At 65.7% G+C, this 115343-nt stretch carries 94 protein-coding genes, 13 tRNA genes and 1 other RNA gene (2 of these 108 running past the window's edge); 74 read left to right on the top strand and 34 right to left on the bottom strand.

All coding sequences use genetic code 11. From position 1 onward, the window contains the following. Window positions 1-2130, bottom strand: partial view of a TonB-dependent receptor gene (locus VPH47_RS17200; RefSeq protein ID WP_368851351.1) — the 5' portion only. Its footprint begins 6 nt before the window's first position; only the first 2130 of its 2136 coding nucleotides appear in the window; the start codon lies at window positions 2128-2130; the stop codon falls past the left edge of the window. A gap of 216 nt (window positions 2131-2346) precedes the next feature. Here VPH47_RS17200 and VPH47_RS17195 point away from each other — a divergent pair, with 216 nt between their 5' ends. Both VPH47_RS17195 and VPH47_RS17190 read left to right on the top strand, forming a co-directional pair. After that, window positions 2347-3738, top strand: coding sequence for a class II 3-deoxy-7-phosphoheptulonate synthase (locus VPH47_RS17195; RefSeq protein ID WP_049421673.1), 1392 nt, complete (start codon window positions 2347-2349; stop codon window positions 3736-3738). 649 nt (window positions 3739-4387) lie between these two features. After that, window positions 4388-5530 (top strand): mechanosensitive ion channel family protein, encoded by a 1143-nt coding sequence (locus tag VPH47_RS17190; RefSeq protein WP_368851350.1) that lies wholly within the window; start codon window positions 4388-4390, stop codon window positions 5528-5530. Between the two features lie 56 nt (window positions 5531-5586). Here the strand turns inward: VPH47_RS17190 and VPH47_RS17185 are convergent, their stop codons facing one another. Genes VPH47_RS17185 through typA form a run of 3 tightly spaced genes read right to left on the bottom strand, consistent with a single transcriptional unit; the run spans window position 5587 to window position 9577 of the window. Then, a complete protein-coding gene (locus VPH47_RS17185; RefSeq protein ID WP_197611224.1) occupies window positions 5587-7209 on the bottom strand; it encodes an amidase in 1623 nt (540 codons plus the stop codon). Window positions 7210-7250: 41 nt separating this feature from the next. Further along, complete coding sequence (locus VPH47_RS17180) at window positions 7251-7718, bottom strand: DUF2127 domain-containing protein (protein WP_005415426.1); 468 nt, start codon at window positions 7716-7718, stop codon at window positions 7251-7253. A gap of 11 nt (window positions 7719-7729) precedes the next feature. Beyond that, window positions 7730-9577: a translational GTPase TypA gene (gene typA / locus VPH47_RS17175; protein ID WP_032129766.1), complete on the bottom strand. Its 1848-nt coding sequence runs from the start codon at window positions 9575-9577 to the stop codon at window positions 7730-7732. Window positions 9578-9850: 273 nt separating this feature from the next. On the opposite strand from typA, the gene VPH47_RS17170 reads away from it, so the two are divergent. The 6 genes from VPH47_RS17170 to VPH47_RS17145 all read left to right on the top strand — a co-directional run bounded on the left by VPH47_RS17170 (window position 9851) and on the right by VPH47_RS17145 (window position 16620). Further along, window positions 9851-10342: a peptidylprolyl isomerase gene (locus tag VPH47_RS17170; protein WP_004153629.1), complete on the top strand. Its 492-nt coding sequence runs from the start codon at window positions 9851-9853 to the stop codon at window positions 10340-10342. 118 nt (window positions 10343-10460) lie between these two features. Beyond that, window positions 10461-11447: a malate dehydrogenase gene (locus tag VPH47_RS17165; protein WP_004153634.1), complete on the top strand. Its 987-nt coding sequence runs from the start codon at window positions 10461-10463 to the stop codon at window positions 11445-11447. Between the two features lie 85 nt (window positions 11448-11532). Further along, the gene (locus VPH47_RS17160; protein WP_368851349.1) at window positions 11533-12147 is read left to right on the top strand and encodes an RluA family pseudouridine synthase; all 615 of its coding nucleotides are present in this window, start codon (window positions 11533-11535) and stop codon (window positions 12145-12147) included. 784 nt (window positions 12148-12931) lie between these two features. Beyond that, a complete protein-coding gene (gene prpE / locus VPH47_RS17155) occupies window positions 12932-14812 on the top strand; it encodes a propionate--CoA ligase (protein WP_110711168.1) in 1881 nt (626 codons plus the stop codon). Window positions 14813-15014: 202 nt separating this feature from the next. Further along, on the top strand, window positions 15015-15518 hold the full coding sequence (locus VPH47_RS17150) for a hypothetical protein (RefSeq protein ID WP_110711170.1): 504 nt from the start codon (window positions 15015-15017) through the stop codon (window positions 15516-15518). A 46-nt stretch (window positions 15519-15564) separates the two neighbouring features. Next, entirely contained in the window at window positions 15565-16620 is a 1056-nt protein-coding gene (locus tag VPH47_RS17145; protein WP_110711172.1) for a suppressor of fused domain protein, read from the top strand. A gap of 122 nt (window positions 16621-16742) precedes the next feature. Here VPH47_RS17145 and VPH47_RS17140 read toward each other — a convergent pair whose 3' ends face one another. The 5 genes from VPH47_RS17140 to VPH47_RS17120 form a co-directional block, all read right to left on the bottom strand. Continuing rightward, window positions 16743-17354 carry a glutathione S-transferase N-terminal domain-containing protein gene (locus VPH47_RS17140; RefSeq protein ID WP_368851348.1) on the bottom strand — a complete coding sequence of 204 codons (612 nt, stop codon included), beginning with the start codon at window positions 17352-17354 and terminating at the stop codon, window positions 16743-16745. An 84-nt stretch (window positions 17355-17438) separates the two neighbouring features. Beyond that, window positions 17439-17897 (bottom strand): cell wall hydrolase, encoded by a 459-nt coding sequence (locus tag VPH47_RS17135; protein ID WP_004154513.1) that lies wholly within the window; start codon window positions 17895-17897, stop codon window positions 17439-17441. Window positions 17898-18195: 298 nt separating this feature from the next. Continuing rightward, entirely contained in the window at window positions 18196-20226 is a 2031-nt protein-coding gene (locus tag VPH47_RS17130) for an NADPH-dependent 2,4-dienoyl-CoA reductase (protein ID WP_263469219.1), read from the bottom strand. Between the two features lie 239 nt (window positions 20227-20465). Beyond that, the gene (locus VPH47_RS17125) at window positions 20466-21095 is read right to left on the bottom strand and encodes a YitT family protein (protein ID WP_368851347.1); all 630 of its coding nucleotides are present in this window, start codon (window positions 21093-21095) and stop codon (window positions 20466-20468) included. Between the two features lie 197 nt (window positions 21096-21292). Beyond that, window positions 21293-22312, bottom strand: a complete 1020-nt coding sequence (locus VPH47_RS17120) for a zinc-binding alcohol dehydrogenase family protein (protein ID WP_180847917.1) — start codon at window positions 22310-22312, stop codon at window positions 21293-21295. Window positions 22313-22669: 357 nt separating this feature from the next. Between VPH47_RS17120 and VPH47_RS17115 the strand changes: the two genes are divergently transcribed. From VPH47_RS17115 to VPH47_RS17100, 4 genes are all read left to right on the top strand, one after another. Next, the gene (locus VPH47_RS17115) at window positions 22670-23761 is read left to right on the top strand and encodes an OmpA family protein (RefSeq protein WP_368851346.1); all 1092 of its coding nucleotides are present in this window, start codon (window positions 22670-22672) and stop codon (window positions 23759-23761) included. Window positions 23762-23981: 220 nt separating this feature from the next. Beyond that, window positions 23982-24488, top strand: a complete 507-nt coding sequence (locus VPH47_RS17110; protein ID WP_110711183.1) for a hypothetical protein — start codon at window positions 23982-23984, stop codon at window positions 24486-24488. A gap of 20 nt (window positions 24489-24508) precedes the next feature. Beyond that, on the top strand, window positions 24509-25318 hold the full coding sequence (locus VPH47_RS17105; protein WP_180854638.1) for a pseudouridine synthase: 810 nt from the start codon (window positions 24509-24511) through the stop codon (window positions 25316-25318). 85 nt (window positions 25319-25403) lie between these two features. Beyond that, window positions 25404-25739 (top strand): hypothetical protein, encoded by a 336-nt coding sequence (locus tag VPH47_RS17100; RefSeq protein ID WP_005412356.1) that lies wholly within the window; start codon window positions 25404-25406, stop codon window positions 25737-25739. A 122-nt stretch (window positions 25740-25861) separates the two neighbouring features. On the opposite strand, the gene kbl is transcribed toward VPH47_RS17100, so the two are convergent. Further along, complete coding sequence (kbl, locus tag VPH47_RS17095; RefSeq protein ID WP_110711187.1) at window positions 25862-27070, bottom strand: glycine C-acetyltransferase; 1209 nt, start codon at window positions 27068-27070, stop codon at window positions 25862-25864. Between the two features lie 210 nt (window positions 27071-27280). On the opposite strand from kbl, the gene VPH47_RS17090 reads away from it, so the two are divergent. Next, a complete protein-coding gene (locus VPH47_RS17090) occupies window positions 27281-27976 on the top strand; it encodes a TorF family putative porin (protein WP_014036121.1) in 696 nt (231 codons plus the stop codon). Window positions 27977-28116: 140 nt separating this feature from the next. On the opposite strand, the gene tdh is transcribed toward VPH47_RS17090, so the two are convergent. Beyond that, window positions 28117-29139, bottom strand: a complete 1023-nt coding sequence (gene tdh / locus VPH47_RS17085) for an L-threonine 3-dehydrogenase (protein WP_010483949.1) — start codon at window positions 29137-29139, stop codon at window positions 28117-28119. A gap of 398 nt (window positions 29140-29537) precedes the next feature. On the opposite strand from tdh, the gene VPH47_RS17080 reads away from it, so the two are divergent. The 7 genes from VPH47_RS17080 to VPH47_RS17050 all read left to right on the top strand — a co-directional run bounded on the left by VPH47_RS17080 (window position 29538) and on the right by VPH47_RS17050 (window position 38118). Then, window positions 29538-31700 carry a S46 family peptidase gene (locus VPH47_RS17080; RefSeq protein ID WP_368851345.1) on the top strand — a complete coding sequence of 721 codons (2163 nt, stop codon included), beginning with the start codon at window positions 29538-29540 and terminating at the stop codon, window positions 31698-31700. A gap of 199 nt (window positions 31701-31899) precedes the next feature. Continuing rightward, window positions 31900-32544 carry a histidine phosphatase family protein gene (locus tag VPH47_RS17075; protein ID WP_368851344.1) on the top strand — a complete coding sequence of 215 codons (645 nt, stop codon included), beginning with the start codon at window positions 31900-31902 and terminating at the stop codon, window positions 32542-32544. A gap of 41 nt (window positions 32545-32585) precedes the next feature. Continuing rightward, window positions 32586-33857: a bifunctional tetrahydrofolate synthase/dihydrofolate synthase gene (gene folC, locus VPH47_RS17070; protein ID WP_368851343.1), complete on the top strand. Its 1272-nt coding sequence runs from the start codon at window positions 32586-32588 to the stop codon at window positions 33855-33857. 81 nt (window positions 33858-33938) lie between these two features. Next, window positions 33939-34982, top strand: coding sequence for an SPOR domain-containing protein (locus tag VPH47_RS17065; protein WP_368851342.1), 1044 nt, complete (start codon window positions 33939-33941; stop codon window positions 34980-34982). A 43-nt stretch (window positions 34983-35025) separates the two neighbouring features. Continuing rightward, complete coding sequence (locus VPH47_RS17060; protein WP_110711194.1) at window positions 35026-35787, top strand: CvpA family protein; 762 nt, start codon at window positions 35026-35028, stop codon at window positions 35785-35787. A 30-nt stretch (window positions 35788-35817) separates the two neighbouring features. Beyond that, window positions 35818-37284, top strand: a complete 1467-nt coding sequence (purF, locus tag VPH47_RS17055) for an amidophosphoribosyltransferase (RefSeq protein WP_005408246.1) — start codon at window positions 35818-35820, stop codon at window positions 37282-37284. Window positions 37285-37293: 9 nt separating this feature from the next. After that, window positions 37294-38118, top strand: coding sequence for a ferritin-like domain-containing protein (locus VPH47_RS17050; protein WP_368851341.1), 825 nt, complete (start codon window positions 37294-37296; stop codon window positions 38116-38118). 68 nt (window positions 38119-38186) lie between these two features. Here the strand turns inward: VPH47_RS17050 and VPH47_RS17045 are convergent, their stop codons facing one another. Then, window positions 38187-39644 (bottom strand): DUF2235 domain-containing protein, encoded by a 1458-nt coding sequence (locus tag VPH47_RS17045; RefSeq protein ID WP_368851340.1) that lies wholly within the window; start codon window positions 39642-39644, stop codon window positions 38187-38189. Between the two features lie 225 nt (window positions 39645-39869). On the opposite strand from VPH47_RS17045, the gene VPH47_RS17040 reads away from it, so the two are divergent. Then, window positions 39870-41123 carry a M12 family metallo-peptidase gene (locus tag VPH47_RS17040; RefSeq protein WP_368851339.1) on the top strand — a complete coding sequence of 418 codons (1254 nt, stop codon included), beginning with the start codon at window positions 39870-39872 and terminating at the stop codon, window positions 41121-41123. Between the two features lie 87 nt (window positions 41124-41210). On the opposite strand, the gene lpxH is transcribed toward VPH47_RS17040, so the two are convergent. From lpxH to VPH47_RS16990, 10 genes are all read right to left on the bottom strand, one after another. Further along, complete coding sequence (gene lpxH, locus VPH47_RS17035) at window positions 41211-41957, bottom strand: UDP-2,3-diacylglucosamine diphosphatase (protein ID WP_368851338.1); 747 nt, start codon at window positions 41955-41957, stop codon at window positions 41211-41213. Window positions 41958-42023: 66 nt separating this feature from the next. Further along, complete coding sequence (locus VPH47_RS17030; protein ID WP_110711204.1) at window positions 42024-42563, bottom strand: phosphatase PAP2 family protein; 540 nt, start codon at window positions 42561-42563, stop codon at window positions 42024-42026. Continuing rightward, window positions 42544-43689 (bottom strand): glycosyltransferase family 1 protein, encoded by a 1146-nt coding sequence (locus VPH47_RS17025; protein ID WP_110711206.1) that lies wholly within the window; start codon window positions 43687-43689, stop codon window positions 42544-42546. Before VPH47_RS17025 ends, VPH47_RS17030 begins: the two co-directional genes overlap by 20 nt. Window positions 43690-43832: 143 nt before the next feature. Next, window positions 43833-46757: a TonB-dependent receptor gene (locus tag VPH47_RS17020; RefSeq protein ID WP_368851337.1), complete on the bottom strand. Its 2925-nt coding sequence runs from the start codon at window positions 46755-46757 to the stop codon at window positions 43833-43835. A gap of 334 nt (window positions 46758-47091) precedes the next feature. After that, the gene (locus VPH47_RS17015; RefSeq protein ID WP_368851336.1) at window positions 47092-50058 is read right to left on the bottom strand and encodes a TonB-dependent receptor; all 2967 of its coding nucleotides are present in this window, start codon (window positions 50056-50058) and stop codon (window positions 47092-47094) included. 264 nt (window positions 50059-50322) lie between these two features. After that, window positions 50323-51849, bottom strand: coding sequence for an exopolyphosphatase (gene ppx, locus VPH47_RS17010; RefSeq protein WP_110711208.1), 1527 nt, complete (start codon window positions 51847-51849; stop codon window positions 50323-50325). 481 nt (window positions 51850-52330) lie between these two features. After that, window positions 52331-54418, bottom strand: a complete 2088-nt coding sequence (ppk1, locus tag VPH47_RS17005; RefSeq protein WP_368851335.1) for a polyphosphate kinase 1 — start codon at window positions 54416-54418, stop codon at window positions 52331-52333. Window positions 54419-54422: 4 nt separating this feature from the next. Next, complete coding sequence (gene phoR / locus VPH47_RS17000) at window positions 54423-55754, bottom strand: phosphate regulon sensor histidine kinase PhoR (protein WP_164162938.1); 1332 nt, start codon at window positions 55752-55754, stop codon at window positions 54423-54425. A 106-nt stretch (window positions 55755-55860) separates the two neighbouring features. After that, complete coding sequence (gene phoB / locus VPH47_RS16995) at window positions 55861-56550, bottom strand: phosphate regulon transcriptional regulator PhoB (protein ID WP_005408258.1); 690 nt, start codon at window positions 56548-56550, stop codon at window positions 55861-55863. Window positions 56551-56666: 116 nt separating this feature from the next. Further along, the gene (locus tag VPH47_RS16990) at window positions 56667-58367 is read right to left on the bottom strand and encodes a M48 family metalloprotease (RefSeq protein WP_368851334.1); all 1701 of its coding nucleotides are present in this window, start codon (window positions 58365-58367) and stop codon (window positions 56667-56669) included. A gap of 88 nt (window positions 58368-58455) precedes the next feature. Here VPH47_RS16990 and grxC point away from each other — a divergent pair, with 88 nt between their 5' ends. From grxC to VPH47_RS16960, 6 genes are all read left to right on the top strand, one after another. Further along, window positions 58456-58746, top strand: coding sequence for a glutaredoxin 3 (gene grxC / locus VPH47_RS16985; protein WP_004154541.1), 291 nt, complete (start codon window positions 58456-58458; stop codon window positions 58744-58746). Continuing rightward, window positions 58743-59135, top strand: a complete 393-nt coding sequence (locus VPH47_RS16980; RefSeq protein WP_032129080.1) for a carboxymuconolactone decarboxylase family protein — start codon at window positions 58743-58745, stop codon at window positions 59133-59135. Before grxC ends, VPH47_RS16980 begins: the two co-directional genes overlap by 4 nt. Window positions 59136-59561: 426 nt before the next feature. Further along, the gene (locus VPH47_RS16975) at window positions 59562-60566 is read left to right on the top strand and encodes an isocitrate dehydrogenase (RefSeq protein ID WP_014036138.1); all 1005 of its coding nucleotides are present in this window, start codon (window positions 59562-59564) and stop codon (window positions 60564-60566) included. A 254-nt stretch (window positions 60567-60820) separates the two neighbouring features. Then, window positions 60821-61564, top strand: coding sequence for a cysteine hydrolase family protein (locus VPH47_RS16970; protein ID WP_368851332.1), 744 nt, complete (start codon window positions 60821-60823; stop codon window positions 61562-61564). Window positions 61565-61617: 53 nt separating this feature from the next. Next, entirely contained in the window at window positions 61618-62526 is a 909-nt protein-coding gene (locus tag VPH47_RS16965; RefSeq protein WP_164162788.1) for a LysR family transcriptional regulator, read from the top strand. Window positions 62527-62551: 25 nt separating this feature from the next. After that, on the top strand, window positions 62552-63301 hold the full coding sequence (locus tag VPH47_RS16960) for a sulfite exporter TauE/SafE family protein (protein WP_368851331.1): 750 nt from the start codon (window positions 62552-62554) through the stop codon (window positions 63299-63301). Between the two features lie 59 nt (window positions 63302-63360). Here VPH47_RS16960 and VPH47_RS16955 read toward each other — a convergent pair whose 3' ends face one another. Beyond that, window positions 63361-64119, bottom strand: a complete 759-nt coding sequence (locus VPH47_RS16955; protein WP_110711220.1) for a Bax inhibitor-1/YccA family protein — start codon at window positions 64117-64119, stop codon at window positions 63361-63363. 180 nt (window positions 64120-64299) lie between these two features. Between VPH47_RS16955 and VPH47_RS16950 the strand changes: the two genes are divergently transcribed. From VPH47_RS16950 to VPH47_RS16865, 18 genes are all read left to right on the top strand, one after another. Next, window positions 64300-64376: transfer RNA gene (locus tag VPH47_RS16950), tRNA-Pro, on the top strand. Between the two features lie 39 nt (window positions 64377-64415). Next, window positions 64416-64492 (top strand) — tRNA-Arg (locus tag VPH47_RS16945). Window positions 64493-64665: 173 nt separating this feature from the next. Further along, window positions 64666-64742: transfer RNA gene (locus VPH47_RS16940), tRNA-His, on the top strand. Window positions 64743-64821: 79 nt separating this feature from the next. After that, window positions 64822-64897, top strand: a tRNA-Lys gene (locus VPH47_RS16935). Window positions 64898-65093: 196 nt separating this feature from the next. After that, window positions 65094-65169, top strand: a tRNA-Lys gene (locus tag VPH47_RS16930). Between the two features lie 416 nt (window positions 65170-65585). After that, complete coding sequence (locus VPH47_RS16925; RefSeq protein ID WP_368851330.1) at window positions 65586-65954, top strand: hypothetical protein; 369 nt, start codon at window positions 65586-65588, stop codon at window positions 65952-65954. 139 nt (window positions 65955-66093) lie between these two features. Then, window positions 66094-66178: transfer RNA gene (locus VPH47_RS16920), tRNA-Leu, on the top strand. Window positions 66179-66367: 189 nt separating this feature from the next. Next, window positions 66368-67663: a trigger factor gene (tig, locus tag VPH47_RS16915; protein WP_049400909.1), complete on the top strand. Its 1296-nt coding sequence runs from the start codon at window positions 66368-66370 to the stop codon at window positions 67661-67663. Between the two features lie 76 nt (window positions 67664-67739). Further along, a complete protein-coding gene (clpP, locus tag VPH47_RS16910; protein WP_004146318.1) occupies window positions 67740-68366 on the top strand; it encodes an ATP-dependent Clp endopeptidase proteolytic subunit ClpP in 627 nt (208 codons plus the stop codon). A 126-nt stretch (window positions 68367-68492) separates the two neighbouring features. Continuing rightward, a complete protein-coding gene (clpX, locus tag VPH47_RS16905) occupies window positions 68493-69782 on the top strand; it encodes an ATP-dependent Clp protease ATP-binding subunit ClpX (RefSeq protein WP_004154600.1) in 1290 nt (429 codons plus the stop codon). Between the two features lie 142 nt (window positions 69783-69924). After that, window positions 69925-72375: an endopeptidase La gene (gene lon, locus VPH47_RS16900; RefSeq protein ID WP_049422624.1), complete on the top strand. Its 2451-nt coding sequence runs from the start codon at window positions 69925-69927 to the stop codon at window positions 72373-72375. 217 nt (window positions 72376-72592) lie between these two features. Continuing rightward, window positions 72593-72865: an HU family DNA-binding protein gene (locus VPH47_RS16895; RefSeq protein ID WP_004146343.1), complete on the top strand. Its 273-nt coding sequence runs from the start codon at window positions 72593-72595 to the stop codon at window positions 72863-72865. A gap of 11 nt (window positions 72866-72876) precedes the next feature. Continuing rightward, a tRNA-Val gene (locus tag VPH47_RS16890) sits at window positions 72877-72951 on the top strand. A 26-nt stretch (window positions 72952-72977) separates the two neighbouring features. Continuing rightward, a tRNA-Asp gene (locus VPH47_RS16885) sits at window positions 72978-73054 on the top strand. 83 nt (window positions 73055-73137) lie between these two features. After that, window positions 73138-73214: transfer RNA gene (locus tag VPH47_RS16880), tRNA-Asp, on the top strand. Window positions 73215-73301: 87 nt separating this feature from the next. Next, window positions 73302-73378: transfer RNA gene (locus tag VPH47_RS16875), tRNA-Asp, on the top strand. Window positions 73379-73484: 106 nt separating this feature from the next. After that, window positions 73485-73561: transfer RNA gene (locus tag VPH47_RS16870), tRNA-Asp, on the top strand. 194 nt (window positions 73562-73755) lie between these two features. Beyond that, entirely contained in the window at window positions 73756-75711 is a 1956-nt protein-coding gene (locus tag VPH47_RS16865) for a peptidyl-prolyl cis-trans isomerase (protein ID WP_368851328.1), read from the top strand. 211 nt (window positions 75712-75922) lie between these two features. Here the strand turns inward: VPH47_RS16865 and VPH47_RS16860 are convergent, their stop codons facing one another. Together VPH47_RS16860 and gloB are read right to left on the bottom strand one after the other, a co-directional pair. Then, window positions 75923-77122: a lytic transglycosylase domain-containing protein gene (locus tag VPH47_RS16860; protein WP_180846530.1), complete on the bottom strand. Its 1200-nt coding sequence runs from the start codon at window positions 77120-77122 to the stop codon at window positions 75923-75925. Then, window positions 77119-77883, bottom strand: coding sequence for a hydroxyacylglutathione hydrolase (gene gloB / locus VPH47_RS16855; RefSeq protein ID WP_368851327.1), 765 nt, complete (start codon window positions 77881-77883; stop codon window positions 77119-77121). The genes VPH47_RS16860 and gloB overlap by 4 nt, the downstream gene beginning before the upstream one ends. An 11-nt stretch (window positions 77884-77894) precedes the next feature. On the opposite strand from gloB, the gene VPH47_RS16850 reads away from it, so the two are divergent. Genes VPH47_RS16850 through dnaQ form a run of 3 tightly spaced genes read left to right on the top strand, consistent with a single transcriptional unit; the run spans window position 77895 to window position 79740 of the window. Next, the gene (locus tag VPH47_RS16850; RefSeq protein WP_153856517.1) at window positions 77895-78539 is read left to right on the top strand and encodes a methyltransferase domain-containing protein; all 645 of its coding nucleotides are present in this window, start codon (window positions 77895-77897) and stop codon (window positions 78537-78539) included. Window positions 78540-78551: 12 nt separating this feature from the next. Further along, a complete protein-coding gene (rnhA, locus tag VPH47_RS16845) occupies window positions 78552-79004 on the top strand; it encodes a ribonuclease HI (RefSeq protein WP_005408275.1) in 453 nt (150 codons plus the stop codon). A gap of 4 nt (window positions 79005-79008) precedes the next feature. Next, window positions 79009-79740: a DNA polymerase III subunit epsilon gene (gene dnaQ / locus VPH47_RS16840; RefSeq protein ID WP_368851326.1), complete on the top strand. Its 732-nt coding sequence runs from the start codon at window positions 79009-79011 to the stop codon at window positions 79738-79740. Window positions 79741-79809: 69 nt separating this feature from the next. Here the strand turns inward: dnaQ and VPH47_RS16835 are convergent, their stop codons facing one another. Next, a complete protein-coding gene (locus VPH47_RS16835) occupies window positions 79810-80514 on the bottom strand; it encodes a PP2C family serine/threonine-protein phosphatase (RefSeq protein ID WP_005408277.1) in 705 nt (234 codons plus the stop codon). Window positions 80515-80678: 164 nt separating this feature from the next. Between VPH47_RS16835 and VPH47_RS16830 the strand changes: the two genes are divergently transcribed. Beyond that, window positions 80679-80769: transfer RNA gene (locus VPH47_RS16830), tRNA-Ser, on the top strand. Window positions 80770-81083: 314 nt separating this feature from the next. After that, window positions 81084-81488 (top strand): DUF6165 family protein, encoded by a 405-nt coding sequence (locus VPH47_RS16825; protein ID WP_010483869.1) that lies wholly within the window; start codon window positions 81084-81086, stop codon window positions 81486-81488. A 48-nt stretch (window positions 81489-81536) separates the two neighbouring features. Here the strand turns inward: VPH47_RS16825 and VPH47_RS16820 are convergent, their stop codons facing one another. Continuing rightward, complete coding sequence (locus tag VPH47_RS16820; protein ID WP_032127782.1) at window positions 81537-82583, bottom strand: glycosyltransferase family 9 protein; 1047 nt, start codon at window positions 82581-82583, stop codon at window positions 81537-81539. Between the two features lie 20 nt (window positions 82584-82603). On the opposite strand from VPH47_RS16820, the gene VPH47_RS16815 reads away from it, so the two are divergent. The 3 genes from VPH47_RS16815 to VPH47_RS16805 are packed head-to-tail and all read left to right on the top strand — an operon-like array spanning window position 82604 to window position 84506. Then, window positions 82604-83353 carry a 3-deoxy-D-manno-octulosonic acid kinase gene (locus VPH47_RS16815; protein ID WP_110711233.1) on the top strand — a complete coding sequence of 250 codons (750 nt, stop codon included), beginning with the start codon at window positions 82604-82606 and terminating at the stop codon, window positions 83351-83353. Further along, a complete protein-coding gene (locus VPH47_RS16810) occupies window positions 83353-84120 on the top strand; it encodes an MBL fold metallo-hydrolase (RefSeq protein WP_110711235.1) in 768 nt (255 codons plus the stop codon). Before VPH47_RS16815 ends, VPH47_RS16810 begins: the two co-directional genes overlap by 1 nt. Beyond that, window positions 84117-84506: a DUF4440 domain-containing protein gene (locus VPH47_RS16805; RefSeq protein ID WP_368851324.1), complete on the top strand. Its 390-nt coding sequence runs from the start codon at window positions 84117-84119 to the stop codon at window positions 84504-84506. Before VPH47_RS16810 ends, VPH47_RS16805 begins: the two co-directional genes overlap by 4 nt. Window positions 84507-84599: 93 nt before the next feature. Here the strand turns inward: VPH47_RS16805 and ffs are convergent. After that, window positions 84600-84690: signal recognition particle sRNA small type (gene ffs / locus VPH47_RS16800), an RNA gene on the bottom strand. A gap of 302 nt (window positions 84691-84992) precedes the next feature. On the opposite strand from ffs, the gene sugE reads away from it, so the two are divergent. Then, window positions 84993-85310 (top strand): quaternary ammonium compound efflux SMR transporter SugE, encoded by a 318-nt coding sequence (sugE, locus tag VPH47_RS16795; RefSeq protein WP_005415486.1) that lies wholly within the window; start codon window positions 84993-84995, stop codon window positions 85308-85310. Window positions 85311-85667: 357 nt separating this feature from the next. Beyond that, window positions 85668-96572: an autotransporter-associated beta strand repeat-containing protein gene (locus VPH47_RS16790; RefSeq protein WP_368851323.1), complete on the top strand. Its 10905-nt coding sequence runs from the start codon at window positions 85668-85670 to the stop codon at window positions 96570-96572. 55 nt (window positions 96573-96627) lie between these two features. On the opposite strand, the gene VPH47_RS16785 is transcribed toward VPH47_RS16790, so the two are convergent. After that, the gene (locus tag VPH47_RS16785) at window positions 96628-97071 is read right to left on the bottom strand and encodes a GNAT family N-acetyltransferase (RefSeq protein ID WP_110711241.1); all 444 of its coding nucleotides are present in this window, start codon (window positions 97069-97071) and stop codon (window positions 96628-96630) included. A gap of 163 nt (window positions 97072-97234) precedes the next feature. On the opposite strand from VPH47_RS16785, the gene VPH47_RS16780 reads away from it, so the two are divergent. Further along, window positions 97235-97609 carry a DUF3592 domain-containing protein gene (locus tag VPH47_RS16780; protein WP_368851321.1) on the top strand — a complete coding sequence of 125 codons (375 nt, stop codon included), beginning with the start codon at window positions 97235-97237 and terminating at the stop codon, window positions 97607-97609. A 59-nt stretch (window positions 97610-97668) separates the two neighbouring features. Here VPH47_RS16780 and VPH47_RS16775 read toward each other — a convergent pair whose 3' ends face one another. Continuing rightward, window positions 97669-98775 carry a DUF3667 domain-containing protein gene (locus VPH47_RS16775; protein ID WP_368851320.1) on the bottom strand — a complete coding sequence of 369 codons (1107 nt, stop codon included), beginning with the start codon at window positions 98773-98775 and terminating at the stop codon, window positions 97669-97671. Window positions 98776-99427: 652 nt separating this feature from the next. Next, window positions 99428-99520, bottom strand: a tRNA-Ser gene (locus tag VPH47_RS16770). 162 nt (window positions 99521-99682) lie between these two features. Between VPH47_RS16770 and dnaX the strand changes: the two genes are divergently transcribed. From dnaX to VPH47_RS16745, 5 genes are all read left to right on the top strand, one after another. Next, window positions 99683-101713, top strand: coding sequence for a DNA polymerase III subunit gamma/tau (gene dnaX / locus VPH47_RS16765; protein ID WP_368851319.1), 2031 nt, complete (start codon window positions 99683-99685; stop codon window positions 101711-101713). 6 nt (window positions 101714-101719) lie between these two features. Beyond that, on the top strand, window positions 101720-102040 hold the full coding sequence (locus tag VPH47_RS16760) for a YbaB/EbfC family nucleoid-associated protein (protein WP_004154630.1): 321 nt from the start codon (window positions 101720-101722) through the stop codon (window positions 102038-102040). 134 nt (window positions 102041-102174) lie between these two features. After that, complete coding sequence (gene recR, locus VPH47_RS16755) at window positions 102175-102774, top strand: recombination mediator RecR (protein ID WP_110711279.1); 600 nt, start codon at window positions 102175-102177, stop codon at window positions 102772-102774. A 67-nt stretch (window positions 102775-102841) separates the two neighbouring features. Next, a complete protein-coding gene (locus VPH47_RS16750) occupies window positions 102842-103201 on the top strand; it encodes a histidine triad nucleotide-binding protein (protein WP_014036181.1) in 360 nt (119 codons plus the stop codon). A gap of 136 nt (window positions 103202-103337) precedes the next feature. Then, entirely contained in the window at window positions 103338-103853 is a 516-nt protein-coding gene (locus tag VPH47_RS16745) for a hypothetical protein (RefSeq protein ID WP_368851318.1), read from the top strand. Here the strand turns inward: VPH47_RS16745 and VPH47_RS16740 are convergent. Beyond that, window positions 103808-104923, bottom strand: a complete 1116-nt coding sequence (locus tag VPH47_RS16740) for an IS1595 family transposase (RefSeq protein ID WP_368851317.1) — start codon at window positions 104921-104923, stop codon at window positions 103808-103810. The two genes, VPH47_RS16745 and VPH47_RS16740, sit on opposite strands and share 46 nt — an antisense overlap. Before the next feature lie 226 nt (window positions 104924-105149). Continuing rightward, window positions 105150-105434, bottom strand: a complete 285-nt coding sequence (locus VPH47_RS16735; protein ID WP_368851316.1) for a hypothetical protein — start codon at window positions 105432-105434, stop codon at window positions 105150-105152. Between the two features lie 104 nt (window positions 105435-105538). Between VPH47_RS16735 and VPH47_RS16730 the strand changes: the two genes are divergently transcribed. After that, complete coding sequence (locus VPH47_RS16730) at window positions 105539-106336, top strand: hypothetical protein (protein ID WP_368851315.1); 798 nt, start codon at window positions 105539-105541, stop codon at window positions 106334-106336. Window positions 106337-106364: 28 nt separating this feature from the next. Here VPH47_RS16730 and VPH47_RS16725 read toward each other — a convergent pair whose 3' ends face one another. Beyond that, window positions 106365-106541: a hypothetical protein gene (locus VPH47_RS16725; protein WP_368851314.1), complete on the bottom strand. Its 177-nt coding sequence runs from the start codon at window positions 106539-106541 to the stop codon at window positions 106365-106367. Between the two features lie 198 nt (window positions 106542-106739). On the opposite strand from VPH47_RS16725, the gene VPH47_RS16720 reads away from it, so the two are divergent. The 12 genes from VPH47_RS16720 to VPH47_RS16665 all read left to right on the top strand — a co-directional run. Next, complete coding sequence (locus VPH47_RS16720) at window positions 106740-107021, top strand: XRE family transcriptional regulator (RefSeq protein WP_368851312.1); 282 nt, start codon at window positions 106740-106742, stop codon at window positions 107019-107021. A 19-nt stretch (window positions 107022-107040) separates the two neighbouring features. Further along, window positions 107041-107787 (top strand): DUF5131 family protein, encoded by a 747-nt coding sequence (locus VPH47_RS16715; RefSeq protein WP_368851311.1) that lies wholly within the window; start codon window positions 107041-107043, stop codon window positions 107785-107787. A 40-nt stretch (window positions 107788-107827) separates the two neighbouring features. Next, a complete protein-coding gene (locus VPH47_RS16710; RefSeq protein ID WP_368851310.1) occupies window positions 107828-109108 on the top strand; it encodes a three-Cys-motif partner protein TcmP in 1281 nt (426 codons plus the stop codon). A gap of 200 nt (window positions 109109-109308) precedes the next feature. After that, window positions 109309-110103 (top strand): SDR family NAD(P)-dependent oxidoreductase, encoded by a 795-nt coding sequence (locus VPH47_RS16705; protein WP_368851309.1) that lies wholly within the window; start codon window positions 109309-109311, stop codon window positions 110101-110103. A gap of 27 nt (window positions 110104-110130) precedes the next feature. Then, entirely contained in the window at window positions 110131-110472 is a 342-nt protein-coding gene (locus VPH47_RS16700; RefSeq protein WP_368851603.1) for a carboxymuconolactone decarboxylase family protein, read from the top strand. Window positions 110473-110584: 112 nt separating this feature from the next. Beyond that, on the top strand, window positions 110585-111148 hold the full coding sequence (locus tag VPH47_RS16695; RefSeq protein ID WP_368851308.1) for a TetR/AcrR family transcriptional regulator: 564 nt from the start codon (window positions 110585-110587) through the stop codon (window positions 111146-111148). A gap of 111 nt (window positions 111149-111259) precedes the next feature. Further along, window positions 111260-111934 (top strand): DsbA family oxidoreductase, encoded by a 675-nt coding sequence (locus tag VPH47_RS16690; protein WP_368851307.1) that lies wholly within the window; start codon window positions 111260-111262, stop codon window positions 111932-111934. Window positions 111935-112036: 102 nt separating this feature from the next. Continuing rightward, window positions 112037-112597 carry an OsmC family protein gene (locus tag VPH47_RS16685; protein ID WP_368851306.1) on the top strand — a complete coding sequence of 187 codons (561 nt, stop codon included), beginning with the start codon at window positions 112037-112039 and terminating at the stop codon, window positions 112595-112597. Between the two features lie 77 nt (window positions 112598-112674). Then, entirely contained in the window at window positions 112675-113796 is a 1122-nt protein-coding gene (locus tag VPH47_RS16680; protein WP_368851305.1) for an alkene reductase, read from the top strand. Window positions 113797-113838: 42 nt separating this feature from the next. Then, window positions 113839-114168 (top strand): thioredoxin, encoded by a 330-nt coding sequence (trxA, locus tag VPH47_RS16675; RefSeq protein WP_368851304.1) that lies wholly within the window; start codon window positions 113839-113841, stop codon window positions 114166-114168. 58 nt (window positions 114169-114226) lie between these two features. Continuing rightward, window positions 114227-114592 (top strand): thioredoxin family protein, encoded by a 366-nt coding sequence (locus VPH47_RS16670; RefSeq protein WP_368851303.1) that lies wholly within the window; start codon window positions 114227-114229, stop codon window positions 114590-114592. A gap of 107 nt (window positions 114593-114699) precedes the next feature. Beyond that, window positions 114700-115343, top strand: the start of a protein-coding gene (locus tag VPH47_RS16665) for a dihydrolipoyl dehydrogenase (RefSeq protein ID WP_368851302.1). 799 nt of this gene lie beyond the right edge of the window; only the first 644 of its 1443 coding nucleotides appear in the window; its start codon is at window positions 114700-114702; its stop codon lies beyond the right edge, outside the window.

Raw genomic sequence — 115343 nt, 5'->3', positions numbered from 1 at the left:
GTCCTGCTGCAGGCTCAGGTAGGCGCCGCGGCGCGGTCCCCATTGCGGGGCGAACACGCCGACTCCACCGCCATCGCGCAGCTGGTAGCTGCGGTCCAAAGCGTTGATCACCGCCAGCTGCACATGCAGTGGATGGCCGCTGTCGGCATTGAAATCGTGCCCGGCGCTGAGGTTCACCTGCAGGTACGACGGCAGCTCGCCACCGTTGGGCACGCCCTCGATGTCCGAACGCAGGCCACTGCCGAACACGTAGTTGGCCCCGATCCGGTTGTGCCCGGCGAAGGCGTAGCTGAGCCCTCCCGACGACGTCAGCTTCTGGTCGTGGTCGAGGTGGATCCAGTGGTCGGCCACATAGGCCAGCGCATCTGGATCGAGGTTGTACTCGCTGGTGATGACCTGGGTGCCGATCGCCTTGTTGTAGGCCGCGTTGAAGTAGGCGCTGAACGGACCGTTGCTGTAGTCGGCACTGAACTCCAGGCCACGGATATGGCCGCGGCGGTAGTTGAAGGTCGAGTAGATGTAGGCGGCGCCGAACTGGCCTTCGTCCTGCAGGCGCGCGACGCGGCGGTCGTAAGCGTCCAGGCCCAGGGTCAGGTGTTCACCCAGCTGCTGCGAGACGCCGATGTCGTAGTAGTCGCTGCGCTCCGCCAGTGGCGTGTTGTTGCCGCCACTGGGTTGCTGGTTGGTGGTGCCGTCATACAGGGCGATATCGCTGCTGGCGATCAGCTCACTGGCCGGTGGCGTGAAGTAACGCGAGTAGCCGGCGTGCACGGTGGTGCTGTCGCTGGCATTCCAGACCACGCCCACGCGCGGGCTGAGCTGGCCCTCGGTGCGGCCGAAGGCCTTGTAGCGATCACCACGCAGGCCGTAGTTCACGGTCCAGTCGTCGCCGATCTTCCATTCATCCTGCACGTACAACGCCAGCGTGCTGGCATGGAAGGCGCTGCGGTCAGGAATCAGCAGCGGCGTGGTGCTGGACTGCTGGCCGGTGTCATCGACCGGGAACACCCAGCTGCTGTTGCTGGCCCGCGCGTTCTCGTAGTTGCCGTACAAGCCGTAGCGCAGCGTGTGGTCGTTGCCCAGTGGTGTGGAGAAGTCGGCCTGCAGGGTGTTGGCACGGTTGCTGCGCTGAACCTGCGAGGCGACGCCACTGAACACCAGGTCGCCGATGACGTCCGGATTGAACGCCACATCGCTGTAGCGCTGCCCGGCCGACAGTTGGTAGGCGGTGCTGCCCAGCGTGCCCTGCAGTACCAGCATGCCGAAGCGGGTGGTCTCGCGCTGGGTCTCATCCAGCTGGCTGGAATCGAAGGTGGTGGTATCGAGATAGCCGAATTGTGGCGTCTGCCCCGGATTGACCGGAATCTGGAAGCGGTTGTTGGCGAAGCCGGCGAACACGCTCAGGCGGGTGTTCTCGTTGACCAGGTAGGTCAGGTCGGCGAAGGCCTTGCCCTGGTGGGTGTCGTCGTGCAGCGGTTTGCGCGAGTTGGTGGGGTTCTCCAGGCCGACCTCGTTCTGGTCGTAATTGCCGGTCAGGAACCAGCTCCAGCGTCCCTGGTTGCCCCACCACGAGGCATTCGGGTTGATCTTGCCGAACGAGCCCGCGGTCAGCCCGGCACTGCCGCCATTGCCCAGCTCGGCGCCACTGCGGGTGGTGATGTCGACCACCGCCGCGGTGCGCTCGCCGAACTGGGCCGGCAGTGCGCCATCCATCAGGCGGATGCTCTTGATCGTGCGCGCGTCCAGGGTCTGGCCGAAGCCGGAGATCGATTCGGGCAGCAGTACGCCGTTGATCCGGTACTGCAGGTTGGCGTGGTCGCCGCGCACGTGCACGCCGCCATAGGAGTCCTGGACGACGCCGGGTGCCTGCAGCAGTACCTGGCTGAGCGGCGCAGAGGCACCCAGCGGCTGCTTCTGGATGTCCTCGGCGGTGATCTGGTACTGGCTGCTGCCGATGTCCGGCGACAGCGCGTTGCGGGCCTGGTCGAGCTGGGCGCTGACGGTGACCGTGTCGAGGTCCTTCACCGGGGTGGCATCCACCGGGGTGGCATCGGCAGCCGCGGCGAGGGAGGGCAGGCTGGCCAGGGTCAGGGCGAAGGTGATGCTGGTAGCGAGCAGGGAAGGCTTCATGGCGGATGGGCTGTGGAAGGGGCCGGTGGGGATGGAGTGTTACTTCGTAACAGCGCGAGGCGCATCATGCACCTGTCCGGGCGGCCGTGGCCATGCGGTTTGTGGCCGATCGCGATGCGCTTTCCCCGGCGTTCAGTCATGTGCAGACGGCGCCCGGTGCTTTGCGCCAGCGGCTGGCTCTGCGACCATGACCGCCCCCCATCCCGGAAGTCTGCAATGAGCCTGTCCGCCGTTCCGCCCGTGCCCGATCCCGCCGCAGCCGCCACTGGCGCCGCCTGGTCGCCGGAGAGCTGGCGTGGCAAGACCGCGCTGCAGATGCCGACCTACCCGGACCCGGTGGCGCTGGATGCCGCTCTGCACGAACTGAAGCGGCTGCCGCCGCTGGTCACCTCGTGGGAAATCCTGGCGCTGAAGCAGCAGCTGGCCGAGGCCCAGGAAGGCAAGCGCTTCCTGCTGCAGGGCGGCGATTGCGCCGAGAATTTCAGCGACTGCGAATCGGGCACCATTTCCAACCGGCTGAAGGTGCTGCTGCAGATGAGCCTGGTGCTGGTGCATGGCCTGCGCCAGCCGGTGATCCGGGTCGGCCGCTTCGCCGGCCAGTACGCCAAGCCGCGTTCGGCCGATACCGAGACCCGCGACGGCGTGACCCTGCCCAGCTATCGTGGCGATGTGATCAATGCGCCGGCGTTCACCGAGGCGGCGCGCCTGCCGGACCCGAAGCGGATGCTGCAGGCGCATGCACATTCGGCGATGACCATGAACTTCGTGCGGGCGCTGATCGATGGCGGCTTCGCCGACCTGCACCATCCGGAGTACTGGAACCTGGAGTGGGTGCGGCATTCGCCGCTGGCTGCCGAGTACCAGAAGATGGTGGCGTCGATTGGTGATGCGGTGCACTTCATGGAAACCCTGGCCGGGGCCCGCGTGCACAACCTCAACCGCATCGACTTCTACACCTCGCATGAAGCGCTGCTGCTGCCCTACGAGCAGGCGCTGACCCGGCAGGTGCCGCGCCAGCAGGGCTGGTTGAACCTGAGCACGCATTACCCGTGGATCGGCATGCGCACGGCCGCGCTCGATGGCGCGCACGTGGAATACCTGCGTGGCGTGCGCAACCCGATTGCGATCAAGGTGGGCCCGTCGGTGACGCCGGACCAGCTGCTGCGCCTGATCGATGTGCTCAACCCGCATGATGAGCCGGGCCGACTGAGCTTCATCCACCGCATGGGTGCAGCGCAGATCGCCGAGAAGCTGCCGCCGCTGCTGGATGCGGTCAAGCGCGATGGCCGCCGCGTGCTGTGGGTGTGCGACGCGATGCACGGCAATACCGAAAGCACCGCCAATGGCTTCAAAACGCGCCGCTTCGACAATGTGCGTGGCGAAGTGGAGATGTCGTTCGATCTGCATGCGGCCGCAGGCACGCGACTGGGCGGTGTGCACCTGGAGCTGACCGGCGAAGACGTGACCGAGTGCACCGGTGGCGCGCGCGAACTGACCGAGCGTGACCTGGAGCGCGCGTATCGCTCGACGGTGGACCCGCGGTTGAACTACGAGCAGTCGCTGGAGATCGCGATGGCGATCGTGCGCAAGCAGGAACAAGTGCGGTAAGGGATTTTCGGCAGGGCTTGCAGCCCTGCACCTGCTGTAGTGCCGGCCGCTGGCCGGCAACCTCAACAGCAACGGCAGAAGCGGATATTCCGTGGGATGGCGGGGCGGTGTGGGTAGTCAGGACACGCCGTAAACCCATCCATGGGGGCTCGATGGCGCCATCCATGGCGCCAACGGTCCTGCCTATCCACACCGCCCCGCCTCTGGCAGATTCCGGCGGCTGTTGGTAGGTGTCGACCTTGGTCGACACGGTAATCCACGCCATGCGTGGATGAATCACTATGGAAATCGAATGTTTCGATATCTGTGAGATTTGAGCCGAGCATGGCTCGGCTCTACAAAAAATGCCGACAGATCGCAGAAAACTGTCGAAGGCGGGGTGGGTCCGGTTGCGGGGGCGTGAGCCGCATGGATGCGGCGACCGAGCTTACATGGACGTACTTGCAGCGTCCCCCGCAACCGGACCCGCCCCGCCACCCCACAGGAAACCCGCTTCTGCTTCGGCTGTTGCTGTTGCTGTTGCTTCGGCTCGCAGCAGGTGCAGGGCTGCAAGCCCTGCCGACCAACACCCTCCTTACGAACGACTGACGTGACGCTCATGCGCCATGCGCGAGGCTGTCCGCCTGCTGTTCGAGTGGAGGTGGCAACGGTGCACTGGCAAAGCGCACAGGCCTACGCATGGCCGTTGGGATTGGCCGTTGTAGTGGGCGGCATCGGCGCGTGGTTGATCCTGTGGATCTACCATCGACTGAAAGGGCGTGATCGCCGGCGCGCACGCATCGGACGTGTGCTCGGGTTGCCGCTGGCCACCGCATGGCCGCTGCTGTTGTTGATCCCCGCATTGCAGGCCACGCCGCTGCAGGATCCGGTGCTGGGCAACCTGCAGCATGTGCTGCACATCGCGCTGACCGCATGCTTCATCTGGCTGCTGGTGCGCGCGGTGGCGGCGGGTGAGCGCGCGATCCTGCGCAGTCATCCCATCGATGTCTCCGACAATCTGGAGGCACGCCGCATCCAGACCCAGACCCGGGTGCTCAGCCGCGTTCTGATGGGCGCCATCATCGTGCTCGGCGCGTCGCTGGTACTGCTGACGTTCCCGATGGTGCAGAAGATCGGCACCGCGCTGCTGGCCTCGGCGGGCCTGATCGGCCTGGTGGCGGGTATCGCCGCCAAGCCGGTGTTCGGCAACCTGATCGCTGGCCTGCAGATCGCGGTGACGCAGCCGATCCGGCTGGATGACGTGGTGATCGTCGAGGGCGAGTGGGGGCGCATCGAGGAGATCGGCAGCAGCTACGTGGTGGTGCGTATCTGGGATAAGCGGCGGATGGTGGTGCCGCTGACCTGGTTCATCGAAAACCCGTTCCAGAACTGGACACGGCGCAGCGCCGATCTGCTCGGCACCGCGTTCCTGTGGTTGGACTACCGTGCGCCGATTGCGGCGATCCGTGCTGAGCTGGAGCGCATCTGTCGCGGCGAAGCATTGTGGGATGGCCGGGTCTGTGTGACCCAGGTGACCGAGACCAGCGAGCGTGCGATCCAGGTGCGCCTGCTGGTCAGCGCGCGCAGCTCCGGCGATGCCTTCGATCTGCGTTGCCTGGTGCGCGAACGCATGCTCGATTTCCTCGCGCGTGAGCATCCGCAGTCGCTGCCGCAGGTGCGTGCGCGGCTGCAGCATGCAGACGAACTGGACATGCCGCGCGGTCCACGTGCACGCACAGCAGATGTGCGTTCGCCGGGTGCGGAAGATGGCGAGGCGGCGATCGTACCGGTGGAGCCGGAACCCGAACGGTAGCGCCGGCCGCTGGCCGGCAACTCCGGATCTGCCGGCCAGCGGCCGGCACTACCGGATCACGGCTCGCCAGCGTCGATCAGTGCGTCGGTATCGAAGTGCGGTGGTCGCCGCGCGCGCGTGCGCTGCTCATAGGCATAGGCCATCTCGATCAGCTTCGGTTCGCTCCAGGCGGTACCCATGAACAGCAGGCCGACCGGCAGGCCATCGATCTGCCCCATCGGCACGGTGAGGCTGGGATAGCCGGCCACGGCGGCGGCGCTGTAGCTTTCACCGGGGAAGTCGTCGCCTTCGCTGCGGATCGGCCATGCCACGCCGGTGGTGGGCGCGACCAGCGCATCAAGCTGGTGGGCGGCAAGGGCGGCATCGATGCCCTCCGGGCCAGCCAGCCGGCGTGCATCGCTGCGTGCGCGGATATAGGCAGGGTCGGCCAGGCCGGCGGTGGCATCGGCTTCCACCAGCAGTTCCTGGCCGAACAGGCCCAGTTCCTGTTTGCTGTGCGCCTGGTTGAAGGCGATCAGGTCGGCCAGGCTGCGCAGTGGCGCTCGGTGGGTGCTGAAGTAGCGCTCCAGCCCGGCCTTGAATTCGTACAGCAGCAGCGTGCGTTCGGCCTCGGCCCAGGCGCCCTGGTTGGGCAGCTCCACCGGTACCACCACGGCGCCGGCGCGGCGCAGCTCGGTGGCGGCCTGTTCGATCAGTGGCGGCATGCCGCGGTACTTCAGCAGCGGTGTCTGCAGCAGGCCGATGCGCTTGCCACGCAGGCCCTGCGGGTCCAGTCGCGCGGTGTAGTCGTAGACCGCGCGGCCAGGCATGGTCGCGGTGGCCGGATCGGCATCGTCGCGGCCGGCGATCGCGGTCAGCACGGCGGCGGCGTCAGCCACACTGCGCGCCATCGGTCCGGCGGTGTCCTGGCTGAAGGAGATCGGGATGATGCCATCGCGGCTGACCAGGCCGACCGTCGGCTTCAGGCCGACCACGCCGTTGATCGCCGCCGGGCAGACGATGCTGCCGTCGGTTTCGGTGCCGATCGCCACGCTGGCCAGGTTGGCGGCCACGGCCACCGCGCTGCCGCTGCTGGAACCACACGGCGAATGGCTGATGCGATAGGGGTTGCGGGTCTGGCCGCCACGCGCGCTCCAGCCGGAGATCGAATCATTGCCGCGGAAGTTGGCCCATTCGCTGAGGTTGGTCTTGCCCAGCACCACCGCACCGGCGTCGCGCAGCCGGCGCACCAGGTAGGCGTCATCCGGGCGGAAGCCCTGCAGGGCCAGCGAGCCGGCACTGGTGGCCATCGGCGCGGCGTTGATGTTGTCCTTCAGCAGCAGCGGGATGCCGTGCAGCGGCCCGCGCAGGCGCCCATCGCGGCGCTCGCGGTCGCGCTCGGCGGCTTCCTTCAGGGCGTCGGGGTTGAGCTCGATCACCGCGCGCAGGCGTGGCCCGGTGCGGTCCAGGGCGGCAATGCGCTGCAGGTAGGCCTGGGTCAGGGTGGTGCTGTCCAGTTCCCCGGCGGTCATCCGCGCCTGCAGGTCGGTGACATCGGTTTCGGCGTACGGGAACGGCACGTTGCGGCTCGCGGGTTCGGCCGCATGCGCGCTGGGCGTGGCCGGGCTGCAGCCAGCCGAAAGCAGCGCAGGCAGCGCGGCGAGCAGGCAGGTCAGCAGAGGCGGCAAGGACGGGCGCATGGGGCGGCTTGGTCGGCTCCAATCCCCAGTGTAGCCGGTGCTCAGCGGTGGCGCTTGCGCAGGTCGCGGGCGAGCACGTAGACCACGATCAGGTTGATCGCCAGGATCGTCCACGACGGCCAGCCGGGGTGGCGGATGATCGCGAAGATGTCGAAGGGCAGGTACAGCGAGGCGGTCAGGCAACCCAGCCAGGAGGCCCAGGCCTTGGCGCGCCACAGGCCCCAGGCTTCGACCAGGTGCAGCAGGCCGTAGCCGATCATCCCCGCCGCGGCCAGGTGCACCGCGTCGGGGCTGATCATGTGCAGCAGCGAGGGCAGGGTGCCATGGTCCGGATCCAGGCTGAAACGCCGGATCAGGACCATGATGCCGTGCCGCAGCGGCTGCGGTCCGAGCACTTCCAGCCCGGTGGCAGCCAACAGCGCCAGCATCGCCTTGCTCGCTTCGAGCAGGGCGATGACATGGAGACCCGGATGCCGGTGTGGATCCGGGTTGTAGCCGCTCTGGTTCACGGGGTGCTGGCTCAGCCGCCGCGCGAAGCCTTCTTGCGGTCGCTTTCGGTCAGGAACTTCTTGCGCAGACGGATCTCCTTCGGGGTGATCTCGACCAGCTCGTCGTCTTCGATGAAGTCCAGGGCCTGTTCCAGCGAGTACTTGATCGCCGGGGTCAGCTGGATCGCATCGTCCTTGCCCGAAGCGCGCATGTTGGTCAGCGGCTTGGTCTTGATCGCGTTGACGGTCAGGTCGTTGTCCTTGGAGTGGATGCCGACCAGCTGACCTTCATACACGTTGTCGCCTTCAGCAGCGAACAGCTTGCCGCGTTCCTGCAGCGGGCCCAGCGAGTAGGCCGGCGTGGTGCCCGGCGCATTGGCGATCATCACGCCGTTGATGCGCTTGGCGATCGCGCCCTGTTCCTTCGGACCGTAGTGGTCGAACACGTGGAACAGCAGGCCCGAACCCTGGGTCAGGGTCTTGAACTCGTTCTGGAAGCCGATCAGGCCACGGGCCGGGATCGAGTACTCCAGGCGCACGCGGCCCTTGCCGTCCGATTCCATGTTCTTCAGCTGGCCCTTGCGGGTGCCCAGCTTTTCCATCACGCCGCCCTGGTGGATTTCTTCGATGTCCACCACCAGCTGCTCGATCGGCTCCATCATCTGGCCGTCGATTTCCTTGATGATCACTTCCGGGCGCGACACGGCCAGCTCGTAGCCTTCGCGACGCATGTTCTCGATCAGCACCGACAGGTGCAGTTCGCCACGGCCGGAAACCAGGAACTTGTCAGCGTCTTCCAGCTGCTCGACCTTCAGGGCCACGTTGTGGACCTTTTCACGGTCCAGGCGGTCCTTGATCTGGCGGCTGGTCAGGAACTTGCCACCGGACAGGTCCTTGTTGCCGGCGAACGGCGAGTTGTTGACCTGGAAGGTCATCGAGATGGTCGGCTCGTCGACGGTCAGCGCCGGCAGGGCTTCCGGGGTGTCCGGGGCGCAGATGGTGTCGGAGATGGTCAGCTCCTGGATGCCGGAGATGGCCACGATGTCGCCGGCCTCGGCGGTATCCTGCTCGATGCGCTCCAGGCCCATGAAGCCCAGCACCTGCAGCACCTTGCCGTTGCGCTTCTTGCCTTCACGGTCGATGACCGCGACCTGCATGTTCTTCTTCAGGGTGCCGCGCTGGATGCGGCCGATGCCGATCACGCCCACGAAGTTGTTGTAGTCCAGCTGGCTGATGCGCATCTGGAACGGGCCTTCCGGGTCCACTTCCGGACGCGGCGCGTGCTGCATGATCGCTTCGTACAGCGGGGTCATGTCGCCATCGCGCACGGTGTCTTCCAGGCCGGCGTAGCCGTTCAGGCCCGAGGCGTAGACGATCGGGAAGTCCAGCTGCTCGTTGGTGGCGCCGAGCTTGTCGAACAGGTCGAAGACCTGGTCGATCACCCATTCCGGACGGGCGCCCGGACGGTCGACCTTGTTGACCACGACGATCGGCTTGAAGCCCATCGCGAAGGCCTTCTGGGTCACGAAGCGGGTCTGCGGCATCGGGCCGTCCATCGCATCGACCAGGATCAGCACGGTGTCGACCATCGACAGCACGCGCTCGACCTCACCACCGAAGTCGGCGTGGCCGGGGGTGTCGACGATGTTGATCCGGTTCTTGATACCGGTCTTCTTGTCTTCCCAGGTGATGGCGGTGTTCTTGGCCAGGATGGTGATGCCGCGTTCCTTTTCCTGGTCGTTGCTGTCCATCACGCGCTCGGCGAGGACGGTGCGCTCGGACAGGGTGCCGGACTGCTTCAGCAGCTGGTCGACCAGGGTGGTCTTGCCATGGTCGACGTGGGCGACGATGGCGATGTTGCGAAGATTTTCGATGGACATACGAAAGGGGGCCAGTCGGCGCCGGATTTGGAAAAAGAAGTCCAACATTATACGTCGAACTTGACGATTCGCGAAAAGGTGGATTTCACGCCCGTCACGGGGCCCATTCAGCTGGCGGTCCGCGGCGCCGGTCGAGGCCGCCTGGCCTGCACGGCGGGGCAGCCCGTCCCGTGGCTGAAGCCCGGATCTGCGCCCATGGTCGAAGCCGCCGCCGCCACGAGGCAGGTGTAAACTAGGTGGCTAGACGCGTTCCCCTCTGCATCAAGGATCTTCATGTCCCTCATCGCCACTTTCGACACCACCCAGGGCCCGATCAAGGTCGAGCTGTTCGCCGACAAGGCGCCGCTGACCGTGGCCAACTTCGTGAACCTGGTCAAGCACGGTTTCTATGACGGCCTGATCTTCCACCGCGTGATCGCCGACTTCATGATCCAGGGCGGCTGCCCGCAGGGTCGTGGCACCGGCGGCCCGGGCTACAAGTTCGAAGACGAGAAGAATGGCGTGAAGCACGAGGTCGGCTCGCTGTCGATGGCCAACGCCGGCCCGAACACCAACGGCAGCCAGTTCTTCATCACCCACATCAAGACCGACTGGCTGGACGGCCGCCACACCGTCTTCGGCAAGGTCCTGGAAGGCCAGGCCATCGTCGATTCGGTCAAGCAGGGCGACGTGATCCATTCGATCACCCTGGAAGGCGACGTCGACGCCGTGCTGGCCGCCCAGGCCGAGCGCGTCGCGGAGTGGAACAAGCACCTCGCCGCCTGATCCCCCTTCGAAACGGCCACCCACGGGTGGCCGTTTCCCTGTTCCCCGCCGCCCGCCAGGCCTGCGTGGCCACGCCCGCGGCGTCCCATCAAACGCTTGCAAGCAAGAGGAAACCCCCATGAAAGCACCCGTTCGTGTTGCCGTGACCGGCGCCGCCGGCCAGATCGGTTATGCCCTGCTGTTCCGCATCGCCTCCGGCGAAATGCTGGGCAAGGACCAGCCGGTCATCCTGCAGCTGCTGGAACTGCCGGTCGACAAGGCCCAGGCCGCCCTGAAGGGCGTGATGATGGAGCTGGAAGACTGCGCCTTCCCGCTGCTGGCCGGCATGGTCGGCACCGATGACGCTGAAGTCGCGTTCAAGGACGCCGACATCGCCCTGCTGGTCGGCGCGCGTCCGCGTGGCCCGGGCATGGAGCGCAAGGACCTGCTGCTGGAAAACGCCAAGATCTTCACCGCCCAGGGCGCGGCGCTGAACAAGGTCGCCAGCCGTGACGTGAAGGTGCTGGTGGTCGGCAACCCGGCCAACACCAACGCCTACATCGCGATGAAGTCGGCCCCGGACCTGAAGCCGGAGAACTTCACCGCCATGCTGCGCCTGGACCACAACCGCGCGCTGAGCCAGCTGTCGACCAAGCTCGGCAAGCCGGTCGGTGGCATGGAGAAGCTGGTCGTATGGGGCAACCACAGCCCGACCATGTACCCGGACTACCGTTTCGCCACCGCCGATGGTGCGTCGATCGCCGATGCGATCAACGACCAGGAGTGGAACGCCAACACCTTCATCCCGACCGTCGGCAAGCGCGGCGCGGCGATCATCGAAGCCCGTGGCTCGTCCTCGGCTGCCTCGGCCGCCAACGCAGCCATCGACCACGTGCGTGACTGGGTGCTGGGCAGCAACGGCAAGTGGGTCACCATGGGCGTGCCGTCCGACGGTTCCTACGGCATTCCGGAAGGCGTGATCTTCGGCTTCGCGGTGACCACCGAGAACGGCAAGTACACCCTGGTCAAGGATCTGCCGATCGACGACTTCAGCCAGAAGTACATCGACAAGACCCTGGCCGAGCTGGAAGAAGAGCGCGCCGGCGTCGCCCACCTGCTGGGCTGATGCAGGCGGTACCGGCCCTGGTCGGTACGCAGAAGACGGGGAAGCTTCGGCTTCCCCGTTTTTGTTTGGACGGATACGGAACCGCATGATCCACCTGCATTACATCGACGACGCGCTGCTGGTGGCCGAGAAGCCGGCCGGCCTGCTGTCCGTGCCTGGCCGAAGCGCCGAGAACCAGGACTGCGTGGTCGCGCGGCTGCAGGCGCTGTACCCGGATGCGTTGACCGTGCATCGCCTGGACCAGGTGACCTCCGGCCTGCTGCTGCATGCGCGTGGCAAGGACATGCAGGCAGCGTTGTCGATGCAGTTCGAGCAGCGCCAGGTTGGCAAGCGGTATGAAGCGGTGGTGCAGGGGCTGCTCGAAGGCGATGCCGGCGAAGTGGACCTGCCGCTGATCGTGGACTGGCCGAACCGGCCGAAGCAGATGGTCGACCATGAGCGTGGCAAGCCGGCGTTGACCCGCTGGCGCGTACTGGCCCGTGATGTTGAGGCGAAGCACACCCGGGTGGCGTTGGAGCCGATCACTGGCCGCAGCCATCAGCTGCGCCTGCACATGGCCAGTCTCGGTCATCCCATCGTCGGTGACGCGCTGTACGGTGCAGCACCGGCGCTACGCGTGCACCTGCATGCGCGCAGCCTGCGGTTCACCCATCCAGTGACGGGCGAGGCGCTCGCGTTCGAGTCCACGACTCCGTTCTAGGGGTTCGGCAGGGCTTGCAGCCCTGCACCTGCGGTAGTGCCGGCCGCTGGCCGGCAACAGCAACAGCAACAGCAAGAGCAACAGCAACAGCAACAGCAAGAGCAACAGCAACAGCAACAGCGCGCATTCCGTGGGATGGCGGGGCACTGTGGGTGTGCGGGGACGCCGTAAACCCGTCCATGGGGGCTTGGTCGCGGCTTGCTCGTGTGCGCTGTCCTGCGCACACGGCAAGACCGGGGTTGGGCGTCCTGCCCAACCCGCCCGAGGCATGCCTCGGGCCCATGCCGCTCACACCCCGCAAACCCACAGTGCCCCGCCTTCGACAGGTTCCCGCGGCTGTTGGTAACCACGGCCGTCGTTCCGCGCGGCTGTTGGTAGGTGTCGACCTTGGTCGACACGATTTCTCTGTCAGATATCGAATGAATCATCCACGCATGGCGTGGATCTACCGTGTCGACCAAGGTCGACACCTACCAGAGCAATTTGCCGTTCCGGCAGATCGCGGAAAATTGTCGAAGGCGGGGTGGGTCCGGTTGCGGGAGTGTCCGCGGCATGGATGCCGCGGCCAAGCCCCCAAGGACGGGTTTACGGCGTCTCCCGCAACCGGACCCACCCCGCCATTCCCCAGGAAACCAGCTTCTGCTGTTGCTTGGGCTTCGGCCTCTGCAGGTGCAGGGCTGCAAGCCCTGCAGAACAAAACCCCACCCCCTACCAAGGTAGGGCGGCCCGCGCGGCAGCGCCGGACTATCCTCGAACCCATGACTTTGTCTGGGAGGGCTGCGTCATGAACTACGAGGAAACCTACCGTCGCTCGATCGACGAGCCGGAGGCCTTCTGGGGCGAGGAAGCCAAGCGCATCCATTGGCACAAACCGCCGCAGCAGGTGCTCGACTACAGCAACCCGCCGTTCCGGCGCTGGTTCGTCGGTGGTGAAACCAATCTCTGCTACAACGCCGTCGACCGCCACCTGGCCGAGCGCGCCGACCAGCTCGCGCTGGTCGCCATCTCCACCGAAACCAACAGCACCCGCGAGATCACCTATCGCCAGCTGTATCGCGAAGTGAACGACTTCGCCGCCGTGCTCAAGCATCTCGGCGTCGGTCACGGTGACCGCGTGGTGATCTACATGCCGAACATGGCCGAAGCGGTGTTCGCCATGCTCGCCTGTGCGCGCATCGGCGCCGTGCATTCGGTGGTGTTCGGTGGCTTCGCCGCGCACAACCTGGCGCTGCGCATCGACGATGCCAAGCCGAAGCTGCTGATCGCCGCCGATGCCGGCATGCGCGGTGGCAAGCTGATTCCGTACAAGCCGATGGTCGACGCCGCCTGCGCCGAAGCCACGTCACCGCCACCGCACGTGCTGATCGTGTCACGCGGGCTGGATGCGGCCCAGCCGCGGGTACCGGGCCGCGATGTGGACTACGCCACGCTGCGCGCGCAGATCGGTGAAGTCGATGTGCCGGTGCAGTGGCTGGAAGCGAGCGAACCGAGCTATCTGCTGTATACCTCCGGCACCACCGGCAAGCCGAAGGGCGTGCAGCGCGATGTGGGGGGCTATGCGGTGGCGATGGCACAGTCGATGGAAACGGTGTTCGACTGCAAGCCGGGCCAGGTGATGTTCTCCACCTCCGACGTCGGCTGGGCGGTCGGCCATTCCTACAATGTGTACGGCCCGCTGATCGGTGGCTGCACGTCGCTGCTGTACGAAGGGCTGCCGACCAACCCGGACCCGGGCATCTGGTGGGCGCTGTGCGAGCAGTACAACGTGCGCACGATGTTTTCATCGCCCACCGCCATCCGCGTGCTGAAGAAGCACGACGCCGATTTCATCCATCGCCACGACCTGGGGGCGCTGAAGTACCTGTTCCTGGCCGGCGAGCCGCTGGACGAACCGACCGCGCACTGGATCAGCGAAGCGCTCGGCAAGCCGATCATCGACAACTACTGGCAGACCGAAACCGGCTGGCCGGCATTGACCCTGCTGCCGGGCCTGGAGATGAAGCCGGTGCGTTTCGGCTCGCCCGGGTTCCCCAATCTCGGCTACCGGATGAAGGTGATCGACGAGAACACCGGCGAGGAAGTGGCACCGGGGCAGAAGGGCGTGCTGGTGGTGTCGCCGCCGCTGCCGCCGGGCTGCATGAGCACGGTGTGGAACGACGACAGCCGTTTCCTGCAGAGTTACTTCAGCCACTTCAAGGAACTGCTGTACAGCTCGCTGGACTGGGCGATCCGCGATGACGATGGCTATACCTTCATCCTCGGCCGTACCGACGATGTGATCAACGTGGCCGGCCATCGTCTGGGCACGCGCGAGATCGAGGAGGCCATCTCCAGCCATCCGCGCGTGGCCGAGGCGGCGGTGATCGGGGTCAAGGACGAACTGAAGGGGCAGGTGCCGCTGGTGTTCGTCACCCTCAAGCAGGGTCTCGAGGGCGAAGATCCGGCGCCGGTGGTGGCCGAGATGATGGCCACGGTGACCACCTCGCTCGGCGCGGTCGCACGCCCTGCGCACGTGCACGTGGTCAATGCGCTGCCCAAGACCCGCTCCGGCAAGCTGCTGCGGCGCTCGCTGCAGGCGCTGGCCGAACAGCGCGACCCGGGTGACCTGTCGACGCTGGACGACCCCAGCGCGCTGGAGGAGATCCGCCGCGCGCTGGGACGCTGATCCGGCAACCTCGGGAATCATGGGATTGCCGGCCAGCGGCCGGCACTACCCTCCGCGTCCAGAACATGCGCTAAGCTCGGCCTGTCATCGACCTGCAATACGCGGCGCGCGCCGGGGAACGCGCGCGCCGCCCGGCGATGGCATACAGGGGAGCGTGCCCGCCAGGGCGCGCCGGCATTGCGCATCGAGGGAGGGGGAAGCAATGGCATTGCTGCACGCCAAGACGGCGGCTGGCCGTCAGGAAATCGAAGACCGGGGCCGGCGCCTGCCGGCGGCACTGCGTTCGATCCTGCTGATGGTCGACGGCCATCGCGACGACACCGAACTGCGCGGCCTGTTCGAAGGCCTGCGGGCACCGCCGGATGCACTGGAGCAGTTGGCCGCGCAGGGCCTGATCGAAGTGATCGGTGGCAGTGCCGAAGCCACACCGGCACGCGGCATCAGTACCGGCCGCGAACAGGACCCGGCGCTGTACCAGCAGCTGTACGACGCGATGAGTGAGGCCGTGCGTCGGCATCTGGGCCTGAAGGGCTATTTCATGCAGTTGAAGATCGAACGCTGCACCGATGCGCTGGCACTGGAACGCCTGTGCCCGGAACTGCTGGCGGCGGTGGGCAAGGCACGCAGCCCGGCGCTGGCGCAGCGCTGGTGGCAGGAAACCCAGGCGGCCGTGGTCAATGGCGGCGGCGAGGTCGTGCAGGCCTGAGCCACCGCGTAAAGTGATCGGTTCACTTCCCCACAAGGAGTCCCGCGTGCAGGACGACCACGACGACACCGATACCCCCGGCTGGGACGCGATCAATGCGGCGCTGGCGCCGCTGTATGCCGGGCAGGAGCCGCGTCACTACGGCACCGCGCTTCCGTACACGCTCGGAGGCCAGGATCCGCTCGATGGCATCAGCGTGTACTGGGCGGATGCGCCGGTTCCACACTGGCATTACATCACTTACGGCTTCTCCGAGTTGTATGCCAAGGAGAGCAGCGATGCCGCCGCCAGCGGCTATGGTTTCGAGTTGACCTTCCGCCTCGCTGCCGAAACCGGTGAGGACGCCGGCAGCGCGCCGCCGGTGTGGCCGATGAATCTGCTGCAGAACCTGGCGCGCTACGTGTTCGGCAGTGGCAACGTGTTCGAGGATGGTCATCACCTCAATGCCAACGGCCCGATCGCGCTGGAGACCGACACGCGCTTGTGCCACCTGGCCTTCATTGCCGATCCGCAGTTGCCGGCGCGGGACACGGCCAATGGCCATCTGCAGTTCCTGCAGCTGGTCGGTTTGACCGATGAAGAGATGGAGGCGGTCAAGCGCTGGTCGACGCGCGGCGTGCTGCAGGCAGTGCAGCCGGCGATGCCGTTGTGGATCAGCGCTCTGCATCGCGGCAATTTGCTGGACGATCCGGCACTGGCCGCGCAGGTGCAGGCCGGCAGCGAGCGCGAGGGCTCCAGCACCGGCATGTTGTTCATCGAGACGCTGGACTGGCGCCAGGAGGGGGGCGTCACCACCCTGGTGCTCGGCGCTGGCCAGGTGGCCAGCGTGTGCGAGCTGCTGCCGCTACGGCTGCGCCACGGCAAATCGCTGGAACTGGTCAGCCGCGAGCGGCAATGGGAATTCATTCCGGCTGGACGCGGTGAAGTGGGTGACGTGTCCGCCGACAGCGCGCGCTGGGCACTGGACGAGTCGGGACTGCAGGCGCTGGCAGGCGTGCGGGCCGAGCGCGGGATCTACCCGGTGGCCGGGGCGCTGCGCATCGAAGTGGTGCCGACCTACCTGCGCGATGCCAAGGGCGAAGTGATCCGCCAGATCGGCTGAGTGTGACGATGGCACCGGTGGGTCAGAGCCGCCTGCTGTGCAGACGGCTCCGACCCCGCCCTGGCAGCCGTGTCGGGGTCGGATCCGTTCGCCACGCGAACGGCTCCGACCCATGGTCTGGATCAGGCCAGGCCTTCGGCCTTCAGTGCGGCCTCCACGCCTGCATCGGCGTCCATGCGCGCCTTGTAGGCGGCCAGATTGTCCAGGCCGGACAGGTCGACCTTGGTGCCGGCGGCCCAGCGCAGGGTGATGTAGAAGTACGGGTCGGCGAAGCTGCGGAAGCCGGCCAGCCAGGGCTTGTCGGCCAGCTGCCTGTCGGCGGTCTCGAACAGGCCGCGAAGGCGCTTGTGCGCGGCGGCACGGATCGCGTCGTACTGGCCTTCGTCGGCAATGAACTTGCCCGGCGAGAACAGCGGCGAGAAGGCCGGATGCACATCGGAATTGACGAAGGCCAGCCAGCGGGTGGCTTCGGCGCGCTGGCGCGGGCTGCCGTCGCCGCCGAGGCCAGCCTGCGGGAAGCTGTCGGCGATGTAGCCCATGATCGCGGCGTTCTGCAGCAGCACGAAGTCGCCGTCGACCAGCGCAGGAACGGCACCGGCCGGATTGATCTTGAGGAATTCCGGACCCTTCAGGGTGTCCTTGTTCAGCAGTTCAACCTCGAACGGCTGGCCGGTCCACTGCAGGGCGATGTGGTCGGCGGTGGAACAGGCACCGGGCTTGCTGTACAGCTTCATGGGAACTCCAGGTGATGCGGGCGGGAAGCGCCCACTATCCCAGAGCCTGGCGGCGGGCGGCAACGCTGCCGCCAGCACGGATCGTTACGACTGCCGTGGCTTGAGGTTCTGCACCTTATAGAAGGTGTGATCGCCGATGGTGGCCACCTGGTAGGCATTGCGCCAGTTCGGGCTGGCGATGGACAGCGCAGCGAAATGGCTGGCACCGGGCACGATCTCGCGGCGCTCGCCGGCCGGCAGCGCCCAGTTGCGCTCGGCGTCGAAGGCCACGTTCATCGCCTCGCTCCAGGCCGCGTCGTTGCCCAGCTGGGTGCCGGGGGAGACGATGGTCGGCGCGAACTGCTTGCGCGCGGTGACCACCTGGCACATGGAGTCGCCCCACAGGCCACTGTCGAGGCGGCGCAGGGCGACCTCGGCGACGGCCTGCTGGCCACGCAGGGTCTGGTCGCGGGCTTCCAGGTAAACGGTGGTGCTCAAACACAATGAATCAGCGGCCGGCTGAGGCAACAACTGCGACAGCCAGAGAATCCAGGCCAGTTTCATATAACTCCTTGCTCCGTGTGGGCCGCACCCTCCGGTTCCGGCCGCAGGGGCGACAGGAGGCGGGGCACGACTTGGCGTCATGGGGAGGCGGCCATCGGGGCCGCCCCGTGGGCAGCCCCAAAAGAAACGATCAATACCGATCGAGGGGGCTGCGCCGGCTCACCGGAAACTGGCTGGTGAGCGGAAAGATGGCGCAAGGTAGGGGGGCATAGCCGAACGCATCGTGAACCGTCCGGCTTGACATTCAGGTTCGGCAGGGGTGACGGAAATCACATTCCGCCCCCCATTCAGGCACCCATCAGAGCGCGGCGGCGACCCGGCTGCCCTGGTCGATGGCCCGCTTCGCATCCAGTTCGGCGGCCACATCGGCCCCCCCGATCAGCTGCGCGTTGATGCCGGCGGCCTGCAGTTCGGCCTGTAGCGCACGGTTCGGTTCCTGCCCGGCGCAGATCACCACGTGGTCGACCGGCAGCAGCTGCTCGCTGCCTTCCACGCGGATGCGCAGGCCTTCGTCGTCCACGCCCAGGTACTCGACGCCGCCGAGCATGCGCACGCCCTTGGCCTTCAGTGTGGCGCGGTGGATCCAGCCGGTGGTCTTGCCCAACCGTGCACCGGGCTTGCCCGGGCTGCGCTGCAGCAGCCACAGCCGACGCGGTGACGCTTCGACCTCGGGACGGGCCAGCGCGCCGCGGGCCTCGAACGCGCTGTCCACGCCCCATTCGGCCATCCAGCGCTGCGGGTCCAGCGAAGGCGACTCGCCGGCGTGGCTGAGGAACTCGCCGACATCGAAGCCGATGCCGCCGGCGCCGATGATCGCCGCATTGGTGCCTACTTCAACCCGGCCCAGCAACACGTCCAGGTAGCTGACCACTTTGGCGTGGTCGGCGCCGGGGAAGTCGACCCTGCGCGGGGTGATGCCGGTGGCCAGCACCACCTCGTCGAAGCCGGCCAGGGTGGCGGCGTCGGCGCGGGTGCCCAGGCGCAGCTGCACACCGGTTTCGGCCAGCGTGTGGCGGAAGTAGCGCAGGGTCTCGTGGAACTCTTCCTTGCCGGGGATGCGCTTGGCCACGTTGAACTGGCCGCCGATCTCATCATTGGCATCGAACAGGGTGACCTGGTGGCCGCGCTCGGCGGCGACGGTGGCACAGGCCAGGCCGGCCGGGCCGGCGCCGACCACGGCGACCTTCTTCGGGGCCTGGGTGGGACGGTAGACCAGCTCGGTCTCGTGGGCGGCGCGCGGATTGACCAGGCAGCTGGCCAGCTTGTTCTCGAATACGTGGTCCAGGCAGGCCTGGTTGCAGGCGATGCAGGTGTTGATCGCCTCGGCGCGGCCGGCGCGGGCCTTGTTCGGCCACTGCGGGTCGGCCAGCAGCGGGCGCGCCAGCGACACCATGTCGGCACCGCCACCCGCCAGGATGCGCTCGGCCACCTCGGGCATGTTGATGCGGTTGGTCGCCACCAGTGGCAGCGTGACATGCGGTTTCAGCTTGGCGGTGACACCGGCGAAGGCGGCGCGTGGCACCGAGGTGGCAATGGTCGGGATACGCGCTTCGTGCCAGCCGATACCGGAATTGATGATCGTCGCGCCGGCGGCCTCGATGGCCTTCGCCTGCTGCACGATCTCTTCCCAGTTGCTGCCGTCCTCCACCAGGTCCACCAGCGACAGGCGGTAGATGATGATGAAGTCCGGGCCACAGGCCTCGCGGATGCGGCGCACGATCTCGACCGCGAAGCGCATGCGCTGGTTGGCATCGCCGCCCCAGCGGTCGGTGCGCTTGTTGGTGCGCGGGGCGATGAACTCGTTGATGAGGTAGCCCTCCGAGCCCATCACTTCCACACCGTCGTAGCCAGCCTCGCGGGCCAGCTTCGCGCTGCGTGCGTAGTCGGCGATATGGCGCTCGACGCCGCTGGCCGACAGTGCGCGCGGGGTGAACGGGTTGATCGGTGCTTTCAGCTTCGACGGTGCCACCGACAGCGGGTGATAGGCATAGCGGCCGGCATGCAGCAGCTGCAGGCAGATCTTCGCGCCATGCTGGTGCGCGGCAGCGGTGAGCTGCCGGTGCGGGCGTACTTCCCAGGGCCAGGACAGCTTGCCGCCGAACGGCTTCAGCCAGCCCACCACGTTCGGCGCGAAGCCGCCGGTGACGATCAGGCCGACGCCGCCCTCGGCGCGCTCGGCAAAGTAGGCCGCCAGCCGCGGGAAGTCGCGGGCGCGATCTTCCAGGCCGGTGTGCATCGAGCCCATCAATACGCGGTTGCGCAGCTGGGTGAAGCCCAGGTCCAGCGGGGCGAACAGATGGGGGTAGGCGCTTTCGTTGGCTGGCGACATTGTCGATACGCTTGCGTACGGAAGCGCGAAGCGTGCCGCGAAACGGCGGCCGGGGCAAGGGCCGGCCTTTGGGTAGTGCCGGCCGCTGGCCGGGTACGCTCGGCACATGCGTGCTGTCGCTCCCGCAATTCGCTGTGCGAACCGCAGGCCCCACTTACCGGCCTCCACGCCCCCGCGCCTGCGGCGCTGCCCCCGAACTCCGGGGGTAGTGCCGGCCGCTGGCCGGCCTCCCGGGCAGATCAGGGTGATTGCGGTTGCCGGTCGGCGGCCGGCACTACCGGGGGACGACCGATCCCGAACCAGCCCAGCGTGACCCCACACAGCGGGCCGATCAGCAGGGCGAAGGCGAGGGTGCCGAGGCCGACATTGCCGCCCAGCCACCAGCCCAGCAGCAGCACGCTGCCCTCGATCAGGCTGCGCACCTTCCAGATCGGCCAGCCGGTGCGGGCGTGCAGGCCGGTCATCAGGCCATCGCGCGGGCCGGGGCCAAGCTTGGCTCCGATGTACAGGCCAGTGGCCAGCGCGACCAGCAGCATGCCGGCGCAGAACATCGCCAGCTGCCAGCCAAGACCGATTGCCGGCGGCAACAGCCACAGCCCGAACTGCGCGGACGGGCCGATCAGCATCACGTTGAGGACGGTGCCGACGCCTGGCTTCTGTCGCAATGGCCACCACAGCAGCAGCACCAGTGCGCCGATCACGTTGGTGGCCAGCCCGAACGAGAGCGGTGTCTGCGCGGCGATGCCCTGCGACAACACATCCCAGGGAGCAACGCCGATCGCGGCGCGGATCATCAGCGAGGCACCGAAGCCATACAGGAACAGGCCGACGATCAGTTGCAGCAGGCGCAGGGGCAGGGCGGTGGGCATGGCAGACTCGGGGGAGGAGGATCTGTTCCCACCGTATCCCCACTTCCGCTTCATCTATAGATACAGATGCCGGTCAATCCGCTGGTACAGGCAGCGCCGATCCTGGATGTGGGGCTGTTCTGTAGAGCGAAGCCCATGCTCGGCTGCTTTGCCTGGCGCCGCCAGCCGAGCATGGGCTCGGCTCTACATGGGAAGCGTCACTCGCCCCAGCCTGCCAGCGCCAGCTTGCCCACCGTGCGCCCGCTGGCGAGGCGCTGATGCGCGATGTCCAGGTTGGCCGCAGTGATCGTGCCGAGCGTCTCGCTGAGCGTGCCACGCAGCTGGCCAGCGTCGATCATGCTGGCCGCGCGGCTGAGGATACGGTGCTGTTCGATGCGGTCGGCGGTGGCGAAGCGGGCGCGCGCGAACATGAACTCCCAGTGGATGCCGATGCACTTGGCCTTGTACGGATCACCGATGCGCAGCGCAGCGCGCGGTTCGACGATCAGGCCGACATGGCCCTGCGGCGCCAGCAGCTGGCCCAGTTCATCCCAGTAGTGGTCGGTGTCGGCCAGATTGAGCGCGACCTGTACCGCATCGATGCCCAGTGCCTGCAACTGGGGCAGCAGCGGCCGGTTGTGGTCGATCACATGGTGTGCACCCATCTGCCGGCACCAGTCGGCCGAGGATGTGCGGGAGGCGGTGGCGATGACCTCGAAGCCGGCATGCCGGGCCAACTGGATCGCCATCGATCCGACGCCGCCCGCACCGCCGATCACCAGCAGGCGCTGGCCGGTATGGCGGCGGTCATCCAACTGCAATGGCATGCGCTGGAACAGCAGTTCCCATGCGGTAAGCGTGGTCAGCGGCAGCGCGGCCGCTTCAGCGAAATCCAGCGTGGTCGGCTTGCGGGCGACCAGGCGTTCATCGACCCATTGGTACTGCGCATTGCAGCCCGGACGGGTGACATCGCCGGCGTAATAGACCTCATCACCGGAGGCGAACAGGCTGGCCTCTTCGCCGATGGCTTCGACCACGCCGGACGCGTCCCAGCCGAGCACGCGGGGCGCCTCCAGCGTGCTTGGGTCAGTGGCCGCGCGCTGCTTGCCATCGACGGGATTGACCGAGACTGCTTCGACCCGGATCAGCAGGTCGCGACCGCGGGGAGGCAGCGGCGGGGGCAGGTGGATATCGCGCAGTGCGGGGGCGGATTCACGACTCAGGGCGACGGCTTTCATCTCGGCTCCGGCTGGGTTCGTGGCCCCATCATAAGGTTCCTCACCTTTCCGCAAGCGCGCTGAACCGTGTGAAGCAATCCGTTGCGGAATATGTCGCTTTCCCCGCCTAAACACCGTCAAACCCTTGCAGCGCGAAGGTCTTGCGGATTTTCATCATCCTGTATAGGGTTTCAACGTCGGACCGGTGGAGGGTCGGGCACAACACTTCACATGTTACGGGACTGTTAACATGACCTTCACCCGCCTGAGCATAATGTTCGCGGCGGTGGCGTGCTGAATCGGCTGTCGAACATCGACGCAGTAGTGCTGGCCCATGCCTCTACCGGTTTCATACCCCCGAAATAGGAGCTGTACTCAATGAACAAGAAGATCCTTACTGCCGCGCTGCTGGGTGGTCTGGCTTTCGCCCAGGCTGCCTCCGCGCAGGAGTTCGATGACCGCTGGTACCTGACCGGTTCGGCCGGCTTCAACTTCCAGGACAGCGACCGTCTGACCAATGACGCTCCGTTCGTGACCCTGGGCCTGGGCAAGTTCATCAGCCCGAACTGGTCGCTGGACGGTGAGCTGAACTATCAGAACCCGAACTTCGATTCGAACAAGGACCTGAACTGGTCGCAGTACGGCGTCTCGCTGGACCTGCGTCGCCACTTCATCAAGGAAGGCCGCGGCTGGAACCCGTACATCCTGGGTGGCCTGGGCTACCAGAAGTCGGAAGAGCAGTACGCTGCCCTGGACAACAACGGCCCGCGCAAGCGTAAGGACGGCAACGTTGCCGCCAAGGTCGGCGTCGGTCTGCAGACCACCTTCGAGAAGCGCGTTGCTGTCCGCGCCGAAGTCGCCTACCGCGCTGACTTCGACGACCAGAGCGTTGCTGCCCGCAACGAAAGCTGGTTCGGCGACGTGCTGGCTTCGGTCGGCGTCGTGATCCCGCTGGGCCCGGCTCCGGTCGCGGCTGCTCCGGCTCCGGCTCCGGTTGCCCCGAGCTGCGCTGACCTGGACGACGACGGTGACGGCGTCAACAACTGCGACGACAAGTGCCCGAACTCGCAGCCGGGTCAGACCATCGGTCCGGACGGTTGCCCGGTGCCGGTCTCCATCGACCTGAAGGGTGTCAACTTCGACTTCGACAAGTCGAACCTGCGTCCGGACGCCGTGGCGATCCTGGGTGAAGCCACCGAGATCCTGAAGCGTTACCCGGATCTGCGCGTTGAAGTCGCCGGTCACACCGACTCGAAGGGTACCGACGCTTACAACCAGAAGCTGTCGGAGCGTCGCGCTACCGCCGTGTACAACTACCTGACCAAGAACGGCGTCGAAGCTTCGCGCCTGATCGGTCCGGTCGGCTACGGCAAGAGCCGTCCGATTGCTCCGAACACCAACCCGGATGGTTCGGACAACCCGGAAGGTCGCGCCAAGAACCGTCGTACCGAGCTGAACGTCCAGAACTAAGTTCTGACGCTCTGCCAGTAGGACACAGCAGGACCCGGCTTCGGCCGGGTCTTGTTGTTTCCGCAGCCCGGAATCCGCGTGTCCGCCGCTCCGGGAACAACCGTTCGTCGGGTTTTTATCCATAAAACCAATGAGTTGCCGTATTCATTGAAAGTGGCGCTTGAAAGCTGTCGCGGCATTGCTAAACTCGCCGCGTCACTTCCTTTCCTGGATGCCCTTCATGCTGCGCTCTGCATCGGCCGCCTTCCTGGCGCTGGCCCTGGTTCCCGCCGCCCACGCTGCGGTCGATTGCTCGGTCAACACCAGCGCCTCGCCGCTGCCGTTGCCGGCCACGACCATCGCGCCGGTGGCCGACGAGCTGTACATCCGTGGCAACCAGCTGGGCATGCCGGCCGGCGTGCTGAGCAGCAGCTATGATCCGTCGCAGTCGCTGGACCAGGTGCTGCAGCGCCTGCGCATCGATGGCTGCCAGAACATCGCCAAGGCCATTCCGAGCGCACCGGCGGTGAAGCCGAACGATCCGGCGGCCTACAAGCCGCAGACCGAATTCGACAACACGCCGTGGCGCTTCGACATGAGCCAGAACGGCAAGCGCATGACCGCCGAAGAATTCGACGCCTGGATGAAGGCGCGTGGCGTGCGCGTGGTCAAGGCGCGTCCGGCTCCGGCCGCCACCCCGGCCCCGGCCGAAGCACCGGCTGAGACCAAGCCGGTCGACAAGAAGTAAGCGCCGCGGGGAGCAGAGGCTTGCGCACGCGCCGCCCACCTGCCGCCCCCGCTGCCCGCTCCCACGCATCGCGTGGGCGTGCGACTCCCGCTGCCGCAGCCGCCGGTGTCCGTCATGGCCTGGCGCGCGTGCTGTCCAAGGCGGGCGTGTGCTCGCGCAGCGAGGCTGCGCGCTGGATCGCCGAAGGACGGGTGCGTGTCTCCGGCCGCATCGTGCGTGATCCCGAGTTCCCGATTGGCCAGCCGGCGCCGCCGATCGAGGTCGACGGCCAGCCCATGGGCGCGCCGCAGCGCCTGTACCTGATGCTCAACAAGCCGCGCGGGGTGGTGACCACCGCGCAGGACGAGCGTGGCCGCGACACCGTGTATCGCTGCTTCGATGGTGCCGGCCTGCCGTGGATCGCACCGGTCGGGCGCCTCGACAAGGCCAGTGAGGGGTTGCTGCTGTTCAGCAACGATCCGCAATGGGCGGCGCGCCTGACCGACCCGCAGACCGGGCCGGACAAGACCTACCACGTGCAGGTCGACCGCCTGCCCGATGACGCCACGCTGGCGGCCCTGCAGGCCGGCGTGGAGGACGAGGGCGAGTTCCTCGTTGCCCAGGCCGTGCGCGTGCTGCGCAGCGGCGACAAGACCGCGTGGCTGGAGGTGGTCCTCGACGAGGGTCGCAATCGCCACATCCGCCGCCTGTTGGCGGCCTTCGACCTGCAGGTGCTGCGCCTGGTCCGGGTTGCGATCGGCGGGCTGCAGCTCGGCGATCTCGGCAAGGGGCAATGGCGGGTGCTGGAGGTCAGTGACCAGCAGCGGCTGGGGGCCGCTGCACCGGGCTGATCATCGCCCGCGGCCGGCGGTTGTCGGCCACCGTTCCAGGCGTAGGGGGCGCCTGGTTGCTGAATTTCCCGAACGGAGCCTGCCCATGTACCACCCGACCCTCAATCAAACCCTGCGCTGCGCAGGCCTGCTGCTGCCGATGGTGCTGTTGACCGCATGTGGCGGCCACAAGAAGGTGGCCAAGGCGGAAACGCCTGCCGAAACCCCGGTGGTGGAAGTGAAGACCCCGGAGCTGGATGGTCGCGGCAGCTACCGCTTCCTGATGAGCAACGGCGACAAGAAGATGACCGCCGACGAGTTCGATGCCTGGATGAAAGCCAATGGCATCCGCGTTGCCAAGGGCAATGGCCAGGACGCTGCCGCCAAGCCGGTGGTAGTGGCCAGCAAGGACGAGCCGAAGGGCAAGAAGAAAAAGAAGTAATGCCGGGAGGTGCCGACCTCGGTCGGCACGCCATCAGGCTCTGGTAGGTGCCGACCTTGGTCGGCACGCTTTGACAGGGGCGGAACCCTTTCCGCAGGAAAGGGATCCGACCCCGGTCGTGATCAGCCCTTGATCACGCCCAGCTCGACACCGATGCGGGTGAACGCATCGATCGCGCGGTCCAGATGCTCGCGGCTGTGCGCGGCGCTGATCTGGGTGCGGATGCGGGCCTGGCCCTTGGGCACCACCGGGAAGAAGAAGCCGATCGCGTAGATGCCTTCTTCCAGCAGGCGCTCGGCGAACTTCTGTGCCAGCGGCGCGTCGTACAGCATCACCGGGCTGATCGGGTGCACGCCCGGCTTCACGTCGAAACCGGCGGCGACCATCTTTTCGCGGAAGTAGCGGGTGTTCTCCACCAGGGCGCCACGCAGGTCGTCGGCGGCGGCCAGCATCTCGAATGCCTTGATGCCGGCGGCAACCACATGCGGCGGCAGCGAGTTGGAGAACAGGTACGGGCGCGAACGCTGGCGCAGCAGCTCGATCACCTCGGCGCTGGCGCAGGTGAAGCCGCCCAGTGCGCCGCCCATGGCCTTGCCCAGGGTGCCGGTGATGATGTCGATCTTCTCCAGCACGCCCTTCACTTCGGCCGAGCCGCGGCCGGTGGCACCGAGGAAGCCGGTGGCGTGGCATTCGTCGATGTGCACCAGGGCGTTGTACTTCTTTGCCAGCGCGGTGATCTCGTCCAGCGGGGCAATGAAGCCGTCCATCGAGAACACGCCGTCGGTGGTGATCAGCTTGGTCTTGCAGCCGGCGGCGTCGGCGGCCTGCAGCTGGGCTTCCAGGTCGGCCATGTCGCAGTTGGCGTAGCGGAAGCGCTTGGCCTTGCACAGGCGCACGCCGTCAATGATCGAAGCATGGTTCAGCGCATCGGAAATGATCGCGTCGTTCTCGCCGAGCAGCGGCTCGAACAGGCCGCCGTTGGCATCGAAGCAGGCGGCGTACAGGATGGTGTCCTGCTTGCCGAAGAAGTCGGCGATCTGCTTCTCCAGCTGCTTGTGCAGGTCCTGGGTACCGCAGATGAAGCGCACCGAGGCCATGCCGAAGCCGTGGGTATCCAGCGCGTCCTTGGCGGCCTGGATCAGGTCCGGATGGTCGGCCAGGCCCAGGTAGTTGTTGGCACAGAAATTCAGCACCTTACGGCCGTCCTCGAGGGTGATCTCGGCCGACTGCGGGCTGGTGATGATCCGCTCGGACTTGAACAGGCCCTGGGCGCGGATGGCGTCCAGTTCCTCGGCGTAGTGGCGGGTCAGGGCGGAGGAGGCGTCGGTCATGGCGTGGGCACGGCTCTGAACGGGGAAACCGCTGATTCTACCGGGCATCGTCGTCCACCGACCGGGCCGGATGGGGCGTCGCCACGGCCGGCACATGTTGCATCGCAATAGCAAACTGGTTAAGAATTCGTGAACCGGACCTGTCCCGTTCCGGTCGCTACACCCGCTCCCGCCTTCCACGCCACGCCACCGCCCCCACCGGAGACGCTCATGAAGCACGCCCGTGCCTGCCTCGCCATTGCCGCTGCCCTGACCCTGGCCGCCCCGTTCGCTGCCAGCGCGCAGGAGAACGAATCGCCGTACAGCTGGAATGTCACCGCCGTATCCGACTATCTGTTCCGTGGTGTGTCGCAGACCGACGAGAAGCCGACCCTGCAGGCGGGCTTCACCTACACCTCGCCGGTAGGCCTGTATGCCGGTGTCTGGGGTTCGGGCGTGGACTTCGGTCCGGGTGACCCGAACACCGAGATCGACTACCAGATCGGCTACGGCGTGGACGTCACTTCGCGCGTCAACTTCGACGTGCTGCTCAACCGCTACACCTACATCGGTGCCAGCCACCAGAACTACAACGAGCTGGTGACCACCACCACGCTCGATGACACCTACAAGCTGACCGTGGCCTACACCAACGACCAGTGGAACAGCGGCACCGATGGCTGGTACTACGGTGTCGGCGGCCAGTGGGGCCTGCCGCAGGACTTCACGCTGAACGCCAACGTCGGCCGCAGCAGCTTCGAGAAGGGCCTGGCCAAGGACTACACCGACTGGAACGTCGGCGTCAGCCGCCAGTTCGGCCTGTTCAACGTCGGCCTGGGTTACTACGGCACCGACGGCAATGGTCGCGAGAACTCCGGCAAGCTGGCGCACAGCCGCGTGCTGCTGACCGTGGCGATCGGTAAGTAACGCCGCAGGCGTTACCGGTAGTGCCGGCCGCTGGCCGGCAACATCGGGATGGCAAAGAAAAAGGCGCCCATCGGGCGCCTTTTTCAATTTCAAGGTGTGCCGAGCAAGCTCGGCACCCACCCATCGCGCGCGGCGAAGGGTCAATTCCAGCTGAGCACAACCTTGCCGGCCTTGCCTTCTTCCATCAGGTCGAAGCCCTTCTGGAAGTCGTCGATCGGCAGCTGGTGGGTCATCACCTTGCCGAGCGGGAAGCCGGACAGCACCAGCTGGGTCATCTTGTACCAGGTCTCGTACATCTTGCGGCCGTAGATGCCCTGCACGGTCAGGCCCTTGAAGATGATCTTGTCCCAGTCGCAGCCGGCGCCCTTGGGCATGATGCCGAGCATGGCGATCTTGCCGCCGTGGTACATGCAGTCGAGCATGTCGTTGAACGCGCGCGGGTTGCCGCTCATTTCCAGGCCGACGTCGAAGCCCTCCATGTGCAGTTCCTTCATCACGTCCTTCAGCGACTGGTTGGCCACGTTGACGACGCGGGTGGCACCCATGTCGGCGGCCAGCTTCAGGCGGAAATCATTGACGTCGGTCACCACCACGTTGCGTGCACCGATGTGCTTGCAGATGCCGGCGGCGATGATGCCGATCGGACCGGCACCAGTGATCAGCACGTCCTCGCCAATCACGTTGAACTCCAGCGCACAGTGCGCGGCGTTGCCGTAGGGGTCGAAGAACGCAGCCAGCTCGGACGGGATCTGGTCCGGGATCGGCCACAGGTTGCTGGCCGGCATCACCATGTACTCGGCGAAGGCGCCGTTGACGTTGACGCCGATGCCGACGGTGTTCGGGCACAGGTGCGGGCGGCCGCCACGGCAATTGCGGCAGTGGCCGCAGACGATGTGGCCCTCGGCCGAGACGCGCTGGCCGATCTCGTAGCCGGTCACGGCCGAGCCGAGCGCGGCGACGCGACCGACGAACTCGTGGCCGATGGTCAGGCCCGGCTTGATGGTGCGCTGGCTCCACTCGTCCCACAGGTAGATGTGCAGGTCGGTACCGCAGATCGCGGTCTTCTCGAGCTTGATCAGGACCTCGTTCGGGCCCGGGGTCGGAACCGGAACTTCTTCCAGCCAGATGCCCTTGGCCGCTTCGCGCTTGACCAGGGCCTTCATCGTTTGCTGCGCCATCGGGGTGGAACTCATCAGGGGGAAAGCGCGGATTATAGGGTGCCGCGCGGATTTCCCATGTTGCGCTGCGGGTGCAGTGGCGGAACGAAAGGCGTGCGCCGGCGGGCGTTTCGAACGTACTGCGAACAGCGGTGTCGCTTCGCTCGCCGGGCATGGCTCGGCGCTACCGTCCGAGGCCAGGGGACCGTGAGCGCCATGGATGGCGCGACCGAGCCCCCATGGATGGGTTTACGGCGTGTCCTGCATCGGCCTGGCCTCTCGCCTCTGACCGATCGCAATGGAGACGCTGAACGGTGGAAGCACCTGATTGCATGACTTCCGGGGTTCGGGCCGGGGCAGGGCGGCGGGCTACAATCGAGGGTTCCACTACCAGGGGCCGCTCCATGCGCTCGAACCTGCTTGCATTCTCCATCGTCGCCAGCCTCGGGCTGGCCCAGGTCGCCCATGCCGCTGAAGGCATGTGGGTGCCGCAGCAGCTGCCGGAAATCGCCGGCCCGCTGCAGAAGGCCGGCCTGAAGCTGTCCCCGGAACAGCTGTCCAACCTGACCGGCGACCCGATGGGCGCGGTCGTCGCCCTCGGCGGCTGCACCGCCAGCTTCGTCTCGCCGCAGGGCCTGGTGGTCACCAACCACCACTGCGCGTATGGCGCCATCCAGCTGAATTCGACCGCGCAGAAGAACCTGATCAAGGATGGCTTCAACGCGCCGACCCTGAAGGACGAACTGAGTGCCGGCCCGAACGCCCGCGTGTTCGTGCTCGACCAGATCACCGACGTCACCGCCCAGGCCAAGGCTGCCATTGCCGGCGCCGGCAACGACCCGCTGGCCCGCAGCCGCGCGCTGGACGCGTTCGACAAGGCCCAGGTCGCCGCCTGTGAAGCCGATGCCGGCTTCCGCTGCCGCCTGTACAGCTTCTCCGGCGGCAATACCTACCGCCTGTTCCGCAACATGGAAATCAAGGACGTGCGCCTGGTCTACGCGCCCCCGGGCAGCGTCGGCAAGTTCGGCGGCGACGTCGACAACTGGATGTGGCCGCGCCACACCGGCGACTTCTCGTTCTACCGCGCCTACGTGGGCAAGGACGGCAAGCCGGCTGCCTTCGCCGCCGACAACGTGCCGTACCAGCCCAAGCACTTCCTGAAGTTCGCCGACCAGCCGCTGGGCGCCGACGACTTCGTGATGGTGGCCGGCTACCCGGGCCGCACCAACCGCTACGCCCTGGCCGGCGAGTTCAACGAAACCGCAAGCTTCACCTACCCGACCATCGCCAAGCACTACAACGCAGTGCTGAAGATGATCGCCGATGCCGGCAAGGCCGACGCCGACGTCAAGGTGAAGTACGCCGCCACGGCCGCCAGCATGAACAACGTGGCCAAGAACTACCTGGGCCAGCTGGAAGGCTTCAAGCGCATCGACGCCGCCGGCCAGAAGCAGGCTGAAGAAGCCGCCGTACTGGCGTGGCTGAAGAAGCAGGGCGCTGCCGGCAAGCCGGCCCTGGCGGCACACGCGCAGCTGCTCAAGCATCTGGATACCAGCAAGTCGACCCGCGAACGCGACCTGTTCGTCGGCCAGTTCAACAACACCTCGGCTGTCGGCGCGGCGATCACCCTGTACCGCCTGTCGATCGAGCGCAGCAAGCCGGATGCCGAACGCGAAGCCGGTTACCAGGAACGCGACCTGACCACCATCGAAGGTGGCCTGAAGCAGATGGACCGTCGCTACGTGGCGAAGATGGACCAGCAGCTGCAGACCTACTGGCTGGACCAGTACGTGGCCCTGCCGGCCGCGCAGCGCGACAACGAAGTGCTGAACAAGTGGCTGGCCGGCAGCGATGCCGCTGCGGTCAAGTCGCTGGTGAACAAGCTGGGCGGCACCGAGCTGGGCAGCCTGGACACCCGCCTGAAGTGGTTCAAGGCCGACCGTGCTGCGTTTGAGGCCAGCAATGATCCGGCCATCCAGTACGCCGTGGCCGTCATGCCGGCGCTGCTGAAGCAGGAAGAGCAGCGCAAGATCCGCGAAGGCGAATCGCTGACCGCGCGTCCGCTGTACCTGCAGGCCGTGGCCGACTACAAGAAGAGCCAGGGTGAGTTCGTCTACCCGGACGCCAACCTGTCGCTGCGCATCACCTTCGGCAACGTCATGGGCTATGGCAAGGATGGCGTGAAGTACACCCCGTTCACCACCCTGGAAGGCGTGGCGGCGAAGGAAACCGGTGAAGATCCGTTCGATTCGCCGAAGGCGCTGCTCGATGCGGTCAAGGCCAAGCGTTACGGCGGCCTGGAAGACAAGCGCATCGGTTCGGTGCCGGTAAACTTCCTGTCCAACCTGGACATCACCGGCGGCAACTCGGGTTCGCCGGTGCTGGACGCCAACGGCAAGCTGGTGGGCCTGGCCTTCGACGGCAACTGGGAATCGGTCAGCTCCAACTGGGTGTTCGACCCGGTGATGACCCGCATGATTGCCGTGGACAGCCGCTACATGCAGTGGATCATGCAGGAAGTAGCGCCGGCGCCGCAGCTGCTGAAGGAACTGAACCTGGCGAAATAAACCGGTTGCGGTAGTGCCGGCCGCTGGCCGGCACCCTCGACTCAATAGCCGGAAGTTTCGAAACCCCGCGACGCAGGTCGCGGGGTTTTTTCATGCCCGCCCCGGCCCGGTGCGCCGAACAGGTATCATCCCTGTTCCGCGTACTTCACAGGATGTGAACGAAACGCGGAAACCTCCTCCCCCAGGACCCCTTGCACGCATGCGCATCCTGCTTGCCCGCCACGGCGAAACGCCGTGGAACGCCGAAGGCCGCTACCAGGGCCAGATCGATATTCCGCTTTCGCCGATCGGTGAAGCCCAGGCCCAGGCACTGGGTGCCCGCCTGGCCTCGGTGGACATCACCCGTGCCGTCGCCTCGCCGCTGTCACGCGCGCAGCGCACCGCGCAGCTGGCGCTTGGCGCCGCCCGTGCCGACATGCTGCTGACCGAGCCGGAGCTGCAGGAAATCGCCCATGGCGAATGGGAAGGGCTGCTGGCCAGCGAGATCCACGAGAAGGATCCGTCGCGCCTGCAGGCCTGGCGCGAGGAGCCCGATACCGTGCTGATGCCCGGCGGCGAATCGCTGCGCCTGGTGCTGGAACGCAGCTGGCGTGGCCTGGCCCGTGCCACCGAAGGCCTCGGCGAGCACGACACCCTGCTGGTGGTTGCGCACGATGCGGTCAACCGCGTGATCCTGTGCAAGGTGCTGGGCCTGCCGATTTCCCGCCTGTGGACCTTCCGCCAGGCGCCGACCACGCTCAACCTGCTCGAAGGCGCCGAGCTGGACAGCCTGGAAGTGGTGCGCCTGAACGACTGTGCCCACCACACGCCGTTCTTCGGCGAAGCCAAGCACCGCGCCCTCTGACCCGCCACACCGAACCACCTGTATCTGTTGGAAGCACTGCCGTGACGAACCCCCCGACCACCCTGGCCGACTGGCTGGATTACATTGAACGCCAGCACCCGGCGAGCATCGACATGGGCCTGGAGCGCGTGCGCGCCGTGGCCACGGCGATGGGTCTTGGCGCCCCGGGCGGGCGCACCATCGTGGTCGGTGGCACCAACGGCAAGGGCTCCACCGTGGCCTTCATCGAGGCCATCGGCCGTGCTGCCGGTTGGAAGGTTGGCGCTTACACCTCGCCGCATCTGCTGCGCTACAACGAACGTGTGCGCATCGATGGCCAGGATGTCGACGATGCGGCGTTGGTTGCTGCGTTCAGTGCCGTCGAAGCGGCACGCGGCGACACCACGCTGACCTATTTCGAGTACGGCACGCTCGCTGCTTTGCAGCTGTTCGCCGAGGCAGAGCTGGATCTGGCCGTGCTGGAAGTGGGCCTGGGTGGCCGCTTGGATGCGGTCAACATCGTCGATGCCGACGTGGCGGTGATCACCACCGTGGACATTGACCACGCCGAGTGGCTGGGCGAGGACCGCGAGGCGATCGGTACCGAGAAGGCCGGCATCATCCGCGGCTGGAAGCCGGTGATCCTGGGTGAGACCGATCCGCCGTCGAGCGTGCTGGCGCGTGCCTATCTGGTCGGTGCCAATGCGATCCGCGGTGGCAGCGATTACTTCTACGAGCCGATCGACGCCCAGCGCTGGCGCTGGCGCGACGTCGGCCTGCGCATGGAGCTGCCGACCCCGGCGCTGGCCGGCCCGATCCAGCTGGCCAACGCCGGTGCCGCCATCGCCGCGCTGCGCGCGCTGGACAAGCCGGTGCCGCGTGCGGCGTGGGCCGCGGGTATCGCGGCAGCGCGCATCTCCGGCCGCATGCAGGCGTTCGAGCGTGACGGTGTGCAGATCCGCGTGGACGTAGGCCACAACCCGCAGGCCGCCGGCCAGCTGGCGCGCGCGCTGAAGGCCGAAGTGTCAGCCGGCCGCACCCTGGCGGTGTACGCCGCGTTGCAGGACAAGGACGCGGCGGGTGTGGTGCAGGCACTGCAGGACGTGGTGGGCGAGTGGACCCTGGCCGGGCTGGACGGCCCGCGCGGGCAGAGCGCCCAGCAGCTGCAGGCACGCCTGACCGGTACGGCTGCGGCCAAGGCACAGCGGGCCGGTACCGTTGAACAGGCGCTGGCGCAGGTGTTGTCACAGGCCGAGCGGGGGGACCGTGTGCTGGTATTCGGCTCCTTCCATACCGCCGCTGCGGCCCTGCAGTGGCTGCAGGGCGACGCCTGATCCGCGTTCAGCCAACGCCGACGCCGGCCGGTCCGGCACCCGTATAATCGACGGCAATCTCCGGACAGTTGCCTGCCTCACGTGGATACGCCTCTGAAACAGCGTCTGATTGGTGCCATCGTGCTGGTGGCACTGGCCGTGATTTTCCTGCCGATGCTGGTCAAGGGACCCGCGCCCGACAGCGGTGTCGCCAATGTGCCGATCGCCGCACCGGATGCGCCGGCCGATGGCCAGTTCGAAACCCGTGAGTTGCCGCTGGTCGCCCCGGCGGGCGGTGCCACCGGCCTGCAGACCGGCCAGGCCAAGCCGCTGCAGGAGGCTGCCACGCCGGCTACGCCGCCGACCGTGGATACCTCGCCGGTGGTTGCCGCCGGCAACTACGCCGTCACCTTCGGCGCCTACGGCAGCAAGGCCGACGCCGATGCGGTGATCGCCTACCTGAAGCGCTCGCAGCTGCCGGGCTTCGCCGAAACGGCCACCATCAACGGCCGCCAGGCATGGCGCGTGCGCGTTGGACCTTACGCCGACCGCGCCCAGGCCGAAGCGGCCCGCCTGCAGGCGGTGAAGATCCGCGCCGATGTGAAGGCCGAAGTCATCGCCCTGGACGCAGCAGCGGGCAACAGTTCCGCCGTTGCCGCTACGCCGGCCCCGGCCTCACCCGGCACCAGTACTCCGGCCGCAGCCACCGCACCGTCGGCCAGTGGCAATCCCGTGCGCAGCGAAAGCCTGCCGCCGAGCACGCCGACCGCCACCACCACCCCGGCCGCCAAGCCGGAACCGCCGAAGCCGGCGCCGAAGCCGGAGGCTTCAAAGCCCGAGCCGAAGCCGGAGGCCACGGCCAGCAAGCCGGCCACGGCTCCGACCACGCCGGCAGCACCGGCCGCCAGCGGCGTCGGTTTTGCCGTGCAGCTGGGCGCGTTCGGTCAGGCCAACGATGCCAATGCCCTGCGCGACAAGGTCCGTGCCGCCGGCTTCAGCGCCTTCGTCGAGCAGGTGCGCACCGAAAAGGGCACCCTGCATCGCGTCCGCGTCGGGCCGGTGGCCAATCGCGCCGATGCCGAGCAGTTGAAGGCACAGGTCGCCGCCAAGGTCGGCGTGGCCGGCATGGTCCGACCGCACCCGTGATCCAGCGTGTTGCCCGCCGTCGTCACTGGCAGGAGCGGGCTGCGTGATCGATATCGTGCTGGGCGTGCTGATCGGCGCCTCCGTATTGTTTGGTTTCATCCGTGGCTTCGTGGGCACGGTGGTTGCGCTGGTGTCGTGGCTGCTGGCCGGCTGGATGGCCTTCACCTTCGGCAACGAGGCCTCGCACTGGTGGGCGGCACCGCAGCCACCCGGCACCGGCCATTACCTGGCCGGGTACCTCGGTGTCTTCGTTCTGACCGTCGTGGTGGTTGGGTTGGTCGGGCTGCTGCTGAAGGCCGCGATCAAACTGACCCTGCTGGGCGGCGTCGACCGCCTGCTGGGCGGCACCCTGGGCCTGGTGCGCGGTTTGTTCTTCGCCAGCATCCTGTTGTTGCTGGCCGGATTCACTGCGTTGCCGGGCGAACCGGCCTGGCAGCAGTCGCAGCTGCGGCCGCTGCTGCAGCCTGCGGTGGCGTGGATGCAGGCCCAGCTGCCGCATCTGGACAACGTGCTGCCGCAGTCGCTGCCCTTGGAGGCCCTGCTGCCAGAGCGCCTGCCCTTGCCTCTGGACGAGATCACCCCATCTTCGCAGCAAGTGTTGGGCAAGCCGGCGGCGACAGGCGATAATGGCGTCCTCAACCAGGTAGTGGCGGGCGGCGGATGGCCGCGGTCCGTGGAGATGGAGCAGGAGCCCGCACGGGCCTCCACACTGCCCAGCAACATCGAGCCGGCGCCCGTGCGCCCGGCACGGCCCGCGCCAGCCGCGGACGGAATCCACGGCCAGGTACGGCCACCTTCCCTGTAACTGGGCGCAGCCCAGCGGAGACCTCGCACCATGTGTGGCATCGTCGGAATCGTCGGCAACCAGAACGTCGCCGGGCAGTTGTATGACGGCTTGACCGTTCTCCAGCATCGCGGCCAGGATGCGGCGGGCATCGCCACGGCCAATGGCAGCCGCCTGCGGGTGCAGAAGGCCACCGGCCTGGTCCGCGATGTGTTCGATGCACGCACCATGTCCACCCTGGAAGGCAGCGTCGGCATCGCCCATGTGCGCTACCCGACGGCCGGCTCGGAAGGCATGGACGAGGCGCAGCCGTTCTACGTGAACTCGCCGTACGGCATCGCGCTGGCCCACAACGGCAACCTGATCAACACCGAGGCGCTGCGCCAGCAGGTGTTCGAACAGGACCGCCGCAACGTCAACACCGATTCGGACAGCGAAGTGCTGCTGAACGTGTTCGCCTATGAACTGGAGCAGCAGCGCCAGCTGAGCCCGGAAGCCGCGATCCGCGCGGTGGCCGGCGTGCACCGCCGCTGCAAGGGCGGCTACGCGGTGGTCAGCGTGGTGCTGGGCCTGGGCCTGGTCGCCTTCCGCGATCCGCATGGTATCCGTCCGCTGGTGCTGGGCAAGCGCAGCCATGCCGAGGGCGACGAGTACATCGTCGCCTCCGAGTCTGCCGCGCTGGACGTGCTGGGCTTCCAGCGCGTGCGCGACGTGCAGCCGGGCGAGGCGCTGGTGATCACCGCGCGCGGCGAGCTGTTCTCGGAAATCTGCGCCGAGCCGGCCGAGCACACCCCGTGCATCTTCGAATACGTGTACTTCGCGCGTCCGGATTCGATGATCGACAACGTCTCGGTGCACAAGGCGCGCATGCGCATGGGCATCAAGCTGGGCGAGAAGATCCTGCGCCTGCGCCCGGACCACGACATCGACACCATCATCCCGATCCCGGACACCTCGCGCGATGCCGCGCTGGAAATCTCCAACGTGCTGGGGGTGAAGTACCGCGAAGGCTTCATCAAGAACCGCTACATCGGCCGCACCTTCATCATGCCGGGGCAGGGCGAACGCGTGAAATCGGTGCGCCGCAAGCTCAACCCGATCCACCTGGAGTTCCGCAACCGCGTGGTGCTGCTGGTGGACGACTCGATCGTGCGGGGCACCACCAGCCAGCAGATCGTGCAGATGGCTCGTGATGCCGGCGCGCGCAAGGTCTACCTGGCCAGCGCGGCACCGCCGGTGCGCTACCCGAACATCTACGGCATCGACATGCCGGCGGCCGAGGAACTGGTCGCGCACAACCGCACGGTGGAAGAGATCGAAGCCCACCTGGGCTGCGACTGGCTGATCTACCAGGACCTGGAAGACATGGAAGCGGCGGTGAGCGAGGGCAACCCGGCGCTGCGCAACTTCGATTCGTCCTGCTTCAACGGCCACTACCCGACGGGTATCGAGCCGGGCTACTTCGAGCGCATCCAGCAGCTGCGTTCGGACGACGCCAAGCACAAGCGCCGCGCCTGAGGTCCAGGCGTGGTTGTGGTGCCCGATGTTGGAGGTGACCTGCTGCGCGCGGCGCAGCAGTGCCTTGCTGAAGCCGACCCGCTGCGCAAGGTTGCGCTGACCCAGGCGTATGCGGCCGCATTCCGTGCCGGTCGCCTGAAGGTGGCCGCCGATGCGCCGCCGCCGGAGCCGATCTGCATGCCGGGCCGGCCGGCACGGCTGGTGCTGGTGCATCCGCGCGAAGTGCCGCGGCGCGGACTGGGCGGCGTGGAAGGGCGTGCCGCCTTCATCCACGCCATCGCTCATATCGAACTCAACGCGATCGACCTGGCCTGGGATGCGGTGTACCGCTTCCGCGGCCTGCCGTCGGCCTTCCATGCCGACTGGGTCAGCTGTGCCGACGACGAGTCGCGGCACTTCATGCTGCTGCGCGAGCGGCTGCAGGTGCACGGCCATGACTACGCCAATTTTCCCGCGCACAACGGCCTGTGGGAAATGTGCGAAAAGACCGCACACGATGGACTGGCACGCATGGCGCTGGTGCCGCGCGTGCTGGAGGCGCGCGGCCTGGACGTGACACCGGGCATGATCGAGAAGCTGCGCAATGTCGGCGATGGTGAAACCGCCGATGTGCTGGAAGTGATCCTGCGCGAGGAAGTGGCGCACGTCGCCGCCGGTTCGCGCTGGTATCGCTGGTACTGCGACCGTGCCGGTGTCGAGCCGCGTGCGCGCTTCAAGGAACTGCTGGTGGAGTACGCCGGCGGCTATCTGCATGGGCCGTTCAACATGGAAGCGCGCCTGCTGGCTGGCTTCGACGCCGACGAGCTCGCCAACCTGGTCGAACAGGCCGGCTGAGAAAAAGGGGACGGAGGGGATTAAGTCGTTTGTGCCACAAACGACTTAATCCCCTCCGTCCCCTTTTTTCATGCGTTCGGCAGCACCACGCGCTTGCCATCCACTGTCGGCCGGTTGATGTAGAACAGGCCGGGACCCGGCCGGTAGGGCAGTTCGCTTACGCCGGCATCGGCGGCGTAGGTCAGTGCGGTATCGCCCAACGCATCGAAATTCCAGTGCGCGGACTGCATCAGGTAGCGTCTGCGCAGCAGCGCCTCCTGGGTCTGGGTCAGCGCCTGTCCGGTCACCAGCCGCCGTGCGATCGGCTGCAGCGCCGACGGCAGTTCCCAACCGGGAACATCGGCGGCGTTGGCGACCCATTGCACGCCTGCATCGATCGCATGCTGCTGCATCACCTGCAGCGCGATCAGCTGGTAACGCCAGTCGATGCGCCGACGCAGCACCACGGCAGCGGTGACGTACAGCACGGGTGACAGCAGCACACTGCGGCTGCCGGCGCGGCGCTGCTGTTGCCACTGGTGCCAGACATCCACCCAGATTTCTTTCTCGTCCACGCCCAGCTGCTGCCGCCAGCGTTCGGCATCGGCCTGCGTTTCAGCGTAGACCGTGGTGGCCTGCAGCGTTGCCAACGGGGGGATCTGGTACTCGGCAACGGCAGGACGACGCAGCTGCTGGCGACGTGGGCGGCTGAGCAGCTTGGGGCCTTCCTCCAGCTGGTTGTAGCCGCCGCCGATGTTGGCGTGTACGCCGGGCAGGGGGATCTCGGCGAACGGCGGCACCACACTGGTCAACGGATAATGCTGGCGATGTTCGTCGCGCGCGGTCAACTGCACTACGTGTGCGGCGATACCGCTGCGCAGGGCCAGCTGCGGCTGTTCGTCGGTGCGGCCACCACTGACCGCGACCACCGTGTCGAACAGACCGATGAAACGCAGCACGGGCAGGGCAGGGGCGAAGTCCGCAGTACAGGCCAGGCCGGATGACTGCAGCAGTTGCCGCCAACGAGCGGTATCCCAGCCCTGCAGCTGGTTGGCGATGTCACGTGCGGCGGCAGCGCCTCGAGAGAACCCGAACAGATCCAGCTGCACGCGACGCAGTGGTTGCCGCCAACGCGTGGACAGCTCGGCGAGCGCGGCCGGCAGCAGTACCTGCAGCGCGCGCTGTACCTTCGCGCGCACGCCACTGGCTCCGATACCGAAGGCCAGGCCGATCAGATCGTCATCGGCATCGTCGCGGGTGCCCACGCCTTCCACATAGATCGACAACGACGGCGTGGCGATTGCCCCGCGGCGGCTGTCCGGGTACAGCTGCTGCAGGCGCGCGATGTTGGTCAGGCCGTTGTCGTAGCTGCTGGTCAGCCGGCTCTGGTAGGTCGAATCATCATCCGCGCGCAGCTGTGCCGGACGTGGCTGAGGTACCTGCGGGCGGCCGCGCGCCAGGTTGTGGGCGTTGTTGCGGGTGCCATCGAAGAACAGGCCGATCCGCAGTAAGTCGACATCTTCGTCCGTGTCCTGCGATGGTGCCATGTGCATTCCCCGTCGTGGCTGCGTCACGGTAGCGCGAAAGCGGTGTATTGGCGAAGTGTACTGACGCTTTTGACCTCACTGAACGCAGATGCGATCGATCACAGTTCCTGATTTTCATTCCCATCATCTATTGAATTCACACCACCCGCGCAGGCCATATGGCCAGACCCGGCAAACCCGGGCGTGCTGCATCAACGCTGTTCACATCATTCAAGGAGCGACGCAATGTTGTCCAGATCGATTGGCAAAGCGGCAGGTGGCCTGGTATTGGGTTTGTCGGTGGCAGCAGCCGCGCATGCGGCACCGCTGTTCGAGCCAGTGACCGTCATCAGCCGGGCATCGGCAAACAGTGAGCCCGCGCTGGGCAAGCTGCTGGCCACCCCGTCCACGGCGACGGTACAGGAAGTGCGTGTCGATGCTGCTGCCACCGCGCAGCCGCAGCTGGAGTTCGAACTGCTCGGCCAGCGCGTGCAGGCGGTACGCAGCAAGGTTGAAGCACTGCCCGATGGCGGCAGCATCTGGTACGGCCAGTTCCGCTCACCTTCGGACAAGCTCACCGCCGCCAGCTCCAATGGCCAGGACGATCCGGGCAATTCGCTGATCCTGGTGCGTTCGGGCAACACCATCACCGGTTCGATCCGCAAGGACGGCAAGCTGTATCGCCTGCGCCCGCTGGGCAACCGCCATGTGCTGGTGGAAGTGGATGAATCGCGGATGCCGGCCGACCATCCGGCCGACTACAACCAGCTGCCGAAGATCCCGATGGGCGACAACGATCGCATCGGCATCGCGCAGGCCTCGTCCGGCACGCCGGCCACCATCCGCGTGCTGGTGGTGGCGACCAATGCCGCCGTCGCCGCCTATGGCGGCAACATGCAGTCGCTGGTGCAGCTGGCGGTGGCCGAATCCAACCAGGGCTACGTCAACAGCAACGTTGGCATCACCATGCAGTTGGCCGGCTACGAGACTACCAGCTACACCGAGTCGGGCAGCTTCGATACCGACCTGGCACGCTTCCGTGGCACCAGCGACGGTTACATGGACAGCATCCACACCAGCCGCAACAACACCGCAGCCGATGTTGGCGTGCTGCTGATCAACAACACCTCCTACTGCGGCCTGGCCTCGGGCATCGGCTCGACCGCCTCGACCGCGTTCGCGGCGGTGTACTGGGATTGCGCGACCGGCTACTACTCGTTCGCGCACGAGATCGGCCACCTGCAGAGTGCACGGCACGATATCGCCAGCGATCCCAGCACGTCGCCCTATGCCTATGGGCACGGCTATCGCTACGAGCCGTCCTCCGGTTCGCGCTGGCGCACGATCATGGCCTATGACTGCTCGGCGGGCTGCCCGCGCCTGAACTACTGGTCCAATCCGAACATCAGTTACAACGGCATTCCGATGGGCAATGCCAGTACCGCCGACAACCAGCGCGTGCTGGTCAACACCAAGGCCACCATCGCGGCCTTCCGCTGAGTCCAGGCGCCGACCAAGGTCGGCGTCTACCCGGGCGCATGCACCTGCTCTGGTAGATGCCAACCTTGGTTGGCACCTTGCGATCCGTTATTCGCGCGCCAGGGTATCCAGCGTCCAGCCGCTGGCATCCACGCGCAGCACCGAACCCTGTTCGTACCAGTCACCCAGCACGATGCGGGTGCAGGCACGGCCACCGGCCTGCAGGCTGTGCACCGCCGGGCGGTGGGTGTGGCCATGGATCATGGTATCCACGCCATGGCGCACGAAGGTGGCATCGACTTCGGCCGGCGCCACATCGGTGACGGACTCGAACTGCGCACGATCATCCTGCTTCATTTCCGACTGGCGGGCCTGGCTGGCGTCGCGCGCTTTCTGCGCGAAGGCGATGCGTGCGGCCAGCGGCTGCGACAGGAACTGGGCCTGGAACACCGGATCGCGCGTCTGTGCGCGGAACTGCTGGTAGGGAATGTCGTCGGTGCACAGCAGGTCACCGTGCTGCAGCAGTACCGGACGGCCGTACAGCTCGATCACGCAGGGGTCGGGCAGGATGCGCAGGCCGGCACGGCGCGCGTAGTCCTCACCGAGCAGGAAATCACGGTTGCCGCGGATGAAATACACCGGCACACCGCTGTCGGACAGTACCTTCAGCGCATCGGCCACCGCATCGGCAGCGGGCGAGGGCGTATCGTCGCCGATCCAGGCTTCGAACAGGTCGCCGAGGATGTACAGCGCGTCGGCGCCGGGCGCCTGCTCGCGCAGGAAGCGCAGGAACAGGTCGGTGATCTCCGGACGGCTGGGGTCCAGGTGCAGGTCGGAAATGAACAACGTGGTCATGCCCGCATTCTAGGCCATCAACGATGACGGTAGCGGCCCGGGCCGCGCCGTCAGGCCCAGCGGCGATCACACCGGCAGCGGCAACCAGGCCAGGCTGGCCGAGGCAAGCACGGTGGCGATGCCGGTGGCGGCAAGCACATCCGAGGGATAGTGCAGGCCGAGCACCACCCGCGACAGCGCGACGCCGGCGGTGAACGGCACCAGCAGCGGCGCCAGCCACGGGTAGTAGGCCAGTGCGACGATGGTGAACGACACCGCGTGCAGGGTGTGCCCGGAGGGGAAGCTGAATTCGTCCAGTGGTGCCACCCAGGCACGGATACGCAGGTCCGCCGCGTACGGGCGCGGGCGCCGGGTCCAGCGCTTGAGGCCCTTGTACAGCAGCAGCGCGGCCAGGCCGGTGGCGGCCATGTGCACCGATGCGCGCAGGCCGTCGAAGCCATCAAGCAGCACCAGTGCCCCCATCAGCACATACCAGAACACGCCATCGCCGAGCCGGCTGATGACCGAGAACAGGCGGCGCACACGGCGGCGCCGGCAGTAGTGGTTGGCCCGTCGGCACAGGCGTGCTTCGCGGTCGGCCAGCAGCTCAAGCCGCGTGGTGCGCATGGCCGCTCCTCCGCGACAGGGCCAGTTCGGCCAGCAGGGCATCGAACTCCGCCACCACCTGCTGTGGATGCAGGCGCTTCATCGCGCGCGCGGCGTTGCCGCCCAGCATCTGCCGCTGCGCGTCATCCGCCGCCAGTTGCACCGCGGCTTCGATGAACTGCTCGTCGCTGTCCACCGCCGCGCCATTCTCACCGCTGCGCAGGTACTCACGGGCGGCGCCATAGTCGAAGGCCACGGTGGCCACACCGCTGGCCATGCTTTCCAGAGTCACGTTGCCGAAGGTCTCGCTGCGACTGGGGAACAGGAACAGATCGCCGCTGGCGAAATGCCGGGCAAGCGCGTCGCCGCGCTGGATGCCGCAGAAGATGAAGTCGGGGTTTTCATGCGCCAGTTTTTCGCGGGCAGGGCCATCACCCACCCACACGAAGCGGGCCTTCGGACGGATCTGCTGCAACCGACGGAAGGCTTTCACGGCCAGACCGAGGTTCTTTTCCGCGGCGATGCGGCCAACATAGATCGCCACCAGGCCGTTGCCGTCCACGCCCCATTCCTCGCGCAGCGCAGGATCACGCCGGTTCGGATCGAACTGCTGGCTGTCGACTGCACGTGCCAGCAGGCGTACGCGTTCGAAGCCCTGCTCGCCGAGGAACTGCTGCAGCTCGCGCGTGGGCACCAGGGTCGCATCGGCCTGGTTGTGGAAGCGGCGCATCCAGCGCATCGCGGCTGCCTGCAGCCAGGCCACGCCGTAGTCGGGCAGGTATTCGTCGAAGCGGGTGTGGAAGCCACTGGCGACCGGAATGCCGAGACGCCGTGCGGTGCGCACGGCCGACCAGCCCAATGGGCCTTCGGTGGCGACATACACGGCATCCGGCCGTTGTTGCTGCCAATGGCGACCGAGACGGATCGGTGCCGGCAGGCCGAAGCGCAGCCCGGGGTAGCGTGGCAGGGCGGCGCCGGGAACCAGCAGGGTGCCCGGTGCGGAGTCCAGCGCTTCGCTGGACTGGCGCGGCCGGATCAGGTCGATCTCATGACCTGAATTGCGCAGTCCCTGTTCCAGGCCCTGCACGGTGAGGGCAACGCCGTTCACTTCCGGCGGATAGGTCTCGGTGACGATGGCATAGCGCATGGCGGGCCTCCGGTTTTCCGGCATGCTCGGGCCTGGCGATGTAGCCGATATGACCACTTTGCGACCGCCAGATGACGCGGGTTGGGCCCGCGTGCCACCACGGCCCGGAAGGGCCGTGGTGGGGGACGCGTGCGGTGCGTGGATCAGAAGCGCTGCTGGTATTTCATGTAGATGAAACGGCCGATGTCGAAGCCACCGTAGTAGGAGAAGTTGGAGCTCGGCTGGCTGTACATGATCGGTCCCTGGCGACCGAACACATTGTTGGCGCCGATCGAAACGGTGGCATTCCACGGCAGGCCGTAGCGCGCCTGCACGTCATGGAAGGTGACCGATCCACGACGGTTGTAGTCACGCGTGCCGCTGAACCACGGTGCGCGCTGGCCGGGGTGCGAACATTCGTTCGGATAGTCCTCGACATCCAGGCAGCGCTCCTTGACCGCAGAGAAGTAGCGCAGGCCCCAGGTCAGGCCGAAGTTGCCACGTTCCCAGCCCAGCGACGCGTTGGATCGCACGCGGAAGCCGATGCCGCCGTTGGTTGCGATGCCGTTGCTGGGAATCGGCGCCACATCGATCTCATTGGTCGTGCGTTCCTCGGCATTGACCACATAGGTGCTCTTCCAGTCGGCGCTCAGCGTGCCCCAGCGGGTTTCGACCTTGTGGCCGATTTCGAGGTCATAGCCCTCGGCCTGGGCGAAGCCACTGTTGCGACTGCCGTACTTGAGCTTGTTGACGATGCCCAGCTCCGGGTCACGGCTGAAGCTGTTGCAGCGCTCGGCAATGCCCAGTTCGTAGCAGTCGCGGAGAATGTCATTGGGATGGTCGGAAACGATGGTGTTCTCGATGCGGATCTTCCACCAGTCCAGTGCGATGTGCAGCCCTTCAGCGAACGTCGGGCTCCAGACCAGGCCCAGGGTGCGGCTGGTCGAGGTTTCCGGCTTCAGGTCGGGATTGGAACCATTGACGAAGGGCACCGGCGTCTGCCCGCTGCTGCCGGTGATCGGTTCGTTGCCCTGGCCGAGCTGGCGGTAGCTTTCCGCGTTGGCGATGTCGGCGGCGCAGCGTGCACGCACCTCCGGGCTGCTGGCGGCAGCGCCGTAAACGGTGTCACAGGGGTCACGGAAGCCGGTGGTGAAGGTTTCCGAGCCGCCGCCGTAGAGGTTGGAGATGGTCGGTGCACGGAAACCCTGCGCCCAGGTGCCACGGACCAGCAGCTGATCGATCGGCTTCCAGCTGAAGCCGAACTTGCTGTTGAGGGTTCCACCGAAGGTGGAGTAGTCCGAGTAGCGCGTCGCTGCATTGAGCGTCAGTTCGCGTGCACCGGCGAGGTCGCGCAGCACCGGCACGCTCAGCTCCAGATAGGCCTCGTCGACGCGGTAGCCACCGCCGGTGGGGCCTGCGGCGAGGTTGGTGGTGGCCCCGGTCTGGGCCAGCGCGTCGGGAATGAAGCGACCGTCCTCGCGGCGGCTCTCGGCGCCCACGGCAAAGCCCAGTTCGCCCGCGGGCAGTGTGGCGAAGCTTCCACTGAGGCTGGCGAACAGGTTGCGGGTGGTGGTGCGGCCACGAGTGAGTTCTTCGGGGAACAACCAGTACTGCAGTTCCTTGTTGCCGGTCAGGCCGTAGGGATCATCCTGGCCATACGGCACCAGCGGATTCCACGGCTTGCAGCCGGCGATCGGTACATCCGGTGTTCCGCATTCGACCTTGCCGGTCTGCGGGTTGTAGAACGAGGGGCCCGTGGCATCGGCGACGCGCTGCTTGTGCAGGTTGCCGGTGGCACGCTGGGTCAGCTCGCTGCGGTTGTACTGGTAGCCCGCTTCCCAGTCGAAGTCGCGACCGCCGAATTCGAAGCTGCCTTCCAGTGCCGCGACGGCCTGCCAGGTGGTCAGATCGCTGGTGCTGACCCGCGGGACCTCCCAGGTGCGGCGGTTCCAGTGCACATCGCTGGGGTTCCCATAGCCGTGGTGGCTGCCGAATGGGTTGAACCAGCTGTCGGCAGACATCGGCGTGATGCCGGCGCCGCCGGACTGGAACGGATAGCCGGCAATCTGGCGGGTGGTGGTACGCCGGTTGTAGGACAGCTGGGTGTTGAAGCGGACCTGGTCGTTCAGATCCACGCGCGCGTCGACGAAGATCGAATCGCGCTTGATCGGCGTCTGCAGGTGCATCTGCTCGTTGCTGTTGCTGACATCACCGGTGAACGGTGTGTTGTCGCTGAGGTGGAAGCTGTCCGGTCCCCCCGGCTGGCTCCCGCGATCAAGCGAATAGCTGCAGCCACGGCTGTTGGTGCAGCCCGGGCCCTTGAAGCCGGTAATGCGGCCCCACTGTCCGACCGTGGTCCAGCCGTCGGCCGGGTGGCGGTCGGTATAGGTGTAGGCGCTGAAGCCGCGATCCTTGGCCCACACACCCTTTTCTTCGACATGCTCGGCCGCGATGCTGATCGAGGCGCGGTCATTCGACCAGCCGGCAACCACGTCGTACTGGGTACGGGCGCCGTCGCCTTCACTGTACTGGCCGTGATAGACGCTGGCGGTGACACCCTCAACGTTGCGGCGGGTGATGATGTTGACCACGCCGGCCATCGCGTCGGCGCCGTAGATGGCCGAGGCGCCGTCCTTGAGCACTTCCATGCGCTCGACGGCGGCTGCGGGAATGCTGGAAATGTCCTGGTAACCGCTGGTGGTCATGCCCAGGCGCTTGCCGTTGACCAGCACCAGGGTGCGCTGTGCACCGAGGCCGCGCATGTTCACGTAGCTGCCGCCCGCAGCCTCGCCCGCGCTGAGCGGGCTGGCGCGGCTCAAGGCCGGGCTGCCGGTTGCGGTCAGGTTCTGCAGGATGTCGGCAACGGAGTTGAAGCCCTGACGCTCGATGTCGGCACGGCTGATGGTCAGTACCGGCTGTGCGGTTTCCAGGTCGACCTGGCGGATGCGCGAGCCGGTGATCTCGATGCGATCGAGCGTGGTGGCCGCCGGGGGCTGCTGAGCGAGTGCCGGGGTGGCCAGTGCTGCGGTTGCCGTCATCGTCAGTGCACGACGGATCGCCAACCCCAGTTCGGGAGTACGGATGGTCATGGGTCTCTCTCTCTTCTAGGTCTTCGGTGCGCTGTCAAAGCGGACGGCGCAAATGCCACCGCAGGCGGTGGAGATTCGACGCTAGTGAAGGTCGGATGAGAGAGGTATGGGAATGTTACGAATCTGGGGTCGAAGAGGCTGACGCATCTGCACAAAGCCGACGCGAATCAAACAGCTGCGATGCTTGAAGACGATTCGTCGCCGTTCCGGCATTGCTGCGACCACGGGGCAGCGAAGGACGCCTGGGCTGTCAAATGCGTCAGCCTGCGCGGAAGCAAAAAGAAACCACGGCCCCGAAGGGCCGTGGTCGTCAAGCGTCAACAGCGCGGATGGATCAGAAGCGCTGCTGGTACTTCATGTACATGAAACGACCGATGTCGTAGCCACCGTAATAGGAGAACGACGAGTTCGGCTTGCTGTACATCACCGGGGCTTCCTTGCCGAACACATTGTTGGCACCCACCGACACGGTGGCATCCCACGGCAGGTTGTAGCGGAACTGCACGTCGTGGAAGGTCACCGCACCGCGCTCGTTGTAAGCGGTCGGCGACTTCAGCCACGGAGCCAGGAAGGTCGGATCGGAGCATTCGTCCGCATACCGGGCGGCGTTGAGGCAGCGCTCCTTCACGCCGGAGTAGTAGCGTGCCGTCCAGCTGACGCCGAAGTCACCCACATCCCAGCCCAGCACCAGGTTCGAGCGCACGCGGAATGCGAGGCTGGTGGCGGTACCGATGGTGTTGGCAACGCCGTTGATCGGCGTGATCGCATCACGGACATCATTGGTGGAGCGGTAGACGTTCTTGCTCACATAGGTGCTGGTCCAGCCTGCGCTCAGCTTGCCGTAGCCGGTGTCGACGCGATAGCTGACATCCAGGTCATAGCCTTCGGTCTCGGCGAAGCCGGCATTGCGGTTGCCGAACTTCAGGCCGGTGACGATGCCGTTGGACGGATCACGGGTGAAGCGGCTGCAGCGCGATTCGATGCCCTGCTCATAGCAATCCTTCAGGATCTGGTTCGGGCTGTCACCGACGATGGTGTTGTCGATGCGGATCTTCCACCAGTCCAGTGCGACGTTGAAGTTGCTGAGGAAGGTCGGGCTCCACACCAGGCCCAGCGTCTTGCTGGTCGAGGTTTCCGGAACCAGCAGCGGGTTCGAACCGGATACGAACGGCGTCGGGGTTGCATCCTGCGCCGTGGTCACCGGCGTGTTGCCCTGCTTCAGCTGGCGGAAGTTGGCAGCATCGGCGATGTCACGTGCGCAGCGCGAGCGGACTTCGGCACTGCCCTTGGCCGAGCCGAACACGGTGTCGCACGGATCGCTGAACTGCGCGAAGGTTTCCGAACCGCCACCGTACAGGTCGTTGATGGTCGGCGCGCGGAAGCCTTCGGCCCAGGTACCACGGACCAGCAGCTGGTCGATCGGCTTCCACTTGAAACCGAACTTGCTGTTGAGGGTGTTGCCGAAGGTGTTGTACTTGGAATAGCGGGTGGCGGCACTGAAGCTCAGCTCACGCGCACCGGGCAGGTCGGCCAGCACCGGCACGCTGAGCTCCAGGTAGGCTTCCTTCACGTTGTAGCTGCCACCGGTCGGGCCCGCGGCCAGGTTGGTGGTGGCGCCGGTCTGGGCCAGGGCATCGGGGGTGTAGCGGCCATCTTCCTTGCGGCTTTCCACGCCGAAAGCGAAGCCCAGGTCGCCGGCCGGCAGGGTCATGATGCTGCCGGACAGGTTGGCGAACGCGTTCTTGGTGGTGGTCCGGCCGGTGGTGTGCTCCGCCGGGAACAGCCAGGCCATCAGCGCTTCATTGCCGGTCAGTCCGTTGGGGTCGGTCTTGCCGTACGGCACCAGCGGATTCCACGGCATGCAGCCGTCGATCACCGCACCCGGACGGCCACACACCACCTTGCCGGTGGATGGATCCAGGAACGACGGACCCACGGCGTCACGCACGCGCTTCTTGTGCAGGTTGCCGGTAGCGGTGGCGGTCAGCTCGTTGCGGTTGTACTGGTAGCCCACATCCCAGTCGAAGTAGCGCTGACCGATCTCGAAGGTGCCATCCAGCGACACTACCGCACGATAGGTCTTCAGTTCGCTGGTGCTTACGCGCGGGATTTCCCAGGTACGGCGGTTCCAGGCCACGTCGGTTGGCTTGGCATAACCGTGCTGGTTGCCGAACGGATTGAAATAGCTGTCCTTGGACATCAGGCCGGTGGCGGTCGGGTCACCCGAGATCGACACCGAGCTGGACTGCAGGGGGTAGCCTGCAATCTGGCGCTCGGCGGAACGCTTGTTGTAGCCGAATTCGGTGCGCAGGTTGACCTGGTCGGTGATCTTGAAGCGGCCGTCGAAGTACACCGAATCACGCTTGAGCGGATACATGACGTGCATCTGCTCGTTGGCGTTGCTGACATCGCCGGTGAACGGCGTCGTGTCGGTCAGGTGGTAGTTGGCCGGTTTGGTCGGGTCAGCGCCGCGGTTGAGCGAGTAGCCGCAACCCTGGCTGGTGTTGGTGCAGCCCGGGCCACCCTTCAGGCCGGTAATCTGGCCCCACTGGCTCAGCGTGGTCCAGTTGGAGGCATCGTCCGGGTGGCGGTCGCTCACGCCGTACTTGCTGAACCAGCGGTCCTTGGCCCAGACGCTCTTTTCTTCGGAATGTTCCAGTGCCAGCGTCAGCGACACGCGGTCGTTGCTCCAGCCGCCGACCACGTCGAAGCGGTCACGGGCGCCGTCGCCTTCGCTGTACTGGCCGTGGTAGACGTTGGCGGTCACGCCGTTGACGTTGGAACGGGTGATGATGTTGACCACGCCGGCCATCGCATCGGAACCGTAGATGGCCGAAGCGCCATCCTTCAGCACTTCGATGCGCTCCACCGCCGACACCGGCAGCGAGGACACGTCCTGCAGGCCCGAGGTGCTGATGCCCAGACGCTTGCCGTTGACCAGCACCAGGGTGCGCTGCGCGCCCAGGTTGCGCATGTCGATGTAGGTGCCGCCGGTGTTTTCGCCCGAGCTCAGGGCGTTGGCACGGCTGATCGCCGGGCTGCCCATGGCAGTCACGTTCTGCAGGATGTCGGCGACCGAGCTGAAGCCCTGGCGTTCGATGTCCACGCGGGTCATTGCCAGCACCGGCTGGGCGGTCTCCACATCGACCTGGCGGATGCGCGAGCCGGTGATTTCGATGCGATCCAGATTGGTCGGCGAAGCGCTGCCGCTGTCCTGGGCGAAGGCCGGCAGCGCGGCCAGTGCGGTGGTCGTCACCAGGGCGTGGGCAATGGCCTTGCCCAACACGGTACGTGAAGTCATTACGTTCTCTCTCTCAAAGACGTAGGGAGATGCCAAAAAAGCATCCAACAGCCCAGCACAAGTGCGCCGGTACCCCGATACTAGTCTCGATAGTTAAGAGTCTGTAAAGGCCTTATGTCGAAATATTTCTTCGCGTGTCTCGTTTGTGATGAAAATGTGAGAAAAAACGGGGGCTTGCGACGGAAGCGCCAGCGCAGGGAGACGGCAGGAATGTTGCAGCGCAGCGCGGACTGGCGCGCTGGCCGCGTGTTCCCGCGTCGCAGTTCAGGCCACGAACGGCCGGAACTGGATGCCCAACCCGGCGATGCCGTCGGTCTCGCCGATCAGGTCGGCGCGCAGCAGCGGACGGGCGTCGATGAAGGCCTGCGGCACGATCAGCGACAGGCGGTTGTCATCGGCGGTCAGTTCCAGCGCCGGCAGCGGGGCGTCCTCATGGGCACGGTTGAGCAGCACCGCCAGGCGCAGCAGGGCGGCCAACCGGCGTGCGGTCAGCAGCAGGCGCTCGGGCAGGGCGTCGAACGCGGTCTTGGTCACGCTGCGGCGATGGCTGCGCACCAGGGCGGCCAGCATCTGCTGCTCCTGCCGCGAGAAGCCGGCGATGTCCGAGTGCTCCAGCACGTAGCTGCCATGCACGTGGTAACCGCTGTGGGCGATCATCAGGCCCAACTCGTGCAGGCGCGCCGCCCAGCCGAGCATGCGCGCATCGTCGGCATCGAGCCGCCAGCGTTCCTGCACCTGTTCCAGCAGTGACAGCGCGGTGTCCTGCACGCGGTCGGCCTGCACGGTATCGATGCCGTAGCGCTGGCTGAGCGCGGACACCGATTCATCGCGCAGGTCGTTCTCGCCAGCGCGGCCAACGATGTCGTAAAGGATGCCTTCGCGCATCGCCGCCTTGCTGACCAGCAGCTTCTGCAGGCCCAGCGCCTGGAAGGCGGCCTCCAGCACCAGGATGCCGCCGGCGATGATCGGACGGCGGTCGCTGGACAGCCCGGGCAACTGGATGTCGTCGATCTTCTTGGCCTTCAGCAGTTCGTCGCGCAGCTGCGGCAGGGCCTCGGCGGTGATCGCCCCCTTGCTCAGCTTCATCGTCGCGCAGATCTCGCTGATCGCCTTGTGCGTGCCCGAAGAACCCAACGCTTCCTGCCAGCCCAGCGCGCGGTACTTGCTGGCGAAGGGCTGGAACTCGCGACCGATCTCGGCCAGCGCGTCCTTCCAGCGCTTCTTGCTCAGCTTGCCGCCGGGGAAGAAACGGCGGGTGCTGGCAATGCAGCCGGCCTGCAGGCTTTCGCGCTCCAGGGTCTGCATGCCCATGCCGATGATGAATTCGGTGGAGCCGCCGCCGATGTCGATGACCAGCCGGCGCTGGCCGGGCTTGGGTGGCTGCGCGTGGGCTACGCCCAGGTAGATCAGGCGTGCCTCTTCGCGGCCGCTGACCACTTCGATGGCGTGCCCCAATGCGGTTTCGGCCGGGACCAGAAACGACTGTGGCGAGCGCAGCTGGCGCACGGTGTTGGTGGCGAGTGCACGTACCCGGTGCGGCGGTACATTGCGGATGCGCTGGCCGAAGCGGGCCAGGCATTCCAGCGCGCGCTGCCGGGCAGCGGAGGAGAGTCCACCTTTGCCATCCAGGCCGTCGGCCATGCGCACCGTCTCGCGCAGGCGGTCGATTACCCGCAGCTGGCCGAGCGTGTAGCGCGCGATGACCATGTGGAAACTATTGGAGCCAAGGTCGATGGCGGCCAGCAGGTCGCCATCCTGCAATGCGGGCGGAGTCGTGGTGGTGTGCGGCATGGACGAATGTTAGCCGAAGGGGCGGTGTGCTCGTCACCGCGCGGCCTTCACATTTTGGAAGAGGGGAGTGCGGCAGGGCTGCGCCCTGCACCCGCAGAGGCCAGAGCAACAGCAACAGCAACAGCAACAGCAACAGCAACAGCAACAGCGGGCTATCCGTGGGATGGCGGGGCGGGTCCGATGGCAGGGGACGCCGTGAACCCGTCCATGGGGGCTTGGTCGCGCTTGCTCGTGTGCGCTGTCGTGCGCACACGGCAAGACCGGGGTTGGGCGTCCTGCCCAACCCGCCCGAGGCATGCCTCGGGCCCATGGCGCTCACGCCCCCCGCAACCGGACCCACCCCGCCTTCGACAGTTCTCTGCGATCTGCCGGGACGGCGTTCTGCGCGGCTGTTGGTGGGTGTCGACCTTGGTCGACACGGTAGATCCACGCCACGCGTGGATGAATCCAAACGTGCCGACCAAGGTCGGCACCTACCGGGTTACAGCCCCTGCATCAGTGCCATCTGCGCAGAATGCGGTGCCTCGTCGTGGGCGGGCGCACGCTTGTGGTAGATGCCGTCGGCATCCAGTTCCCAGGCGTTGAGGTTGTCGTCCAGGTAGTTCTGCAGGACTTCGCGGTAGACCCGCTTGGCCAGCTCCGGGTCGAGGATCGGGAAGCAGGTCTCGACCCGGCGCAGCAGGTTGCGTTCCAGCCAGTCGGCGCTGGCGCAGTACATCTCCGGTGCGCCGTCGTTGCCGAACCAGTAGACGCGGCTGTGCTCCAGGAAACGGCCGACGATCGAGCGTACCCGGATGTTGTCCGACACGCCCGGCACGCCCGGGCGCAGGGTGCAGGCACCGCGGATGATCAGGTCGATCTGCACGCCGGCCTGCGAGGCGGCGTACAGCGCGCGCACCACCTGCGGTTCGTTCAGGGCGTTCATCTTGGCGATGATCCGCGCCGGGCGGCCGGCGGCGGCGATGCGCGTTTCGCGCTCGATGCGGCCGAGGATGCCGGTGTGCAGGGTGAAGGGTGACTGCAGCAGGCGCTTGAGCTTCATCTTCGACGCCAGCCCGGACAGCTGCTGGAACAGCAGGTGCACGTCGTTGCCGATGTCCGCATCGGCGGTGATCAGGCTGATGTCGGTGTACGCGCGGGCGGTGCCGCTGTGATAGTTGCCGGTGCCCAGGTGCACGTAGCGGCGCAGCTTGCGGCCCTCGCGGCGCACGATCAGCAGCATCTTGGCGTGGGTCTTGTAGCCGACCACGCCATACACCACCTGCACGCCGGCCTCCTGCAGGCGATCGGCCAGGCCCAGGTTGGCCTCCTCGTCGAAGCGGGCGCGCAGTTCGACCACGACGGTCACGTCCTTGCCGTTGCGTGCGGCCTGGATCAGCGCGTCGACGATCAGCGAATCCTTGCCGGTGCGGTACAGGGTCTGCTTGATCGCCAGCACGTTGGGATCGATCGCTGCCTGCCGGATCAGGTCCAGCACCGCGGTGAAGGCATCGAACGGGTGGTGCAGCAGCAGGTCCTGGCGCGCCGTGGTCTCGAAGATGCCGTCACTGTCGCGCAGCGTGCGCGGGGTCATCGGCGGGTACTTCAGGTCCGGCTGTGCGATCAGGTCGTACAGCTGGATGATGCGGTTGAGGTTGACCGGGCCGTCGATGCGGTACACCGCGTTCTCGGTCAGGCCGAAGTTCTGCAGCAGGGTGCGCACGATGTCGCGTGGCATGTCCTGCGCGATCTCCAGGCGCACCGCCGGCCGGTAGCCGCGGTCGACCAGTTCATCGCGCAGCGCCAGCGCCAGGTTCTCCACTTCCTCCTCGTCCACCACCAGCTCGGAATTGCGGGTGACGCGGAACTGGTAGGCCCCCTGGACTTCCATGCCCGGGAACAGCTCATCGACGAAGGTCGACAGCACCGACGACAGGAACACGAAGTTCTGCGGACCGCCGAGCTTCTCCGGCAGCTGGATGATGCGTGGCAGCGAGCGCGGCGCACGCACGATGGCCAGGTGGCCGGCGCGGCCGAACGCGTCGGTGCCCTTCAGCACCACCACGATGTTCAGCGACTTGTTGAGGATCTTCGGGAACGGGTGTACCGGGTCCAGGCCCAGCGGCGACAGCACCGGCATGATCTCGTTGCGGAAGTACGCGCGCAGCCAGCGCTTCTGGCGGTCGGTCCAGGAGTGGCGGCCAAGCACGCCGATGCCGGCGTCCATCAGCGCCGGCCGCAGCGTCTCGTTCCAGCAGCGGTACTGCTGGTCCACCAGTTCCGCGGCGCGGTCATGGATGGCGGTGAGGATGGTCTGCGGGCTCATGCCGTCCGGTGCCGGCGGCAGGCCGAACTCCTGCGCGTGGCGCACGGCGGCGGCGCGGATCTCGAAGAACTCGTCGAGGTTTGTGCACGAGATGCACATGAAGCGCAGGCGCTCCAGCAGCGGCACCTGCGGGTCCATCGCCTGGGCCAGCACGCGGAAGTTGAAATCCAGCTGCGACAGTTCGCGGTTGATGTAGAGCGCCGGGTCGCGCAACGGATCGTTGTCCGGGCTCACGGGGAGGGGGAGGGATCCGAGGCTGCTCATGGCGTCATTCTTCGATGGAAGTCAGGGGGGCGGACTCGCGCGGGCGCACGTGGTCGGCATCGAAATGGCAGGAGAACACCGAGCCCTTGCCGACCTCGCTTTCAATCTCCAGCCGGGCGTGGTGCAGGCCGAGGATGTGCTTGACGATGGACAGGCCCAGGCCGGTACCGCCGCTTTCGCGGGAACGGCTGCTGGAGACACGGTAGAAACGTTCGGTCAGGCGTGGCAGGTGGCTGGCCGGGATGCCGTAGCCGGAATCGCGTACCGACAGCACCGCGCCGTCGCCTTCGCGGTGGAACTCCACCGCGATGCGGCCACCGGCGGGGGTGTAGCGCACGGCGTTGGTGACCAGGTTGGAGAACGCGCTGTGCAGTTCCTTGGTCGAGCCCTGCAGGTCAACGCCGGCCAGGTCGTCGATGCTGATCTGGTGGCGGCCCTGGCTGTGGGCCTCGGCCTCGCGGCGCAGGGTCGCCAGCATCGGCTGCATGGCCACGGTCTCATCCTCGCTGTGTTCCTGCGATTCGAGGCGCGACAGCGTCAGCAGGTCTTCCACCAGCTGGGCCATGCGCTGGCTCTGCTTGCGCATTTCTTCCAGCATCGGTCCGGTTCCCGGGAAATCCTCCGGATCCATCATGTCCAGATAGCCGTGCACCACGGTGAGCGGCGTGCGCAGTTCGTGTGAAACATTGGCCACGAAGTCGCGACGCACCTGTTCCAGGCGCAGCAGTTTGCTGACGTCGCGGGCGATCAGCAGCCAGTAGTCCGACGAATACGGAATCAGGCGCAGGTTCAGGCGGATCGCAGGGTCGACCGGGGAGGGCACGTCGAGGATCGGTTCGGCATTGCGGCCGCCGGCCAGCCAGTGGGCCAACGGCATCGGCTGCAGGCGTTCGACCAGAGCTTCGCCGAGGTCACCCGGATGATGCAGGCCGAGCAGGGCGGTGGCGGCCTCGTTGAACCACTGCACGCGCTGGCTGTTGCGGTCCAGCACCACCACCGCATCGGGAAGTGCGGCGGCGGCAGCGCGGTAGCTGCGGAGCATGTCCAGCAGGCGCCGCTTGCGCACGCGCATTTCCACCTGGTTGCGGTACAGCAGGCGGTCCAGCTCGTTCCAGACGCCGGTGCCTTCCTCGGCGGTGTCCCAGCGCTGGCGGGCAGTCAGCCGGCGCAGCACGCTGCGCAGGCGCCAGTAATGCCAGGCCAGCGTGGCCAGTGCGCCAAGCGCGATGCACAACCACAGATGGCCCGTGAACCACCCCACCAGTCCGGAGAACAGCAGTACCGCGGCAACGGTGGCCAGGGTCTTCAACCAGGCAGAGCGGATGTGGCGGGGCATTGCGATCTCGTCGTTGAGGTGCGGCGGTTCACTGGGGTGAACCGAGGGTTATAGCAGAGTTGCCGGCGCCGGCACCCGCGGGTGCGTGGCGCCGGCACGACGAGACTCAGGTGGCAGTGGAGAAGCGGTAGCCGGCGCCGCGCACGGTCTGCACCATGTTCTCGGCGTTGAACGGTTCCAGCGTTTTGCGCAGGCGGCGGATGTGCACGTCGATGGTGCGCTCCTCCACGTACACGCTGCCGCCCCACACATGGTCCAGCAGCTGGGCGCGGGTGTAGACGCGCTCGGGGTGGGTCATGAAGAAGTGCAGCAGGCGATATTCGGTCGGGCCGATCGGCACCGGCTGGTCGTTGGCGAACACGCGGTGGGCGGCACCGTCGATGCGGATCGGGCCGACGGCCACGCTGCCGTCCTCGTCGTCCTCGCGGGCACGGCGCATGACCGCACGGATGCGGGCCAGCAGTTCGCGCGCCGAGAACGGCTTGACCACGTAGTCGTCGACGCCGGCTTCGAGGCCGCCGACGCGGTCGTTTTCTTCGCCACGGGCGGTCAGCATGATGATCGGCACTTCGCGGGTCAGCGTTTCCTTGCGCCAGCGGCGGGCCAGATCCAGGCCGCTGGTGCCGGGCAGCATCCAGTCCAGCAGGATCAGATCGGGAACCCGGTCGGCGATCGCGGTCTGGGCCTCACGGGCGTCGCCGGCGTGGACCGGTTCGTAATCGCCCTTGCGAAGGGCGAAGGCGACCATTTCACGGATCGCGGGCTCGTCATCGACGATCAGGATGCGTTTCTGCACGAGGACACCGTAGGGCTCGGTTACTGGAGTGGTGCCAGTAGACTACGGTTTGATGACATGTTTGTGACTACCTGGCCGGAACCGGTCGGGATTGCCATCGACCGGTCATGCAGCGCTCAGCGGCGGTCCAGATCCGGGTCCTGCACGCCCTGGCGGCGCAGCTCCAGCACGGTGGGGGTGATCGCTTCGATGCGCGCATCCACGCGGGCCCGGCCGACATAGTCCAGTGCCGGGTTGCGCTTGAGGGCCTGCAGCTGCATCAGTGACTGTTCGGGGCGGCCGCTGAGGAAGGCGGCCTCGGCATAGGCCTCGCTGGCCCGCACGCTGTCACCGGCCAGTTCGCTGGCGCGGGCGTATCGCTGCTGGAAGACTGGATCGTTACCACTTTGCGACAGCAGCGGCCGCAGCATCGCCTGCGCGCGCTGGCCGGCCTCGCGGCTGCCTTGTTCGTTCAGGATCTCGGCATAGGTCAGCGCCACCGGACGGCTGTTGGGGTGCTCGCGCAGCAGTTGCTCGAAGCGGTTGTTGGCCTGGGCGGCCTGGCCGGCGCGTGATTCGGCCTCGCCCAGGCCCAGCGCCAGCCACAGGTTGTCCGGCCGGGTCTGCTGCAGGCCCGCCAGGGTCTGCCGGGCCTGGGTGGCGCCGGCGCGACCACTGCGCATTGCCGCCAGCGCCTGGCCATAGCGCTGGGCGTCGTTCAGGCCGTCCTTCTGCCGCTTGGCCATGTCCGCATACTCGCGCTCCAGCTCGGGGGTGGAATCGGCGCTGAGCACACGCAGGCGTTCACGCGCCCAGTCGAAATCACCGCTCGCTCCGCGGGTGAGCTGGCCCATCGGGATGCGCAGCACGCTGCTGGGCAGCAGCGGGTTGTTGCCGCGCAGCAGCGGCTCGGCCAGGCTGGGATCGGCCGGGTCGACCCGTTCCTTGCGCTCGCCGCTGGGGGTGCTGGTCGTGAGCAGCACCGTGTCCTTCTTCATCTGCTCGGCGCGGGCCTTGGCCTCGCTGATGCGGGTGATGTTGACCGGGTGGGTGCGCAGGAACTCCGGCACGCTGTAGCCGCCTTCGTTGCCACGCATCGCCGCCGACATCCGCTCGAAGAAGCCGGCCATGGCATCCACGTCGTAGCCACTACGCGCCAGGGTGCGGATGCCGAGGCGGTCGGCCTCGGATTCGTTGGAGCGGGTGTAGTTGATCTGCCGCTGCTGCATCAGGCCCATGCCCGAGCTGATCGCGGCCATCGTCGCGTTGCCGGAGGAGGTGCTGTTGCTGGCCTGCGCGGCCACCACCGCCGCCAGCATGCCGAGCAGGATCGGAATCTGGTCACGCTGGGCACGCTCGACACCGCGCAGCACATGCTGCTGGGTAACGTGGGCGATTTCGTGCGACAGCACCGCAGCGACCTCATCCTCGCGCTCGGCGGTCAGCACCAGGCCGGCATTGACCCCGATGTAGCCGCCCAGCGTGGCGAAGGCGTTGATCTGGCGGTCCTTCATCACGAAGAACGTGTAGGGCTGCCGCGGCTGGTCACTGTTGGAGCCGAGCCGGGTACCCATGGTCTGCAGCCAGTCGTTGACCAGCGGGTCATCCAGCAGGTAGCCGTAGTTGCGCAGCTCGCGCAGCATCATCGCGCCGTACTCGGCCTGGCGGGCCGGGGTCAGCAGCTCACCGGCCGAGGAGCCGATGTCGGGCAGCTTCTCCTGGGCCTGGGCCAGCGGCATGGCCAGGGCCAGGGTGACGGCGGTAGTCAGCAGCAGGGCTCGCAAGCAGGAGGTCCTCGGGCAGGGCGCGCCAAGCGTGGCAGGGTGGGGGGCAACCATTCGTTAATCCACAGTGTTGCGGCCGTGGCGTGGAAATTCCAGCGCACCGGTACCATATGTAGACCGTCGATCCATCGTGGAGTTTCCCGTGACAGCCCAGACCGCCGGCGGTGCCCCCGCCATCACCATCTATTCCACCGCCGTCTGCCCGTACTGCGTGGCCGCCAAGAACTTCCTGAAGAGCAAGGGCCAGCAGTGGACCGAGGTCCGCATCGACCTGGACCCGGCCGAGCGCGAGAAGATGATGGCGCTGACCCGCCGCACCAGCGTGCCGCAGATCTTCGTCGGTGACGTCCACGTGGGCGGCTACGACGACATGATGGCCCTGCACCGTGAAGGCAAGCTCGAGCCGCTGCTGGCCGGGCAGGGCCAGGCATGAGCGCGGCCGACGACGGCAGCAAGGACCGCATCGCCGAGTTCACCGAGTTCCGCAAGCGCATGAACGAGCGGATCCTGGGCGAGCCGAACCAGGTGGTGCGCCGCTTCTTCGCGCTGGACACGCAGACCTACCAGGCCGGCGCGCTGGATGTGAAGACCAAGGAACTGCTGGGCCTGGTGGCCTCGATGGTGCTGCGCTGCGACGACTGCATCAGCTACCACGTGGCCCAGTGCAAGGACGCCGGGGTGACCCGTGAAGAGTTCTTCGAGACCTTCTCGGTCGGCCTGGTGGTCGGCGGTTCCATCGTGATCCCGCACCTGCGCCGCGCGGTCGATTTCCTCGACCAGCTCGAGGGCGGCGCGGCGGCCCCGGAAGCGCACGCGCACTGAGGGTAGTGCCGGCCGCTGGCCGGCATACCCTGAACCCGGAACGGCCGAGGTTGCCGGCCAGCGGCCGGCACTACCGCACCCGCAAGGGGCCTTCCCCGTGATCCCACAGCCCAGGAGCCCCCTTGTTGTCTGCCGGGGCCGGGAAGCGGGCCCGCGCGGCTCTTCCGGTAGTGCCGTGGCTTTCCCCGGGATCCAACAGCCCAGAAGCCCCCTTGTTGTTCAAGGGGGCGCGCCGACAGGCGCGGGGATAAGGCGCGGGGATAAGGTGGGATGCGCGGGCAATTCTGCCTGAGCCGGGCACTGGGACCATGGTCTATTTGGGACCTCGGCCCCGGCTCAGGCATAATTGCCGGTGAAACTTCCTTTGCGCCGGCGTTTCCGGGCACGTCCGGACGGCGTTTTTCCCCCTGTTCGGAACATCGATCAATGACGCAGAAAATTACGGTCATCCGCGGCGACGGCATTGGCCCGGAAATCATGGACGCCACCCTGTTCGTGCTCGACCAGCTCAAGACTGGCCTGGAGTACGAAGACGCCGACGCCGGCCTGGTGGCCCTGGAAAAGCACGGCGACCTGATGCCGGCGGTGACCCTGGAATCGATCGCGCGCAACAAGGTCGCGCTGAAGAGCCCGCTGACCACCCCGGTCGGTGGTGGCTTCACCTCGATCAACGTCAGCCTGCGCCGTCACTTCGACCTGTACGCCAACGTGCGTCCGGCCCACACCTTCCCGAACACCAAGTCGCGTTTCGACAACGTCGACCTGATCACCGTGCGTGAGAACACCGAAGGTGCCTACCTGGCCGAAGGCCAGGAAGTGTCGGCCGACGGCGAGACCGCCTTCTCCGGCACCCGCATCACCCGCAAGGGCTCCGAGCGCATCGTGCGCTACGCCTTCGAGCTGGCCAAGAGCACCGGCCGCAAGAAGGTCACCGCCGTGCACAAGGCCAACATCATCAAGTCGACCTCGGGCCTGTTCCTGAATGTCGCCCGTGAAGTCGCCGCGCAGTACCCGGAGATCGAGTTCCAGGAAATGATCGTCGACAACTGCTGCATGCAGCTGGTGATGCGTCCGGAACAGTTCGATGTGATCGTCACCACCAACCTGTTCGGCGACATCATCTCCGACCTGTGCGCCGGCCTCGTCGGCGGCCTGGGCCTGGCCCCGGGTGCCAACATCGGCAAGGACGCGGCAATCTTCGAAGCCGTGCACGGCACCGCGCCGGACATCGCCGGCCAGGGCAAGGCCAATCCGTGCGCGCTGCTACTGGCAGCGGCGCAGATGCTGGACCATGTCGGCCAGCCGGAAAACGCCGAGCGCCTGCGCAAGGCCATCGTGGCGACCATGGAAGCCAAGGATTCGCTGACCGGCGACCTGGGCGGCACCGGCACCACCATGAGCTTTGCCCAGGCCATCGCCAGCCGCCTGTAAGCGGCCGGACGATTTCGCTTGGATCCACAGCGGGGCGCCTTCGGGCGCCCCGTTGCGTTTTCCCGCGCTTGTAGCGTCGAGCCATGCTCGACGGCTCTTCGATCGGGGCGCGCGTGGAAAGCCGTCGAGCATGGCTCGACCCTACAATGCCAGTCTGTGCAAGATTCGCACAGATCATGTGCCGCTACGCGGCTGGTTCGTGCGCCATGCGATCGGCATCCTGTGCCCACTTTCCACCGCACAGGAGCTTGAACATGAACCTCACCGCCTTTGGTCTGGCCAGCCTGATCGGCATGGCCACCGTTACCCCCGTCACCGCTGCCGAACCGGCTCATCCCACCATCCGCCACATGGCTGGCGCGCCCGTTGTGGCTTCGCTGGATGCGGCGAAGACCGCCGTGCTGGTGATCGACTTCCAGAACGAATACTTCGACGGCAGCGCTGCGCCGGGCTTCGCCGGTGGTCGCATGGTGATTCCCGATGGCATGGCCGCACTGCGCCAGGCCAAGCGGGTGGTCGAATTTGCCGACGCCCATGGCATCCGCGTGATCCATGTGCAGCATGTGCTCCCGGCCGGTGCGCCGCTATTCGCGCAGGGCAGCGTCAATGCCGCCTTCCACCGCGACCTGCAGCCGCGCAAGGGCGAGACCGTGGTGCAGAAGGACAACGTCAGCGTGTTCGCCGGCGACTCGGCGGCGGTGCTTGACCGGGTGCTGAAGGATGCCGGCATCGACACCCTGATCGTCACCGGCCTGCAGACCCATGCCTGCGTGGCCGGTGCGGCCCGCGATGCTGCTGCGGCGCCGCGTGGCTACCGCGTCATCGTGTCGTCCGATGCAACCGCCAGTCGTGATCTGGATCTTGCTGGAGGCCAGCGCATCGGTCATCGCGCGCTGCATGACGCCTCGCTGGCGCAGATCGAAGACACCTTTGGTGACGTCCTGGGCACCGATGCAATCCTGGCGCTGCCGGTACGCAAGGCCGGCGACGGCGCTTGATAAGCTGACGGGGCCCGCATGCCGCGGGCCCCGCCACCTGGAGCCGCCCGCCGATGGATCATTTCGCTGCCCTGCGTGCGCTGCGCGCCATCGTCGATGCGGGCAGTTTCACTGCCGCCGCCGAACGACTGGGTACCACCCATTCGGCGATGTCACGGCAACTGCGGCAGCTGGAAGAGCACCTGCAGGTTCGACTGCTCGATCGCAACAGCCGTCGCCTGTCATTGACCGAAGCGGGACGCGACTACTACCGCGAGGCAGCGTCGCTGCTGGATCGCCTGCAGGAGGCGGATGACCGCGCGCGCGCAGGGCAAGCACAGCCCAGCGGCACCGTGCGGATCAGCGTGCCGCAGGTGGTCGCCAGCCAGGAGCTGCCGCATTGGTTGCCGTCGTTCCTGCAGCGCTACCCACAGGTCACGCTGGATCTTTCCGCCGACGACCAGCTGGTTGATGTGGTCGGGGGTGGCTTCGATCTGGCCCTGCGCATCGCGCCTTCCTTGCCGGACAGCCAGCTGGTCGCCCGCGAGCTGGCCAGCTGCCCACGCATCCTGGTCGCCGCACCGGCCTATCTGGCGCGGCACGGTCTGCCCCGGCAGGCTTCGGACCTCGCACAGCACACGCTGCTGGGTTTCAGTCCCACAGCGGCGATGTCGCCCTGGCAGCTGCAGGGGCCACGCGGTGCCGCCGCGAGCATCGAGGCGGGGCAGCGCCTGCGGGTGGATGCGACGCCAGCGTTGTATGCCGCTGCGCTGGCTGGCATGGGCATCAGCCTGTTCACTGCGCTGACCGTGCAGGAGGATCTGCGCGCCGGTCGTTTGATCCGCGTGCTGCCGGCCTGGCACGCCGGACAGCGGCGCTACTTCGCGCTGTATCCGCACGCGCGGGCGCTGGCGCCGAAGGTGCGTGCGCTGGTCGAGCACCTTGCGGCGCACTACGCTGCACAGGTGGGCGCGGCGGGGTAGTCGCGCGGCAGCAACCGAGGTGGTGATGGAGTCGGTGTATCTGCTGGTCGCGCTGGGCGCGATCGTCGCCGGATTCGTGCAGGGCCTGTCCGGCTTCGCCTTTGGCATGGTGGCGATGTCGTTCTGGGCATGGGGACTGGAGCCGCGGCTGGCGGCGACGCTGTCGGTGTTTGGTGCGCTGGTCGGGCAGCTGGTCGCGGTGTTCACCGTGCGCCGCGGTTTCAATCTGCGCCTGCTGCTGCCGTTCGTGCTGGGTGGGCTGGCCGGCATTCCGCTGGGCGTGATGGTATTGCCGCAGCTGGATATGGACTGGTTCAAGGCCCTGCTGGGCGGCTTCCTGGCGCTATGGTGCCCGGTGATGCTGATGGCGCGCTCGTTGCCCCCGGTCCGCGTTGGCGGCCGTATCGGTGATGCGATCGCTGGCATGGCCGGTGGTGTGCTCAGTGGCATCGGCGGTTTCGCCGGACCGGTACCTACGCTGTGGAGCACCCTGCGTGGCTTCGGCAAGGACGAGCAACGTGCGGTCATCCAGAACTTCAACCTGGCGATGCTGGCGGTGACCATGGCCACCTATGTCGGCAGTGGCCTGGTGAGCCGGCAGATGCTGCCGTACTTCGCCATCGTGGCACCGGCCATGCTGGTGCCGACCCTGCTGGGCGCGCGGGTCTACATCGGCATCAGCGAGGCGCGCTTCCGGCAGGTCGTGCTGGGCCTGCTGACCGCGTCAGGCATCGCGTTGCTGGCCTCGTCGTTGCCTGTGCTGCTGGCATGCTGACGGAAGAAAGGCAAAGGGCGCCACCAGGGCGCCCTTTGTCGTCTACGGCATGTTTCGGCTCAGCGCTGCTGGATTTTCGACAGCAGGCGCAGGAATTCAACGTACAGCCAGACCAGGGTCACCATCAGGCCGAATGCGCCATACCACTCCATGTACTTCGGCGCGCGCTGGGCCACGCCGGTCTCGATGAAGTCGAAGTCCAGTACCAGGTTCAGTGCGGCCACGACCACCACGAACAGGCTGAAAGCGATGCCCAGCCAGCTGGAGTCATGGATCACCGGCACGTTGATGTTGAAAAAGCCCAGCACGAACGATGCCAGGTAGAGCAGGGCGATGCCGCCGGTGGCTGCGACCACGCCCATCTTGAAGTTCTCGGTGGCCTTGATCACGCCGCTGCGGTACGCGACCAGCAGTGCGGCCAGCGTGCCGAAGGTCAGCAGCACGGCCTGGAACACGATGCCCGGGTACTTCATGTTGAACAGCGCCGAGACGGCGCCCAGGAACAGGCCCTCGACCAGTGCGTACATCGGTGCGGTGACCGGCGACCATTCCTTCTTGAAAATGGTGACCAGCGCCAGCACCAGGCCGCCGATCGCGCCGCCCATGGCATACAGCTTGGCCCCGGCCATGACCTGGCCGTACTCGTCCACGGACTGGTTCCAGGCGAAGGCCGCGGTCAGGACGGTCAACAACAGCAGGATGCCGGTCTTGTTGGCGGTGCCGTTGAGGGTCATCACCTGGTCGGGGCTGGTCACCACCGAGCCGCTGGCGAGGTCGAGGAAGGTCGACTCGGAAAGAGCCGGGTTGCCGCTGCGCATGCGAGTTCTCCGTGCGAATGAAGGTCGGGACGGCCATCCGGCCGATGACCGCGAGCATAGCCGATGACCACGCATGGCGCCGTGGCAGGTTCATGACCGGTCTCGCCTGCGTTGACAGTTCGCGATGTGCTTGGCCACAATGAACGACTCCCCGGGCCCGGCCCGAGGGGATTGCAAGACCGGGGTATAGCGCAGTCTGGTAGCGCGCCTGCTTTGGGAGCAGGATGTCGGGGGTTCGAATCCCTCTACCCCGACCAATCCCACGCCACGTCGGATTGGACACCGTTCCGGTTCGGGCGCCCGTAGCTCAACTGGATAGAGCACCGGCCTTCTAAGCCGGCGGTTACAGGTTCGATTCCTGTCGGGCGCGCCATCGGCGAGCACCGGGATCGCATCGGCGGATGTGAAGAAGTACTTGCAAAAGGGTAAAGACTCCACCAGAATATCGGACTCGCTTCGGCGGACCGGAACTTCGGTGACAGTCTCCAGGCAATGGTTTGAGGTTCCAGCGTCAGCGGTATCGGCGATGGAGCAAAAGTTTCAGTGGTGGCTGTAGCTCAGTTGGTTAGAGTACCGGATTGTGATTCCGGTGGTCGGGGGTTCGAATCCCCTCAGCCACCCCACTGATTCAACCGCATCGGCGCAGCCGAAACGGTATTGCAATAAACAGAAAGCACGCTACAATGTGCGTCTGAGTTTTACGGGCCGTTAGCTCAGTTGGTAGAGCAGTTGACTCTTAATCAATAGGTCCAAGGTTCGAATCCTTGACGGCCCACCAAGACGGAAGCCACCTGGTACGCCAGGTGGCTTTTTTCTTATTAGTGTGACCCTTTCGTTTCGATGGATCACAGGTTGCAGAGCCCCGCCTGGCGTGGATCTGCAACGCAGTGGGATCGCAGTGCTGGTTTCAACGATGTTGAAGAAAGTGCTTGCACCCTCCGAGCGGATCGGGTCATAATTCGCGCCCCGATTTCGGGCTGTTAGCTCAGTTGGTAGAGCAGTTGACTCTTAATCAATAGGTCCAAGGTTCGAATCCTTGACAGCCCACCAGACAAAAGCCACTTGGTTCGCCAAGTGGCTTTTTTCTTGTCTGCGCGCCGGGTTGAGCGTGCGGAAGTCAGTGCGCTGGCTGGTGTGGAGCCCCCTTGAGTCAAGGGGGCGCGGCGAAGCCGCGGGGATGTGGGGGCTGATGAAGTGGGGCCCGCGCTTTGCCGCGCAAAGCGTGGGGCTGCGGCGCGAATGCGCGGCAGCTTCCCACTGGGTTCGCCAAGTGGCTTTTTTCTTGCCTGTACGCCGGGTTGCGCGTCATCCACGCATGGCGTGGATCTGCTGAAGCGATGCTGAAATCAGGGGCATACGCGTCATCAGTGTTTTCAATGCTGTGCGCTGCTTCTCAGCGCATCGCGTCCTGCATCGCACCCAATGGATCTTCCGCGTCGATGGCGCATGCACGAAGGAAGATGTTGATGACTGGTATCAATCGATTGCACCGCACGCTGTGGGTTCCCTTCGCGCTGATGGCGCTGGCTGCCTGCACGCCGGGCAATGATCCCGCGCAGACCGTCGAACGCGATGCTGGCACGGAGAGCACTCCGGCGCGCCCGGTGGGTGACGCCATGCAGATGCAGCTGGCTCAGCCTGCGGAAGGGGAGGTCCTGCCCGACGCGGTGGACGTGCAGCGCAATGCGGAGGGTTCGGTGGATGTGCGCAAGGCCGCGCCGGAGTCGGTGGCCCTGCGCCGTACCGACGACGGGGGCGTGGAGATCCGCAAGGTGGATCCTGCGGCCGGGCAGGGGGCCGATACGGCGCCTGCCGAGGCCAGGCCGCAGCACTGAACCACCGCCGCCCCGGCTGAGCGGGCGCTCGCCGGGGCGGTCCCAGCGCGCCAGTCGCGCGCGGATGGCCATGTTCAGTTTTGTGCAGGTCTTCCGCTTCCAGCCCCTGCCTGCGACAATGAACGCCTGTGCCGGCCACGCGAAAGTGGCGGAATTGGTAGACGCCCTGGATTTAGGTTCCAGTGCCGCAAGGCGTGGGGGTTCGAGTCCCCCCTTTCGCACCAGTGCCGGCCTGTCCCCGCCCTGATCGGGCCATCTGCGCCCACTTGACCGGCACGCGCTGGCAGTGCAGGCCGAATTGGGCGAAACTAAAGGGCTGCGGCAAGCAGGCGCGTCCCAGACGTCGTGTCCTTACAACCGTTTCATCCCAATCATCGAGCCGGGGGCCTGGGCCACCGGTGGCAGGAGTCAACATGCAAGCTTCGATCGAATCCACCGGCAACCTGGAACGCCGCCTGAGCTTCTCGCTGCCGGAAGAGCGTCTGCAGAGCCACATCGTCGGCCGCCTGGGCGAAATCGCCCGTACCACCCGCATCAAGGGTTTCCGTCCGGGCAAGGTGCCGGCCAAGGTGATCGAGCAGCGCTTCGGCGCGCAGGTCCGTGGCGAGGCGCTGGACGGCCTGCTGCGCGAAACCTTCGATGCCGCCGTGCGCGAGCACGACCTGCGCATCGTCGGCAGCCCGCGCATCGACAAGGGCGACGAGGGTGAATTCTCCTTCGTGGCCACCGTGGAAGTGGTGCCGGACTTCGGCGATATCGACGTCAGCAAGCTGACCGTCGTGCGCCACAGCGCCGAGATCACCGACGCCGACATCGACCAGATGATCGAGAACCTGCAGAACCAGCGTCGTACCTGGGCCCCGGTCAGCCGTGGCGCGCAGGACGGTGACCTGGTCGCGGTGGAAACCTGGTCGCAGGCCGGCGAAGAGCGCCTGCCGGCCGAAGGCACCGAGAAGGGTTCGATCGTGCTCGGCCAGGGCATGATGTTCGACACCATCGAAAAGGGCCTGGTCGGCCTGGCCAAGGGTGAAGAGAAGACCCTGGACGTCGAGTTCCCGGCTGACTGGCGCGTGCCGGTGCTGGCGGGCAAGACCGTGCAGGTCACCGTCAAGGTCGCTGAAGTGTCCGAGCCGGTCGTGCCGGCGGTCGACGAAGCCTTCATCAAGAGCTTCGGCGTGAAGGGCGGCGACGTCGAGCAGTTCCGCAGTGACATCCGTGCCAACCTGGAGCGCGAGCTGAAGGGGGCCCTGATGAACCGCCTGCGCCGCGAAGTGGGCGAGCAGCTGATCGCCGCCTATTCGTCGGTGGAAATGCCGCCGCGCCTGGTCGAGAACGAAGCCCGCGCCATGCTGGCCCAGCAGGTCGAGCAGATCCGCCGCAACGGCCAGAACGTCGGCGAGATCCCGGCCGATGCCCACGAAGGTTTCAAGGAAGCGGCCGCCAAGCGCGTGCTGGTCGGCCTGCTGGTCGGTGAAGTGGCCCGCATCAACGACCTGCGCCTGGAAGCCAAGCGCCTGAACGAAACGATGCGTCTGATCGCTTCGACCTACGAAGAGCCGGAACAGGTCATTGAGATGTACCGCAACGACCCCCAGCTGATGTCTGGCCTGCAGAACCGCGTGATGGAAGAGCAGGTGATCGACTGGATCGCCGAGCGTGCCCAGCACACCGAAGAGAAGCTGTCGTTCCAGGACGCGATCCGCCAGTAATCCCGGGCGGATCACCGGATGCCCCGCGCCTTTGCCGGCGCGGGGTTGTTGCCCCCCAAGATAGGTACCTCACGTAATGGACAACCGAACCAAAGCCCTGAACCTGGTTCCGATGGTGGTCGAGCAGACCAGCCGCGGCGAGCGTGCCTACGACATCTATTCGCGCCTGTTGAAGGAGCGCCTGATCTTCCTCGTGGGCCCGATCGACGATCACATGGCCAACGTGGTGGTGGCGCAGTTGCTGTTCCTGGAATCGGAGAACCCGGAAAAGGACATCAACATCTACATCAACTCGCCGGGTGGCGTGGTCACCGCCGGCATGGCGATCTACGACACCATGCAGTACATCAAGCCGAATGTGAGCACCACCTGCATCGGCCAGGCCGCCTCGATGGGCGCCCTGCTGCTGGCCGCGGGCGAAGCCGGCAAGCGCTATGCGCTGCCGAACTCGCGCGTGATGATCCACCAGCCGCTGGGTGGCTACCAGGGCCAGGCCACCGACATCGACATCCACGCGCGTGAGATCCTGACCCTGCGTTCGCGCCTGAACGAGGTGCTGGCCAAGCACACCGGCCAGTCGCTGGAGACGATCGCCCGCGACACCGAGCGCGACAACTTCAAGAGCGCCTTCGAGGCGCAGGCCTACGGTCTGGTCGACCAGGTCCTGGAGCGTCGTCCGGATGAGTCGATCCAGGCCGGCTGACCGGCCTTCACGGGGCCAGGGAGGCCCCGTTCCTGCAGGGTCGGGCGGGACTGGTGTCCCCTCGGCCCTGTGCTATTCTCGAATCGAACCCCCGTTCAGCGGGTGGGGTAACTGGGTAAGCGAAGCATGAGCGAAGACCGCCAAGGTCGTTCCACGGACACCGGCAAGATCCTCTACTGCTCTTTCTGCGGCAAGAGCCAGCATGAAGTGCGCAAGCTGATTGCGGGTCCGAGCGTATTCATCTGCGATGAGTGCGTGGAGCTGTGCAACGACATCATCCGTGAGGAACTTGAGGAAAAGGCGCAGTCGGCGCGCAGTTCGCTGCCCAAGCCGCGCGAGATCCTCGAGGTCCTCGACCAGTACGTGATCGGCCAGAACCGCGCCAAGCGCACCCTGGCCGTGGCCGTGTACAACCACTACAAGCGCATCGAGAGCCGGCAGAAGAACGACGACGTCGAACTGGCGAAGTCGAACATCCTGCTGGTCGGCCCGACCGGTTCGGGCAAGACGCTGCTGGCCGAGACCCTGGCCCGCCTGCTCAACGTGCCGTTCACCATGGCCGACGCCACCACGCTGACCGAAGCCGGTTACGTGGGCGAGGACGTGGAGAACATCATCCAGAAGCTGCTGCAGAAGTGCGACTACGACGTCGAGAAGGCACAGCAGGGCATCGTCTACATCGATGAAATCGACAAGATCTCGCGCAAGAGCGAGAACCCGTCGATCACCCGCGATGTGTCCGGCGAAGGCGTGCAGCAGGCCCTGCTGAAGCTGATCGAAGGCACCGTGGCCAGCGTTCCGCCGCAGGGCGGCCGCAAGCACCCGCAGCAGGAATTCCTGCAGGTGGACACCAAGAACATCCTGTTCATCTGCGGCGGCGCGTTCGCCGGGCTGGACAAGGTGATCCAGGCCCGTTCCACCGACGTCGGCAGCATCGGCTTCGGCGCCAAGGTCAAGAGCAGCGAGCGCAAGCAGGAAGTGGGCAAGGTGCTGGCCGAAGTCGAGCCGGAAGACCTGATCAAGTTCGGCCTGATTCCCGAGTTCGTCGGCCGCCTGCCGGTGGTGGCGACCCTGGAGGAGCTGGACGAGCCGGCCCTGATCAAGATCCTGACCGAGCCGAAGAACGCCATCACCAAGCAGTTCAAGAAGCTGTTCGAGATGGAGAACGTCGAGCTGGAGTTCCGTCCGGACGCGTTGTCGGCCATCGCCAGGAAGGCGCTCAAGCGCAAGACCGGTGCCCGTGGCCTGCGCACCATCGTCGAATCGGTCCTGCTGGACACCATGTATGACCTGCCGTCGCAGGAAAACGTCAGCAAGGTGGTGGTGGACGAGTCGGTGATCGAGCACAAGTCCGAGCCGTACCTGATCTACCAGACCCCGGCGGCCCCTGAACAGAAGGCCGCAGGCGCCGAGTGATCCTTCCAGGTTGTTGATTGGAAAGGATTTTCAAGGAATGCCTTGCATCTGAAAGCCGATGGCCCCATAACGGGGCCATCGGCTTTTTTTGTCTCCGGAAGATGCCCTCCCGGAGGCGGTTTTCCCCTTCCCTGGAGCCCCCATGGCCCGTTCCCCAAGTGAAACCCTCGACCTGCCGGTCCTGCCGCTGCGCGACGTAGTGGTGTTCCCGCACATGGTCATCCCGCTGTTCGTCGGCCGTGACAAGTCCATGCACGCGCTCGAACAGGCAATGGAAGCGGACAAGCGCATCCTGCTGCTGGCGCAGAAGTCGGCCGAGACCGACGACCCGCATGCGGCCGACCTCTACCAGGTCGGTACGCTGGCGCAGGTGCTGCAGCTGCTGAAGCTGCCCGACGGCACCATCAAGGTGCTGGTCGAAGGCCTGTCGCGCGTGCAGGTCACCCACGTCGACGAGCGCAACGGCTCGCTGCATGGCCAGGCCGTGGAGATCGACGCCACCGACGAGCGCGAAGCACGCGAGGTGGAGGCGATCGCCCGCTCGCTGATGTCGCTGTTCGAGCAGTACGTGAAGACCAACCGCAAGCTGCCGCCGGAGCTGCTGCAGACGCTGTCGGGCATCGATGAGCCGGCCCGCCTGGCCGACACCATCGCCGCGCACATCAGCGTGCGCCTGGCCGACAAGCAGCGCCTGCTGGAAACGCTGGCCGTCGGTGACCGCCTGGAGATGCTGGTCGGCCTGGTCGACGGCGAGATCGACGTGCAGCAGATGGAAAAGCGCATCCGCGGCCGCGTGAAGTCGCAGATGGAGAAGAGCCAGCGCGAGTACTACCTCAACGAACAGATGAAGGCCATCCAGAAGGAACTGGGTGACCTGGACGATGCACCGGGCGAGCTGGAAGAGCTGGCCCGCAAGATCGCCGAAGCCGGCATGCCGAAGGCGGTTGAAGCCAAGGCACGCAATGAACTGAACAAGCTCAAGCAGATGTCGCCGATGTCGGCCGAAGCGGCGGTCGTGCGCAACTACCTGGAGTGGTTGCTGGGCGTGCCGTGGAAGAAGCGCAGCAAGGTGCGCAAGGACCTGAAGGCCGCGCAGGACACCCTCGATGCCGACCACTACGGCCTGGAGAAGGTCAAGGAACGCATCCTTGAGTACCTGGCGGTGCAGTCGCGCGTGAAGCAGATGAAGGGCCCGATCCTGTGCCTGGTCGGGCCGCCGGGCGTGGGCAAGACCTCGCTCGGCCAGTCCATCGCCAAGGCCACCAACCGCAAGTTCGTGCGCATGTCGCTGGGCGGCGTACGCGATGAGGCCGAGATCCGTGGCCACCGTCGTACCTACGTCGGTTCGATGCCGGGCCGCATCGTGCAGAACCTCAACAAGGTCGGCAGCAAGAACCCGCTGTTCGTGCTCGACGAGATCGACAAGATGTCGATGGACTTCCGTGGCGATCCGTCGTCGGCGCTGCTGGAAGTGCTCGATCCGGAGCAGAACAATGCGTTCAACGACCACTACCTGGAAGTGGACCTGGACCTGTCCGAAGTGATGTTCGTGGCCACCTCGAACTCGCTCAACATTCCGGGCCCGCTGCTGGACCGCATGGAAGTGATCCGCATCCCCGGCTACACCGAGGATGAGAAGCTCAACATCGCCACCCGCTACCTGGTGCCGAAGCAGATCAAGGCCAACGGCCTGCAGCCGGAAGAACTGGAGATCGGCAGTGATGCGATCCAGGACATCGTGCGCTACTACACGCGCGAATCGGGCGTGCGCAACCTGGAACGCGAGATCGCCAAGATCTGCCGCAAGGTGGTGAAGGAGATCGCGCTGGCCGGCCCGCAGCCGGTGAAGGCGAAGAAGGGTGCGAAGAAGTCCAAGGCGCTGGTCAGTGTGTCCAGCAAGAACCTGGACAAGTACCTGGGCGTGCGTCGCTTCGACTTCGGCCGCGCCGAGGAAGAAAACGAGATCGGCCTGGTCACCGGCCTGGCCTGGACCGAAGTCGGTGGCGATCTGCTGCAGATCGAATCGACGCTGGTGCCGGGCAAGGGCCAGCTGATCCTGACCGGCCAGCTCGGCAACGTGATGAAGGAATCGGCTTCGGCGGCACTGTCGGTGGTACGTTCGCGCGCCGTGGGCTTTGGCATCGACAGCGACTTCCTGCAGAAGCACGACGTGCACCTGCACGTGCCCGATGGCGCCACGCCGAAGGACGGCCCGAGTGCCGGCGCGGCGATGGTCACCTCGCTGGTGTCGATGCTGACCAAGGTGCCGGTGCGCGCCGATGTGGCGATGACCGGCGAGATCACCCTGCGTGGTCGCGTCACCGCCATCGGCGGGTTGAAGGAGAAGCTGCTGGCCGCACTGCGTGGCGGCATCCGCACGGTCATCATCCCGGAAGAGAACCGCAAGGACCTGGCCGACATTCCGGCCAACGTCACCCGCGATCTGGAGATCGTGCCGGTGAAGTACATCGAAGAAGTCCTGGACCTGGCGCTGGAGCGTCCGCTGGCACCGAAGAAGGCGCGCAAGAGTGCGCAACGTGTCACGGTGCGCAGCAAGGCCAAACCGAGTGGAAGCGCGCGCGTCAAGCATTGACGCGCGCTGTCCAATGGCCCGAAACCCGCGTCGTTGCTGGCTTTTCACCTTGCGTGGGGGTAGGGCCGCTGGTATAAAAGCAGCACTCGCGAATGAGTGATCGCTGTCAGCGATCACTGAATCGGCGAACCGTTTCCACATGGCGGCCGCATGCAGAACGCGTGCGGTTGCTTCCCTGTCGAATAAGCGGAACCCACCGCCAAAGGAGTTGTAGAGAATGAACAAGACCGAATTGATCGATGCCGTTGCTGAAGCTGCCGACCTGACCAAGGCCGAGTCCAGCCGCGCTGTCGATGCCGTCGTTGCTGCCGTCACCAAGGCGCTGAAGGACGGCGATGCGGTCACCCTGGTTGGCTTTGGTACCTTCCAGGTCCGCGACCGTGCTGCCCGCACCGGCCGCAACCCGAAGACCGGCGACACCATCAAGATCGCTGCTTCGAAGAATCCGTCGTTCAAGGCTGGCAAGGCCCTGAAGGATGCTGTAAACTAAGCGGCTCGCTGGGGTGCTTAGCTCAGCGGTAGAGCGTCTCCTTTACACGGAGAGGGTCGGGGGTTCGAAACCCTCAGCACCCACCACAGCACCGCGGTAAAAGTTTGAGTGTGGAGCGGTAGTTCAGCTGGTTAGAATGCTGGCCTGTCACGCCGGAGGTCGCGGGTTCGAGTCCCGTCCGCTCCGCCATTCAACGAGGCCTCCGGCCAAAAGCTGGAGGCTTTGTTTTCTTCCCGGTCCAGGCCGGTGGAAAACAAGCAAGGTAACAATGCGGAGCGGTAGTTCAGCTGGTTAGAATGCTGGCCTGTCACGCCGGAGGTCGCGGGTTCGAGTCCCGTCCGCTCCGCCATTACATCGAGGCCCCCGGCCTAAAGCTGGGGGCCTTGTCTTCTCACCGACAGGCTCGGGAAGAAGACGAAAGGGTTTTTGCAAGAACGGAGCGGTAGTTCAGCTGGTTAGAATGCTGGCCTGTCACGCCGGAGGTCGCGGGTTCGAGTCCCGTCCGCTCCGCCATTGCAGAATTCTTAAGTCCCTGTGAAAAAACTTTGAAAAAAGTGTTCATCGGGCTGGGTTTCCAGGAAGTCTTCGGATATACTGGGCGCCTGCAAAGTTTCAGCGCGGAGCGGTAGTTCAGCTGGTTAGAATGCTGGCCTGTCACGCCGGAGGTCGCGGGTTCGAGTCCCGTCCGCTCCGCCAACTTTTAAAAGCCCTCGGCGCAAGCCGGGGGCTTTTTCTTTGTGTCGTTCGCGCGGTCGGACGTGAGGCATGCATCTACCAGTGACGCGTTGCTGCAAGGATGCGGCGCAGGCCGCGCCGGCGCTGCTTTTGGTCCCTGCGGCGAAGCGGGTTACACTGCCGGGCTCGCCAATCAGGCCTTGTGATTCCTCACCATGCTGCAGAAACTCCGCGACAAGACCTCAGGCTGGATCGTCACCGTGATCCTGGGGCTGCTGATGATTCCGTTCCTGTTCGTGATCGACAACAGCTACCTCGGTGGCGTTGGCGCACAGAACGTGGCCAAGGTTTCCGCGCCTCCGACTTGGTGGCGTTCGGCACCGTCGTGGTGGCCGGTGCGCATGCTGTGGCAGCACCACGAGATCAGCGCGCAGGATTTCCGCACGCGTTTCGAGCAGGAGCGCATGCGTGAGCGCCAGCAGCAGGGCGAGAACTTCGACCCGCGCGCGTTCGAAAGCACTGAGAACAAGCTGGCCGTGCTCGATCAGCTGATCGACGAGCAGGTCGTGCGCCTGGTCGGTGAACAGGCGGGCGTGGTGATCGGGGACGGCGCGGTGCGCGAGTACATCGCGACCATGCCGGCGTTCCTCGATTCGAACGGCAAGTTCAACGAGAACAACTACCGCCTGGCCCTGGCCGGTGGCAATCCGCCGCGCACCCCGACCCAGTTCCAGGAGCTGGTGCGCGAGAGCCTGCAGCAGTCGGTGATCCCGTCGGGCCTGCAGAACTCCGGCTTCGTCACCCAGTCCGAGACCGAGCGTCTGCTGAAGCTGCTGGGCGAAACCCGTGACGTCGAGCTGGCCGCGCTGCCGGAAGTGCCGGCCGATACCGCGCCGGTCACCGATGCGCAGATCAAGCAGTGGTACGACAGCCACGGCAAGGATTTCCGCCAGGCCGAGAGCGTGTCGCTGGAATACGTCGAGATCAATGGCGCCAACCTGCCGGCACCGACCGCGGCTGACGAAGCGACCCTGCGCAAGCGCTATGAAGACGAGAAGGCGAAGTTCACCTCGCCGGAACAGCGCCAGGCTGCCCATATCCTGATCACCGGTGACGGTGCCGAAGCCAAGGCGAACAAGCTCGCTGCCGAAGCCAAGGCGGCGGGTGCCGACTTCGCGGCGCTGGCCAAGGCCAACTCGGAAGACCCGGGTTCGAAGGACCAGGGCGGTGATCTGGGCTGGGTCGAGCGTGGCGCGATGGTCAAGCCGTTCGAAGACGCCCTGTTCGCCGCCAAGGCGGGTGACGTGATCGGCCCGGTGAAGACCGACTTCGGCTACCACATCATCAAGGTCGCCGCGGTGCGTGGTGGCCAAGGCAAGTCGTTCGAGGAAGTGCGTGACACGCTGGCCGCCGAGCAGCTGAAGGCCGATGGCGAGCGCGGCTTCAACGAGCTGGCCGGCCACCTGGTCGATGCCATCAACAAGAGCCCGAGCGACCTGGCCGCTGCCGCCAAGGAAGTGAACCTGCCGCTGCAGACCCTGGGCCCGATCACCCGCGCGACCGCCAGTGGCATCGCCGCTGATCCGGCCGTGCTGCGCGCCGCCTTCTCCGAAGTGCTGGTGCAGGACGGTACCGCCAGCGATCCGATCGCCCTGGGCGGTGCCACCAACCACAGCGTGGTCATCCGCGTTGCCGCGCATACCCCGGAACAGGCGATGCCGCTGGACAAGGCCCGCGAGCAGGTGATCGCCGCGATCCGCGCCGACCGCCAGCGCCAGGCCAGCGACAAGGCCGCTGACGCCGTGCTGGCCAAGCTGAAGGCGGGCGCCACCCTGCAGTCGCTGGCTGCCAGCGAGAAGCTGCAGCTGAGCCCGATGCCGGGCCTGCCGCGCAGCCAGCCGGTGCCGACCCCGGAAATCAACCGCGCGATCTTCAGCGCGCCGGTGCCGGCCGAGGGCAAGCCGAGCTACGGCAAGGTCGACGTCAATGGCCACGCGCTGCTGTTCGCGGTGAACAAGGTGAACCCGGGCGACGTGAAGGAAGTGACCGCCGAGCAGCAGAAGCAGCTGAAGGACCAGCTGAGCCAGATCGACGGCATGGCCGCGGCCAAGGCCTACATCGAGGCGATGCGCAAGAAGTTCGTGGTCCAGACCACCGAAGCGAACCTGTAAGCCCACCGGCTGCAGGTACGAAAGGGCCCGGCAATGCCGGGCCTTTTTTTTGTGCCTTCGCCTCGTTTGTGGCGCGCTTGAGCTCTGGTAGTGGTCGAGCTTGCTCGACCGCCTTTTGTAGAGTCGAGCCGGGCTCGACTGCATCTGCCGGGCGCAGGCATGAAAAAGCCGAGCATGGGCTCGGCTTTACAGGGAGGGCCTGGCTGGCGCGTCAGTCCTCGACGCGCAGTACCGCACCAGGCTTCAGCACGCTGCTGCCACTCAGGCCGTTCAGCGACAGCAGGGCCTTCACCGGCATGCCGTAGCGGCGGGCGATGGTCCAGGCCGATTCGCCATCACGCACCGTGTGGCGTCGGCTGCGCGGACGATCGGCGATCGCGGCGACGGTCTTGGCCACCTGCGGCGTCGGTGCGGCGGTGGCGACCGGCGCAGCGCTGGCGACCAGGGCCGTTGCGGTGTCCGCCACCGTCGCATTGGCGGCCGAGACCGGGGCCAGCACGCGGGTGGTGCCAGAGGCACGGCTGCCAGAGGCCAGCGCTGGGTTCAGGCGGGCGATCTTCGCCGGGTCCAGGGCGCGCTGTGCGGCCCACTGCTGGACGCTGGTGCCGGCCGGCAGGGTGTGGTCCTTCAGTACCGGCACGGTGCGGTCCAGCGAGGCCATCACGCCGGGCTGGTCTTCCACGTCTTCCAGCACGCAGGCCAGGGCATGCAGCTTCTCGACGTAGGCATGGGTCACCGGCGACAGGCCGGGCAGAGCCGACGGCTTGGCGTTCTGCGCGTTCATGCCGGCCTTGCGCATGGACTGCAGCACCCGGTATTCGCCGGCGTTGTAGGCCATGGTGGCCAGGCGCCAGTCGCCGCCGAACATGCCGTGCAGGGTCTTCAGGTAACGCACCGCGGCCTGGGTCGAATCGACCGCCGACAGGCGGCCGTCATAGCCGTTGGCCATCGGCACGCGGTGGTTGCGCGCCGTGGTGGCGATGAACTGCCACAGGCCGGTCGGGCCACTGCCGTTGCGGGCATTGGGCCGATAGCCGCTTTCCACGAACGGAATGAGCGCGAATTCGGTGGGCAGGTTGGCTTTGCGCAGCTCTTCGACCACGTAGCCGAACAGTACCAGCGCATCGTCATCCTGGTTGGCCAGGCGCGAGGGGGCATGGGCGAACTGCTTCTGCCAGCGCGGGCTGGTGGCCTCGGCATCGCAGCTGGGCTCGGCCAGGCCGTCGCGGAAGCTGGTGAAGATCTCCTGGCCGTTGCGCACCGAAGCGGCGGGCAGCGCAGCCGGATCCAGCGGCAAGGCCGCAGCGGCGGTCAGGTTCTGGCTGATGCCAGCGCCCAGCGACTGCGCGCCCGCGGTTCCGGCCAACCCCAGGACAAGGCCCAGGGCCAGCGGCAGACTTCGGCGCATCATGCGCGGAAGCCGTCTTTCCAATGCCGGAGACCGGCCATCACGTCGACGTCGTCCACGACGTCACGGCCCAGGTGTGCAGACACCGACGCACGGATCGGTGCCGCGTGCACGCGCAGGAAGGGATTGCAGTCGAATTCGTTGGCCAGGGTTACCGGCAGGGTGGAACGGTCATCGCGGCGCATGGCCAAAGCCTCCTCTTGGCGCTGCCACAGGGCAGCGTTGGCGGGGTCGACATGCCGCGCGAAGACGGCATTTGACACGGTGTACTCATGAGCGCAACAAAGCAGCAGTTGCGCGGGCAAGGTACCCAGCTTGCGCATCGATGCCAGCAGCTGGGACGGCGTACCTTCGAACAGACGTCCACAGCCCAGGCTGAACAACGAATCTCCGCTGAAAAGATGTTCAGCAGTGTGAAACGCGATGTGGCTGCGGGTATGCCCGGGCACGGATAGTACGTGGAACGTCCGGCCCAGTGCCTGAACGCGTTCACCTTCGCCGACCCGCTCGGTGGCCGTGGGGATCCGCTCTTCGACCGGCGCGATGACCCGTACACCGGGAAAACGTGCCTGCAGTGCGGGCACGCCACCGATGTGGTCGTCGTGGTGGTGGGTGAGCAGGATCGCGTCCACGCGCAGGCCCTGATCGGCCAGCGCGAGCACTGGCGCGGCATCGCCGGGGTCGACGACCACGGCAGTGCCATCGTCGGCGATCAGCGTCCAGATGTAGTTATCCGCAAATGCGGGCAGGGCAGTCAGTCGCATAGAATTGGACCATGCCCGCGCTGCAGAGCACCCGTCAAGCGAGCCAGACCCCGTGGTTCGACAGTGAACCGGCGGCAGCCTTGCGCGTGCTGGAGCGGCAATTGCTGCTGCCGCAGTTGTCATTGCTGCCAGCGCAGCCCTGGTTGTGGATCGCGCCGAGTGCGGCCTGGCTGGATGACGCGCAGCTCGGTGGACGCGGTCTGCGCCTGTATCGGCAGGGGCAGGGCTATGCAGGCGATACCCGCTGTGCGCTGCCGCTGCCGCTGGCCAATGAGAGTGTCAATGCAATCGTGCTGCAGCATGTCACTGCGGCCGACGCTGATCGGCTGCTCGACGAGTGCGAGCGCGTACTGATGCCGGGCGGCCATCTGTGGCTGAGCAGCCTCAATCCGTTCAGCCCGTATCGCACGCGCTGGCGCCAGCATGGACTGGTGGTGCGTACGCCGCAGCGGATCCGTCTGCTGCTCGGCCGGCATGGGCTGGAGTGCGACGATATGCGTTACCTCGGTCCACTCTGGCGCGGGGCTGGCAGCCGCCGTGCCGATGGCTGGGCGCCACTGCGCGCGGCCTGCCTGTTCCATGCGGAAAAACGCACGCTGGCCCTGCCCGGGCCGAAACCGTTGCCGGTGCGTTGGCACGGCACCGTTGCTACCTGATCTGGAGTTGTATTGAAAACCATCGAAATCCACACCGACGGATCCTGCCTCGGCAATCCCGGCCCCGGCGGCTGGGCTGCGTTGCTGCGTTACAAGGGGCATGAGCGCGAACTGAGCGGTGGCGAAGCGCACACCACCAACAACCGGATGGAGCTGATGGCGGCCATTTCGGGGCTGGAGACGCTGACCGAGCCGTGCAACATCGTGCTCTACACCGATTCGCAGTACGTGCGGCAGGGCCTGACCCAGTGGATGCCGGGTTGGATCCGCAAGAACTGGAAAACCGCTGGCGGTGATCCGGTGAAGAACCGTGAGCTTTGGGAGCGGTTGCACGCGGCCACGCTGCGGCACCAGATCGACTGGCGCTGGGTGAAGGGCCATTCCGGCGACCCCGACAACGAACGCGTGGATACCCTGGCGCGCAACGCGGCGATCCAGATCCGCGACGCCAGCCCGGTAAACTGAGCCCATGCGTCAGATCATCCTCGATACCGAAACCACCGGCCTGGAGTGGAAGAAGGGCAACCGCATTGTCGAAATCGGCTGCGTGGAGCTGTTCAAGCGGCGCCCGACCGGCAACAACTACCACCAGTACATCAAGCCGGACTGCGAGTTCGAACAGGGCGCGCAGGAAGTCACCGGCCTGACCCTGGAGTTCCTGGCTGACAAGCCGGACTTCGCACAGATCGCCGACGAGTTCCTGGCGTTCATCGACGGCGCCGAGCTGATCATCCACAACGCGGCGTTCGACCTGGGCTTCCTCGACAACGAGCTGTCGCTGCTTGGGCCACAGTACGGCAGGATCATCGACCGCTGCACGGTGATCGATACCCTGGTGATGGCGCGCGAGCGCTTCCCGGGCCAGCGCAATTCGCTGGATGCGCTGTGCAAGCGACTGGGCGTGGACAACTCGCACCGTGCACTGCACGGCGGCCTGCTCGATGCGCAGATCCTGGGCGACGTCTACATCGCACTGACCTCGGGTCAGGAAGAGATCGGCTTCGGATTGGGTGACGAAGAGGGGGGCGGGGCCGGTGCGGCGCTGCAGGCCTTCGACACCAGCAAGCTGCTGCCACGCCCGCGTGTGGTCGCCACTCCGTCGGAGCTGGAAGCGCATGCCGCGCGCCTGGAGCGGCTGCGCAAGAAGGCCGGCCATGCGCTGTGGGATGGCCCGAAGGTGGAAGAGCCCGCCAGCGCGTAATGCCTGGGATGGGGGAGTGCCGGCCGCTGGCCGGCAGCGCCGCATCCACGCATGGCGTGGATCTACGGGTTAATGGCAGCGCACCAGGATCACGCTGATGTTGTCGCGGCCACCGCCGTCGAGCGCGGCCGCGACCAGCGTGTCCACGCATTCCTGTGCGCTGGCATCCTCGAAGGCGAGGGTGCGGGCAATGCCGCGGTCGTCCACTTCCTCGGTGAGGCCGTCACTGCACAGCAGCAGCTGCATGCCCGGGCGCAGCTCACCACTGGTGGTGGCCACGTTCAGGTGCGCCGGATCGGTCACGCCCAGTGCCTGGGTGACCACGTTGCGATGTGGATGCGCGCGTGCCTGTTCGGCAGTCAGGTTGCCCTGTGCGACCAGCTCCTGCACCACGCTGTGGTCCTGACTGAGCTGCGCCAGCTGGCCATCGCGCCACAGGTAGGCGCGGCTGTCGCCGACCCACGCCACTTCATAGCGGTTGCCCTGTACCCGTGCGGCGACCACGGTGGTACCCATCGGCAGCGTGTCGTTGCGCCGGCGCGAGGCGCGGATGATCTCTTCGTCGGCGGTGCGGATGGCCTGCGCCAGCGGCGCGCCACGGCGGATCTCGCGCACGATGGTTTCGCGCGCCAGCGCGCTGGCCACTTCGCCGCAGGCGTGCCCGCCCATGCCATCGGCCACCAGCCACAGGGCCAGCTCACTGTCACCGTAGTAGGTGTCCTCGTTGAGCTCGCGGCGCATGCCGGGGTGGGTGAGGTGTCCGAATTCGATCATGGGGGCTGGGGCGGGGTATTGCTGGGGAGATAGGCATCATCGGGTGGCTGCAGGCATCCGGCAAGGCATGCGCTCAGGAAATTTTCACTTCGTTGGCCGGAATGACTTGTCGTCGGCCCCACTTCCTCGTATGATGCGCGTCCCCGGTCCGCCGGGGACCACCCGGAGAGGTGGCAGAGTGGTTGAATGTACCTGACTCGAAATCAGGCAGGCGTTTATAGCGCCTCGGGGGTTCGAATCCCCCCCTCTCCGCCAGATTAAAGAAAAAGGGCTGCCGAAAGGCAGCCCTTTTTCTTTAATCTGGCGTGGGACGCGCCGCGCGTTTCGCGCGTCGCCCCACACGTTGCTGCGCAACCTGTGGGCCCCTCCCTTTGCCTGCCTCTCCCCGCCCCTGTCGGGGCAGCCCCTCAACAGAGGGGCTTGTTCCTCCAGATGCATCAGTAGATCCACGCCATGCGTGGATGCTGTTCCTGCTGGCAGGCTCATCCACGCATGGCGTGGATCTACCCGGCATATCCGTCCGGACGCTGCGGGTTACCATGTACGCATCACCTGCTGGAGCTTTCCCCATGACCGCTGAAATCCTCGTCCCCGTGTCCTTCGGCGAGCTGCTGGACAAGATCTCGATCCTGCAGATCAAGTCCGAGCGCATCAGCGACGAAGGGAAGCTGGCCAATGTTCGCAAGGAGCTGTCGGCGCTGGAGCAGACCTGGATGGCACACCCGGCGGCGGTGAAGGACATCGCCAAGCTGCGGGCCGAGCTGAAGACGGTCAACGAGCAGCTGTGGGACATCGAGGACGACATCCGCCTGAAGGAAAAGGCGCAGGCGTTCGACCAGGGCTTCATCGACCTGGCGCGCAGCGTCTACCTGCGCAACGACGAGCGCGCGCGCATCAAGAAGGCAATCAACCTGGCGCTCGGTTCGGCGTACGTGGAGGAGAAGTCGTACCAGGATTACGCGCAGCGCGCGTAATCCCGGCCAAGGGGTAGATCCACGCCATGCGTGGATGGGGACTGCCGCTCACCCCAGGTGGTCGGCCACGTAACGCTCGAACGCAGCGATACCGTCTTCCACGGTGATCAGTTCCATCACGTCGTCGAACTCGATCTTGGTCCCCCACTTCAGATCGGTGGCCTGTTTGGCCAGATACTTGCGGGCGGCATCGTCATAGCGGTCCACGCAGTAACGGCGATCCGAGTACGGGCCACTGCGGTTCGGATTGCTGGCCGCATGCAGGCCCAGCACCTTGGCACCCATTGCATTGGCGATGTGCATCGGGCCCGAGTCCGGCGTCATCACCAGATTGGCGCGGGCCAGCAGCGCGGGCAGTTGCTTCAAGGTGTCCTTGCCGACCAGATCCAGTGCCGGGGTACGCAACTGCGCCTGGATGGCGTCGGCCATGCTGCGTTCGAGTTCACTGCGGCCACCGCACAGCACCACCCGCCAGCCACGCGTGAGCGCGTGGTTGGCCACGGCGGCGTAGCGGTCGGCGTACCAGTTGCGGCGTACGTGGCTGGAGCACGGCGAGATCATCAGCACCGGGCGGCCATCGTCCTGCCACTGCGCGGCGGCCCACTCATACGCAGACGGTGGCACCGCCAGATCCCAGCTGACCTCGGTCTGGCGCAGGCCCAGCGGCTCGCAGAAGCTGCCGATGGCATCGAGCACGTGGATGCCGGGACGATCTGGGATGCGCTCGTTGATGAAGAGACCGTGCAGGTCCTTCGATCGGCTGCGGTCGTAGCCGATGCGACGCTCTGCGGGAATGAAGGCCGACAGCAGGTTGGCACGGAACGCCACCTGCATCTGCAGCAGCGCTTCGAAGCGCCCCGGTGGCAGCTGCCGGCGCAGCTCCTTGACCCCGGCCATGCCGCTCTTCTTGTCGTAGGCATGGAAGGTGACACCGGGCAGGCCGTCGAGCAGCTTGTGGCCAGCCTTGTCGATGATCCAGTGGATCGGCGTATCCGGGCGCGCAGCCTGCAGGGTGCGCACCAGGGGCACCACATGGGTGACATCGCCGAGTGCGGACAGGCGCAGGAGGCACAAGGAGGAGGACGCTGATGCCATGTGTTGTTAGACTCAATGAAATGGTCGCATTCGACGCCAATGAAGCGCTGACGCCATGCCGCGAGGGTCGCGGCATCGGGGCCATTCTGTTCGACCGTGAGCGGCTGCGGCAAGCCGAGATCGGCCTGTTCTCGCCCCAGCACTGGGGCAGCAGGGCCCGGCCGGTAGGGGACGGTGGTCGTGGCAGCGCCTGGTTCATCGATGCGCCGTTCGGCGCCAGCGTGCTCCGCCACTACCTGCGCGGCGGCATGGCGGCCAGGATCAGCCACGACCAGTACCTCTGGCGTGGCGCGGACCGGACCCGCAGTTTCGCCGAATTCCGGCTGATGCGCGCCCTGCGCGAGAAAAAGCTGCCGGTACCCCGGCCACTGGCGGCGTTCTACATGCGCGAGGGCCTGCGCTACCGGGCCGCGATCCTGATGGAGCGGATCGAGGGTGTCCGTTCGCTGGCCGACCGCGCGCTGGTCGCCGGCCGCGGCGCGCCCTGGGAGGAGACCGGACGGCTGATCGCCCGCTTCCACCGTGCCGGCCTGGACCATGCCGACCTCAACGCGCACAACATCCTGTTCGATGGCAACGGCCACGGCTGGCTGATCGACTTCGACCGCGGGGTGATCCGCATTCCGGCGACCGCCTGGCGCGAACGCAACCTCAAGCGCCTGCTGCGCTCGCTGGTCAAGCTGCGCGGCGAGCGCAGCGTGGAAGACGTGCAGAAGGACTACGCGCGGCTGCGTCGCGCCTATGACATGGCCTGGAACCGGGGCACCTGATGGACTGGTCGTTGCGTTTCCTCGGCGTCGGCAATGCGTCGGCGGTCGAGCTGGGGTCGCCGATGTCGGTGATCGAACGGGACGGTCGGCCGTGGCTGACCATCGACTGTGGCGGCGAAGGCCTGACCGCGTTCAAGGCGCACTACGGGCACATGCCGCAGGCGCTGTTCGTCACCCATGTGCACCTGGACCACGTGGCCGGCTTCGAGCGCCTGTTCGTGGACACCTTCTTCAATGCGCACCGGCGCGGCAAGGTACGCCTGTACGTGCCCGCCACGGTGGTGCCGCTGCTGCACAAGCGCATCGGTGATTATCCGAACGTGCTGGCCGAGGGCGGTGCCAACTTCTGGGATGCGTTCCAGCTGGTCGTGGTGGGCGAGGCGTTCTGGCACGAGGGCGTGCGCCTGGAAGTGTTCCCGGTGCGCCACCACTGGCCGGAGACGGCCTATGGCCTGCGCCTGCAGGGCGCGCTGACCTGGAGCGGCGATACCCGGCCGATTCCGGAGATGCTGGCCCGCTTCGCCAACGACAATGAACTGATCGCCCACGACTGCGGCCTGCACGGCAACCCGTCGCACACCGGCGTGGACGACCTGGAACGTGAGTACAGTGCCGAACTGCAGGCGCGGATGATGCTCTACCACTACGCCAGCGAGGCCGACGGCCAGGCGCTGGCCGCGCGTGGGCACCGCGTGGCGCAGCCGGGGCAGTGCGTGCCGTTGGCTGACCCGACCGCGCCGCACGTACTGGCGCAGGATCCACCGTGAGCGGAACCGGCCGGCCCGTCGATACGGCGCTGGCCGCCGAGCTGGAAACGCTGGAGCGCGCGCTGCATGCATCACCGGTGCGTGTCGACCGTGAGCGTCTTGCTGCATTGCTGGATGAGGATTTCAGCGAGATCGGAAGTTCCGGCCAGTGCTATGGCCGTGATGCGGCGTTGCAGGAGATCCCGCTGGAGCGCGCGCAGGTGCTGATCGAGTCCGATCAGTACGCGGTATGGCTGTTGGCCGAGGGTCTGGCCCAGGTGCGCTACCGCAGCCGCCATCACCTCGATGGCCATGCGCAACGCTGGGTGCTGCGCAGCTCGCTGTGGCGCCGGCACCGGGACGGATGGCGCATGGTGTTCCACCAGGGCACGCCGGAAGCGCAGTAGCTTGGGGTCATGTCCGGTGCGAACGGCATAAGGGTCAGAGCCCTTTGCCGGGCAAAGGGATCTGACCCCAGTGCAGAAAAGGCGGTGGCCCCGCCGGCTGGCCTCGGCGCCCGCGTCGATCGATACCGTTGCTGCCTTCCGGCCCTGGCGGGGTTTTCGACCTAGCGTCGCGAGGGGCCGACGGGGCCACCATAGAGACGTTGGCCGCCCAAGGGGCGGCCAGTTCACGGATCAGGGGAAGCAGCGCGTGTCGCGCCGGAGACCACAGCCGGACTGCACATCGGCTGGCCGATGGCAGACCGCAACTATAGCGCAGGCAGGTACATCGACGCCAGCTTCGTGCACTGAATCGGCTGTAACCCGCGTCTCCCGACAACGCCCCGTGCCGACCGGCGTTGCTAGAATGCCGGTCAGGAGGAACGACCTCCCCCACATCGGGAATCAATGACCAGGACGGCCTGGCCCTACCAAGAGGAGGGCCGTGCCATGGCCTGGATCTATCTGTTGTTTGCCGGCCTGCTGGAAATCGTCTGGGCCGTGTCCATGAAGCAGTCCGAAGGCTTCACCAGGCTCACCCCCACCGTGGTCACCATCATCGGCATGATCGCCAGCTTCTGGCTGCTGGCGGTGGCCATGCGCAGCCTGCCACTGGGCACCGCCTATACGATCTGGACCGGCATCGGTGCGGTTGGCGCGTTCGTGGTCGGCATTGTGTTCCTCGGCGAGCAGGTCAGCCCGATGCGGATCGGTGCGGCGGTGCTGATCGTTTCCGGCCTGGTGCTGATGAAACTCTCCAGCAGCTGAATGCATTTAGTTGAGCGGGGAATGGATTCCCCGCGTCCTGCAGGTATATGCATTTTCGGCAAAACCATTTTGTCAGCCCGTTTTATTTGACGCACGTCATGAAAATAACGAGCGTGATTCACATGCCGCTGGCGCCATCGGTCGCACAGTGCCGCCATTCGTCATGCGAAACCGGGGAGTTTTCGCCTTGACGGACACGCCGGCGCACCTTTTCCAAGGGGCGTCGCGTGAAGATGTGAAGATTTTCAGGAGTTAATGCCGCCACGCCTTGTTTCCGTATCGGGAGCCGGGATGGGCCGCATCGTCTTCAAAAAACCTGCCCGCAGTGCCATCCGGTCTTTTCATGGAGATTCACCGATGAACCGCATTTACCGTCTGGTTTTCAATCGCGCCCTCGGCGTAATGCAGGTTGCATCGGAGGTCGCCCAGAATCCTGGCGGAAGTGCGATTACCGCGAAGCGGCCACCGCGATTGCGGGCGCATCAGCTGGCGGTTGCACTGGCGGCCACCCTGGCCAGCGGTTCGGCGTTCGCAGCGTGCACTACCGCAGGCACCACGGTGACCTGCGCGACTGGCTCCAATACCAATTCGCTGGCCAACAGCATCAATGGCGTGACGCTGGATATCCAGACCGGCGCTGTGCTCAGCGTGCCGCCGATCGTTGGCGGAAGTGCCGTGAATCTGAGCGGTAACGGCATCACCGTGAACAACCAGGGCACGATCGATCCCACCCTCAACGGTGGCCTGAGCCTGGCGGCGTCGGGCATGGTGCTGGGCAACAACACCGTCGGTGGAAACACGATCAACGTCAACAACCAGGCGGGCGGGGCGATCAAAGGCCTGGTCAATATCGGCTCCATCCTCGGTTTCGGTGGACAGGCGCTGGTGGTGCAGAACGCTTCCGGCGGTGTCAGCAACATCGTCAACGCCGGCAATGTGGACATGTCGATTCTTGGCGCAGGCCTGTTGACCACGGCCGATGCGGCATCGATCGTCAGCTACGGTGGTGCGCAGACCAATCTCAACAACACCGGCACCATTACCGGCCGCATAGGGTTCCAGGGTTCGGCCACGGCGGGGGCCGGCAATACCTTCCTCAATGCGGGAACCATCAACGGCAGCGTGAACCTGGGCAGTTCGGTCACCGGCAACACCTTCACCGCCGTGTCTGGTTCCAGCGTCAATACCGCCGGTATCGGCGTGGCAGGGCAGGTCGGCGCGCTTGCGGTGAATCTGGCCGCGGCCGGCATCGTCGACGGTGGTTCGGCGTCCAACAACAGCCTGGTGCTGCAGAACAGCCCAACCGGCCCGGGCAGCGGTACCGGTGGGGCGGTGACCACGCTGGGCTGGAACCAGTACATCAACTTCCAGAAGCTCACCGTCAACAGCGGTACCTGGAACCTGCAGGGTGCGTGGGCTGGCGCAGGTACGACCACGCTCAATGATGGTCTGATCAATTTCAACAATGCCGGTTCCTTCGGCACAGGGCTGTTCACCGCCAATGGCGGTGCCATCGCCTCCTCCACGGCCGGTCTGAACCTGGCCAACGCTTTCAGCCTCGGTGGCAATCTATCCTTGGCAGGGACCAATGCGTTCGGCCTGGGCGGCGTGCTGTCCGGTACTGGCGGGCTGACGGTCAACAACACCGGCATCGTTACTCTCGGCGGCGCAAACCTGTTCTCCGGCGGCGTCAACCTCAATGCCGGCGGCCTGGTACTGGGTAATGCCGGTGCACTGGGCACCGGCAACCTGACCGTCGGTGGCAGCGCTTCGCTGGATACGACGGCGGGCTTCAGCCTGGGCAACAATCTGGTGATCAATGGCGGGGGCTCGCTGAACCTGCTTGGCAGCAATGCGTTGTCATTGAACGGTTCGATCTCCGGTGCCGGCAACCTGACCAAGAACGGTGCCGGCACGCTGACCTTGAACGGCGCCAATTCGCTGACCGGCAACTTCAACCTGGCCGGAGGCGCGTTGGCGCTGGGCGCGGGCGGCAGCCTGTCGCCCACCGGTGCGATCACGGTCGGCGTCGGTACCACCCTGAACCTGTCGGCGGCCGCCGACCAGACCATCGGTTCGCTGGCGGGCCTCGGCGGTTCGGTCGACCTTGGCAGCCATACGCTCACTCTCGCCGGGCTGGGCGATACCAGCTACAGCGGCACGTTCGCCGCAGGCACGGGTGGCCTGGTCAAGCTGGGCACCGGCGTGCAGACCTTGTCGGGCGTGAACAATCTCAGTGGCGGCGTGGCACTCAACGCCGGTGGCCTGCTGCTGGGCAATGCTGCTGCGCTGGGCAGCGGTACGCTCTCTGTTGGGGGCAGCACCACACTCGACGGCACGACGGCGCTGGCGCTGACCAATACAGTCAACCTCGGTTCGGGTGCCAGCCTCAATCTGCTCGGCAACCAGGCGCTGACGTTCAACGGCGTGATCGGTGGCACCGGCAGCCTCGCCAAGAATGGTGCGAGCACGCTGACACTCAACGGTGCAAATACCTTTGGTGGTGGGCTGGCGCTCAATGCCGGTGGCCTGGTCCTGGGCAATGCCGGCGCGCTCGGAACCGGCGCGTTGACTGTTGGCGGTGTGACAACGCTCGATGCCAGCGCGGCGCTGAGCGTGGGCAATGGCATCAACCTCGGTGCGGGTGGCCTGCTGAATGTACTGGGCAGCAATGCACTGACGCTGGGCGGCGCCATCGGCGGCACCGGCAGCCTGGTCAAGAACGGTGCCGCCACGCTGACGCTGGGTGGCGCGAATACCTTCACCGGCGGCCTGGCGATCAATGCCGGCAAGGTCGCGGTGGGCAGCGGCGGAAGCCTGTCGGCCGGCGGTGCGGTCAACCTGGCCGGCGCTGGCGCGGACCTGGACATCTCGCTCGGCGGCAACCAGACCATCGGCGCGCTGTCCGGTATCGCCAGCAGCACGGTGACGCTGGGCAGCAGCACGCTCACCTTCGGTGATGCCACCAACCAGACGTTCGCGGGCGTGATCGGTGGTACCGGCGGCCTGGTCAAGCAGGGGACGGGCATCCAGACCCTGAGCGGCGCCAACAGCTTCAGTGGCGGCGTGAATCTGACAGCGGGCGGCCTGCTGCTGGGCAACAACAGTGCGATCGGCAGCGGGGCGCTGACGATCAGCGGCAACAGTTCGCTTGATGGCAGCGCTGCACTGAACCTGGCCAATGCCATCAATCTGGGCGCGGCGTTGACCTTGCCGGGCAGCCAGAACCTCACCCTCGGCGGCAACATCACCGGCACCGGCAGCCTGACCAAGAACGGTGCCTCGCTGCTGACCCTGAATGGCACCAACACCTTCAGCGGAGGACTGAATCTCAACGCGGGCGGGTTGCTGCTTGGCAATGGCGGCGCGCTTGGCACTGGTGCCCTGAACGTGAGCGGCAGTGCGTCGCTCGATGGCAGCGCGGCGCTGAGCCTGGCCAACAATGTGACCCTGGGCAGTGGGGCCGTGTTGTCGCTGCCGGGTTCGCAGGCGATCACGCTCGGCGGTGTGGTTTCCGGCGCGGGCGGCCTGGTCAAGAACGGTGCCAGCACGCTCACGCTCAACGGTGCCAACGCATTCACCGGAGGCCTGGTACTCAATGGTGGCGGCCTGATGCTGGGCAATGCCGGCGCGCTGGGAACCGGACTGCTTGCAGTCGGTGCAAACGCCACCCTCGACAGTTCGGTGGCATTGAACCTGGGCAACGCCATCGATCTCGACACCGGTGCGCAGCTGAGCCTGGTGAGCAACCAGAACGTCACGCTGGGCGGACTGATCACCGGCACCGGTGGCCTGGTCAAGACCGGTAGCGGTGTTCTGTCATTGAACAACAGCAATACCTTCAGTGGTGGCCTTGCGTTGAACGCGGGCAGTGTGTCGGTGGGCGCCAACGGTGCGCTCGGTACGGGGGCGCTGAACATCGGCGGCAATGTTTCGCTGGATGCGGGCGCAGCGGTTTCGCTGTTCAATGCGGTGAACCTGGGCGCCAACACGCTGACCCTGCCGGGCAGCAACAACCTCACCCTGACCGGTGTGGTGGGAGGAACCGGTGGCCTGATCAAGAACGGCGCCTCGACGCTGACGCTGTCCGGTGCGAACACCTTCCTGGGCGGTGCCACGGTCAATGCCGGCACGCTCGCGCTTGGCGCCGGTGGCAGCCTTGCCGCAACCGGTGCGGTGGACCTCGCCGGTGCCGGCGCGACGCTGGACATCTCCGCGGCGGGGGCCGGGCAGACCATCGGTGCATTGAACGGCATCGCCGGCAGCCATGTGGCGCTGGGTACGCAGACGCTGACCTTCGGCGGCGCCGGCAACGGCAGCTTTGCCGGCCTCATCGATGGCAGTGGTGGATTGATCAAGGCTGGCGCGGGCGTGCAGACGCTGTCCGGAGCCAATACCTTCAGTGGCGGCGTCGCGCTCAATGCCGGCGGCCTGATCCTCGGCAATGCCGGGGCGTTGGGTACGGGGGCGCTGGGCATTGGCGGCAACGTCAGCCTGGACACGACGGCTGCGCTGGATCTGGCCAATGCGGTGAACTTCGGCGCGGGTTCGCAGCTGACGCTGGGCGGCAGCAATGACCTCAGCCTGGCGGGCGTGCTGGCCGGTGGCGGCAGCCTGGTCAAGAACGGTACGGGCCTGCTGACCCTCAATAACACCAATACCTTCGGTGGCGGCCTGACCTTGAACGGTGGTGGCCTGGTGGTCGGCGCCAATGGTGCGCTCGGTACCGGCTCGCTGGCGGTGAATGCCAGCACCACGCTGGACGCGAGTGCTGGAGTGGCACTGGGCAATGCGGTCACGCTGGGCTCGGGCGTTGCACTGACGTTGCCGGGCAGCAACGCGCTGACGCTGTCGGGTCCGATCACTGGCAACGGCAGCCTGATCAAGAATGGTGCGACGACGCTGACGCTGTCCGGTGCCAATCTCTACAACGGTGGCACTACCATCAATGCCGGTACGCTGGCACTCGGTGCGGGTGGCAGCCTTGCCGCAGCGGGTGATGTCACTCTCGCCAACGCTGGTGCGGTCTTCGATATCTCTGCTGCAGGCGGCAGCCAGACCATCGGCGCGCTCAACGGCGTGGGTGGCACCACACTGGCCCTGGGCGGAAACTCGCTGACCTTCGGTACAGCGACGAACGCCGCGTTCGACGGCGTGATCAGTGGCGGCGGCGGTCTGCTCAAAGTGGGCGCGGGCGTGCAGACGTTGTCCGGTGCCAACACGTTTGGCGGCGGCGTGACGCTCAACGCAGGCGGGCTGGTGCTCGGCAATGACGCGGCGCTGGGCACGGGTGCATTGACCGTCGGCGGTGCCGCCACGCTGGATACCACCGGCCTGGCAACGCTGGCCAACAACATCGCGCTCAATGCCGGGCTGACCGTGCTCGGCAGCAATGCGCTGACACTCAACGGTGTCCTTTCCGGGGCTGGCAGCCTGACCAAGAATGGCGTCGCGACGCTGACCTTGAACGGGATCAACACCTACACCGGTGGCACCAACATCAACGCCGGCACGCTGGCGCTGGGTGCCGGTGCCAGCCTGGCGGCGAGCGGTACCGTGAACCTCGCCACCGGCGCCACCCTGGATCTGTCTGCCGGCAGCGGCACGCAGGTGTTCGGCACCCTGGTCGGCAACGGTACGGTGAACCTGGGTGCCAACTCGATCGCAGTCGGCGGGGCCACCAATGGCACGTTCAGTGGCTCGATCGCAGGCACGGGTGGCCTGACCAAGGTCGGTTCGGGCATTGAAACGCTGACCGGCACCAATACCTATACCGGCGGCACCTTCATCAACGCCGGCACGCTGGCGATTGGTCCGGGTGGCAGCCTTGCCGCGACCGGGGCGGTGAACGTGGCTGCACCCGGTGCGGGCTTCGACATCTCGGCCTCCGGTGCCAACCAGACCATCGGTTCGCTGTCCGGCGTGGCCGGTGCGACGGTCAGCCTGGGGGCCAACTCGCTGACCCTTGGCGGTGCCGGCAGTAGTACCTTCGACGGTGCGATTTCCGGTACCGGTGGACTGGTCAAGAACGGCGCAGGCATTCTCACGCTCGGCGGCGCCAACCTGTTCAGCGGTGGCGTTGCATTGAACGGTGGCGGACTGGTGGTCGGCAACAACGCTGCGCTCGGCACCGGTGCGCTGACGGTGGGCGGCAACGCGACGCTGGATGCATCGACAGGCGTCAACCTGGCCAACAACATCGGGCTTGCAGCGGGCGCCAACCTCGACCTGCTGGGTAGCCAGGCGCTGACACTGGGTGGCGTGATTTCCGGTGCCGGCGGCTTGATCAAGGACGGCGCGGCCACCGTTACCCTGAGCGGTGCCAACACCTACACCGGTGGTACCACCATCAACAACGGCACGCTGGCGATCGGCGCCGGTGGCAGCCTGGCGTCGACCGGCGCGGTGAACCTGGCAGGTGCCGGTACCCTCGATATCTCCGCGGGCAACCAGGCCATCGGTTCGCTGGCCGGCGTGGTCGGCAGCACGGTGGCACTCGGTGGCAGCACGCTGACCCTGGGCGGCACGGTGGACAGCAGCTTCAACGGTGCGATCAGCGGCAACGGCGGCCTGATCAAGAACGGCGCCGGCGTGCAGACGCTCAATGGCGCCAGTACCTTCAGCGGTGGGGTAACGCTCAATGCCGGTGGCCTGGTGGTCGGCAACAATGCTGCGCTGGGCACCGGCGCGGTCACGGTGGGGGGCAATGCCACGCTCGATTCGAACACTGCGGTGACGCTGGCCAACAACTTCATCCTCAACAACGGGTTGACTGTACTCGGCAGCAACAACCTCACCCTCAACGGCAGCCTGAGTGGCACCGGCAGCTTGACCAAGGAGGGTGCCGCAACGCTGACCTTGAACGGCGTCAACACCTATACCGGTGGCACCAACATCAACGCCGGCACGTTGGCATTGGGCGCGGGCGCGAGCCTGCACGCCAGCGGCGTCGTCAACCTGGCTTCGGGGGCGACCTTCGACCTGTCGGCGGGCAGCGGCACGCAGCAGTTCGGCACCCTGATCGGCAACGGTACGGTGAACCTGGGCGCCAACACGCTGACGATCGGTGATGCCAGCAACGGCACGTTCAGTGGTTCGGTGGCCGGCTCCGGCGGCCTGGTCAAGGAAGGATCGGGGACCCAGACGCTGACAGGCACCAACACGTTCACCGGGGGTACCACCATCAATGCCGGTACGCTGGCGATCGGTGCAGGCGGCAGCCTGGCGGCAACCGGCGCGGTGAACCTGGCCAATGCCGGTACCGCCTTCGACATCAGCGCGGGCGGCGCACAGACGATCGGCTCACTGGAGGGCGTGGCCGGCTCGGCCGTGGCGCTGGGCACCAGCACGCTCACCCTCGGCGGCGTCGGCAACACGACGTTCGCCGGCACCATCGGGGGGACCGGTGGTCTGGTGAAGAACGGTGCAGGTGTGCAGACCCTGAGTGGCAGCAATACCTTCAGCGGCGGCGTGGCACTCAACGCCGGTGGCCTTGCCCTGGGCGACAACGCTGCACTGGGCACCGGCACGCTGACCGTGGGCGGCGACGCCAGCCTGGACGCCACCAGCGCGCTGACGCTGGCCAACACCGTGCAGTTGAGCAGCGGCACGCTGACCCTGGCGGGCAGCAATCCGCTGACGTTGAATGGTGCAATCAGCGGTGCCGGCGGCCTGCTCAAGGACGGTCCGGCGACGGTTAGCCTGGGCGGTGCCAGCACGTATACCGGCACCACCACCATCAACAGCGGCACATTGGCGGTGGCGGCCGGTGGCAGCCTGTCCGCTGCCAGCACGGTCAACCTGACCGGTGCCAGTACGCTGGATATCAGCGCAGGTGGCAGCCAGAGCATCGGCGGCCTGGCCGGTGTGACCGGATCCAGCGTGGTGCTGGGCGGTGCAACCCTGACCACCGGCGGCAACAATGGCAACACCGTCTTCGGCGGCGTGCTCAGTGGCACCGGCGGCCTGATGCAGAGCGGTACCGGCACGCTGACCCTGAGCGGCGACAACGTCTACACCGGCGGCACCACCATCAACGGTGGCAGCACGCTGCAGATCGGCAACGGTGGCAGCACTGGTTCGGTACTGGGTGACATCACCAACAACGGCAACCTGGTCTACAACCTCGGCACCACGGCAACCGTGGGCGGCGTGGTCAGTGGCAGCGGTGGCCTGACCCAGGCCGGCAGCGGCACGCTGGTGCTGACCGGCAACAACACCTATACCGGCGGTACCACCATCAATGCCGGCGGTACGCTGCAGATCGGCAATGGCGGTGCGACCGGTGCGATCGTTGGCGACATCACCAACAATGGCGCGCTGGTATCCAACGTGGCCGGCAACACCACGCTGGGTGGCACCATCAGCGGCAGCGGTGGCCTGACCCAGGCCGGCGCCGGCACGCTGACCCTGACCGGCAACAACACCTATACCGGCGGCACCACCATCAATACCGGTGGCACGCTGCAGGTCGGCAATGGCGGCGCCACCGGTGCCATCACCGGCAACGTCGCCAACAACGGCAGCCTGGTCTTCGACGTGGCGGGCAACACCACTGTCGGTGGCGCGATCAGTGGCAGTGGTGGCCTGACCCAGGCGGGTAGCGGCGTGCTGACCCTGGTCGGCAACAACAGTTACACCGGCGGTACCACCATCAATGCCGGCGGCACGCTGCAGGTCGGCAACGGCGGGGCAACCGGCGCCATCGCCGGCGACATCACCAACAACGGTGCGTTGATTTCCAACGTGGCCGGCAACACCGCGCTGGGCGGCACCATCAGCGGCACTGGCGGCCTGACCCAGGCCGGTAGCGGTACGCTGCTGCTGACCGGCACCAACACCTATACCGGCGGCACCACCATCAATGCCGGCGGCACGCTGCAGCTGGGCAACGGCGGTGCGACGGGCTCGATCGTCGGCGATGTCACCAACAATGGCACGCTGCTGTCCAACGTGGCCGGCAACACCACGCTGGGCGGCACCATCAGCGGCAGTGGCGGCCTGACCCAGGCCGGCAGCGGCACGCTGACCGTGACCGGCAACAACACCTATACCGGCCCGACCACCATCAACGCCGGCGGTACCCTGCAGGTCGGCAATGGCGGCGCCACCGGTGCGATCGGCGGCAGTGTGACCAACAACGGCAGCCTGGTGTTCAACGTGGGTGGCAACACCACCGTCGGCGGCGCCATCAGTGGCAGCGGCGGCCTGACCCAGGCCGGCAGCGGCACGCTGATCCTGGGCGGCAACAACACCTACACCGGCGGCACCACCATCAACACCGGCGGCACGCTGCAGGTCGGCAACGGCGGCGCGAGCGGATCGATCGCCGGCAACGTCAGCAACAACGGCAGCCTTGTGTTCAATGTGGGTGGCAACACCACCGTGGGTGGCACCATCAGTGGCAGCGGTGGCCTGACCCAGGCTGGCAACGGCACCATTACGCTTACCGGAAGCAACACCTACACCGGCGGCACCACCATCAATGCGGGCGGCACCGTGCAGGTGGGCAACGGTGGGGCCAGCGGTTCCATCACCGGCAACATCACCAACAACGGTGGCCTGGTCATCAACACCGGTGGCACCACCACGCTGGGCGGCACCATCAGCGGTGGCGGCAGCATCGTGCAGGCAGGTCCGGGCGGGCTGAATCTCGGCGGCAACAGCGGTGGTTTCAGCGGCACCGGCCAGGTCACCGGCGGTGGTCTGAATGTCACCGGCACTATCGGCGGCCAGTGGACCATCGGCAGCGGAACCACGCTGTCCGGCACCGGCACCATTGGTGGCACAGGCGGCGGGGTGACGGTGTCCAGCGGCGGCGTGCTGTCGCCGGGCAATGGCCCAGGCAACGGCAGTGGTGCGGGCAACGGCACCGGTACGATCACCGTGGGTGGCAATCTCACCCTGTCGCCGGGCAGCACGCTGGGCATCGATCTGGGCGCCACTGGCAGCGACACGGTGCAAGTGGGGGGCAGTGCCAACGTGGGCGGCAGCACCGTGCAGGTGAACACCATTTCGCCGAGTACCAGCTACCAGCAGGGCCAGCAGTACACCGTGGTCAATGCGGGTGGTGGCGTCAGCGGGCAGTTCGCCTCGGCGACCTCGCCGTCGGCCTTCCTGACCATCACCCCGGTCTACACCGCCAACACCGCCAACCTGCAGATCGACGTGGCGCAGACGGCGGCGTTCACCACGGTGGCCAACACGCGCAACCAGTACAACACCGCTGCAGCGCTGGACAGCCTGCCGCAGAGTGGTCCGGCGCTGGGCCTGTACAACACGGTGCTGATGTATGACGCCGGCACCGCGCGCAGCGCATTCGACCAGCTGTCCGGTGAAGTGCATGCGGCCAGCCGCGCGGTGCTGCTGTACGACAACTACCTGGAAGAGGGCGTCCGCCAGCGCCTGGGCAGTGAGCTGCCGACCGTGCGTGGTGAGCGCGCCTCGGCCTGGTTGGCCGGCAGCGGCAAGGTGTTCAAGCAGGATGGCGATGGCAACGGCGATGAGATCCGCTCCAACCGCAATGCGCTGATGGCCGGCGTGGACTGGCAGCTGGGCGAGCACGTGGTGCTGGGTGCAGCGGCCGGCAATGAACGGCTGGATACGCGCCTGTACGATCGCAGCTCGCGGGCGCGCCTGCGTGGCAACACCTTCGGTGTCTACGCACAGGGCCAGTGGAACAACGGCTTTGCGGTCGGTGGCAGCGTATCGCGCGGTGACTACCGCACGCGCACCACGCGAGAGGTGCCGCTGCTGGGCCAGACCCTGTACAGCCGCCAGGATTCGGATGTGACCATCGCGCAGGTGGAGGGCAGCTGGACCTGGACGCACGGCAGGACCCAACTGCAGCCGTACGTGCAGTTCACCAAGCACTGGGTCGACAGCGATCGCGCTGTGGAGCAGGGCGGCACTGCTGCGCTGGAGCTGGAAGGCGGCAAGGACACGCTCAATGTCAGCACCGTGGGCGTTCGCGGGCGCTGGGACGTGGGCAGCGGCGAGCGCTTCCCGGCACAACTGACCGTCGGCCTCGGCTGGCAGCATGCTTCGGGTGACACCGATGTGGCCAGCCGTAACCGCTTCGCGGTCGGCGGCAATGCCTTCGACGTCTACAGTGCAGTGATGGCGCGCAATGCACTGGTCAGCCAGGTGGGCGTGGCAGTGGGACTTGGCCGCAACAGCCAGCTGTCGATGTTCGTGCAGGGCCAGCACGGCGATGGTCGCCGCGATGTCGGTGGCCAGATCAATCTGCGCGTGGGCTTCTGAGCAGGGGAGGCCAGCGGTAGATCCACGCCCCGCGTGGATCTACCGCTGCGCGAGGCTACAGCACCCGTTCCATGTCCACGGCGTCGATTCCGGCGCCATGGCCATCGGTCACCACGCGCGTCACCTGGAAGCCCAGGCCGGCATAGAAGCCCTGGGTGTGCTGGCTGGTACTGAGCGTGACGCGATCGATCGATGGATCGCCTTCAGCCTGGCGCAGGCGCGCCAGCGCCAGTTCGCGTCCCAGACCGTGCCGGTGCAGCGCGCGCTGCACCATGCCCCAACAGAAGCCGGCGCTGCCGTCGCCACGGCGCGACAGGCCGCCGCAGGCCACGACGCGGTGATCGCGCTCGATCACCTGGAAGGCGCAGTCCATGGCCTGCTCGCGCAGGAAGCGTTCGAAGTCGTTGCGTTCTTCAGGCGCGAAGTAGGTGGGCACGTTGCTGTCGAAGATCGACAGGCAGGCGGGTGCGTCGGCGGGCTGGTAAACGCGAAGGCTCATGCGATCACCATAGCGTGCTGCGGGACCTGGTTGCATCTGGGCTATGCTGTCGGGCGACGGGAGTGACCGTGCGGGAGGAACCCGCCGCCCCCGTTTGTCTTGCCTTACGCAAAGGAGTTGGCCAGTGGTACCGGAAATTCCCCTGTCCCGGACCGGTGAGATCGTGCGCGGTCTGCTGTTCGGCATGGTCGGTGTACTGATGCTCGTCGTTGTCGCCTTCGAGTTGAACCATCGTCTTGAATTCCTGCAGGTCGCGCAGAGTGCCGATGGCCATGTCGAGCGCTTGAACGCGGGTGGCTCACATCCGGAGGTGGCGTTCACCACCGACAAGGGCGAACAGGTCTCCTATCCGCAAGGGGGCATGATCTTCGGATACAAGCCCGGGCAGGCGGTGCGCGTGTTGTATCGACCTGCGCAACCGGCTCTGGAGCCGGTGATCGATACCTTCGGCGCGCTGTGGGGGATGACGCTCATGGTGGCGGTGATCGGGCTGACGTTTGTCTGTATATGCGTGCGGGCACTGATCAAGCGCGGGTGATCGGTACCCGGCTGAGTGCTGCCACCCGACGGGGCGGTCATTGGCGGCAGGCCTCGCACTCAGGCTGAAATGCCCGCCAGCACCGCATACATCACCACGAAGCTCACCAGGAACAGGTAGACGCCGCCGATAGCGAGGTAGCGCAGCACCGTCAGTGCCTTGTTGCCGCCGTACACGCGTTGCTGCATCCACAGCAGGTAGACCGGAACCGCCAACCACAGCAGTGCATACAGCCATTGGCTGGCGGCGGCGAAGGCGGGAGATGCGAGCGCGCTGTTGATGCCCGCGACGAGAAAGGTTGCCAGCAGCACCATCATCAGCCAGCAATGGCTGTACAGCGCCACCACCAGATGTTCCAGATAGCCCATTGGCCGCGGGACGTAGGCGATGCGCAGCACCAGCGCGAACACCGGCATCAGGAAGAACAGGGCGCCCGGCAGTGCAGTCAGGATTGCCTGCATGTACAGGTCGGTCTTGCCGCCCATGCGCTGGATGTTGGCGTTGCCGTTCTGCAGGCGCTTGTTGAGCCAGTTGTTGGCGAACTGTGGCCAGCCGTTGAGGACGATGGGATTGCTGTTCGCGTCCCACGGCTTGCCGTTGACGGTGTGGCTGAAGAAGGTGCCGGGCTCGGTTGCGGTGGCGTCCTTGCGGGTGCCGGTGAGCTCGGCCCTGCGCTGTGCTGCCGCCGCGTTCACCGCAGCCCTGGCCATCGCGAAGCCGGCGTTGCCGGTGGCGGGTGAGCTGGCCTGCTGTTGGTCGATCATCATCAGCTGTTGCGTGCGTGCGGCTTCGACCTGTTCAACCGTCGTGGCCTTGGCGTACAGCGAATCGCCGCCGCCCATGCGGATGTCGTCGACGTGCACGAACAGCTTGCCGATGAAGAACGTAAACAGGGTGAGGATGACGAACAGCCGCAAGGGCTGCACGTATCCGACCCGGCGGCCCTTGAGGTAGTTCTGCGTGATGCGGCCGGGCACCCAGAGATCGCGCAGCGTGCGGAAGATGCGCCCATCCAGATGCCAGAACGATTCGAACACTTCCTCGATGGCGTGGCCCACGTGCTTGAGCGGGTTGTGCGCCGATTGCCCGCAGCGATGGCAGTAGTGGCCCTGCAGGGCGGTGTTGCAGTTCTCGCAGTCGGCGTGAGCGCTGTCGGTCGAGCTCATGGGCAATGGGCCAGGCGTCGGTTGAAGGCGCCTACCATAGCGAATTTTCAGGTTTCGTTCAGTTTTGTTTTGGGGTGCCTGGAGCGTGCGGAAGCCGATCAAAAGCATCCCCGCATGGCGTGGGTCTACTGATCGGTCTGCGACAGTGCAGAAGAGGTGGATTGTCGGCCGTGCATCCATGCACGTCGCGCATCTGGAGGAACAAGCCCCTCTGTTGAGGGGCTGCCCCGACAGGGGCGGGGAGAGGCCGGCAAAGGGAGGGGCCCAAAGGTTGCGCAGCAACGTTTGGGGCGAAGCGCGCGTAGCGCACTTCGCGTCCCGCGCCAGATAACTGAAAAAGGCCGCCCCCAAGGGCAGCCTTTTTCAGCTATCTGGCGGGGAGGGGGATTGTCGGGTGCATCCATGCACCCGATCCCGATGCGCGTTGCACCCCGGGATCCGCCTGCGGCGGTCTGCCCGCGCATGTCGCGCATCTGGAGGAACAAGCCCCTCTGTTGAGGGGCTGCCCCGACAGGGGCGGGGAGAGGCCGGCAAAGGGAGGGGCCCAAAGGTTGCGCAGCAACGTTTGGGGCGAAGCGCGCGCAGCGCACTTCGCGTCCCGCGCCAGATAACTGAAAAAGGCCGCCCCCAAGGGCAGCCTTTTTCAGTTATCTGGCGGAGAGAGGGGGATTCGAACCCCCGAAGCGCGGTTTAGACGCTTACACACTTTCCAGGCGTGCTCCTTCAACCACTCGGACACCTCTCCGGATCCCTGCCATCGGCAAACGCCTCAGCAGGGGCGCAGATTCTAGCGGGCTGCGCGGCACTTCACAAGCACCCCGGTCAGGAACCTGCGAAGGACGTGCCGGAGGCGAGGGGGCTGGACAGGCATGGCACAATGGAACATCCGATGGAAAACGGTGGCCTGATGTCCTATCTCGTCCTTGCCCGCAAGTGGCGTCCGAAGCGTTTTGCCGAGCTGGTGGGCCAGGAACACGTGGTCCGTGCGCTCAGCAACGCGCTGGACAGCGGCCGGGTCCACCATGCGTTCCTGTTCACCGGCACCCGCGGCGTGGGCAAGACCACCATCGCGCGCATCTTCGCCAAGTCGCTCAACTGCGAGCAGGGCACCAGCGCAGACCCATGCGGTCAGTGCGCGGCCTGCCTGGACATCGACGCCGGCCGCTACATCGACCTGCTGGAAATCGACGCCGCGTCCAACACCGGCGTGGATGACGTGCGCGAGGTGATCGAGAACGCGCAGTACATGCCCTCGCGCGGCAAGTACAAGGTCTACCTGATCGACGAAGTGCACATGCTGTCCAAGGCGGCGTTCAACGCGCTGCTGAAGACGCTGGAAGAACCGCCGGAACATGTGAAGTTCCTGCTGGCCACCACCGATCCGCAGAAGCTGCCGGTCACCGTGCTCAGCCGTTGCCTGCAGTTCAACCTCAAGCGACTGGACGAGGATCAGATCCAGGGCCAGATGACCCGCATCCTGGCGGCCGAAGAGATCGAAGCCGATGGCAGCGCGATCGTGCAGCTGGCCAAGGCCGCCGACGGCAGCCTGCGTGACGGCCTGTCGCTGCTGGACCAGGCGATCGCCTATGCCGGCGGCGCGCTGCGTGAGGACGTTGTGCGCACCATGCTGGGCACCGTCGACCGCACCCAGGTGTCGGCCATGCTCGATGCGCTGGCCGAGGGCGATGGTCCGCGCCTGTTGCAGGTGGTGGCTGCGCTGGCCGAATTCTCGCCGGACTGGAGCGGCGTACTGGAAGCGCTGGCCGAAGGCCTGCATCGCATCCAGGTGCAGCAGCTGGTACCGGGTGCCGCAGCGGCTGCCGAAGGCCTGGACGCGACGGCGTTCGCCGAGCGCCTGCGTCCGGAAGTGGTGCAGCTCTGGTATCAGATGGCCTTGAACGGCCGCCGCGATCTGCCGCTGGCGCCGAGCCCGCGCGCCGGCTTTGAAATGGCCGTGCTGCGCATGCTGGCATTCCGTCCGGCCGCAGCGGTACCGCCGGTACCGAAGTCGGTGGAAGGTGCTGCGGGTGGCAACGTTGCCGGTGGTGGCAGCGGAATCGGTACCCAGGAGGCGCCGCCGGCTGCCGCCGCAGCGTCGGCCAGCCCCGCCGTGGCGCAGGTGGCCGCTCCGGCGCAGGCCGCGCCGCGCGAACCTGAACCCGAACCTGAGCCGGCTCCGCAACCCGAACCGGACCCGACGCCGGAGCCCGAGCCGGTTCCGGTGGAAGAGCCGGTGTCACCGCCGCCGGTAAAAGCCGAAGCGCCGCCGCCGACCGCCAGCGCAGAGACCAACGACGACCTGCCGCCGTGGGCCACCGACGAAGCCGCGGCCCTCGACGAGGCGCTGGCGGCGGAGATGTCCGGCCCGGACGCCGCCATGGCTGCGCCCTGGCACGAGCCGCCGGCCCTGCCGGTAGCAGCGCCGGCCGAAGCGGCGCCTGCCGAGCTGGAGCGCCCGTTCCGTGCCGATGGCATCGCCATCGCGCCGGTCGAACCCGCGCCAGTGCAGGAGGCCGCGCCGCTGGAAGGTGTCAGCGATCTGGCCAGCGCCGAGGACTGGCTCGATCTGGTCGCCAACAGCGGCCTGAGCGGCCCGTCGCGGCAGTTGGCCGCCAACGCTGCTTTCATCAGCTGCCAGCACGGGACCTTGAAACTGGGCCTTTCGCCCGGATTTGAATACCTGCGTTCGGAGCGCGCGCTGGCCGCCCTGGGCGAGATGCTGGAGAAGGCGCTCGGCCAGGCGCCGAAGATCGTGGTCGAGACCGTGGAAATCGAGCACGTTCCGGCTGAGACCCTGCACCAGCGTGCCGACCGCCAGCGTGGCGAGCGGCAACAGGTGGCAGAGGCTGTTTTCATGGACGATCCGGAAGTGCAGGTGCTGATCCAACAGCACGGTGCCCGGGTTGTTTCCGATTCCATCCGTTCTTTTGACGAGTAAGACACTATGCGCGGCAACATCGCCCAACTGATGCAGCAGGCCCAGAAGATGCAGGAAAACCTGCAGAAGGCCCAGGAAGAAATCGCCAAGATCGAAGTGACCGGCAGCGCCGGTGGCGGCATGGTCAGCGTGACCCTGACCGGCGCCAAGGAATGCCGCAAGGTGCGCATCGACCCCTCGCTGGCCAGCGACCCGGAAATGCTGGAAGACCTGATCGCCGCCGCCTTCAACGATGCGTCGAACAAGATCGATGCCGAGTCGAAGTCGAAGATGGGTTCGGCCACCGCCGGCATGCAGCTGCCGCCGGGCATGAAGCTGCCGTTCTGATTTCTGGCGGGGCGCCTGTCGCAGCAGGCGCCCCGTAGCGTCGAGCTTGCTCGACGGCTCCCCCCCCCAGTCGAGCATGGCTCGACTCTACACGTAGCCGTCGAGCCTGCTCGGCGCCATCAAAGCATGCCGCCGTGTCCGCACCCCTGCTTGAACAATTGATCGACGCACTGCGGGTGCTGCCTGGCGTAGGCCAGAAGACCGCGCAGCGCATGGCCTACCACCTGCTCGAGCGTGAGCGCGAAGGTGGCCAGCGCCTGGCCGAAACCCTGGCGCTGGCGGTGGAGCGCATCGGTCACTGCGCGCAGTGCCGTGACTTCAGTGAAACCGAGCTGTGCCCGACCTGCGCCAACAGCAGCCGCGAACGCAGCCAGCTGTGCGTGGTTGAATCGCCGGCCGACCGCCTGGCGATCGAGAACGCGACGGGCTTCCGCGGTGTCTACTTCGTGCTGCAGGGGCGTCTGTCGCCGCTCGATGGCATCGGCCCGCGCGAACTGGGCCTGGAACAGCTGGAACAGCGCCTGGCCGAAGGTGAGGTGCAGGAGTTGATCATCGCCACCAGCGCCACCGTCGAAGGTGAAGCCACCGCGCACTACCTGGCGCAGCTGGCACGCGCACGCAGGGTGCAGCCCAGCCGCCTGGCGCAGGGCCTGCCGCTGGGCGGTGAACTGGAATATGTCGATCGCGGCACGCTGTCGCACGCGTTCGGGACGCGCAGCGAATTCCGCGATTGAGCGAAGGCCAGGCATGGCCTGGCGCGGGCGGCCTACAATGCGGACGACATTCCCGCCGAGGCCGACCATGAGCAACGAAACCCTCTTCAGCAAGATCATCCGTCGCGAGATCCCGGCCACCATCGTCTACGAGGATGACGAGGTGCTGGGCTTCAAGGACATCGCACCGCAGGCGCCGGTGCACGTGCTGTTCATTCCGAAGAACGAGATCATCCCGACCCTGGATGACCTGCAGCCATCGCAGGCGCACCTGATCGGCAAGCTGGCGCTGGCTGCCGCCGAGTACGCGCGCCGCGAGGGCTTCGCTCAGGACGGCTACCGCATCGTGATGAACTGCCGCGAGCATGCCGGCCAGACTGTGTTCCATATCCACATGCATCTGCTGGCCGGTGCGCCGCTGGGGCATTTCGGTACCCCGGGGCGTTGAGCGCCCGGCATCCACGCGCGGCGTGAATCCACTGGATGAAAAAAGGCCGCCCGAGGGCGGCCTTTTCCGTCATGCCTCGCCATGATGGCGCACTTGCCCAAGGAAATCAGCTAGTTGCCGGTGCTACGGTGGGGTCATGGAAACCAGAACCCCATCGTCACTGAAATGGCTTGTCGACAAGCGCGCCCGCCTCGCCGGGCACATTGCCCAGATCAAAAGAAAGGCCGACGCTGCTCGTCAGCGTGCGGCCGACCTAGAGAGCAGCGCTGGGGCAACCCTCAGGGATATTGAGGCCCTGGACCGCATTCTGGGTCTGCACGACATTTGTGTGCCGCCCGAAGTCATCAGGCCGGTAAGAATGACGAGCGATGGGCCGCTGCTTCAGCGTGGTCATATCAGCCGCAACGTCTTAGCCTGTCTAAGGGATGCGGCAGGAGACTGGCGATCTACGACGGAAATCCTGTTGTTCGTAGGCTCGCAGGGTAAGGCGGTTCACGACGATGTGCGTTATGCGGAGCTGAGGCTGCGGGTTCGCAAGTGCCTGCAGGCCCACTGTTCCGCCGGACGGGTAGTCCGGCGGAACAGCCCGAGCACTAACGTCGAGGCCTACTGGGCACTTGCGCCCATGCCGGATGACGGTGGGATGCCCTGATTCATGAGGATTTCGGTCCCGCGCCGCTTTCCTTGGTAGTACCCGCGCCACCATCGGGAATGCCCTACGGTGAGCGCCTTCTCCAAGAGTAGTTCGACCTGGGTTCTGATCGAGAACCTGCGAACATCCTCGCGCCACGCCATTTCGTTGGCGTAGTCGGCTAGGTAGGCTGGGCGTACTCCGTGGGAAACGCCGTACTCCCATCGCCTCAGCCGGCTGAAGAACGACTCGGCCTGGTTCTCGTTAACTCCATCGGCCGTTACGTACTCTTCGCTGTGCCTGACGGCGTAGTGGGTATGGGTCGCCGAAACAGTTGCATATGCCTGGCTTTCGTCGGTCATGATGATTGCGTCGGGGCTCACGTACCGGGCGATCAGCGTCGCTGCGTCCTTATCGTTCTCGGACCGGGCCACGGCAGCAATACTGCGCACCGCGCCCTCTCCTGGGCGCCCCTGCTGCCTGAAGATCATTACCACCCGCTTGTTCTTCCGCTTCTCCCAGTTTGAACGCGTCATGCCGCTGGCATGCCATGGACGCTTTGCAGGCCGTCCAGCGATCCGATCAACGATTGCCTGAGCGTTGCGGCGGCGTCGCCGATTGGGCTTCCGAGGCTTTCCGCCGAAGTAGCCCCCGTCGATTTCCACGACGCCGGTGAGTGGCGTGAAGTCCTGGGTCCGGAAGATCGCCTCCCGCAGCTTTCCGAGGGTGACGTGGGCGGCCTTGTTCGAATAGTCGCCCATACGGGTCAGGCCCAGCCCGGCAAGTCCCTTAACGCCCGTAACGTAATAGAAGGTCGCCAGCAGAATGCTGCGCAGGGACTTCTTTCTGCTGGAGAAGGCCGTGGCCGAGGTTACCGAAAAGTCCCGGCCGCAGTGCCGGCAACGCCATTGCTGGCGGGCGGGCCGTCGGTAATGCTGCGCCCACGCTCCACAGGCCGGGCAAGCCTGGTGGGTGTCGCTGCCCCAGCGCAGGCGAGCGAACATCGCAAGAATCTCGTCATCGGACATGGCGTAGATCGAGTGGATGGAGAAATCGCGGTAGGCCGCGCTCCGAAGGTAATGCTGAGTCATAGGATTGGTCCGGATGTGCCGGGCCGGGGCGAGCGATGCACTCCGCGGCCACGGCATTGCTAAGGTCCGGGCAAGCCCCTCCCGTTCACGCCCTGCGGGCATGTTGACAATGGGTTTGGGAGGGGGGCACTATGGCTACGCAGCTCTCAAACTGCTTGCCACAAGAAGCCTAGTTCCCCTGCCAGGGTCCTAGGCTTTGTGCTTTCTGCCCTACTGGTTTTGGGCATTACGGATTGACGGGTACGCCGATAGAGGCCTCCTGAGGAGTCGAGGTGGTGGTGGAGTCGAAGTCTTCGAGGTAGGCGGCGACCGCCCTAGCGGTGGCATATAGCCCCCGGCGCCCTGGCAACTGCCGCATGGGGATGTTCAGCACTCCCCTGATGCGAGCCTTTCGAACAGCCTGCGTAGTGCGATAGCGCAGAACCTGCGCGATATCAGACGTACTGAGGAGCGCGCCAAACTGCGCCGTGAGCTGGAGTTCGCGGAGGGTGGTTTCGTTGGACGTTTCCATGAGCATGTCAGATCACTCTGTACCGGGTGGGTTCGAGTATCGGCTCAATGGCTGCGATGGGGCTGGGTAAAGTTTGGAGGCGAAAAGCGGCCTAAACTTTACCCATGCGTATGACCCACTACGACCAGATACGTGCATTGACTGGACAGGTGCCGAGCCGAAAGCCCACATGGAAGTCGATTCGCGGGCAGCTCTGGCTCGACCACGCGATCTGGCTCAGCGGGCTGCCTGAGAAGGAATTCAGTGACGTCTACATCCGCCGTGGCCGGTCGGACTCAAAGCTGGTTGAGAAGTGGCGCAAGGGTATGGCCACCCCGAGCGCAACATCCGCACGGGCGCTTGAGGGAAAGTTGCCTGGAACGCGCTGGGTATTCGAACTTCCGCTCTTCCCGCTTCTTGCCGATCAGCCGCTCTCGCCTGCAGCGTTGGCGCGCCTGACACAAGGAGTGATCGGCGTTGGTGAGGTCGGTCTGCGCGAGTTCCGACTTCCCGACGGGAGCTATGACTGGCTATCCAGAAACCTAGTGTGGCGCGCCGATCTATGGGGCCTCTCGGCCATCGTCATCATGATGCGATTTGCTGAGGCCGAAGCTGATGACCATGAGCACATGGAGACGAGCATGGACGCCTTCAGGGCCCTGCCTGCACTGCTGAGAGCGCCTTGGGCCGCGCCTGCCACCAGGACGCTCGCCGAGGCCCTGGATACGATCAGACGCCGTGTTCCGTTCTCCGCCCAGGCCTTCAAGGTAGATTGGGAGGCAATTGAAGAGCTTGCCGCAGCACCGGATTTCCATCCTGACCCCCAGTGCCGGTCTCGGGACCCGAAGGGCTACCCGGAGACCTACCGCGATGCGGTGATCCAAATGCGGCAAGTACCGGCCCGCAAGCAGGAAAGATGGTGAGCGAAGTACAGGCGCAATACCACGTCGCTTAGCTCTCCACTCCAGGCAGGACTTCCAGCTCTCCGTCGGGAAGCCGCCGAACAAGGCGGCCGAGGTCGTCATATCCCACCGCTCCGGGCTCCATGCCCAACCTCTCCATCACCTGGATCTCGCTCAGGCTGGGGAACTCGATCGAATTGACCTGTTCGGTCTTCTGAGCCTTCATCGGTAGCGCCTGCTAAAGGGGGCAAGCCGATCCTACGCCTTGGGAAAGACCTTAGGCGTCTCGCCATCGTCTGGACTCGGCATATGAGACGGGGTGTAAGCAGACTGGCTCAACGATCCATTCGCTTGTACATTAAAGTATGTCTTTAAGTGACATAGATTAATGGCATCGAGCCATTAATCTATGTACACTCGATCTATGGACTATTTGGACTTTCGAAAGCTACTTGCGCGCACTGGGCTGACGCTCACCGCGTTCGCGGAGCTTCTGAAAATGAACCGAAGATCCCTCACCAATTACGCGGCCAATGGAACCGTTCCGGATCATTTGGCCCTGATCGCAGCCTTGATCGGCAACATGGCCGACAACGGACTGGATTTCCGGCAAGTGTTGGAAAACGTGGACGTCAAGAAGAAGAAGCCACGAGGAAACAAGCGATTGGCTGTGGCCGAACGCACCAATCTCACGGACAGTAGATAGCAGCCCGCTAGGAGGGCATATGTCCCAGACCAGTAAAATTGAGTGGACCGAAGCGACCTGGAACCCCACGGTCGGATGCACGAAGATTTCGCAGGGCTGCAAGCATTGCTATGCCGAATCGATGGCCAAGCGCCTGCAGGCGATGGGCACGCCAGGCTATGAAAATGGCTTCAAATTGACAGTGCTGCGCAACCGGTTGGAAGAGCCCTTGCGCCGAAAGAAGCCCACCGTCTATTTCGTGAACTCCATGTCCGATCTCTTCCACAAGCAGATCCCGGACACTTACATCGAAGAGGTCCTCGATGTCATAAGCCGTTGTCCGCAGCACACCTTCCAGGTGCTCACCAAGCGCGGCGATCGTCTCGCTTCGTTCTTCAAGCACCGTACTCCGCCGAAGAACTCTTGGATTGGCGTTTCGGTGGAGGATCGTCGGCACGGCGTTCCGCGTATCGACGCACTGCGCCAGGTCGATGCTTCCGTCCGCTTTCTGTCTGTCGAGCCATTGCTGCAGGACCTGGGCGAAATCGACCTGACCGGTATCCACTGGGTCATTGTTGGCGGCGAATCCGGCCCCAAGGCCCGCCCGATGAAGCTGGAATGGGTAGCCGATATCAAGCGCCAGTGCGAGGAAGCGGGGGTGGAATTCTTCTTCAAACAGTGGGGAGGCTGGGGTGCCGACGGCAAACGCCGCTCCAAGAAGGCGAACGGGCGGCTGCTGGAAGGCAGGACCTGGGATGGCATGCCTGAACTATCGGCAATGGCATAAACTCAGGAGACAACCAATACCCAGCGGCCGCGAGGGATTCATGACAAGGAAGCACCACGACTACAGCAATGGGCCGAGCCTCATTGAGCCGCACAGCATCGCCAAGCACCAGGTACTGCAGACCTATCTTTCGGCCTATTTCCAAACGCTCGTCAGTTCGCCCAACCAGGACGAATTCCGTCTGACCTTGGTGGATGGGTTTGCCGGCGGCGGGGAATATCGTGATGGAGCCACCAATGAGATTCTTCCCGGATCGCCCCTCATCATGCTGGACGCGGTTCGGGAGGCGACGTTCGAACTGAACCGCGAGCGCAGGAAGCCAGTCAATCTCGACGTGAGTTACTTCTTTATCGAGAAAAAGCCAGAGACGGCCAGGTACTTGAAGAAGACGCTGACGGATAGAGGGTACGATGCTCTCTTCGACAGCAAGATTTTTTTGAGAAACAGCAGCTTTCTCGACAACATCGACGAGGTGATCAAGTTCATCCAGTCGAAGAGCCCGCGCAACGGCCGCTCGATCTTCCTGCTAGATCAGTATGCCTACCGTGATGTGCCAGTCCAGGTCGTGCGCCGAATTCTGCACACGCTGCCCCGTGCGGAAGTGATTTTGACCTTCGGCGTCGACTCCTTCATTAACTTCGCCAGTGACACGGGCCTGACGCAGAGCCTGCTCTCGCAGATCGGCATTCCCGATATGCTGCGCGGCCGCTCTATTGAAGAGATCAAGTCATCCGAGCGAGACTGGCGGCTGTTCATCCAAGGCAGCCTGTACAAGGAACTGGTGGGGCGATGCGGGGCCGAGTATTACACGCCGTTCTTCATTCGAAACCGCCAAGGATTTGGTGACTATTGGCTCATTCATATGTCGCAGCACCATCGGGCGCGCGATGTGATGACGCAGGTTCATTGGAAGCACAACAACTACTTCATTCACTACGGCGGCGCCGGCATCGATATGTTCGGCGCGGGCATGGTGGGCTACGACCCCACGTTCGATTCCAGCCGCAGTGGCCAAGGCGCTTTGGCATTCGAATTCGATGACGTAGCCCGCAACTCAAGCATCGACGCCTTGCTTGAGCAGATCCCCCGCTACGTCTATGCCCATGCCGACGGTGTGAGCTTCGGCGAGCTCTTCACAAAAACCTGCAATAGCTCGCCAGCCAGTGCCGATATCTATCGCGCTACGATCGAACGCCTGATCGAAGAACGCGTGATCGTGGCACGAAGCGAGCAGGACTCTACTCGGCGAGCTGCAGCACAGATCCGCTTCAGTGATCAGCTTCTTCCGCCAGATCAACGGTCGCTCTTTCTAGGCAGCTGACCCCAGCCTTCGTAGCGCCAAGCTCGTCCCGCCTCCGTCAGGGGTGGGGCTTGGCGCCAGCGCTGTTGTGCGCCAAAGCGACTTCGTCGCCCGGCCGGCCTTCCTGAACGCATTTACATGCACCCGCTTGACAACCTCATAGAACGCGCCCATATTCCAAACCTACTAGATGGTAGGCTATCACCCAAGAGGACGTTTCTATGGATACCAAGCAATTTGAAGGCCGCAAGCTCCTGGTTGTCGGCGGCACGAGCGGGATCGGTCTTGAGGTCGCCCGTATGGTGGCCGAGCAAGGTGGGGCTGTCGTGGTTATCGGCAATCGTCCCGAGAAGGCCGAAACGGCCCGTCAGGAACTGGCCTCGATCGCCGGTGAGCAGAAGGCGGCAGCCTACGCGTCGGACCTGTCCGACGCAGCGAGCGTGAAGTCGCTACTGGCCAAGCTCGCCGCTGAGCAAGGCGACATCGATTTGCTGGTCAACACCGCCGGCATCTACTACCCGAAGGCATTCCTGGAGCATTCCGCCGAGGACTACAACAACTTCCTCGACCTCAACCGCTCCCTGTTCTTCATTACCCAGCAGGTGGCCGCCTCGTTGGTCGCCCGGAAGAAGCCCGGCTCGGTCGTCAACGTAACCGCCGTGGCGGCCCGCCAGGCGATCGAAACGGTCCCGGCATCCGCCTATTCGATGGCGAAAATCGGTCTGGACGCCATGACCAGGCACGTGGCTGCAGAACTCGCCGAGCACGGTATCCGCGTCAACGCGGTCAGCCCGGCGATGGTGGAAACCAAGATCTTCGAGCGCTTCATCCCGGGCGATCAGCTGGGTAGTGCGCTGGATGGATTCAATGCCTTCCATCCCCTGGGCCGTAATGGCACGCCGCGGGATGTAGCCGAAACCGTCATTTTCCTCCTGTCGGACAAGGCCTCGTGGGTCACCGGCGCGGTTTGGGACGTCGATGGCGGCGTCATGGCAGCTCGCAAGCTCGGTAAATAACTTCCTCAATCCAGATAGGTGACTGAAATGGAAAAGAAATGGTTCGGAGAGCTGACGGCGGTGGTCAAGCGCGTCACTCGCTTCAACAAGGTGAATGCTCCCGTGGCGTCTGCGTTCCACAAGCTGGAAACCGCTACGCGGGAAGGCAACGTGCTCGACGCCAAGACGCATGAGCTGATTTCCCTGGCGGTGGCAGTGACCACGCGTTGTGATGGCTGCATCGCCGCTCACGCTGGCGCTGCCAAGCGTGCCGGGGCCAGCAAGGAAGAGGTGGCAGCTGCGCTGGGCACTGCGATCGCGCTGAATGCCGGAGCCGCCTACGTGTACTCCTCCCGCGCCTTCGAGGCGTTTGAGGAACTGGAAGCGTGATCGAGCCAGAGCTGCGTGGACAGCCATGCCAGCGCAGGTTCTTAAAGTAACGGTTGACTACCTACCTTGTGGTAGGTAGTCTGTTCGTAAATCGAAGTAGTCAGGAGACGTTATGGCCCTTGGAACACGTGATGCTCTGGTGCAGACCGCCGAGGCGCTGATGCGCACGAAGGGCTATGCCGCCTTCAGCTACGCAGACCTGGCTGAGACGGTGGGTATCCGCAAGCCAAGCATCCATCACCATTTTCCGACCAAGGAAGACTTGGGGACTGCCATCGTCGAGGAATACATCGAACGGGTGCGCGATGACTTTGCCCAGATCGAAGGCCAGCACGAAAGTGCCGTCGCTCGGTTGGAGGCATTTTTCAGGCTTTTCCGCGCCAGTTCGGACGGCGGGATGTTGCCCCTGTGTGGCGCGCTGGCGGCCGAAATGTCAGCGCTTCCGCTGGGCCTGCAGCAGCTCACGCAGCGGTTCTTCGACATGCAGTTGAAGTGGCTTGAAGCTGTCATGGAGCGGGGAATGGAGCGCGGTGAATTCCCGCGCGGATCAGGCGCCAAGCAGAAAGCCTTCGTCCTGTTGAGCCTGCTGGAAGGGTCCAGCTTCATCAACTGGGCGACCAAGGCCGGCGATCCGACCGATGATCGCATCGTCCGGCTCATAGTTCAGGACTCGTAAGCAATTTCGCCGACGCTGTTAGACAAGCCCTTGCGGGCAATCGCAGCGGTTCTATATTTGAATTCCAGACCTACCAACTAGACGGTAGTGTTACAGGTGCAGGAGAACCCGATGAAAAACGTCCATGTCGAAATTTGGTCCGACTACGTATGCCCGTGGTGCTGGATCGCTAAGCGACGCTTTGAACAGGCCGTGGTGTCGGTGGCTGGTCAGGTCGAAGTCGTAGTCACCAACAAGGCCTATCGCTTGGCCAAGGGAATGGCGCCGATGGACTACCAAACCGCGCTCTACCAGAAGCTCGGCGGTGCCCTTGGGGCTGATCGGATGATGGCTGCGGTCCGTGGGCAGGGGGTTGCCGAGGGGCTGGTCTACAACTTCGACACCATGCGTTTCGGCGACACCACTGCCGCGCATGCACTGGTCAAGAGCATTAGTTCGCCGGTTCTCGCACAGCTGATGAGTGAGCGGCTTTACAAGGCGGTAACAACCGACGGCCTCGACATTTTTGACCAGGCCGTCCTCGCCTCGTTGGCCAAAGAAGTCGGCGTGACCGACGCGCTCGAATTCGACCGCGTACGGGTCGCTTCCGAAATCGCTCGCGACGAGGCGGAGGCGAACAGCATCGCCAACGGCGTGCCGCTGTTCCTCCTCAACGGCAAGACATTCCTGTCTGGAGCGCGTGAGGCCGTCGTGTTCGAAAAGGCGCTTCGTGACGCAGCAGTCCATGTTCCGGTGGCTCCTGACGAAACCGAGGGCGAGAGCTGCGGCATCGACGGCTGCCACTGAGCACAACCAAAGCAATTTCCAATCCGGATCTGAGGCAGCGGCCCCATAGCCCCTCCGCAGGTCTTCCACGCGCCGAAAGCGCATTTAGAAAGGACCATTCAAATGACCAACAAACTCAACGGTATCGACGTCGCTGCCCTGCAGACATTTGCACAGGAAGTCGCCGCGACCACCGAGCCCGCAAAGCGCAGTGCCCGTTTCAACGTCAAGACGAAGTGGGAGAACCAGACCCGCACCGTGGCGACCGTGAGCCGCTACGCGATCCGCGGCGAGGAATACCAGCGCCACTTTGAAATTGCGGCGGATGAGCCGCTGGAATTCCTTGGCCAGAACACCGCGCCCAACCCCCAGGAACTGCTGATGGCCGCCCTCAACGCGTGCTTGTCGGTGGGCTATGCGGTCAATGCTGCCGCGATGGGCATCACCATCCACAGCCTGGAAATCGAGACCGATGGCGAGCTCGACCTACGTGGCGTCCTGGGCCTCGATGAGAGCGTCAACCCGGGCTACGACGAGGTGAGCTACGTGGTGCGACTGCACACCGATGGAACTCGCGAGCAGGTGGAAGAGCTGCACCGCAACGTGACCAGGACCTCGGTGAACTACGCCAACTTCTCCAAGGCAATCCGCATGGTTCCCAAGCTGGAAGTCCTGGAAGGCTAAGCCCGGAACCGTTCCCGCCACTGCATTTGCAACAGCGGCCCTGTATCGGGGCCGCGCCCCCAATCGAGAGACCCATCATGAGCAAGCTGTTTACCCCCTTCGATCTGTCTGGCCTGCAGTTGGCCAACCGCGTCGTCATGGCCCCGATGACCCGTACCCGCACGCCCGAGAACATCCCCAGCGATCTGACTGCGCTGTATTACGCCCAGCGTGCATCGGCAGGGCTGATCATCACCGAGGGCCTGCCCGTCTCCGACGAAGGTCGTGGCTACCTTTACACCCCCGGCCTCTACACCGATGAGCAGACAGAGGGCTGGCGCAAGGTCACCGATGCGGTCCACGCCAAGGGCGGCAAGATTTTCGCTCAGCTCTGGCACGTCGGCCGGCTGTCCCATGTCTCGTTGCAGCCGGGCAATGCCGCGCCGGTGTCTTCGGGCGAAGTCCCGGCGACCACCACGATGGTCTACGCATGGGTCGAGCCCGGCAAGGAAGGCCCGGTGCTGCCGAGCAAGCCGCGCGCCCTGACCACCGATGAGGTTAAACGAGTTATCCAGGACTTCGTCTCGTCGGCACGCCGGGCGATGGATGCAGGTTTCGACGGTGTCGAACTGATGGCCGCCAACGCGTTCCTGTTCGACCAGTTCCTGAGCAGCAAGCTCAACACCCGCACCGACCAGTACGGTGGGTCGATCGAGAACCGTCAGCGCCTGCTGCTGGAGACCATCGATGCGCTGGCTGCGGAAATCGGTGGCGATAAGGTTGGCGTGCGTGTTTCGCCGTTCGGCCGCATCTACGACATGGAAGCCTTCGAAGGCGAAGCCGAGACCTGGGCGAGTGTGGCAGCGGCCCTGAACGAACGGGAGTTGGCCTTCGTACACCTGAACTACCAGACCACGATTTCGGCGGCCGGTACGCCAGCTGGCTTCGGCGCCGCGTTCCGCAAGGCCTTCCAGGGCACGCTGATCGGCGCGGGCGGTTTCACCCAGGAGCTGGCCGAGACCGAGCTTGCCAAGGGCGAACTCGACCTGATCGCATTCGGCACCAACTTCATCTCCAACCCCGATCTGGTGGAGCGGATGAAGAATGGCTGGCCATTGGCCGAGCCGGACCGCTCGACCTTCTACGGCGTCATTGGCGCCAAGGGCTATACGGACTACCCGACCTACGATGCCGGCGGCAGTCGCGCCGCAATCGGTTGACCAATCATCGGCGCACACGCGCCCCAAAGATGAGGTTTTGACATGGCTACTCGCAGCACAACGACCTTCGATTTCGAGGACGACGTTATCCAGAGCAAGACACCGGTCCTGGTGGACTTCTGGGCACCGTGGTGCCCGCCCTGCCGGGCTATTGCTCCCTCCCTGGAGGAGATCTCCAACGAGCTCGAAGGCAAGCTCCAGGTGATCAAGGTCGATATCGACCAGAACCCAGAATTGGCTCAGCGTTTTGGGGTCCGATCCATCCCCACGTTGAAGGTTTTTGTGGACGGAAAAGTCGCCAAGGAGATTGTTGGCGCCATGCCCAAGCAGGCGCTGCAGGCGCAGATCGCGCCGTTCGTAGAGGGCGAGTAGGTCACAACCAAGCGGCCGGCCTCGATGGGGTCGGCCGCCCAAGCGAAGGGATACAGCGATGAACATGTCCGTGCCTGCTTGGGTCGGGAAAGTGGAAGAGCTGGACGCCACCGAGTTCAATCGCCTGGCCCGCTCCACCACAGATCCGCTCCTGCTTTACATCGGCGCTCCCTGGTGCCCTCCATGCAAAACCATGGGGCCGGCCTTTGATGCTGCAGCTGCAGCCATGGGTAACCAGGTTCGATTTCTCAAGGTGAATGCAGCGACCGACCCACAACTGCTGGATTCACTGAAAGTCGCGGCTGTGCCGATGCTCCTGCTCTACGACCAGCACGGCCAGGAACTGGGTAGGTTCTTGGGAGCGTTAACCGCATCGGGTATCTCGCGTTGGGTTCAGACACGGCTCGTTGAATCACACCAGTAGGCGTCAACGCCAATCACATCCCCGAACCGGCCTTGTGGATACCGGTTCAATCTCGGCCGCACAGCCCCACCCGCTACCGGGTATGGGCTGACGCCAAGGAGTTTCAGATGACTCGTATGAAGGTTGATGTGGCGATCATCGGTGCTGGCAGCGCCGGCATGACCGCCTACCGTGCGGCCAAGGCACACACCGATAGTGTGGTTGTCATTGAAGGCGGTGCTTACGGCACCACCTGCGCTCGGGTGGGCTGCATGCCGAGCAAGCTACTGATAAGCGCTGCCAATGCGGCCCACGCCTTGAAGATGGCCCCGAGCTTCGGCGTCAATCCGGGCGCGATCCAAGTCGATGGCCGGAAGGTGATGGATCGGGTCCGTAGCGAACGGGACCGCTTCGTGGGTTTCGTCGTGGAAACGGTCGAAGGGTGGCCGGAAGCGCACCGCCTGCGGGGCACAGCGAAATTTCTCTCGTCCCATGAGCTGCTTGTCGGATCGTCGACCATCGTCCAAGCCGATCGCATCGTCATCGCTACCGGCTCCAGCCCCTGTGTTCCGCACGGCTGGCGCGAAACCCTGGGCGACAGGCTGCTCATCAACGACGACGTTTTCGAGTGGAGTGATCTGCCTAGCTCGGTGGCAGTCGTCGGGACCGGCGTTATCGGACTTGAGCTGGCGCAGGCACTGCACCGGCTCGGCGTGAAGGTGCGCCTATACGGCCGTAGTCGCATCATCGGCCCGTTGACGGATTCAACCGT

The organism is Stenotrophomonas sp. WED208 (genome assembly GCF_040984485.1).
Classification (GTDB): domain Bacteria; phylum Pseudomonadota; class Gammaproteobacteria; order Xanthomonadales; family Xanthomonadaceae; genus Stenotrophomonas; species Stenotrophomonas riyadhensis.
Note: the sequence above shows the minus strand (reverse complement) of the source record. Positions and strands in the feature narration are given on the sequence as shown.

Bases quoted from the DNA above. Each gene is read 5' to 3' on its own strand.
- VPH47_RS17195 (WP_049421673.1), top strand. From the start codon at position 2,347: ATGAGCCTGTCCGCCGTTCCGCCCGTGCCCGATCCCGCCGCAGCCGCC.
- VPH47_RS17185 (WP_197611224.1), bottom strand. From the start codon at position 7,209: ATGCGCCCGTCCTTGCCGCCTCTGCTGACCTGCCTGCTCGCCGCGCTG.
- typA (WP_032129766.1), bottom strand. From the start codon at position 9,577: ATGTCCATCGAAAATCTTCGCAACATCGCCATCGTCGCCCACGTCGAC.
- VPH47_RS17170 (WP_004153629.1), top strand. From the start codon at position 9,851: ATGTCCCTCATCGCCACTTTCGACACCACCCAGGGCCCGATCAAGGTC.
- VPH47_RS17165 (WP_004153634.1), top strand. From the start codon at position 10,461: ATGAAAGCACCCGTTCGTGTTGCCGTGACCGGCGCCGCCGGCCAGATC.
- VPH47_RS17160 (WP_368851349.1), top strand. From the start codon at position 11,533: ATGATCCACCTGCATTACATCGACGACGCGCTGCTGGTGGCCGAGAAG.
- prpE (WP_110711168.1), top strand. From the start codon at position 12,932: ATGAACTACGAGGAAACCTACCGTCGCTCGATCGACGAGCCGGAGGCC.
- VPH47_RS17150 (WP_110711170.1), top strand. From the start codon at position 15,015: ATGGCATTGCTGCACGCCAAGACGGCGGCTGGCCGTCAGGAAATCGAA.
- VPH47_RS17140 (WP_368851348.1), bottom strand. From the start codon at position 17,354: ATGAAGCTGTACAGCAAGCCCGGTGCCTGTTCCACCGCCGACCACATC.
- VPH47_RS17135 (WP_004154513.1), bottom strand. From the start codon at position 17,897: ATGAAACTGGCCTGGATTCTCTGGCTGTCGCAGTTGTTGCCTCAGCCG.
- VPH47_RS17130 (WP_263469219.1), bottom strand. From the start codon at position 20,226: ATGTCGCCAGCCAACGAAAGCGCCTACCCCCATCTGTTCGCCCCGCTG.
- VPH47_RS17125 (WP_368851347.1), bottom strand. From the start codon at position 21,095: ATGCCCACCGCCCTGCCCCTGCGCCTGCTGCAACTGATCGTCGGCCTG.
- VPH47_RS17120 (WP_180847917.1), bottom strand. From the start codon at position 22,312: ATGAAAGCCGTCGCCCTGAGTCGTGAATCCGCCCCCGCACTGCGCGAT.
- VPH47_RS17115 (WP_368851346.1), top strand. From the start codon at position 22,670: ATGAACAAGAAGATCCTTACTGCCGCGCTGCTGGGTGGTCTGGCTTTC.
- VPH47_RS17110 (WP_110711183.1), top strand. From the start codon at position 23,982: ATGCTGCGCTCTGCATCGGCCGCCTTCCTGGCGCTGGCCCTGGTTCCC.
- VPH47_RS17100 (WP_005412356.1), top strand. From the start codon at position 25,404: ATGTACCACCCGACCCTCAATCAAACCCTGCGCTGCGCAGGCCTGCTG.
- kbl (WP_110711187.1), bottom strand. From the start codon at position 27,070: ATGACCGACGCCTCCTCCGCCCTGACCCGCCACTACGCCGAGGAACTG.
- VPH47_RS17090 (WP_014036121.1), top strand. From the start codon at position 27,281: ATGAAGCACGCCCGTGCCTGCCTCGCCATTGCCGCTGCCCTGACCCTG.
- tdh (WP_010483949.1), bottom strand. From the start codon at position 29,139: ATGAAGGCCCTGGTCAAGCGCGAAGCGGCCAAGGGCATCTGGCTGGAA.
- VPH47_RS17080 (WP_368851345.1), top strand. From the start codon at position 29,538: ATGCGCTCGAACCTGCTTGCATTCTCCATCGTCGCCAGCCTCGGGCTG.
- VPH47_RS17075 (WP_368851344.1), top strand. From the start codon at position 31,900: ATGCGCATCCTGCTTGCCCGCCACGGCGAAACGCCGTGGAACGCCGAA.
- purF (WP_005408246.1), top strand. From the start codon at position 35,818: ATGTGTGGCATCGTCGGAATCGTCGGCAACCAGAACGTCGCCGGGCAG.
- VPH47_RS17045 (WP_368851340.1), bottom strand. From the start codon at position 39,644: ATGGCACCATCGCAGGACACGGACGAAGATGTCGACTTACTGCGGATC.
- VPH47_RS17040 (WP_368851339.1), top strand. From the start codon at position 39,870: ATGTTGTCCAGATCGATTGGCAAAGCGGCAGGTGGCCTGGTATTGGGT.
- lpxH (WP_368851338.1), bottom strand. From the start codon at position 41,957: ATGACCACGTTGTTCATTTCCGACCTGCACCTGGACCCCAGCCGTCCG.
- VPH47_RS17030 (WP_110711204.1), bottom strand. From the start codon at position 42,563: ATGCGCACCACGCGGCTTGAGCTGCTGGCCGACCGCGAAGCACGCCTG.
- VPH47_RS17025 (WP_110711206.1), bottom strand. From the start codon at position 43,689: ATGCGCTATGCCATCGTCACCGAGACCTATCCGCCGGAAGTGAACGGC.
- VPH47_RS17020 (WP_368851337.1), bottom strand. From the start codon at position 46,757: ATGACCATCCGTACTCCCGAACTGGGGTTGGCGATCCGTCGTGCACTG.
- VPH47_RS17015 (WP_368851336.1), bottom strand. From the start codon at position 50,058: ATGACTTCACGTACCGTGTTGGGCAAGGCCATTGCCCACGCCCTGGTG.
- ppx (WP_110711208.1), bottom strand. From the start codon at position 51,849: ATGCCGCACACCACCACGACTCCGCCCGCATTGCAGGATGGCGACCTG.
- ppk1 (WP_368851335.1), bottom strand. From the start codon at position 54,418: ATGAGCAGCCTCGGATCCCTCCCCCTCCCCGTGAGCCCGGACAACGAT.
- phoR (WP_164162938.1), bottom strand. From the start codon at position 55,754: ATGCCCCGCCACATCCGCTCTGCCTGGTTGAAGACCCTGGCCACCGTT.
- VPH47_RS16990 (WP_368851334.1), bottom strand. From the start codon at position 58,367: ATGGTTGCCCCCCACCCTGCCACGCTTGGCGCGCCCTGCCCGAGGACC.
- VPH47_RS16980 (WP_032129080.1), top strand. From the start codon at position 58,743: ATGAGCGCGGCCGACGACGGCAGCAAGGACCGCATCGCCGAGTTCACC.
- VPH47_RS16975 (WP_014036138.1), top strand. From the start codon at position 59,562: ATGACGCAGAAAATTACGGTCATCCGCGGCGACGGCATTGGCCCGGAA.
- VPH47_RS16970 (WP_368851332.1), top strand. From the start codon at position 60,821: ATGAACCTCACCGCCTTTGGTCTGGCCAGCCTGATCGGCATGGCCACC.
- VPH47_RS16965 (WP_164162788.1), top strand. From the start codon at position 61,618: ATGGATCATTTCGCTGCCCTGCGTGCGCTGCGCGCCATCGTCGATGCG.
- VPH47_RS16960 (WP_368851331.1), top strand. From the start codon at position 62,552: ATGGAGTCGGTGTATCTGCTGGTCGCGCTGGGCGCGATCGTCGCCGGA.
- VPH47_RS16955 (WP_110711220.1), bottom strand. From the start codon at position 64,119: ATGCGCAGCGGCAACCCGGCTCTTTCCGAGTCGACCTTCCTCGACCTC.
- VPH47_RS16925 (WP_368851330.1), top strand. From the start codon at position 65,586: ATGACTGGTATCAATCGATTGCACCGCACGCTGTGGGTTCCCTTCGCG.
- tig (WP_049400909.1), top strand. From the start codon at position 66,368: ATGCAAGCTTCGATCGAATCCACCGGCAACCTGGAACGCCGCCTGAGC.
- clpP (WP_004146318.1), top strand. From the start codon at position 67,740: ATGGACAACCGAACCAAAGCCCTGAACCTGGTTCCGATGGTGGTCGAG.
- clpX (WP_004154600.1), top strand. From the start codon at position 68,493: ATGAGCGAAGACCGCCAAGGTCGTTCCACGGACACCGGCAAGATCCTC.
- lon (WP_049422624.1), top strand. From the start codon at position 69,925: ATGGCCCGTTCCCCAAGTGAAACCCTCGACCTGCCGGTCCTGCCGCTG.
- VPH47_RS16895 (WP_004146343.1), top strand. From the start codon at position 72,593: ATGAACAAGACCGAATTGATCGATGCCGTTGCTGAAGCTGCCGACCTG.
- VPH47_RS16865 (WP_368851328.1), top strand. From the start codon at position 73,756: ATGCTGCAGAAACTCCGCGACAAGACCTCAGGCTGGATCGTCACCGTG.
- VPH47_RS16860 (WP_180846530.1), bottom strand. From the start codon at position 77,122: ATGATGCGCCGAAGTCTGCCGCTGGCCCTGGGCCTTGTCCTGGGGTTG.
- gloB (WP_368851327.1), bottom strand. From the start codon at position 77,883: ATGCGACTGACTGCCCTGCCCGCATTTGCGGATAACTACATCTGGACG.
- VPH47_RS16850 (WP_153856517.1), top strand. From the start codon at position 77,895: ATGCCCGCGCTGCAGAGCACCCGTCAAGCGAGCCAGACCCCGTGGTTC.
- dnaQ (WP_368851326.1), top strand. From the start codon at position 79,009: ATGCGTCAGATCATCCTCGATACCGAAACCACCGGCCTGGAGTGGAAG.
- VPH47_RS16835 (WP_005408277.1), bottom strand. From the start codon at position 80,514: ATGATCGAATTCGGACACCTCACCCACCCCGGCATGCGCCGCGAGCTC.
- VPH47_RS16825 (WP_010483869.1), top strand. From the start codon at position 81,084: ATGACCGCTGAAATCCTCGTCCCCGTGTCCTTCGGCGAGCTGCTGGAC.
- VPH47_RS16820 (WP_032127782.1), bottom strand. From the start codon at position 82,583: ATGGCATCAGCGTCCTCCTCCTTGTGCCTCCTGCGCCTGTCCGCACTC.
- VPH47_RS16815 (WP_110711233.1), top strand. From the start codon at position 82,604: ATGGTCGCATTCGACGCCAATGAAGCGCTGACGCCATGCCGCGAGGGT.
- VPH47_RS16810 (WP_110711235.1), top strand. From the start codon at position 83,353: ATGGACTGGTCGTTGCGTTTCCTCGGCGTCGGCAATGCGTCGGCGGTC.
- sugE (WP_005415486.1), top strand. From the start codon at position 84,993: ATGGCCTGGATCTATCTGTTGTTTGCCGGCCTGCTGGAAATCGTCTGG.
- VPH47_RS16790 (WP_368851323.1), top strand. From the start codon at position 85,668: ATGAACCGCATTTACCGTCTGGTTTTCAATCGCGCCCTCGGCGTAATG.
- VPH47_RS16785 (WP_110711241.1), bottom strand. From the start codon at position 97,071: ATGAGCCTTCGCGTTTACCAGCCCGCCGACGCACCCGCCTGCCTGTCG.
- VPH47_RS16775 (WP_368851320.1), bottom strand. From the start codon at position 98,775: ATGAGCTCGACCGACAGCGCTCACGCCGACTGCGAGAACTGCAACACC.
- dnaX (WP_368851319.1), top strand. From the start codon at position 99,683: ATGTCCTATCTCGTCCTTGCCCGCAAGTGGCGTCCGAAGCGTTTTGCC.
- VPH47_RS16760 (WP_004154630.1), top strand. From the start codon at position 101,720: ATGCGCGGCAACATCGCCCAACTGATGCAGCAGGCCCAGAAGATGCAG.
- VPH47_RS16750 (WP_014036181.1), top strand. From the start codon at position 102,842: ATGAGCAACGAAACCCTCTTCAGCAAGATCATCCGTCGCGAGATCCCG.
- VPH47_RS16745 (WP_368851318.1), top strand. From the start codon at position 103,338: ATGGAAACCAGAACCCCATCGTCACTGAAATGGCTTGTCGACAAGCGC.
- VPH47_RS16740 (WP_368851317.1), bottom strand. From the start codon at position 104,923: ATGACTCAGCATTACCTTCGGAGCGCGGCCTACCGCGATTTCTCCATC.
- VPH47_RS16735 (WP_368851316.1), bottom strand. From the start codon at position 105,434: ATGGAAACGTCCAACGAAACCACCCTCCGCGAACTCCAGCTCACGGCG.
- VPH47_RS16730 (WP_368851315.1), top strand. From the start codon at position 105,539: ATGCGTATGACCCACTACGACCAGATACGTGCATTGACTGGACAGGTG.
- VPH47_RS16725 (WP_368851314.1), bottom strand. From the start codon at position 106,541: ATGAAGGCTCAGAAGACCGAACAGGTCAATTCGATCGAGTTCCCCAGC.
- VPH47_RS16720 (WP_368851312.1), top strand. From the start codon at position 106,740: ATGGACTATTTGGACTTTCGAAAGCTACTTGCGCGCACTGGGCTGACG.
- VPH47_RS16715 (WP_368851311.1), top strand. From the start codon at position 107,041: ATGTCCCAGACCAGTAAAATTGAGTGGACCGAAGCGACCTGGAACCCC.
- VPH47_RS16710 (WP_368851310.1), top strand. From the start codon at position 107,828: ATGACAAGGAAGCACCACGACTACAGCAATGGGCCGAGCCTCATTGAG.
- VPH47_RS16705 (WP_368851309.1), top strand. From the start codon at position 109,309: ATGGATACCAAGCAATTTGAAGGCCGCAAGCTCCTGGTTGTCGGCGGC.
- VPH47_RS16700 (WP_368851603.1), top strand. From the start codon at position 110,131: ATGGAAAAGAAATGGTTCGGAGAGCTGACGGCGGTGGTCAAGCGCGTC.
- VPH47_RS16695 (WP_368851308.1), top strand. From the start codon at position 110,585: ATGGCCCTTGGAACACGTGATGCTCTGGTGCAGACCGCCGAGGCGCTG.
- VPH47_RS16690 (WP_368851307.1), top strand. From the start codon at position 111,260: ATGAAAAACGTCCATGTCGAAATTTGGTCCGACTACGTATGCCCGTGG.
- VPH47_RS16685 (WP_368851306.1), top strand. From the start codon at position 112,037: ATGACCAACAAACTCAACGGTATCGACGTCGCTGCCCTGCAGACATTT.
- VPH47_RS16680 (WP_368851305.1), top strand. From the start codon at position 112,675: ATGAGCAAGCTGTTTACCCCCTTCGATCTGTCTGGCCTGCAGTTGGCC.
- trxA (WP_368851304.1), top strand. From the start codon at position 113,839: ATGGCTACTCGCAGCACAACGACCTTCGATTTCGAGGACGACGTTATC.
- VPH47_RS16670 (WP_368851303.1), top strand. From the start codon at position 114,227: ATGAACATGTCCGTGCCTGCTTGGGTCGGGAAAGTGGAAGAGCTGGAC.